Source organism: Streptomyces sp. NPDC097640, assembly GCF_040302705.1.
Lineage (GTDB): Bacteria > Actinomycetota > Actinomycetes > Streptomycetales > Streptomycetaceae > Streptomyces.
Genome location: NZ_JBEOSB010000027.1, coordinates 1 through 115,343, shown reverse-complemented (window position 1 = coordinate 115,343; position 115,343 = coordinate 1). Strand labels below are relative to the sequence as shown.

Below are 115,343 nucleotides of genomic sequence, written 5' to 3'. Positions count from 1 at the left end.
TTGATCTCCGCGACCCGGTCGAGACGGAACGTGCGCCGCGCCTCGGAGAGCCGGCACCACGCCTCCATATAGGTGTGGCCGACGGCGAACAGCCGGATCGGGTCCACCTCGCGCTCGGTGAGCTCGTCCCGCGCGGGCGAGTAGTAGCGCAGCCACAGGCGCCGGCGCTCGGCGATGGCGCGGTCGACGTCGGCGAACACCCCGCCCTCCGACTCGAAGGTGACCGACAGCCGGGAGCTGGCGCCGGCCGCCTCGCCGGCCGCGGCCTCCAGCTTGGCGGTGGCGCGCAGCAGCGCGTCCCGGTCGCCCTCGCGCAGCCCGGGAAGGGTGGCGACGGCGCGGGCGGCGACCAGCAGCGCGGTGGCCTCGTCGGCGGCGAGCCGCAGCGGCTCGGCGACATCGTCGGGGTTGTGCCACCAGATGCACTCGCCGTCGGTGTCGATGTCCAGCAGGTCGCCGCCGCGGAAGCTGGTGCCGCACAGCGGCAGCACATCCAGGTCCGAGATCAGCTCGTCCTCGCTGATACCGAAGGCGCGGGCGACATCGGCCACACGGGCGCCGGGGCGCTCGCGCAGATACGTCACCAGCGACAGCATCCGGCGGGTCTGGTCAATGGCGTTTCCGGCCATGCGTTGCGGCCCCCTCAGCCCTTGGCGACGGCGCGCAGCCGCTCGACGACATCGGCCCGCAGCTCATCGGGCGCCAGCACGACCACGTCCGGGCCGAACTCCACCAGCCAGGCGTCGAGCCCGTGTCCGTACGGGATCTCCAGCTCGTCCCAGCCGTCGCCCAGCGGGCTGGTCCCCAGCGCCCTGGCCCGCAGCGGGTAGCCGTGGCCGGAGCGCAGTCTGATCCGGGCGGTGCCGGTGGCGGTCTCCCCCGACCAGCGCTCCACCGTCTCGCGCACGGTGACGTGATCGGGCACCTCGACGGTGTAGGCGCCGGCCCTCAGACGCACCTTGCCGGTGATCCTGGAGAGCCGGAAGACGCGCTCGGCCGCCCGCTCACGGTCCCACCCGGCCAGATACCAGTGGCCGCGCCAGCACTCCAGGGCCCACGGCTCGACCTGGCGCTGCCCGGGCTGGGCGGCGTTCGCCTTGCGGTAGTCGAACAGCACGGGGCGGCGGTCGCGGCAGGCGACCATCAGAGGCTCGAAGGCCGCCTCGTGCACCGGGATCCGCGGCTCCAGGGCGCCGACCGGCTGCGTGTCGTACGGATCCTCGGCCAGCGGCATCCCGGCGGCGCGCAGCTTCTGGAGCGCGCCGCTGGCGGCGCCCGCGAGCCGGGCCTGCTGCCAGACCTTCGCGGCCAGACCGAGGGCCGCGGCCTCCTCGGCGTCCAGGGTGATCGGGGGGAGGCGGTTGCTGTCGCGGCGGGCCAGGTATCCGATCTCGCCGTCGACGCTCTCCACGGTCTCGATGACCAGGCCCAGCTCGCGCAGATCGTCCTTGTCCCGCTCGAACATGCGGTTGAAGGCATCGTCGCTGCCGCCGGAGCCGGAGCCCGCGCCGGCCGCCGACGCGGAACCCGAAGTCGCCGAAGCCGCGGAAGCCTCGATGTATGCCTCTATGGACTCCCGCAGTTCACGCTTGGTCAACGGGCGCCGGGTCCCCAGCAGGCACAGCGCCAGGTTCATCAGCCGCTCAGCCTTGGCAATCGCCATCGACGCCCTTTCCTCGTGACCTTACGACCGTGACCGTACCGCTACAGGGACGCGGGACAAAAGCCGAGGGCCCCTGCCGGGCGGCAGGGGCCCTCGACGGGCGCTTCGGCCACGACCCGGAGGCTCACCCTCCGGCCGTCGACGAGACAGACCTCAGACAGCGACCAGGTCGCACACGAAGATCAGCGTCTCACCCGGCTTGATCTTGCCGCCGCCGGCGCCGCGGTCCCCGTAGGCCCGGTGCGGCGGAATGGTCAGCTGGCGGCGGCCGCCGACCTTCATGCCCTGGAGTCCCTGGTCCCAGCCGGAAATGACCTGGCCGGCCCCGAGCTGGAACTCCAGCGGGGTGCCGCGGTTCCAGCTCGCGTCGAACTCCTCGCCGGTGCTGAAGGCGACGCCGACGTAGTGGACCTTGACGGTGGCTCCGGCCTTGGCGACGGGACCATCGCCCTCCCAGATGTCCTTGATCTCCAGGTCCTTCGGCGGCTCGCCGCCCGGGAAGTCGACCTCGGGCTTGTCGATGCTCACGAAATTGCTCCTCTTACGTGGTGGGCAACCTGCCCAGTCTTACAGAACCGCCAGGATGTCGACCGAGAAGACCAGCGTGGAGTTGGCGGGGATGCCCTGCTGGGCCTTCTTTCCGTAGCCGAGGTCCGGCGGGATGACGATCAGCACACGGCTGCCGGCCTTCTTGCCGGTCAGCCCCTCCGCCCAGCCCTGGACGACCTGCTGAAGCGAGAACTGCGCCAGCTGGCCCTTCTTGTACGTGGAGTCGAACTCCTTGCCGCCCTCCCACAGCACGCCCTTGTACTGGACGAGCACCGTGTCGGTGGCCTTCACCTTCGGCCCGTCGCCCTCGATGACATAGGCCGAGACGAGCTTCTTCGGCGCGGCCTTCTTCGGGACCTCGATGGTGGGCGCCTTGCCGTCGGTCTCGGTGCCCACCTTGGGCAGGTCGGCGTTGGCCTGCGCCACCACGCGGCCCTTGGCCGAGCTCTTGCCGTTGAAGGCGTTCACGATGTCGACGACGAACACCATGGTGTCGGTGCCCTTGATCCCCGCCTGCGGCTGGCCCTGCTTGCCGTATCCCAGGGCCGGCGGAATGGCCAGCTCCACCCGGCTGCCGACCTTCTTGTCCACCAGCCCCTGGTCCCAGCCCGGGATGACCTGGCCGACGCCGATCTGGAAGACGGCCGGCTTCCCCCGGTCGTAGGAGTTGTCGAAGACCTTCGCGGTGTTCCAGATCTGACCGAGATAGTCCACCTGGAGGTAGTCACCCTTGACCACCTTGGCCCCGTCGCCCTTGATGACCGTCTTGACCGCCAACGACGAGGACGGCTGCCCCGCGCCCTTGGCGACCTCCGGCTTCTGGCCGAACTTCGTGCCACCGGTGATGGCCGGCACCGGCCCGCTCACCATCTTGCCGGTCGGCTCCGCCGAAGGGCTGCCGGCCTCCGGCGAGGGCGAGGTCTTGGAGGACTTCTCGGATCCTGCTTTCTCACTGCCGCAGCCCGCGGCGGTGAGCAGGCCTGCGGGCACGGCAAGAAGTACGGAGCGTCGGCGCACGGAAGTCCTCGTCGGTAGAGCCTGCGGGGGGCAACGCGCGCCACTCTACGACGTGCCGCGGGCCCCGTACGCGAAACGTACGGGGCCCCGCGCCGGACATGGGCCGTCCGGGCGCCGCGGTCACATTCCGGCGATGAGCTTCTCCACCCGATCGTCCACCGAGCGGAACGGGTCCTTGCACAGCACCGTGCGCTGCGCCTGATCATTGAGTTTGAGGTGCACCCAGTCGACGGTGAAGTCGCGGCGCTGTTCCTGGGCACGGCGGATGAAGTCGCCGCGCAGCCGCGCGCGGGTCGTCTGCGGGGGCACCGACTTGCCTTCGAAAATCTTCAAGTCGTTGCACACCCGGGCCGCCTGACCACGCTTCTCCAGAAGGTAGTACAGCCCCCGGCGGCGGTGGATGTCGTGGTAGGCGAGGTCTATCTGGGCGATCCGCGGATGCGACATGGTGATGTTGTTCTTGGCGCGGTACCGCTCGATCAGCCGGTATTTCATCACCCAGTCGATCTCGGTGTCGATCCGGTCCAGCTCTTCGGTGCGGATCGCCTCCAGCGTGCGGCCCCACAGCTCCAGGACCCGCTCGACGGTACCGGTGCGGATGCCCCGCCGCTCGCAGAAGTCGAGCGCCTTTTCGTAGTACTCCTGCTGCACCTCGAGGGCCGACGCCTCACGCCCGCTGGCCAGGCGCACCTTGCGCTGCCCGGTGATGTCATGGCTGACCTCGCGGATGGCCCGGATGGGGTTCTCCAGCGTCAGATCACGCATCACGGTGCCCGCCTCGATCATGCGCAGCACCAGGTCGGTGGCGCCGACCTTGAGCAGCATGGTCGTCTCGGACATGTTGGAGTCGCCCACGATGACATGCAACCGGCGGTAACGCTCGGCGTCGGCGTGCGGCTCGTCACGGGTGTTGATGATCGGCCGGGAGCGCGTGGTCGCGGAGCTGACGCCCTCCCAGATGTGCTCGGCACGCTGGCTGACGCAGTAGACCGCGCCACGCGGCGTCTGTAGCACCTTGCCCGCCCCGCACAGCAGCTGCCGGGTCACCAGGAACGGGATGAGAATGTCGGCGAGACGGGAGAACTCACCATGCCGGGCCACCAGATAGTTCTCGTGGCAGCCGTACGAGTTCCCGGCGGAGTCGGTGTTGTTCTTGAAGAGATAGACGTCGCCTGCGATTCCCTCCTCGTGCAGGCGGCGCTCGGCGTCCACGAGCAGACCTTCGAGAATGCGCTCGCCTGCCTTGTCGTGGGTGACCAGCTCGGTCACGTTGTCGCACTCGGGAGTTGCGTATTCCGGGTGCGAACCCACGTCGAGATAGAGGCGGGCGCCGTTGCGCAGGAAGACATTGCTGCTGCGGCCCCAGGAGACGACACGGCGGAAGAGGTAGCGCGCCACTTCGTCAGGAGACAACCGGCGCTGTCCCCTGAATGTGCACGTGACGCCGTACTCGTTCTCCAGCCCGAAAATGCGGCGGTCCATGCCTGAACATTACGCCTGATGGCCTGCTCTGAAACCGGGTTCGACGGCACGGTTGCGATCATTTTCCGCCCGAGATTCATCCGGGCCGCCCGGTGTCCCGTCCTGCGCGCCGGTGAGGAAGCGCGCCGTGGCCAGCAGCACGGCCAGGGCCACCAGCCCGGCCGCACCCGGCACGGCGAAGGCCGCCGCGACCCCGCCGAGCTCCATCACGGGCCCCGCGGCGGCCGTTCCCGCGGCGTTGCCGACCACGAACGTGGTCACCAGCCAGGAGAACGCCTCGGTGACGGTGCCTCGCGGGGCGTGCCGGTCGACGACCACGAACACACAGGCGAGCGCGGGAGCCAGGAAGACGCCTGACAGGCCCGCCAGCGCCGTCATCGCCACCACCCCGGGCACCAGGACCAGCGGCAGGTAGCCGAGCGCCAGAGCGGCTACCAGGACCCGCAGCCGCCGCTCCGGCGGGCCGGCCCAGGGCCGGGCGCCGTACGCCAGGCCGCCGACCAGCGCGCCGACCCCGAGCGCCGAGAGCAGATAGCTGGACACCATGCCGCCGCCGTGCTCGTCCGCGTACCCGACGGCCGCCACGCCGATCGAACCGAGGGCGACACCCACGAAGAAGAAGGTGCCGAGGAGCACCAGCAGCCCCCGCGAGCGCAGCGCGCCCAGCCAGTGCGCCTCGCGCGGGGCCGAGCGCCAGCGCCGGGAGGGCGGCGAGAGCACGACCGACAGCGCGCCCCCGACCCCGATGGCGTTGATGACCAGCAGCGCCGCCGCCTCCGACCAGAAAGCGACCAGGGCGGTCACCAGCAGCGGACCGACGGAGAAGATCACCTCCTGCGCGACCGCGTCCAGGGCGTACGCCGCGTGCACCCGGTCCTCCCGGCCGAGCACCCCGGGCCACAGCGCCCGCAGCCCGCCCTCCAGGGGCGGAGTGAACAGACCCGCGGCGAGCATCGCGGCGTACGCGACGGGCAGCGGGTCGAGCCCGACCACGGCGAACACGGCCATGGCGAGCGCGGAGAGCACGGCCGCGGGCAGCATCACCCGCGGCTGTCCGTAGCGGTCCACGGCCCGGCCGAGCAGCGGCTGGCCCAGGGCGTTGCCCACGCCGTAGACGGCGGAGAGCCCGCCCGCCAGGGCGTAGCTGCCGCCCTCGGCGCGGGTGAAGAGCACGACGGCGAGGGCGGCGGTGGCATTCGGCAGCCGGCCGACGAGCGTGCCGACGAGAAGCCGGGCCGCGTGCTTCGTGCGCAGCAGATCCCCGTAGCCAGCCGCCATGGTCCGCCCCTTCGATTCCTGTTCTCCCCCGGGCGCGTCCGGGTGAAGTTTTACGTATAACGTCCGCCGTTATACGTATCATGGCTGGCGACCCGGGTCCACCTCGCGGTGGGCGACCGAGACGACCACGACGAGGGGAGGGCGAAGTGGCGAGCGTGCAAGGAGACCGCACGCCGGGAGCGCGCGCACCCGGCGGACCGGGGGCGCGAGCGACCAGCCGGGACGTGGCACGCCACGCCGGCGTGTCGCAGGCGACCGTGTCGCTGGTCCTGGGCGACAAGTGGACGGGGAGAGTCTCACCGCGCACCGTGGAAGCCGTACGCACCGCCGCGCGCGAACTCGGATACCGCCCGAACCTCGCGGCGCGCAGCCTCCGCCTCGGCCGGACCAGGACCGCGCTGCTCGTCGTCCCCGCACTGACCACGGAATTCTTCGCCCGCGTGTACACCGGCGCGACACGCGTGGCCGCCGAAGGCGGCTTCGGCGTGGTGCTCTACCCGTCACCGGAAGGCGTCGGCCCGGCACGCGACCCCTTCGACTCCGCCCGCGCCTCACTCGACGGCGTGATCGCCTCCTCAATGGCGGCCGACGCGCTGGCCGCGGTGCGCGGCGGCGGGCTACCGCTGGTGATGCTCGACAGCGCACCCGACGACAAAGTCGCCGCGGCCACCGTCAACCTCGACATCGCCGACGGGATGCGCCAGACCGCGGAACACCTCCTGGGCCTTGGACACCGCCGCATCGCCCATGTGGCGGCCGGCGTGGACACCTGGACCTTCCGGGTCCGCGCGCGGGCCCTGGCAGCCACGGTGGGCGCCGTCCCGGGCGCCACAGTGCACACCGAGACGGCCCCGCTGACGGTCGACGAGGGACACCGCGCGGCCGAACGGGCACTCACCCGGCCCGGCCCCCGCCCCACGGCCCTCGTGTGCGACGACGACATCCTGGCGGCGGGCGCCTGCAAGGCCGCCCGGCGGCTCGGGCTGCGAGTACCGGACGACGTCTCCGTCACCGGCTTCGACGACCTGGCACTGGCCACAGCGGTCGACCCGGAACTGACCACGGTACGACTGCCCGCCGAGGCGGTCGGCGCGGCCGGGATGCGGGCACTGATGGCGGTGCTGGACGGCGAGACGGCGCACAGCGACACGACACTGCCGGTCGAACTCGTCCCTCGGGGGTCCAGCGGCCCGCCACCGCGCCAGGCCCCGTCCGGCGACGGATGCCCTCCCGCGTAGCGGGCGCGGAGACACAACGCGCGGCGCGCCCCGGCCTGAGCCGGGGCGCGCCGCGCGTTGTGAGGTGGTGGGGTCAGTCCTCGGTCTCGGAGGTGTCCTCGGCCGGGGACTCGGACTCCGACTCCGAATCCGACTCTGCGGCAGCGCTCTCCGCCTCCAGGAGGCGGGTCAGCTGACCGCCCAGCACCCGCTTGAACTTCCGCTGCTGGGGCCGCGTCCGGTCCAGCACCGCGACCTCGAGCTGCTCGGCGGTGAGGCTGCGCTCGCCGCCGTTGCTGTCCCGGGCCAGGGACTCGACGGCCAGCTTGAGCGCCTCGGCCAGGGTCATGCCGTCCTGGTGGCGCTGGTCGAGATAGCTGCTGATCTGGTCGGCGTTACCGCCCACCGCGACCGAGCCGTGCTCGTCGACGATGGAACCGTCATGCGGCAGCCGGTAGATCTGGTCGTCCTCGGGGCCGTCCCCGACCTCGGCGACGATCAGCTCCACCTCATAGGGCTTCTCCGCGGCGCTGGAGAAGATGGTGCCGAGGGTCTGGGCATAGACATTGGCAAGGCCGCGGGCGGTCACATCGCCGCGGTCGTAGGTGTAACCGCGCAGGTCGGCGTAGCGGACACCGCCGATGCGCAGATTCTCGAACTCGTTGTACTTGCCGACCGCCGCGAAGGCGATCCGGTCGTAGATCTCACTGACCTTGTGCAGCGCGCGGGACGGGTTCTCCGCGACGAACAGGATGCCGTCGGCGTACTGGAGCACGACCACGCTGCGGCCGCGCGCGATGCCCTTGCGGGCGTACTCGGCGCGGTCGGCCATGGCCTGCTGGGGCGATACATAGAACGGCGTTGTCACCGGCTATCCGTCCTTTTCTGTCATTGGCGAATGCATTCCGGGTCGACCGTCCCTCAGAGCAGCGAGGCCCGCGGGCCGTCCGGCTCCTCGAGCCGCCGCTCGTGGATGGTACGGGCGATCTCGGACACCTCCGCCTCGGTGAGCCTCTTGAAGCCGTCCTCGGTGATCACCGTGATGATGGGGTAGATGCGCCGGGCGAGGTCGGGGCCGCCGGTCGCGGAGTCCTCGTCGGCGGCGTCGTACAGCGCCTGGACGACGGCGGTGGCCGTCTGGGCTTCGGTCAGGTCCTCGCGGTACAGCTTCTTGAGAGCGCCACGGGCGAACAGCGAGCCGGAACCGGTGGCGGCGAAGCCGAACTCCTCGGAGCGCCCGCCGGTCACGTCGTAGGAGAAGATGCGGCCCTTCTCGCGGTCGACGTCCCAGCCCGCGAAGACGGGGACGACGGCCAGGCCCTGCATGGCCATGCCGAGATTGCCGCGGATCATGGTCGACAGCCGGTTTGCCTTGCCCTCCAGGGAGAGGATGGTGCCTTCGACCTTCTCGAAGTGCTCCAGCTCCAGCTGGAAGAGCTTCACCATCTCCACGGCGAAGCCGAGCGTGCCCGCGATGCCGACGGCCGAGTACTCGTCGGCGGGGAAGACCTTCTCGACGTCGCGCTGGGAGATGAGGTTGCCCATCGTCGCGCGGCGGTCGCCGGCGAGCACCACCCCGCCTGGGAAGGTGGCCGCGACGATCGTCGTGCCGTGGGGGGCCTCGATCGCGCCCTGCACCGGGGGGAGCGGACGGTTCCCCGGGAGCAGCTCCGGCGAGTGGGCGCCGAGAAAGTCCATGAACGAGGCCGACCCAGGCGTCAGGAAGGCAGCTGGTAGACGCCCGGTGCTACGAGAATTGGCTTCCACGCGTTTCCTTCCAAGTATGTCGCGGCCCGCCTTATCACGTCGGGCCGATCCTTGAACTGCCCCAGTGCCGCATTGCAACTGAAGCACAGTACGCCACGGACCCTACCCTTCTCATGGCAGTGATCCACATGTGCGGGCGGAGCTGCAAGGCATATACAGCAGACGCCTCCTTGGGAGGCGACCAACTTGTCACGTTCCGCTTCGGTCATGCCGTACTCACGCTTCAGATGATCTTGCCGCCCCTGGACCGCCCGGCATGCTTTGCAGCGTGTCGACAGGCCGTCAGACGCAGTGGCATTGCGATGCCACTCACTGTGAGGCTTGATCTCACCACACGTCCGGCAAAGCTTCTGCCCAGCCGGTACGTCCACCTTCTCGCGTACAGCCTTCCCCATGGCCTCCCGGCGGCGCCGGTAGTGCGCGGCGCTGTACTCCGCCACGCACTCCCGGCACCGCACCTGAAGGCCGTCACGCCGGTTCCGGTCTCGCGCGAATGCGGCTACAGGCAGGTCCCTCTTGCATTCCGTGCACTGCTTCGTGTTCGGCTCGCTAGCCACTCCCACTCCCCCCAACCTTCGATCCGAAGGCAAAAGCAGCTAAATGGCCTTTACTGTCCACCCTTTTGCACGAAGGAGCGCACGAAATCCTCGGCATTAGCCTCGAGTACGTCGTCGATTTCGTCCAGAACGTCGTCCACGTCGTCGCTCAGCTTCTCTTGCCGTTCCTTGAGGTCTTCGGCCGCCTGCGCGTCCTGCGCCTGCTCCTCGACCTCCTCGGTCGTGCGCGACGCCTTCTGCTGTCCGCCGCCGGTGTCCTTTGTCGCCATATCCCTCACCCCGCTCTTTTCGCCCCAGCTTGATTGGATCGGTCAAGATCAGACCCTACAAGCCGGGTCCGACATCGGCCTCGCAGTTGTTACAACGCTCCGAGGCCACCACGATGATTCCCGGCCGCGGCCCATTTCAGCCCCCCGAGAGCACCCGGACCAGGTCTTCGGCCGTGCGGCAGCGGTCCAGCAGTTCCTTGACGTGGTTCCTGGTGCCGCGCAGCGGCTCCAGGGTGGGGACCCGTTGCAGGGAGTCACGGCCCGGCAGGTCGAAGATCACCGAGTCCCAGGAGGCCGCGGCCACGTCGTCGGCGTACTGCTCCAGACAGCGGCCACGGAAGTAGGCCCTGGTGTCCTCCGGCGGCTTGCTGCGGGCCCGGGACACATCGGACTCGTCCAGCAGCCGCTTCATCTTGCCGCGGGCCACCAGACGGTTGTACAGACCCTTCTCGGCGCGCACGTCGGCGTACTGGAGGTCCACCAGGTGCAGCCGGGCCGCGTCCCACTCCAGGCCGTCACGGCGCCGGTAGCCCTCCATGAGCTCGCGCTTGGCGACCCAGTCCAGCTCGCCGGACAGGCTCATCGGATCCCGTTCCAGGCGGTTCAGGACGTCCTCCCAGCGGGTGAGCACATCCCGGGTCTGGTCGTCGGCGTCCGCGCCGAACCGGTCCTCGACGTACTTGCGGGCCAGCTCGAAGTACTCCATCTGGAGCTGGACCGCGGTGAGTGTGCGGCCGCTGCGCAGTGTGACCAGGCGGCGCAGCGTCGGGTCGTGGGAGACCTGGTGCAGGGTGCGCACGGGCTGGTCCACGGCGAGGTCCACGGCGATGAAGCCGTCCTCGATCATCGAGAGCACCAGGGAGGTGGTGCCGAGCTTGAGGTAGGTCGAGATCTCGGAGAGGTTGGCGTCGCCGATGATCACGTGCAGCCGCCGGTATTTCTCGGCGTCGGCGTGCGGCTCGTCGCGGGTGTTGATGATGGGGCGCTTGAGGGTGGTCTCGAGGCCCACCTCGACCTCGAAGTAGTCGGCCCGCTGACTGATCTGGAAGCCGTGTTCGTGGCCGTCCTGGCCCAGGCCGACGCGGCCGGCGCCGGTGACGACCTGGCGGGAGACGAAGAAGGGAGTGAGGTGGCGCACGATGTCCGAGAAGGCGGTCTCCCGCTTCATCAGGTAGTTCTCGTGTGTGCCGTAGGAGGCGCCCTTGTTGTCGGTGTTGTTCTTGTAGAGGAGGATCGGCTGGGCTCCGGGCAGCTGGCCGGCGCGCAGGGCGGCCTCGGCCATGATGCGCTCGCCGGCCTTGTCCCAGAGCACCGCGTCCCTGGGGTTGGTCACCTCGGGGGCGGAGTACTCGGGGTGTGCGTGGTCGACGTAGAGTCGCGCGCCGTTGGTGAGGATGACGTTGGCCAGGCCGATGTCCTCGTCCGTGAGCTGGCTGGCGTCGGCGGACTCGCGTGCGAGGTCGAAGCCGCGGGCGTCCCGCAGCGGGTTCTCCTCCTCGAAGTCCCAGCGGGCGCGGCGCGCCCGGTGCATCGCCGCGGCGTACGCGTTGACGACCTGGGATGAGGTGAGCATGGCATTGGCGTTCGGGTGGCCCGGGACGGAGATCCCGTACTCCGTCTCGATCCCCATTACTCGCCGTACGGTCATGCGGCCCTCCTTGCCCGGCGTCGCCCCTGGGCGGGGTCGGCGCTCAAGTACCGCGGTGCTTCCGGTCCGTGCGCGGCCCCCGATCCCCCGCACCGCGCTGCCGCGGTACCGCAGAGCCTAGAACCGCCACGCGGCTCTGAGGCGATCATTTCAGTCATTGCTCCGGTCCGGCTCGTAGGTGCCCGCTCGCTGTGCTGACAGGTCCGTCATACGCGTCCGAATTCGCGGTCCGAAAAGCGCATCCGGCTGCGGATGCCCCGTCCAGGACATCCGCAGCCGGACAGCGGTGTTACAGGTACTGACCGGTGTTCGCCACCGTGTCGATGGAGCGTCCCGTGTCCGCGCCCTGCTTTCCGGTGACCAGGGTGCGGATGTAGACGATCCGCTCGCCCTTCTTGCCGGAGATGCGGGCCCAGTCGTCGGGGTTCGTGGTGTTGGGCAGGTCCTCGTTCTCCTTGAACTCGTCCACGCAGGCGGCGAGCAGGTGGGAGACGCGGAGGCCCTTCTGGTTGTGGTCGAGGAAGTCCTTGATGGCCATCTTCTTGGCCCGGTCCACGATGTTCTGGATCATGGCGCCGGAGTTGAAGTCCTTGAAGTAGAGGACTTCCTTGTCGCCGTTGGCGTAGGTGACCTCGAGGAAGCGGTTCTCCTCGGACTCGGTGTACATCTGCTCGACGACCGACTGGATCATGCCGCCGACCGCCGCCTTCGGGGAGCCGCCGTGCTCGGCGAGGTCGTCCGAGTGGATGGGCAGGGTCTGGGTCAGGTACTTCGAGAAGATGTCCTTGGCGGCCTCGGCGTCCGGACGCTCGATCTTGATCTTCACGTCCAGGCGGCCGGGGCGCAGGATCGCGGGGTCGATCATGTCCTCGCGGTTGGAGGCGCCGATGACGATCACATTTTCCAGGCCCTCGACACCGTCGATCTCGGAGAGCAGCTGGGGGACGATGGTGTTCTCCACGTCCGAGCTGACGCCGGAGCCGCGGGTCCGGAAGAGGGAGTCCATCTCGTCGAAGAAGACGATGACCGGCGTGCCCTCGCTGGCCTTCTCCCGCGCCCGCTGGAAGACCAGCCGGATGTGCCGCTCCGTCTCGCCGACGTACTTGTTGAGCAGCTCGGGGCCCTTGATGTTGAGGAAGAAGCTCTTCCCCGCGGGCTTGCCGGTCACCTCGGCGACCTTCTTGGCAAGGGAGTTGGCCACGGCCTTGGCGATCAGGGTCTTGCCGCAGCCGGGCGGGCCGTACAGCAGCACACCCTTGGGCGGCCGCAGTTCGTGCTCCTTGAACAGGTCGGGGTAGAGGTACGGGAGCTCGACCGCGTCCCTGATCAGCTCGATCTGGTTGCCCAGGCCGCCGATCTTGGTGTAGTCGATGTCCGGGACCTCTTCGAGGACGAGCTCTTCGACCTCGCTCTTGGGGACGACCTCGTAGACGTAGCCGGAGCGGGGCTCGAGCAGCAGGGCGTCACCGGGGCGGATGGTGGTGGCCAGCAGCGGCTCGGCGAGCCGCACCACGCGCTCCTCGTCGGTGTGCCCGATGACCAGGGCGCGCTCGCCGTCCTCAAGGACCTCCTTGAGGGTGACGATGTCCCCGGCGCGCTCGTACTCCATGGCCTCGACCACGTTGAGCGCCTCGTTGAGCATGACCTCCTGGCCGCGCCTGAGGTCCTCGAGGTCGACGCTGGGGCTGACGTTCACCCGGAGTTTCCGGCCTCCGGTGAAGATGTCGGCCGTGCCGTCCTCGTTGGCCTGTAGAAACACTCCGAAGCCGGCCGGGGGCTGCGCGAGCCGGTCGACCTCCTCCTTGAGGGCCACGATCTGGTCGCGGGCCTCACGGAGCGTGTTGGCGAGCCGCTCGTTCTGTGCGGACACGCCCGCCAGGTTGGTCTGCAACTCGACGATCCGCTCTTCGAGAATCCTCGTGTGCCGCGGAGAGTCGGCGAGCTTACGTCGCAGGACGGCGATTTCCTGCTCGAGATAGGCAACCTGGCCGGCTGGGTCATCAGACCCCCGCCCCGGCCGGATGCCGCGGTTGATGTCGTCGTCGTGGGCTGCCACGGTCCTCACCTCCTCCAAGGGGAGCTGGACGCTTCCTGACCCTACCTGGGCCGGTGCGGGTTGAAACCCCTAGATCACAAACCCGGTCGGCGTGTGTCCGATCTTCACCCTTGCGCACTCCCTCACGCCAGGTGAATACCCACCCAACAACATCGGAAAGCGACCGGTTGTATCGTCGAGATGGTCAACACCCGCCAAGGCTGGCGCTATTTAGTCAATGTTGAAACATGTATTAGGGGACGGCAGATCGTGACGGTGCGGAACGAGGAGCTCGGTGATCTTGAAGTCTGGATCGATCAGGATCTGTGCACGGGGGACGGCATCTGTGCCCAGTACGCACCCGAGATCTTCGAACTCGACATCGACGGTCTAGCTTACGTCAAGAGCGCCGACGACGAATTGTTGCAGGACAAGGGGGCCACGACACGGGTGCCGCTGCCCCTGCTCAAGGATGTCGCGGACTCCGCCAAGGAGTGTCCCGGCGACTGCATCCATGTACGGCGGGTATCCGACCAGGTCGAGGTGTACGGCCCGGACGCCGACTGACGGCGCGCCGGGCCGGCGCGGGACGTGGTGTGACGGGTCAGACACTGCCGGCGACGGGCAGCGCCTTGAGTACGAACTTGCCGTCCTGCCACTGCCAGTTGACCTTGCGCTGGAGGTCCGGGCAGCAGCGCGGCACCTGCTGCGAGGAGTATCCGAGCAGAGTGGCCGAAACCTTGGTTCCGCGCAGCGCGAAATCCGTGACGCTCATGCGTTCCTTGGGGTCGAGGAAGGTGGCCACGATCCTCGGCCGCCCCGCCTCGCCCTTCTCCTTGCCATCCGGCTGGGCCAGCACATACATGCCGCTGGGCGGGGTGCCCGTCGCGGAGTGGCAGCGCACCACGGCCACGGTCTCGGGCCGGCCGTCACCGTCGAGATCCCCCGAGGCGCGGTCCGTGACGTCCACCGTTTCCGGGCCGCAGTCCACCGGGTAGTCCGCGGTGGTGGGGTCCGGGGCCTCGGCACCCGGGGCGCCGGGTGTGCCCGCGCCCGGTGCGGCCGCGGTCGTGGGGGTGTCGGTCGTGGCCTTGGCGTCGGAGGGCTGGAGCACCGCCGCCCCGGCGACGACGGCGGCGAGGGCGGTCGCTGTCGCGAGCCAGTGCACCGGCCGGGGGTGGGTGTGCGGGAGGTCCGGGCCCAGGGGCTGCACGCGGCGTGACTCCTGTGAGAGCGGTGGCGTCAGGGGGTGCCCCGCATCGTGCCACATCTCACACGGCGCGGCCACCGCCTCCCCTGCGGAATTCCAGGGGAAGTCGGTGGCCGCGTACAGGTGTTGGCGCGGGGCGCCGGTGGGGGTCCGGGTCAGCCGCGGTCGGCGGAGCCGTTCGCGGGGGTCTCCGCGCCCCCGGCCGACCCGCCGCTGCCCCAGCCCGCGTAGTCCTCGCCGTAGGCGCCCTTGGCGGGCCTGCGGCGGCGCAGCGGGGGCTCCACGCCGTCGGCGAGGCGGCGGGCGGTGAGCAGGAAGCCGGTGTGCCCGATCATCCGATGGTCGGGGCGCACCGCGAGCCCCTCGACGTGCCAGGTGCGGACCATGGTTTCCCAGGCCGCGGGCTCGTTGAAGGTGCCGTGCTCGCGGATGGCCTCGACGGTGCGGGCCAGCTGTGTGGTGGTGGCGACGTAGGCGCACAGGATGCCGCCGGGGACGAGCGCCTTGGAGACGGGCCCCAGGCACTCCCAGGGGGCCAGCATGTCCAGGATGACGCGGTCGACGTCGGTGTCGGAGAGGGTGTCCTGGAGGTCGCCGACGGTGAGCTGCCAGGCGGGGTGCGGGGAGCCGAAGTAGCGCTCCACGTTCTGCTTGGCGATCTCGGCGAAGTCGGCCCGGCGCTCGTAGGAGTGCAGCATGCCCTGGTCGCCGATGGCGCGCAGCAGGAAGGTGCTGAGCGACCCCGAGCCGACGCCCGCCTCGACGACGCGCGCGCCGGGGAAGATGTCGGCCATCGCCAGGATCTGCCCCGCGTCCTTGGGGTAGACCACGGCGGCACCGCGTGGCATGGACAGGACATAGTCGGGGAGCAGGGGGCGCAGCGCGAGGTACGCGACGTTTCCCGTGGTGCGCACGACGGTTCCCTCGGGGGCGCCGATCAGCTCGTCATGGGGGAAGGAACCCTTGTGGGTGTGGAAGTTCTTCCCGGCCTCGAGCGTGAACGTGTAGTGGCGTCCCTTGGGATCGGTGAGCTGGACCTGGTCCCCGACCTGAAAGGGCCCGCGACGGCGGGCGGCACCGGTCGGTTCGGACATGTGGCCAGCCTACCGGGCCTGCGGGGACGCGCTGACCGCCGGTCCGGCAAGCCTCAGCGCCCGGTGGGTGTCAGGAGGGTGTTCTTGCCATGGCGGCCACGAAGGCGCGCTCGACGTCGGCCGTCGACAGGACGCCGTAGATCTCCCCGGTCTCCTCGACCACCAGGTATTCGGTGGCGGGGGTGGCGCGCAGGGTGTCCAGCAGTTCTTCGCCCGTGAGCTCGGCGGAGACCCGCATGCCGTCCTTGAGGTCCTGGGCCAGGCCGCTGACCGCGACCCAGGGGCGGCGGTGTTCGGGGATCCCGACGATGGCGGCCTCGCGGACCACGGCGGTGGGCGTGCCCTGGCCGTCGACCACGACGAGGGCGCGCGCCCCCGCCTCATTGGCGCGGCGCAGCGCCTCCGAGAGGGGGGTGTCGGCGGCGACCGGCACGGCACGCCGGGTGAGGGTGCGGGCCCGCAGGTCCGGGAGGCGCTCACGCAGCCGGGCCATGCGCAGGCTGTTTCCGGCGCCGGTCCAGATGATCGCGGCCAGTATGGCGGCGAGCAGCGCGTCGGTGAGCGAGTCGACGCTGCCGAAGCCCTCGGACTCGTTCCCGAGCCCGCCGGCCTGGGTGGCCAGCGGCAGGCCCACCAGGACCGCGACGGCGAGCGCCCGGCCGGTCCAGGCGGCGGCGATCGTGCCCGTCATGGGCTTGCCGCTGATCTTCCAGACCACGGCGCGCAGCATGCGGCCGCCGTCCAGGGGCAGGCCGGGCAGCAGGTTGAAGATGGCCACGATGAGGTTGGAGATCATCAGCCCGGCGAGCAGCACCCCGGGTACCGTGCCCGGCTCCACGACCAGCATGCCGAGGTAGAACAGGCCGGAGAGGATCAGGGAGAGCAGCGGGCCGACGAAGGCCAGGACGAACTCGCGGCCGGGTGTCTCGGACTCCTTCTCGATCTCCGAGACTCCGCCGAAGAACTGGAGCTGGATCCGGCGCACCGGGAGCTTGAAGCGCAGCGCCGCGATGGTGTGGGCGAGCTCGTGGACCAGCACGGAGGCGTAGAAGGCCACCGCGAAGAACAGCGAGACGATGTAGCGGGCGGCGCCCAGCTCGGGCAGCACCCGCTCCAGCTGACCGCCGAAGACCCAGGTGATGAGCGCGGCGACCAGAAACCAGCTGGGCGAGACGTACACGGGCACACCGAACGGCCGGCCCATCAGGAAGCCGCCGCCCGCCTCACGGGGGCGCTGCGGCTTTTCGCCCTCGGGCTCGGTCGTACCGTCCGATCCCCCGCTGTCGGACTGCCGCTGCCCGCTGTTGTCCACGGTGTCCCCTCGTCGGATGCGTCGTTCGCACCGCTTCTTCGGTATGGTCCCCACGATCATGCAGTGCGAGGACCTCGGACGTCGATGGTATGCGTCCGGCTGTCGGTGGCGGGCCGTAGGGTCTGCGCCATGGGAACCTCCACCGGGAAGGCCGAGCGGGCCGATCGGACGCCGGAGTCCGAGCGGCCCTCCGCTGTGTCGCCGTCCGCGCGCAGCTTGTCACGGTCCGCGCCGTCGTTGTCGCCATCGCGCGCGGCGGACTTCATGCAGTGTCCGTTGCTGTACCGCTTCCGGGTGATCGACAAACTGCCGGAGAAGCCGAGCGCCGCCGCGACCCGCGGCACGGTGGTGCATGCGGTGCTGGAGCGCCTGTTCGATTCCCCGGCCGTGGAACGCACCGCCCCGCGCGCCCGCGCGATGGTGCCGGGTGAGTGGGAGCGGCTGCTGAAGGCCCGGCCGGAGCTGGGAGAGCTGTTCCGTGCGGAGGACGGCACGGAGGACCCGGAGCGGCTGGAGCGATGGCTCGCGGATGCCGAGCGGCTGGTCGAGCAGTGGTTCTCGCTGGAGGACCCGACGCGCCTGGAGCCCGCCGAGCGGGAGCTGTACGTGGAGACGCGGCTGGACTCCGGGCTGACGCTGCGCGGCTATATCGACCGGGTCGACGTCGCCCCGAGCGGCGAGGTGCGGATCGTCGACTACAAGACCGGCAAGGCGCCCGCCCCGCAGTACGCGGCGGACGCGCTGTTCCAGATGAAGTTCTACGCCCTGGTGTTGTGGCGGCTGCGGGGGGCGGTGCCGCGCCGGCTCCAGCTGGTCTACCTGGGCAGCGGCGATGTGCTGACGTACGACCCGCAGGAGTCCGACCTGCTGGCCGTGGAGCGCAAGGTGCGGGCCCTGTGGGAGGCGATCGCGCAGGCGATGGCCGGCGGCGTCTTCCTGCCGCGCCGGACGAAGCTGTGCGGATGGTGCGACCACCAGGCGCATTGCCCGGAATTCGGTGGGACTCCCCCGCCTTATCCGCTGGCCACCGTCCCCGAGCAGTCCGGCAGAATGGGGCAGGTCTAGCGGTCCACCGAAGGAGATCCTGTGGCTATCCGCGTCCTACTGGTCGACGACCAGCCGCTGCTGCGCACCGGCTTCCGGATGATTCTCGAGGCCGAGCAGGATCTGGCGGTCGTCGGCGAGGCGGGAGACGGGCTACAGGCCCTGGACCAGGTGCGGGCGCTCCAGCCGGACGTGGTGCTGATGGACATCCGTATGCCGCGGATGGACGGGGTGGAGGCGACCCGGCAGATCACCGGCCCGGGCCGGGACGGTCCGGCCAAGGTGCTGGTGCTGACCACCTTCGATCTGGACGAGTATGTGGTGGAGGCGCTGCGCGCGGGGGCCAGCGGCTTTCTGCTGAAGGACGCGCCGGCCCATGAGCTGGTGCAGGCGATCCGGGTGGTGGCGGCGGGCGAGGCGATGCTGGCGCCGAGCATCACCCGGCGGCTGCTCGACAAGTACGCGGGGCATCTGCCGTCCGGCGAGGAGCCGGTGCCGGACACCCTGCACACCCTCACCGAGCGCGAGGTGGAGGTCCTGAAGCTGGTCGCCAAGGGGCTGTCCAACGCGGAGATCGCGGCGGATCTGTTCGTCAGCGAGACGACGGTGAAGACCCATGTGGGGCATGTGCTGACGAAGCTGGGGCTGCGGGACCGGGTGCAGGCCGCGGTCTACGCGTATGAGAGCGGGCTGGTGCGGCCCGGCGCTCAGTAGCGCGCGAGCGCCTCTGCTCGCACTTTCGCACCGGGCGCGCCCGCGCAGATCGGCGCGCGGCTGTCGGCGCACGCGACAAGGGCCGTATCCCTCCGCCTCCTGGCGGCACGGGATACGGCCCTTGTCACTGCTTGTCGCCGCCGGGCTCAGCCCCCGGTGGTGCGGCCGATCTCCCACAGCTGGAGCATGGCCGAGGAGTCGAGCAGGTATTCGGTTCCCACGATCCCGTCGCGGGCGGCCACGTACTGGTTGCCCTGCCACAGCGGCAGATACGGAACATCGTTCGCGATGATGTCCTGGATCTTCTGGAGGTCCTTGACCGCGAGGGCCCGCTGGGACTCCTGCCGGGTCTTGGGGATCAGATCGTCCTGGACGGTCTTGTTGCGGTACGGCGAGTTGAGGAAGTTGTCCTTGGTGAGGAACGGCGCGATGTAGGTGTCCGGGTCCGGGAAGTCCGGGAGCCAGCCCATGCCGAAGGCGGAGTACTCCCGCTTGGAGACGGCCGGTCGGAACTCGGTCCACTTGAAGCCCTCGATCCGCACCGAGAACAGGCCGCTGGAGTTGAGCTGCGACTGGAGCTTCTTGAACTCCTGGGCCGTCTCCGGGCCGTAGTGGTCCGTGGTGTACGTCAGCGTCAGGTCCACCGGGGTCTCCACGCCGGCCTGCTGGAGCAGCGTGCGCGCGGCGGTGACGTCCGGGTCGCCGTACTCGTTGTGGAACGAGTTGGTGTGCGAGGAGATGTTGTTGGGGACCATCGAGTACAGCGGCTCGGCGGTGCGCTTGTACACATCGCGCACCAGCGCCTGGCGGTCCACGATGTGGGCGATGGCCTGGCGCACGGCCCTGTTCTTCACCGCCGGGGCCGTGGTGTCGAAGACGAGGTAGCGGATGCCCTGGCCGGAGGTCTCCTGGAGCCGGACGCCCTTGACCCCGCCGGTGTCCAGCCGCTCGATCTGCTCGGGCGAGAAGCCGCGGTTGACGACGTCGATATCGCCCTTGGTCAGCGCCTCCTCCATGGTCTTGGCGTCGTCGAAGAAGCGCATCTCGACCTTGTCGCTGCGCCGTTCGACGTCTCCCTTGTACTCGGAGTTCTTGGTGAAGACCACCTTCGTCAGCCGGTTGTTCCGCACCTCGGGCTTCGCGGTGTACGGGCCGGAGCCCACCATGTCGAAGCCCTTGAGCACCGCGTCCTTGCGGTAGACCTCGCTGTCGAGGATCGCGGCGGCCGGCGTGGTGAGCTTGGAGGGGAAGGTCGCGTCCGGGCTGGAGAGGTGGATGACGATCTCGCGGTCGTTGGGGGTCTCCACCTTGTCCACGTTGGACAGCAGGGACCACACCCCGGTCTGGTCCTTGATCCGCAACACCCGCTCCAGGGAGAACTTCACATCGGCGGAGGTCAGATCGTGGCCGTTGGAGAACTTCAGCCCCTTGCGCAGCTTGCACCAGTACTGCTCGCTCTGCCGGTCCCGGAAGCCGCACTGCTCGGCGGCGTCGGGTATGGGGTCGGTCCCGGAGCGGGGCAGTCTCATCAGCGTCTGGAAGGTGCTGTGCAGCACGCTCCAGGAGGCGAAGTCATATGCCTGGGCGGGGTCCAGCGGCGCGTTCCCCACCTTCGACGCTTCGATCCGGTCGGTGCTCCCCACGATGATCGCGCCGCCGTCCGAGCCTGCGCCCTCGTCACCGCCGCACGCGGCGAGCGAGGAGGTCAGGAGGCCCGCCAGGGCCGGCAGCACCAGCGACTTGCGATTCATTCTCGGGAGTCTCCCTGCGATCGATCAACTACTCGCCGAAGAGATTAGTCCGCGGTGCCAGCCCTACTGGAACACAACGAAGTTGAGGCAATATCACGCCCCGATAACGTGTAACGGTTCACCGATATCCGGACGCCGTCATGTTTCACATGAGATGTGATCAATCCGGGCACATAGGTCCACGCAAATCGCCCCAGAGAGGACCGGCAGCAGAGTGCGTGCACCCTGTCGACGGTCCGCATGGTGAGAAACATCACGTCTATGGAAGGCCTCGCGAGGGCAAGCGGAATTGGCGCTTTCTGCTTTCCGGCCCCGCCCCGGCCCCGCTCCCGGTCCGCTTCCGGTCCGCCTCCGGCCCGCCCTTTACGGAAATACGCTCAGTGCGCGTTCAGCGCATTGCTGTGATCAGAGTGCGCAGAAATGGCACGTCGACTTCTTCCAGCGAGCCGACGACCGTGCGCCCCACCGCGGGCTCGATCGGCACCAGCGACGGCACGGCCACCACCCGGCACCCCGCCGCCTCGGCCGCCGTCACCCCGGTCACCGTGTCCTCCACCACCACACAGCGCGCCGGGTCCGCGCCCAGCCCCGCGGCGGCGTGCAGATACGGGTCGGGGTGCGGCTTGGTCCGTCCGATGTCGTCGCCCGCGACGGTGAGCGTGAAGTGCTCCGGGCCGATCGACCGCAGCACGGACTCCATCACGCGCCGGTGGGAGGCCGAGACCAGCGCGGTGGGCACCTGGTGCGCGGCCAGCTCGGTGAGCAGCCGGCGCGCGCCCGGGAGCAGCGGCACGGTGCCGTCGATCAGCTCGGTGAAGCGGCTGTTCAGCAGCCCGGTCAGCTCGGCGAGCGCGATGTCCGCGCCGGTGGCCTCGATCAGGAAGGAGGCGCTGCGGGTCATGGGCCCGCCCACGACGATCTGCCGGTACTCCTCGGCGAGTGCGTGGCCGAGCTCGGCGAAGATGGAGACCTCCGTGTCCCACCAGATGCCCTCGGTGTCCACCAGGGTGCCGTCCATGTCGAGCAGAACGGCTTGCAGGGCGGAGCCTTCGGCCGTACGGGTGTCGACGGCGGGGATGCTGCTGGTCATCCGATCACCTCCGGGCGAGGGGCAGGAAGGCCGGTCGTCATCCGCGGTTTCCGCGATTCGGAAGACGACCGGCCTCTACCGGATCGACCAGTGTACGTCGGCGCGCTCCGCGATGCCCGGCGGCTTCCCGGCGGGCGTCGCGGAGCGCGCCGGGCGCGTTACCGCGCGTTGAAGTACTTGGCCTCGGGGTGGTGGATGACGATCGCGTCGGTGGACTGCTCGGGGTGCAGCTGGAACTCCTCGGAGAGCTTGACCCCGATCCGCTCCGGGCGCAGCAGGTCGGCGATCTTCGCGCGGTCCTCCAGGTCCGGGCAGGCGCCGTAGCCCAGCGAGAAGCGCGCGCCCCGGTACTTGAGGTCGAACATGTCCGTGACGTCCTCGGGGTCCTCGGACGCGAAGCCCAGCTCGGCGCGCACCCGTGCGTGCCAGTATTCGGCGAGCGCCTCCGCCAGCTGGACGGACAGCCCGTGGAGCTCCAGGTAGTCGCGGTAGGAGTCGGCGGCGAACAGCTCGGCGGTGGCCTCGCCGATCTTCGATCCGACGGTGACGACCTGGAGCCCGACCACATCGGTCTCGCCGGACTCCTCGGGGCGGAAGAAGTCCGCCAGGCACAGGCGGCGGCCGCGCCGCTGGCGCGGGAAGGTGAAGCGGGTCAGCTCGCTGCCGTCGTCGTGCAACAGCACCAGGTCGTCGCCCTTGGACACACACCGGTAGTAGCCGTAGACGACGGCCGCCTCCAGCAGGTTCTCGGTGTGCAGCTTGTCGAGCCAGCCACGCAGCCGCGGCCGCCCCTCGGTCTCGGCCAGCTCCTCGTAGCTCGGCCCGTCGCCGGTACGGGCCTGCTTGAGGCCCCACTGGCCCTTGAACAGCGCGCCCTCGTCCAGCCAGGACGCGTAGTCCGCCTGCTGGATGCCCTTGACCACGCGGCTGCCCCAGAAGGGCGGGGTGGGCAGCGGGTTGTCGGTGGCCACATCGGAGCGCACCGGCCCCTGCTCGGGCTCCGCCACCTCCACCGCCGCCGCGCGCTTGGCCACGCGGCGCTGCTTGAGCTCGGGCAGGGACGCGCCCGGCACGCCCCGCTTGACGGCGACCAGGGCGTCCATCAGCCGCAGGCCCTCGAAGGCGTCGCGGGCGTAGCGGACCTCGCCCTCGTAGATCTCGTGCAGGTCCTGCTCGACATATGCCCGGGTCAGCGCCGCCCCGCCGAGGATGACGGGGTACTCGGCGGCGAGCTTGCGCTGGTTGAGCTCCTCCAGGTTCTCCTTCATGATCACGGTGGACTTCACCAGCAGCCCGGACATGCCGATCACATCGGCGCGGTGTTCCTTGGCGGCGTCCAGGATCGCCGAGACCGGCTGCTTGATGCCCAGGTTGACCACGTTGTAGCCGTTGTTGGACAGGATGATGTCGACGAGGTTCTTGCCGATGTCGTGGACGTCTCCGCGGACCGTGGCGAGCACGATGGTGCCCTTGCCCGCCTCCTCGCCGTCCTCGGCCTTCTCCATGTGCGGCTCCAGGTGCGCCACCGCCGCCTTCATCACCTCGGCGGACTGGAGGACGAACGGCAGCTGCATCTGCCCGGAGCCGAAGAATTCGCCGACGACCTTCATGCCGTCCAGCAGGGTCTCGTTGACGATGTCCAGGGCGGGCCGCTCCTGGAGGGCCTCGTCCAGGTCGGCCTCCAGGCCGTTGCGCTCGCCGTCGATGATGCGGCGCTTGAGGCGCTCCTCCAGCGGCAGGGCGGCCAGCTCCTCGGCCTTGCCTGCCTTCAGGGATTTGGCGGTGGCGCCCTCGAACAGCGCCATCAGCTTCTGGAGCGGGTCGTACCCCTCGGAGCGGCGGTCGTAGATCAGGTCGAGGGCGGTGGTGACCTGCTCCTCGTCGAAGCGCGCGATCGGAAGAATCTTGCTCGCGTGCACGATCGCCGAGTCGAGGCCCGCCTTGACGCACTCGTCGAGGAAGACGGAGTTGAGCAGGATGCGGGCGGCGGGGTTGAGGCCGAAGGAGATGTTGGACAGGCCCAGCGTGGTCTGCACATCCGGGTGGCGGCGCTTGAGCTCGCGGATCGCCTCGATGGTGGCGATGCCGTCCTTGCGGGACTCCTCCTGGCCGGTGCAGATGGTGAAGGTCAGGGTGTCGATGAGGATGTCCGCCTCATGGATGCCCCAGTTGCCGGTCAGGTCGGCGATCAGCCGCTCGGCGATCTCGACCTTCTTCTCCGGGGTGCGGGCCTGGCCCACCTCGTCGATGGTGAGCGCGATCAGCGCGGCGCCGTGCTCCTGGGCCAGACGGGTGACCTTGGCGAAGCGTGACTCGGGGCCGTCGCCGTCCTCGTAGTTGACGGAGTTGATGACCGCGCGGCCGCCCAGCTTCTCCAGGCCCGCGCGGATGACGTCGACCTCGGTGGAGTCCAGCACGATGGGCAGGGTGGAGGCGGTGGCGAAGCGGCCGGCCAGCTCCTCCATGTCGGCGACGCCGTCCCGGCCGACGTAGTCCACGCACAGGTCGAGCAGATGGGCGCCCTCGCGGATCTGCTCGCGGGCCATCTCCACGCAGTCGTCCCAGCGGCCCTCCAGCATGGCCTCGCGGAACTTCTTGGAGCCGTTGGCGTTGGTCCGCTCGCCGATCGCCAGATACGAGGTGTCCTGGCGGAACGGCACCGTCTGGTAGAGGGAGGCGGCGCCGGGCTCGGGGCGGGGGGTGCGCTCGGTGGGGGTCAGGTCGCGGACCCGCTCCACGACCTGGCGCAGATGCTCGGGCGTGGTGCCGCAGCAGCCGCCGATCAGCGACAGCCCGTACTCGCGCACGAACGTCTCCTGGGCGTCGGCCAGCTCGGCCGGGGTGAGCGGGTAGTGCGCCCCGTCCTTGCCCAGCACCGGCAGGCCGGCGTTCGGCATGCAGGACAGCGGGATACGGGAGTGGCGGGCCAGATAGCGCAGGTGCTCGCTCATCTCGGCCGGGCCGGTCGCGCAGTTCAGGCCGATCATGTCGATGCCCAGCGGCTCCAGCGCGGTGAGCGCCGCGCCGATCTCCGAGCCGAGCAGCATGGTGCCGGTGGTCTCCACCGTCACCGAGCAGATCACCGGGACGCGGCTGCCCAGGGCGTCCAGGGCGCGGCGGGCGCCGAGGACCGACGCCTTGGTCTGGAGCAGGTCCTGGGTGGTCTCCACCAGCAGGGCGTCCGCGCCGCCGGCGATCAGGCCCTCGGCGTTCCGCTGGTAGGCGTCGCGCAGCACGGTGTACGGGGCGTGGCCCAGCGTCGGCAGCTTGGTGCCGGGGCCGATCGAGCCGAGTACCCAGCGGGGGCGGCCGTCGGCGGCGAACCCGTCGGCGACCTCGCGGGCGACCCGGGCTCCCGCCTCGGACAGCTCGTACACCCGGTCCGAGATCTCGTACTCGCCCAGCGCCGAGTGGTTGGCGCCGAAGGTGTTGGTCTCCACGCAGTCGACGCCGGCCTCGAAGTAGGCCGAGTGGACCGAACGGACGATGTCGGGGCGGGTGACGTTGAGGATCTCGTTGCACCCCTCGAGCTGCTGGAAGTCCTCGAGGGTGGGGTCCTGGGCCTGGAGCATGGTGCCCATCGCGCCGTCCGCGACCACCACCCGGGTGGCGAGGGCCTCGCGGAGGGCGCCGACTCGGGCGGCGGAGTCGGTGGGGATGGAGGTGGGCGTGTGCGAGGCCATGGGTGAGCTCCCTGAGGTGCGACGGCTGTCGGCTTTGCGCCCTCCTCGCGGAGGGCGCACCAGGCCAGCGTAGCCGCCGGGGGGCTTCCGGCGCGGGCTGTTCCATCTGGCGGGACATCTTGTGAGGGGCCGAGGGGGTGCCGTCCGCGGGGCACCTTTTGATCGTTTACCCTTTCCCCGCTGTACCGCGGGGTCGACATGGACCGATAGTGTTCAGCATTGTCGAACCGTAGTGTCAGGAGGGGTGCGCGATGGCACGGACCATCCAGTCGCTCGAGCGAGCTGCCGCGATGCTACGGCTGCTCGCCGGGGGCGAGCGCCGTCTGGGCCTGTCGGACATCGCCTCGTCGCTGGGGCTGGCCAAGGGCACCGCGCACGGCATCCTGCGCACGCTCCAGCAGGAGGGCTTCGTCGAGCAGGACGAGGCGTCCGGCCGCTATCAGCTCGGCGCCGAGCTGCTGCGCCTGGGCAACAGCTATCTGGACGTTCACGAGCTGCGCGCCCGCGCCCTGGTGTGGACCGACGACCTGGCCCGCTCCAGCGGGGAGAGCGTGTATCTGGGCGTGCTGCACCAGCAGGGCGTGCTCATCGTCCACCACGTGTTCCGCCCCGACGACAGCCGCCAGGTGCTGGAGGTCGGCGCGATGCAGCCGCTGCACTCCACGGCCCTGGGCAAGGTGCTGTCCGCGTACGACCCGGTGGCGCACAGCGAGGCGGTCGAGGCCGAGCGCGAGGCGTTCACCCCCCGCACGGTGACCTCCATGACCGGTTTCGAGTCCGTCCTGGACCTGACCCGGGCGCGCGGCTGGGGCTCGGACGTGGAGGAGACCTGGGAGGGCGTCGCGTCGATCGCCGCCCCGATCCACAACCGGCGGCGGATGCCGGTGGGCGCGGTGGGCGTCGCCGGCGCGGTGGAGCGGGTCTGCAAGGAGGGCGAGCTGCGCTCCGATCTGGTCGCCGCGGTACGGGACTGCGCGCGGGCCGTCTCGCGCGATCTGGGCGCCAGCCGCTTCTGAGAGTTACCGCTCGGTATCAGCCGGTTCACGCCCGTTCACCCCGGTACGAGTTTTCAGTCACACGACCCTTGACCTCAGCCTTCACCGTGCAGAAAACTGCCGTTCGTCGGTCGGCATTGTCGAACATGTGACGACAATATTCGCTAGGGTGTAACTCGCCGCGGGCCGACCAGCCCCTCACCGAGGGGCGCGGGCCACCGGTTGACCCCCGTGGTGCAGCGCTTCCCGGTGTCCATCTGGACGAAGGACAAAGGAGTCGCGGGTGTCCAGCTCCGACATCTTCATCGGCGAGACCATCGGTACCGCCGTTCTCATCCTGCTCGGCGGTGGTGTCGTCGCCGGCGTTGTCTTGAAGCGCTCCAAGGCGTTCGGCGCGGGGTGGCTGGCCATCACCTTCGGGTGGGGTTTCGCCGTGCTGACCGGCGCGTATATCTCGGCCCCCCTCTCCGGGGCACATCTGAACCCCGCCGTGACGCTGGGCCTCGCGATCGAGGGCGGCACGGAGTGGAGCGATGTGCCGATCTATGTGCTCGGTCAGATGACCGGCGCCATCATCGGGGCCACCTTGGTGTGGGTCGCCTACATGGGCCACTTCCAGGCGCATCTGACCGACCGCGAGATCGTCGGCGGCCCGGGCGCCCAGGACACGGCCAAGGCCGCGGCCCCGGCGAAGAGCGACGCCGGTCCGGTGCTCGGCGTCTTCTCCACCGGCCCCGAGATCCGCAACACGGTGCAGAACCTGGCCACCGAGATCATCGCCACGACCGTGCTGGTGCTGGCCATCCTCACCCAGGGTCTGAACGGGGACGGCCACGGCCTGGGCGTCATCGGCGTCCTGATCACCTCGCTGGTCGTCGTCGGCATCGGCCTCTCGCTCGGCGGACCGACCGGCTACGCCATCAACCCCGCCCGTGACCTCGGGCCCCGCATCGCCCACGCCCTCCTGCCGCTGCCCAACAAGGGCGGCTCGGACTGGGGCTACGCCTGGATCCCCGTCGTCGGCCCGCTCATCGGCGGCGCCATCGCCGGCGGCATCTACGAGATCGCCTTCGCCTAGCCCCACTCTTGAACCCACCCCCTCTTGACGCGCAGGAGAGCCGCACACCATGACCGACACCCACTCCACCGGGCCGTTCATCGCAGCGATCGACCAGGGCACCACCTCGAGCCGTTGCATCGTCTTCGACCGGGACGGCCGCATCGTCTCGGTCGATCAGAAGGAGCACGAGCAGATCTTCCCCAAGCCCGGCTGGGTCGAACACAACGCGACCGAGATCTGGGAGAACGTCCGGGAAGTCGTCGACGGGGCCATCAGCAAGGCGGGCATCACCTCCGCCGATGTGAAGGCCATCGGCATCACCAACCAGCGTGAGACCACGCTGCTGTGGGACAAGAACACCGGCGAGCCGGTGCACAACGCCATCGTCTGGCAGGACACCCGCACCGACGCCCTGTGCCGGGAGCTCGGCCGCAACGTCGGCCAGGACCGGTTCCGCCGGGAGACCGGCCTGCCGCTCGCCTCGTACTTCGCGGGCCCGAAGATCCGCTGGCTGCTCGACAACGTCGAGGGGCTGCGCGAGCGCGCGGAGGCCGGCGAGATCCTCTTCGGCACCATGGACTCCTGGGTGATCTGGAACCTCACCGGCGGCACCGACGGGGGCGTGCACGTCACCGACGTCACCAACGCCTCGCGCACCCTGCTGATGAACCTCCAGACCCTCGACTGGGACGAGCGCATCCTGTCCTCGATGGAGATCCCGGCGGCCGTGCTGCCCGAGATCCGCTCCTCCGCCGAGGTGTACGGGACCACCGCCGAGGGCGTCCTGGCGGGCGTGCCGGTGGCCTCGGCGCTCGGCGACCAGCAGGCCGCCCTCTTCGGCCAGACCTGTTTCTCCGAGGGCGAGGCCAAGTCGACCTATGGCACCGGAACGTTCCTGCTGATGAACACCGGCGCCAAGCCGGTCAACTCGTACAATGGCCTGCTGACCACCGTCGGCTACCGCATCGGCGACCAGAAGCCGGTCTACGCCCTCGAGGGCTCGATCGCCGTCACCGGCTCGCTGGTGCAGTGGATGCGCGACCAGATGGGGCTGATCAACAGCGCGGCCGAGATCGAGACCCTGGCCAGCTCGGTCGAGGACAACGGCGGCGCCTACTTCGTGCCCGCCTTCTCCGGTCTGTTCGCCCCCTACTGGCGTGACGACGCGCGTGGCGTCATCGCGGGTCTGACCCGCTATGTCACCAAGGCGCACATCGCCCGCGCCGTGCTCGAGGCCACCGCCTGGCAGACCCGCGAGATCGTCGACGCGATGACCAAGGACTCCGGCGTCGAGCTCACCGCGCTCAAGGTCGACGGCGGCATGACCTCCAACAACCTGCTGATGCAGACGCTCTCCGACGCCCTGGACGCACCCGTGGTGCGGCCGATGGTCGCCGAGACCACCTGCCTCGGCGCCGCCTACGCCGCCGGTCTCGCCGTCGGCTTCTGGCCGGACACCGAAGCGCTGCGCGCCAACTGGCGCCGCGCCGCCGAGTGGACCCCCCGCATGGACGCGGAAGTCCGCGACCGCGAGTACAAGAACTGGCTCAAGGCCGTGCAGCGGACCATGGGCTGGATCGAAGACGAGGAGTAAGCAATGACCACCCCGCAGAGCGCCCCGGCACTCGGGACGCACCCGGCTGCCGGTTCCCTTCCAGCCGCCGCTGGGAGGCACCCCCTGCCGAGCCGCGCCGAGGCCCGGGAGCGGCTGACCAGGGCGACGCACGACCTCCTGGTGATCGGCGGCGGCATTCTGGGCATCACCACTGCCTGGCACGCGGCGCAGTCGGGACTGCGGGTGGCCATGGTGGACGCCGGCGACTTCGCCGGCGCCACCTCCTCGGCCTCCTCCAAGCTGCTCCACGGCGGGCTGCGCTATCTCCAGACCGGCGCGGTCAAGCTGGTCGCCGAGAACCACTTCGAGCGGCGCGCGGTCTCCCGCAGCGTCGCCCCCCACCTGGCGAACCCGCTCACGTTCTATCTGCCGGTCTACAAGGGCGGCCCGCACGGCGCGGCCAAGCTCGGCGCGGGCGTGTTCGCCTACTCGGCGCTCTCCGCCTTCCGGGACGGCGTCGGCCATGTCATCAGCCCCGACAAGGCCGTCCGGGACGTCCCCGAGCTGCGCACCGACGGCCTCAAGGCGGTCGCGGTCTACGGCGACGGCCAGATGAACGACAGCCGCATGGCCCTGATGACGGTGCGGGCGGCGGTCGAGGCGGGCGCGACCGTCCTCAACCACGCCGAGGTGGTCGGGCTGCGGACGACCGACGGCCGGGTCACCGGAGCGGAGCTCAAGGACCGCCTGGACGGCACCGAGTTCGGGGTGAACGCCCGCCTGGTGCTGAACGCCACCGGCCCGTGGGTGGACCACCTGCGCGCGATGGAGGACCCGAACGCGGCCCCGTCCATCCGGCTCTCCAAGGGCGCGCACCTGGTGCTCAGGCGCACCTCCCCGTGGCGGGCCGCGCTGGCCACGCCGATCGACAAGTACCGCATCACCTTCGCCCTCCCCTGGGAGGACATGCTGCTGCTCGGCACCACCGACGAGGCGTACGAGGGCGACCCGGCCGAGGTGCGGGTGAACGAGAAGGACATCGCCCAGATCCTCGACGAGGCCGCCTTCTCCATCCGGGACCAGCAGCTGTCCCGCGACCTGATCACCTACTCGTTCGCCGGGCTGCGGGTGCTGCCCGGCGGCCCCGGGGACACCGCCAAGGCCAAGCGGGAGACCGTGGTCACCGAGGGCCGCGGCGGCATGCTCTCCATCGCGGGCGGCAAGTGGACCACGTTCCGCCACATAGGCCGCACCGTGATGAACAAGCTCGCGCAGCTGCCGGGGCACCCGCTGGCGGAGGACATGGAGCCCATATCGCGGCTGCCCAAGCACATGCCGCTGCCGGGCCTGGCCAGCCCGCACGCGGTCGCGCACCGGCTGCTGGTGGACGGCGGCACCCCCGGCCCGCGGATGGCCGGGGACACGGCGCGCCACTTGGCGACGCACTACGGTTCGCTCTCCTTCGACATCGCCCGGCTGGCGGACGAGGACCCGGCGCTCGGCGAGCGGATCCACCCGGACGCCCCGGAGATCTGGGCGCAGGTCGTCTATGCCCGTGACCACGAGTGGGCGGAGACCGCGGACGATGTGCTGCGCCGCCGCACCACGTTGACGATCCGTGGGCTGGACACGGAGGAGGTGCGGGCGCGGGTCCAGGAGCTGCTGGACCGCCGCGCGGCCTGACAGGCCCTATAAAGCCCCGGGCCCATAAGGCCCAGACCCCGTAAGGCCCAGGCCCCATAAGGCCCGAAGGGGAGGCTCCGCTGCGGAGCCTCCCCTTCGCCGTGTCCCCCGGTGCCCGCTACGGCGCGGTGCCGACCCGCTCGGCCAGCGCCCGGACGCCGGCGGCGTCCGGGAGGCGGTCGCGGCCCAGGATGAGCTCGCGGCCGAGCAGCAGGGCGCGGCGGGAGGCGGGGCCGGGGTCGGGCAGGGTGGTGAGGTCGGTGAGGTGGGCGAAGCCGATGACGCGGCGGATGATCTCCGTACCGGCGAAGCCCAGGCTCTCCGACCACACCTGGCGCAGAAAGCGGTCCAGGTAGGCGTCGTCGAAGAAGGTGTCGACCCGGGTCGGCCACAGCCGGCGCAGCTCCGCCTCGAAGGCGTCCCAGCTGAGGGCGAGCTGGTCGGCGTGGTCGCCCGGGGTGCCGAGCGCCCGGGCGCGCAGCTCGGAGACGAGGACGTTGCCCCAGTACAGGCCGAGGTCGAAGCCGATCGGGCCGACGAAGGAGAACTCGGGGTCGAAGACCCGGACCACGTCGGCGCCCTGACGGGTGCCCACCATGACGCTGCCGGTGTGCAGATCGCCGTGCAGCAGCGCCTGGGCGCTGGTCATGAAGACATGCCGCAGGGCCGCGACCTCCGTGCGCAGTGCGGGGTCGGCGCGGAAGGCGGCGGCGAGGTCGTCGAGGCTGTCGTGCCAGTGGTTGTGCTCGTGGTCGAGATAGGGCTCGCTGAGCACCACATCCTCGGTGATCTTGCACAGCTCGGGGCTGACCGAGGTGGCGATCAGCTCCTTGCGGGTGGCGGATCCCATGCCGAAGTCGCTGGTGGCGAAGGAGAGCGCGGCGACGAAGGCGCCGATGTGGCGGGACACCTCGCCGTAGCCGCCGCCCTCGTTGAGGTGGGTCCGCAGCACCCGCAGATCGGACATGTCCTCCATGGTGAGGGCGTAGTTGCCGGCGTCGTAGCCGTGGATGGCCGGGATGGTGTCCGGGGCGACGGCGGCGACCTGCCGGTAGGCGCGGGCCTCGGCGTCGGCGCGGGCGGGGCTCATGGGCCAGGAGGGGCCGGCGACGCGGACCCAGGGCAGCGCCTGCTTGACGGCGAGGCTGTGGGTGCCGTCGGGGGTGCGGGCGATGAACACCCGGTTCATGTTGCCGTCGGAGACCTCGTGGACCTCGATGGCGTCGCCGTTCCAGTGGCCCAGGCCCCGCAGATAGCCGGGGATGTCCTCGGGCTCCAGGACCCGGTAGGCGGACGGGATCTCGGGGTACGACGGGGTGTCGGGGTGCGGCGGGTGTGTCATCGGCGGTTTCCTCGGGACAGTGTGAAGCTGAAGACCAGGGCGAGGATCAGCACCGCGCCCTCGACCACGTCCTGTGTGTAGTACGGCAGGCCCTTGATGGTCAGGCCGGTGGTGATGACGCCGATGAGGACGGCACCGAGCGCGGTCCCCCAGACGTTGGGCTTGCCGCGGCCGAGCACGGAGGTGCCGACCAGCGCCACGGCGACCGCCTCCAGCAGCTGGGAGGTGCCGGCGGAGACATCGCCCTGGCCGATCCGGGAGGCAAGGATCAGTCCGCCGATGGAGGCGAGGACGCCCGACAGGACGTAGGCGAGGGCGCGGTAGGCGCCGACGCGGACGCCGGCGAGCCGGGTCGCCTCCGGGTTGGACCCGATCGCGTACAGCACCCGGCCCCAGCGGGTGCGGGAGAGGAAGATCCAGGCGACGAGGGTGAGTCCGGCGAAGATGACCACCGAGACGGGCACCCCGGCGACGGTGCCCCGGTCGATGGACAGAAAGCCCTCGGTGAACTTGCCGGGCGCGGTGGTGCCGTCGTCCAGGGTCATGCCGGGCGAGATCGACTGGCCGTCGACGAGGATCAGTTTCAGGCCCTGGATGACGAACATGGTGCCGAGGGTGGCCAGCATGTCGGGGACCTTGAGGACCACGATCAGCAGGGCGTTGACGAGTCCGGCGAGCGCGCCCGCCACGATCACCGCGATCACCGCGACCGTGCCGACCTGGTTGTAGACGACCATCGTCTTGGCGGCGACGGTCACGCCGAGTCCGGCCACCGCCCCCACCGACATGTCCATTCCGCCGACGGCCATGGTGAGGGTGACGCCGAGGCCGAGGATGGCGGCGACGGAGACATAGCGGAGGGTGTCCAGGAGCGTCGCCGAGTCGCGGAAGGTGGGCTCGGTGAGCGAGAAGAACGCGAAGAGGGCGACGGTGACGAAGATGAAGCCGTATTTGATGACGGCGCCCTGGACGCGCTGACCGGCGCCCGCCGCGGCCGTCTTCCCGGCCGTCACCGGTGGGGCGGTGGAAGGGGTGAGGGTCATCGCAGGGCCTGCTTCTTCCTTCGTCTCGTGCTGCTGGTGGTGCTGGTCTGTGGTGGTGCCGCGCGGGTGCCCCGGTGCGGCGTCACACGGATGCCGAGATGGCCTGGATGACCTGGTCGCGCTCGGCGTCGGCGCCGTACGCGTCGAGGCGGATCTCCCCGTCGGCGAGGACGACGACGCGGTCGGCGACCTCCAGGACCTCGTCGACGTCGGCGCTGAGCACGACGACGGCCGAGCCGTCGGCGGCCAGGGCGCGGGCGCGGCGGCCGATGTCGCGGCGGGCGCCGATGTCCACGCCTCGGAACGGCTCGTCCAGTATCAGGACGCGGGGGCGCTCGGCGAGCCAGCGCCCGACCACGACCTTCTGCTGGTTGCCGCCGGAGAGCTCCTCGACGGGGCTGGTCTCGTCGCGGGCCACGACGCCGAGTTCGGCGATGGTGCGGCGGCCCAGCTCGGCCTCCTGGCCGCCCCGGACCAGTCCGGCGAGGGAGAGGGAGGACAGGAAGGGCAGCGAGATGTTGCGCGCCACGGACCAGCCGGGGATCAGCGCGTCCGCGTGCCGGTCCTCGGGCACCAGGTGGACACCGCGGCGGATGGCGTCGGCGGGGCGGCGCGGCCGGTACGGCTCGCCGTCCAGCTCCAGCTCCCCCACGCGGAACGGCTCGGCGCCGAACACCCCGCGGGCCAGCTCGGTCTTGCCCGCCCCGAGGAGCCCCACGACGCCGGTGACCTCGCCCTCGCGCAGATCGAGGTCCTGGGGCAGCCGGCCGGGCAGCAGCGGTACGCCGCGCAGCGAGAGCGCGACGGCCCCGCCGCGCCGGCCGTCGGCCGGCCGGGCGGTGGTCGCGGCCTGCGGCTGGGCGAGCATGGCGCGCAGCGCGCGGTCCCAGTCGAAGGGCCGGGAGAGGTCTTCGGTGAGACGGCCGTCTCGCAGAACGACCAGCCGGTCGGCGAGGGAGTCGATCTCGCCGAGCCGGTGGGACACGTAGAGCACCGCGATCCCCTCGGCCCGCAGCCGCTCCACGATCGCGAACAGCCGCGTCGCCTCGGCCGAGGACAGGGCCGAGGTCGGCTCGTCGAGGATCAGCAGCCGGGGGCGGGTGGACAGGGCGCGGGCGAGGATCAGCAGCTGCTGGTCGGAGATGCCGAGCTCGGCGACGTCGCGGCGCAGCAGGTCCGTGGGCCAGCCGAGGCCGAGGGTGTCCTGGATCTCGCGGGCGCGGGCGAGGACCTGACGGGTGCCCAGGAAGGGGTTGCCGCCGCGCTGGGCCAGCTCCTCGAAGACCAGGTTCTCGGCGACGGACAGGCCGGGCACCACGCCCTCGCCGATCCGCTGGTGCACGGTGCGGATGCCCAGGGCGTGCGCGGCGGCGGGCGAGGGCAGGGCGGCGGGCTCGCCGCCGACCAGCACCCGGCCGCCGTGTCCCGCGTGCACCCCGGAGAGCACCTTGATCAGGGTGGACTTGCCCGCCCCGTTGGCTCCCAGCAGCGCGACGACGCTGCCGGGAGCGATGTCCAGGGACACCGAGGTGAGTACGGGCTTGCCGCCGAAGGCCATGCTGACCTCGCGCAGCGAGACCGCGGGCACCTCCGCGCCGGCGCTTGGCGCAGAGCCGTCTCCGGAGTCGGCGTCGGCGTCGGCCGTCGGCTCAGTGGGCGACATTGGGGATCCAGTCCGCCGTGCTGACCTTGCTGAGGTTGAGGGCGGGGAGCGCGGTGCGCAGCTGGTTCAGGTTCTGGATCTTCTTGCTCACCAGGAAGTCGCGGGTGATCGCGACGGCCGGGAACTCGACCGACTTGGTCTTCAGCTGACCGGCGAGTTCCAGGGCGGTGGTGCGGACCACGGCGGCACCGACGGCGGACGGGTCGGTGCCGGCGGTGGCGGCCCAGGGGCTGTTCTTGGCGGTGATGACCTGGATGTCGGCGTTGGAGACATCGGCGCCGAACACCTTGACCTTGCCCGCCAGCTTCTTGTTCTGGACCGCGAGGACGGTGCCCTTGGCCAGCTCGTCGTACGGGGCGAAGATGCCCGCGACGCCGGAGTGCTGGGTGAGGGCGGCGCTGACCAGCGGGACGTTGTCGGTGGCGGTGGAGTCGGTGACCTTGCCGACCTTGAACGCCTGCTTCCAGCCGTTGTCGGTGAGCCGCTTCTTCCAGACGCTGTCGCGCTTGTCGAGCGCGGCGTACCCGGCGACGTTGACGTAGCCGACCTCGGCCTTCTTGCCGAGCTCCTTGGTCATCACGTCCAGGACGGCGTTGGCCATGCTGGCGTCGTCCTGCTTGGTGGAGATGACCTCGGGGTTCTTGGTCTCGACGTCGTAGACGACGACCTTGATGCCCTTCTTGACCGCCTTGTCGATCTCCGGCTGGATGGTCGAGGGGAAGCCGTGGTCGACGATGATCGCCTCGGCCCCGGAGTTGATCGCGGCCGACAGGTCGGTGGCCTGCTTGGCGTTGTCCGCCTGGGCGTCGTAGACGGTGAGGTCGATGCCGAGCGCCTTGGCCTGCGCCTTGGCGCCGTTGCCCCACTGCTCGAAGTAGTCTCCGGCGCCGCTCTGCCGGACCAGGGCGACCTTGACCTTCCCCTGGTCGAAGGGCGCGGGCTTCTTGCCGGTCGCGGCCTTCGCCGAGGCGGGGGTGTCCCCGGAGGGCCCGGTGTCCGAGGCGGAGGAGGACTGGGAGCAGCCGGTGGCGACCAGGGCGGTGAGCGAGACGAGGGAGGCCGCGGCGAGGGGCAGTCTGGAGCGGGACATGGGGATCTCCGGGTGATGCGGCGGCACGGGGGTGCCGGGTTGTGGGACGGGAAGGACTACGGCGGCAAGGGTCAGCTACAGCTGGCCGTAGTCGTCCGATGGAGATCCACGTACAGCCGCCGAACGAGCAGCAGCGTCTTCATGACCACATCATGAGAACGGTTTCAGCCATACGTCAAAGGTCAGGGCGTTCCTTCTCACGTCCTGAGACGCGTTCTTCCTCACACCTCGCGATATGTCGGCCCCGGGTTACTATCCGGCTTCAACCCCTCCCCTCTTCCGGCTTGGAGTCCTTGATGACCCTTCTGACCACCTGGCCGGAGTCCGGCCCGGAGACCGTGGTGCGCCGCACCGAGGACCCCGCCGAGATCGCCGCGGCGCTCGCCCCGATCGGTGTGCGCTACGAGCGGTGGCCCGTCCGTGAGGACGTGCCCCGGGACGCCGACAGCGACGCCGTGTTCGCCGCGTACCGCGCCGAGATCGACAAGCTGGTCGGGGAGGAGTCCTTCGCCACCGTCGACGTGGTCGCCCTGCACCCCGGCGACGACGCCGAGTGGCCCGCGAAGGCAAAGGCGGCGCGCGAGAAGTTCCTCAGGGAGCACACCCACGACGATGACGACGAGGTCCGCTTCTTCGTCGCGGGCGCGGGCGTCTTCTATCTGCACGTGGGCGGCGAGGTGCACGCCGTGCTGTGCGAGGCGGGCGACCTCCTCGGGGTGCCGCGCGGCACCACCCACTGGTTCGACATGGGCGTCTCCCCGTCCTTCACCGCCATCCGCTTCTTCCACGAGGAGGACGGCTGGATCGGCAACTTCACCGGCAGCGAGATCGCCCTGCGCTTCCCCGACTTCGACGCGCTGAAGGCCGGGCGGACCGCCGCGTGAGCCCTGCCGTCTCCTTCGCCGGCGTCGAGTCGGTGGTCCTCGACATCGAGGGCACCACCAGCGCCACCGGGTTCGTCGTCGAGGTGCTCTACCCGTACTCGCGCGAACGGTTCGGCGCGCTGCTGGCCGAGCGGGCGCAGGAGCCGGCGGTGCGCCGGGCGGCGGAGCAGGTCCGCGAGGCGGCCGGCGAGCCGGACGCCGACGCCGCCCGGATCGAGCGGATCCTGGGGTCGTGGCTGGACGAGGACCGCAAGGCCACGCCCCTGAAGACGCTTCAGGGCATCATCTGGTCGGAGGGGTTCGCGCGCGGCGAGCTGGTCTCGCACTTCTACCCCGACACCATCCCGGCGCTGCGCCACTGGCACGCGGCGGGGCTGCGGCTGCACATCTACTCCTCCGGGTCGGTGGCCGCGCAGCGCGCATGGTTCGGCCACACGCCCGAGGGCGATCTGATCCCCCTGCTCGACGGGTTCTACGACACGGAGAACGCGGGCCCCAAGCAGTCCCCCGGGTCCTATGCCGCGATCACCGCGGCCATCGGCACCGACCCGGCCCGCACCCTCTTCCTCTCCGACCGCCCCGGCGAGCTGGACGCGGCCCGCGCGGCGGGCTGGCGCACCGTCGGCGTGCGGCGCCCCGGCGAGCCGTACTTCGAGCAGGGCGTCGGCGACCACCCCGAGGCCGCGGGCCTCGACGAGATCACTCTCACAAGGAGCACCCCGTGACGGAGACCGCGGACCTGGAGCAGGGACCGGACCAGGACCTGGAGCGGGCCGGAGCCGTGCTGGCGGCCGAGGCGGCGCGCTTCGCGTCGTTCGGCTGGATGCGCGGCACGTCCGGCAATCTGTCGATGGTGCTCTCGCGCGACCCGCTGCGCCTCGCCGTCACCGCGAGCGGCCGGGACAAGGGCGAGCTGGCCCCCTCCGATGTGGTCCTGGTGGACAGGGCGGGCGCGGCGGTGCCGCTGCCGGACGGCCGCGCGCCGGGCAGGCCCTCGGCCGAGGCCGAGCTGCATGCCCGGGTCGCCCGGCTGACGGGTGCGGGCGCGGTGGTCCATGTGCACACCGTCGCGTCGGTGGCTCTGGGCCGCCGCCACCCCGGCGGGCTGGTGTTCAAGGACCTGGAGATGCTCAAGGGCGTGGGCCACCCGGCGGAGGGCGAGGAGATCACCCTGCCGGTGATCGCCAACAGTCAGGACATGCGGGTCCTCGGCGACCGCCTGGAGGAGGCCCGCGACCCGCGGATGCCGGCGGTGGTGGTCGCCGGACACGGGCTGTACGTGTGGGGCGCGGATCCGCGGCAGGCGCGCCACCACACGGAGGTCGTGGAGTGGCTGCTGGAACTGGAGCTGGCGGGCGGGCGGTAGCCCGGCGCCGCGCTCGTGCCGGGGCGTGCCGCGCGCGCTCCGGCCCGGCGAACTGACTCGCCAGTAAAAAATCAGTGAATCGCTCTTGCGTTCTTCGGTGGCGCGCGCATCAATAACAGCGCCCCGCCTGACGGTCAGTCAGGGCCGGTGGCGGTCTGTGCGAGGCCCGAGCCGCAGCCCCGCGCGATCTCACCCCCCGCACCGCGCACACGTACGCAGCGACGCGCCCTCGGGCGCGCCGGATCCCGTCGCGCCTCGTGTGCGCCGCTCCACCAACGACGCGGCTGGCAGGCACCTCCCCCACACCGGAAGGCAGTCCCATGAGACCCATGAAACTCGGGATCGGCACGGCACTGGGAGCAGCGGGCATGGCCATGGGCGCGCTCGCACTGGCGCCGACCGCCACCGCGGTCACCCCGACCACCGCGACCCTGACGGCCGACTGCGGGACCTACGGCTCCGGCCTGGCCACGCTCACGGCCACGCAGAGCGGGACGTCCGCGACCATCACCCTGTCCTCGGCCGCCATCAAGGCGCCGATCGATGTTCCGGCCGGCTCGGTCAACTCGACGCTGACCCTGTCGAAGAACGGCTCCGGAACCACCACCTTCACCGGCAGCTCCAACCCGGCCATTCCGACCGGGTCCGATGTGACCACCGGCCCGCTCAAGGGCACGGTCGCCACCGGTGACGTCCTCGAGGCCAAGTCGCTGAAGCTGGTGATCTTCGGCCTCATCACGGTGAACTGCACCGCCACCTCGGCTCAGTCGCCGGGTCCGTTCACCTTCTGATCGCGTACAGCGCGTCCGGGCACCATGTGATCGTCGGCGGACCGGCGTCCCCCCGGCAGGGGGCGCCGGTCCGCTCGGCGTCAGGTCAGGTGCTCGCCCGGCAGCTGCCCCGCCGCCACCTCCAGCACACCGCGCTCGGTGACCAGCGCGGTGACCAGCCGTCCGGGGGTGACATCGAAGGCCGGGTTGTGGCCGCGCGAGGCCGCCGGGGCGGTGCGCACCCCGCCCCACTCCAGGACCTCCCGCTCGCCGCGCAGCTCGATATGGATGTCCGTGCCGCTGCCGGTGGCCAGGTCGACGGTGGTCGTCGGGGCCGCGACCAGGAACGGGATGCCCGCGTCGGCGCAGGCCAGGGCGATGCCGACGGTGCCGACCTTGTTGGCGGTGTCCCCGTTGGCGGCGATGCGGTCCGCGCCCACGAGGGCCGCGTCCACCTCCCCGCGCAGGATCGTGCCCGCGGCCGCGCCGTCGGCCTGGACGTAGTGCGGGATGCCCTCGTGGGCCAGCTCCCAGGCGGTGAGCCGGGACCCCTGGAGCAGCGGGCGGGTCTCGTCGGCGTACACCACCTCCACCAGGCCGCGCGCGTGCAGCTCCCGGACCACGCCGAGCGCGGTGCCCCAGCCCGCGGTGGCCAGGGCGCCGGTGTTGCAGTGCGTCAGCAGGCGCAGCGGCCGGTCCGCGGCCAGCCGCTTCACCAGCCAGTCGGCGCCGCACGCGCCCATGGCGCGGTTGGCCAGCTCGTCCTCGCGCAGCACGGCGTGCGCCTCGGCCAGCGCCGCGTCCCGCCCCCGGTCGAGCAGCGGCAGCACCCGGTCCACGCAGACGGCCAGGTTCACGGCGGTCGGCCGGGCCTCGCGGATGCGCGAGACGGCCGCCAGCAGCGCCGTACGGTCCCAGCCCTCGCGCTCGGCCTGCCGCTGCGCCACCACCACGCCGTACGCCCCGGCGGCGCCGATGGCCGGGGCGCCGCGCACGACCAGCCGCTGGATGGCGTCCACCAGGGCGTCCGCGTCGTCGACTCGGAGCCGCTCCAGCCGGTCCGGCAATACGGTCTGGTCGATCAGCCACAGGCCGTCTTCGGCCCACTCGACGGCGCGCAGTTCCTGGCTCACGGGTGACGCTCCTGGACGTACGGGAGGGGTGGTGTGGGGGTGGCGCCACCGTACATGAGCTGCGCGAACCACAGTTCGAGACGCCCGGGCGGCGGGGCCGGGCCGGTGCTAGCCTCCTTGCGTCATGAGCACCACCCGCGGCTTCACCGGCCGCCCCCGCACCGCCGGCCCCGATCCGCGGCTGCCTCCCGGGCAGTACGACGCGGGCGAGGCCTTCCCCGTACTCGCCGCCGAGGTCACGCCCCGGCTGACCGCCGCCGACTGGACCTTCCGCATCGACGGCCTGGTGGACCGGCCCCGCACCTGGGGCCACGAGGAGCTGCGGGAGCTGCCGCGCGCGGAGTACCGCGGCGACATCCACTGTGTGACCGGCTGGTCCAAGTTCGGGGTGCGGTTCGCCGGGGTGAGCCTGGACGACCTCCTCGCGCAGGCGGGGCCCACGGCCGGCGCCACCCATGCGATCGTCTACTCGCACACCGGCTACACCACCGACCTGGAGCTGGCGGATCTGACCGGCGGCCGGGCCTGGATCGCCTTCGAGTACGACGGGCGGCCGCTGGCCCCCGAGCACGGCGGCCCGGCCCGGCTGCTGGTGCCGCACCTCTACTTCTGGAAGAGCGCCAAGTGGATCGCCGGGCTGCGGCTGCTCGACCACGACGAGCCCGGCTTCTGGGAGCAGAACGGCTACCACCGGCGCGGCAACCCGTGGCGGGAGGAGCGCTACGCCGGTGACTGACGCCCCCGCCCCGACCGGGGCCCTCGCACCCTTCGCGCCCATTGCGCCCTTCGTGCCCGACACCGCGTTCGCGGTCCCGGGCCGGATCGTGCCCAGCAACCGCGCCGCCGCCCGCTGGCAGCCCGCGCGCATCGCCGCGATCCGCCGGGAGACCCCGCGCGCCACCACCTTCCGGCTCGCGCTGTCCCGCTGGACGCCGCATGCGCCGGGCCAGCACTACATGGTGCGGCTGACCGCTCCGGACGGCTACACCGCGACGCGCCACTACTCGGTGGCCTCCCCGCCCGAGGACGAGGGCTTCATCGAGCTCACCGTCGGCCATGTGGCGGGCGGCGAGGTGTCCGGCCATCTGCACACCGCCGCCCGCCCCGGCGACACGGTGGAGGTGCGCGGACCGCTCGGCGGCTTCTTCGCCTGGCCCGGCGACCGGCCCGCGCTGCTGCTGGGCGCGGGCACGGGGGTGGTGCCGCTGATGGCGATGGTGCGCCACCACCGGCGCCGTGGGCTGAGTGTGCCGCTGCGGCTGATCGTCAGCGCCCGTACCCGCGAGGACCTGCTCTACGCCGACGAGTACGGCGCGGAGACCACGGCCGTGCTGACCCGCACCGCCGGGCGGCTGTCCGCCGCCCATGTGTCCCCGTATCTTCGGGGCGGCGAGCAGGCGGCGGACTGGGAGGCGTATGTGTGCGGCGGCAACGGCTTCGCCGAACACGCCTCCCGGATCCTGGTCGACGGCGGACAGCCGGTGAACCGCATCCGTATCGAACGCTTCGGGTGAGCGGCGGGCGGGCATCGGAAGGCGCCATAATGGGGGCAGACATCGGATGTCTGAACCGGGGAGGTCCATCATGGCGGTCACCGACGAGGCGATCGAAAAGATCAAGGGCATGATCGTCTCGGGTGCGCTGCGCCCGGGTGACCGGCTCCCGAAGGAGAGCGAACTCGCCGCCGAGCTCGGCCTGTCCCGCAACTCGCTGCGCGAGGCGGTGCGCGCCCTGTCGCTGATCCGCATCCTGGATGTACGCCAGGGCGACGGGACCTATGTCACCAGCCTGGACCCGCAGTTGCTGCTGGAGGCGCTGAGCTTCGTCGTCGACTTCCACCGCGACGACACCGTGCTGGAGTTCCTCGCGGTCCGCCGCATCCTGGAGCCCGCGGCCACGGCGCTGGCCTGCACCCGGATCAGCGACGCCACGCTGGACGCGCTGGGCGCGCAGCTGGACGCGCTCGGGCCGGAGCCCTCGGTGGAGGAACTGGTCGCGTGCGACCTGGACTTCCACCGGGGCATCGTCCAGGCCTCCGGGAACTCGGTGCTGTGCTCGCTGCTGGACGGGCTGTCCGGGCCGACGACGCGCGCCCGGGTCTGGCGCGGGCTGACCCAGGAGGACGCGGTCAGCCGCACGCTGCATGAGCACCGGGCGATTCTGGGGGCGCTGCGGGATCGGGATGTGGAGGCGGCGCGGTCCTGGGCGACGGTGCATGTCGCGAGCGTGGAGCAGTGGCTCCGCTCCACGCTCTGACCCCACCGGGGCTCCGCCCCGGACCCCGGTCCTCAAGCGCCGGACGGGCTGGTTCCAGCCCGCCGCAGGCACTACGCGTTCAAGCCGTACGCGCGGGTCGCCGAGGCGCCGAAGACCGCCGCCCGCTCCGCCTCCGTGAGGCGGAGCGTGGCGCGGTCGGCCAGCTCCACCACCTGGTCGTAGGTCGCGGCGAGGGTGCACACGGGCCAGTCGGAGCCGAAGAGCACCCGGTCGGGGCCAAAGGTGTCGAGCACATGCTCCGCGTAGGGCAGCACGTGCTCCGGGAGCCAGGAGTCCCACGCGGCCTCGGTCACCAGGCCGGAGAGCTTGCAGACGACGTTCGGGAGCGCCGCGAGCGCGGCCAGTTCCCCGTCCCAGGGGTCGCGGGCGCCGCTCGCGACAGGCGGCTTCGCCGCGTGGTCGAGGACGAAGCGCAGGCCGGGCAGGTCGCGGACGGCGTCGATGGCGGCGGGCAGTTCGCGCGGGGTGATCAGCAGGTCGTAGGCGAGGTCCGCGTCCGCGAGGTGGGCGAGCCCGCGGCGGACGTCGGGGCGGGCCAGCCAGTGCCGGTCCGGCTCGTCCTGCACCTGGTGGCGCAGGCCGACCAGGCGGTCCCCGCCGGGCGCGGCGCGCAGGGCCGCGAGGACGTCGGGCAGGGCGGGGTCGGTGAGGTCGGCCCAGCCGACGACGCCCGCGACGCGGGCCGAGGCGTGCGCCACTGCGAGGAGTTCGACCGTCTCGTCGTGGGAGGAGCTGGACTGCACCACGACCGTGGCGTCGACGCCGTTCGCCTCGAGGTGCGGCTCCAGGTCCTCGAGGGTGAACGTACGGTGGATCGGGTCGGCCCAGGGGCCGTCCATCCAGGGCTGGTCGCGGCGGGCCAGGTCCCACAGGTGGTGGTGGGCGTCGATGCGCGGCACGGGAGTGCGCTCCTCCGGGTAGGCAGTGGGGCGTCAGCGGGCGGTCGTCGTCGGCAGGGGGAGGTCCTCGTCGAGCAGGCCGCGGTCCACCAGGGCCGGCCACAGCTCGTCCGGGATGTCGTGTCCGAACATCTCGGCGTTGTCGCGCACTTCTTCCGGCGAGGCGCAGCCGACGACCGCCGCGGCCACGGCCGGGTGGCCGAAGGGGAAGCGCAGAGCCGCCGCCCGCAGCGGCACGCCGAACTCGGCGCAGACCGCGGCGAGGCGCCGGGCGCGCTCCAGGATGTCGGCCGGCGCCTGCTGGTAGTTGTAGTGCGCGTTCGGGCCGGGGTCGGCGAGCAGGCCGGAGTTGTAGACGCCGCCGACGACCACGGAGGTGCCGCGCCGCTCGCACACGGGCAGCAGGTCGTCGTGGGCGGTGCGCTCCAGGAGGGTCCAGCGGCCGGCGCACAGCACGACGTCGACGTCGAGGTCGGCCACGAACCGGGCGAGCACATCGCTGTGGTTCATGCCGAAGCCGATGGCGCGTACGCGCTTCTGGTCGCGGAGTTCGGCCAGGGCCGGGAAGGCCGTCTCATAGACCTCGGGGATGTGGTGTTCCGCATCGTGGAGGTAGACGATGTCGACGCTCTCCAGGCCGAGGCGGTCCAGGGACGACTCCAGGGTGGCGCGGATCCCGTCCCGGGTCAGATCCCACTCCCGGACGCGGTCCGGGGTCTCGACGAACCCCTGCGCGTCGACCGGCTCCCCGGGTCTGCGGGGCCGCAGGGCGCGCCCCACCTTGGTGGAGAGGGTGTACGAGGCGCGGTCGCGGCCCGCCAGGGCGCGCCCGAGGCGCTCCTCGGACAGGCCGACCCCGTAGTGCGGCGCGGTGTCCATATAGGTGCACCCGGCCTCGAAGGCGGCCTGGACGGTGGCCAGGGCGCGCTCGTCGGGCATGGCGGTGTACAGATTGCCCAGGGTCGCGCAGCCGAGCCCGAGCGCCGGTACGTGTACGCCCGTGCGCCCGAGCTCGCGCGGGCCCTCGGGTGGCTGCGCCATGGGTCACTCGCCCTTCTCGCCGGTCATGCTGTCGGTCAGTCCTGCTTCTCGCCGCTGGCATAGCGGGAGATGATGAGCGCGACGATGATGATCGAGCCGTTGATGAACTGGTTCCACAGCGGCGGAACGCCGCCGAGCGTCATCACGTTGACCACCAACTGAAGCGTAAGCACACCCGTGAGCGCGCCGAAGAGCGTGCCGCGCCCGCCCTTGAGGCTGATGCCTCCGATGACCGCGGCGGCGAACACCTGGAAGATCCAGCCGTTGCCCTGGGTGGCCGCCACCGAGCCGTAGTGGCCGGTGTAGAGGATGCCGGCGAAGGCGGCGAGCAGCCCGCCGACGGACAGCACGATCCAGGTGATCCGGTCGACCCGGACGCCGGCGGCGCGCGCGGCCTCCGGGTTGCCGCCGATGGCGTACAGCGCGCGCCCGTGGCGCAGATAGGCCAGCGCCAGGCCGCCGACCGCGTACAGGCCCAGGCAGATCCACACGGCGGCGGGGGCGCCCATCCAGCTCGCCTTGCCCAGGTAGCGGAAGGACTCGGGGACGTTGATGATCGACTGGCCCTCGGCGACGCCCACCTGGAGGCCGCGCAGCATGGTGAGCATGCCGAGCGTGGCGATGAACCCGTTGACGCGGAGCTTGAGGATGAGGAAGCCGTTGGCCGCCCCGATCGCGGCGCCGACGGCCAGGCACAGCGGGATCGCGGTCCAGGTGGGCAGCAGGCCCAGGCCCTCGAACCGGGCGCCGTGGGCGGGCAGCACCAGCCACAGGGCGATCACGGGGGCGACGGCGATGGTGGACTCCAGGGAGAGGTCCATCCGCCCGCAGATCAGGATCAGTGCCTCGCCCAGCACCAGCAGCCCCAGCTCGGTGGACTGCTGGACGACGCCGATCAGATTGTCCTGGGTGAGGAAGGCGGGCGAGACGATGAAGCCGATCACGCCCAGGACGAAGATCACCGGGACCAGGGAGAGATCCCGCCAGCGGGCGATGTCGATCTTCGGCCGCGCCCGTCCCGCCGTCGCCGGGTCGCCGGCCGCCACCACCTCGGCGGGGCGCTGCCGTGCGGTATCGGTCATGACTGGCTTCCCTCTTTCCCCTCAATTCCGGCGTTTTCCCTTGCCTGTTCCGCGCCGTGCCCCGCTTCGACCACCGCGGACACCGCGGACAACGTGCCCGCCGCGGTCTCCCGGTCGGCCATCCCCTCCATCGCGGCGACCAGCCCGTGGTCGCTCCAGTCGCTGCCGAACTCGGCGACGACCCGCCCGTGGAAGAACGCCAGCACGCGGTCGCACACCCGCAGGTCGTCCAGCTCGTCGGAGACGATCACGGCGCCGCTGCCGGCCGCCGCCACCTCCCGTACGACGCCCAGCAGCGAGTCCTTGGACTTCACGTCCACCCCGGCGGTCGGGCGGATGGCCACCAGGACGCTCGGCTCGCGGGCGAGCGCCCGCGCGATGACCACCTTCTGCTGGTTGCCGCCGGAGAGGCCGGAGACGGGCTGTCCGGGGCCCGAGGTCTTGATGTCGAGCGAGGTGATCATGCGCTCGGCGAAGGCCCGGGTCCGGGAGGGCAGCACCGTCCCGAAGGGCCCGAGCTGGTCGGCCACGGTCAGCGTGGCGTTCTCGGCGACGCTGCGGCCCAGGACCAGGCCCTGGCGGTGCCGGTCCTCGGGTACGTACCCGATGCCCGCGTCGAGGGCGTGCGGCACGCTTCCGGGGCGTACGGCGCGGCCGCGCACCGCCACCCGTCCGCCGTCCGGCTTGCGCAGCCCGACCAGGGTCTCGCCGACCGCGGTGTTGCCGCTGGCCGTCGCCCCGGCCAGGCCCACCACCTCGCCCGGCCGCACCACCAGGTCCAGCGGGTCGAACTCGCCCGCGCGGGCGAGCCCTTCGGTGCGCAGCACCGGCTCCGCGCCCGGGCCGGTCTCCCGGCCCGGGCGGGGCGCGGGCACGGCTCCGCGCGCCCGCTCGGGCGGCCCGGCCTCGGCGTCCCCGGTCATCGCCGCGACCAGCTCGTCCTTGGGCAGTTCGGCGACCGGGGCGGTCACCACGTGCCGGGCGTCACGGAAGACGGTAACGGTGTCGCAGAGCTCGTAGACCTCCTGGAGGTGGTGCGAGATGAACAGGAAGGCCACGCCCTGGCGGCGCAGCTCCAGCAGCTTGGTGAAGAGCCGGTCGATGCCGCCCGCGTCGAGCTGGGCGGTGGGCTCGTCGAGGATGATCAGTCGGGCGCCGAAGGACAGCGCCCTGGCGATCTCGACGAACTGCCCCTGCTCGACGGTGAGGTCCTTGGCGCGGGTCTGCGGGTCGACGTCCACCCCGTACTCGGCCAGCAGGGCGCGGGCGTCCTCGCGCAGCGCGCGCCAGCGGATCCGGGCGGTGCCCTGGAAGCGGCCCAGGTAGAGGTTCTCGGCGACCGTCAGATCGGGCACCACCATGGACTTCTGGTAGACGCAGGCCACCTTGCGCTGCCAGGCGGCGGTGTCGCCGTAGCCGGGGGCGGGCTCGTCGGAGAAGGTGACGGTGCCCTCGTCCGGGCGCTCCATGCCGGTGAGCACGGACACCAGCGTGGACTTGCCCGCCCCGTTGCGCCCGACCAGCGCATGGGCCTCCCCGGGCCGTACGGACAGCTGCGCGCGGTCCAGGGCCAGGGTCGGCCCGAACCGTTTGACGATGCGCTCCGCCCGTACGGCGGTGGGCTCGGCCCCGGTGGCGGCGGGCTGGTCTGCGGCGGCCATGGCTACTTCTTCTCGAGCTGGTTGGCCCACAGCGCCTTGTCGTCGACGTTCTCCTTGGTGACCAGCGGCGCCGGAAGCTGGTCCTCCAGACCGTTCTTGATCTTGACGATCTCGGAGCCGTGGTCGGTCTTGCCGGGTTTGAACGTCTTGCCGTCCAGAGCCGCCTTGGCGTACTCCAGCGCGTACTTGGCGTAGAGGTCGGCGGGCTGGGAGAGGGTGGCGTCGATCTTCCCTGAGCGGATCGCGTCCAGCTCCTCCGGGATGCCGTCGTTGGAGATGATCGTGATGTGCCCGTCCGACCCGGCGGGCTTGAGCAGCTTCTTCTGCTCGAGCAGCGCGAGCGTGGGCTGGAGGAAAGCGCCGCCGGCCTGCATGTAGATGCCGTCGACGTCCTTGTGCTGGGCCAGCAGGCTCTGGAGCTTGGCGGAGGCGACGTCGCCCTTCCAGTCGGTGGGCAGCTCGTGCACCGTGATGCCGGGGAACTTGTCCTTCATGCAGGACGCGAACGCCTCCGACCGGTCACGGCCGTTGATGGAGCTCAGGTCGCCCTGAAGCTCGGCGACCCGGCCCTTGCCGCCCAGCTGCTTGCCCAGGTACTCGCAGGCCTTGGTGCCGTAGGCGCGGTTGTCGGCCCGTACGACCATGTAGACCTCGCCCGCGTCGGGGCGGGTGTCCACGCTGACGACGGGGATCTTCTTCTCCTTCAACTGGTCGAGGGTGGAGGAGATCGCGCCGGTGTCCTGCGGGGCCATGATGATCGCCTTGGCGCCCTGGTCGGTGAAGGCCTGGACGTTGGCGACGAGCTTGGCGATGTCGTTCTGCGAGTTGGACAGCGGCAGCGCGTTGACCGTGCCGTCGTCGATGCCCTTCTCGAGGTACTGCTGATAGGAGTTCCAGAAGTCCGTGTCCGTGCGCGGCATGTCGATACCGACCTTGCCCCCGCCGGCGCCGTTGCTCTCGCGGTTGCAGCCCGCGAGTGCGGCGGCGGCGAGCAGCACGGCACAGGCGACGGTGCCGGTCGTGCGGAGTCTCCTCATCGAGTCCCGTCCTTGGCTGTGGGGTGGTGCGGCTGCGGTGGCGCTGTGCGGCGGTTGGGCTGGGGACTGTGGACTGTCGGCCGTGGGCCGGGTTACGTGGCGGGGCGCAGGCGCAGGCCCTGCATCCCCCCGTCGACGGCCAGCGCGGTGCCGGTGACGGCCGCGGCGGCGGGGCTCGCCAGATACGCGACGGCCGCGGCCACCTCGTCGGCGGACACCAGCCGTCCGGTCGGCTGCCGGGCCTCCAGGGCGGCGCGCTCGGCGGCCGGGTCGGCGGCCTGGCCGAGCAGCCGGCCGACCCAGGGGGTGTCGACGGTGCCGGGGTTGACGCAGTTGACGCGGATGCCGTCGCGCACATGGTCGGCGGCCATGGCCAGGGTCAGCGAGAGCACGGCGCCCTTGCTGGCGCTGTAGGCGGCGCGCTGCGGCAGCCCCGCGGTGGCCGCGATCGAGCAGGTGTGGGTGATGGAGACGCTGCCGGGCCGCTCTGCCGCGGCGGCGCGCAGATGGGGCAGCGCGGCCCGGGCGGTACGGACCAGGCCCAGGACGTTGACGTCCAGCACCCGCAGCCACTCCTCGTCGGAGTTGTCCTCGACGGTGCCGATGGCGCCGATCCCGGCGTTCCCGACGACGGTGTGCAGCACGCCGAACTCGGCGACGGCCTCGGCGACCCCGTTGCGTATCGCCTCGTCGGAGGTGACGTCGGCCTTCACCGCCAGGGTGCCGGCCGGGGCGCCGGCCGGGTCGCGGTCGAGCACCGCGACCCGCGCGCCGCCGTCGCGCAGCCGGGCGGCGATCGCGGCGCCGATACCGGAGGCGCCGCCGGTGACGAGCGCGGCCATGCCCTCGAAGTCGCCGGTGGGGTGGGCCTGGTTCACGAGGTTCCCTCCTGTTGTGCGGCGTTCCGGGCCTGCCATTCGGGCCCGTCGGGATAGCGGTAGGCGGCGATGGACTCGGGGTGCATCCGGGCGGAGAAGCCGGGCTCGGCCGGGGCGCGGTAGCGGCCGCGCTCGATGACGACCGGGTCGGCGAAGTGCTCGTGGAGGTGGTCGACGTACTCGATGACCCGGTCCTCCCAGCTGCCCGAGACCGCGACGAAGTCGAACATGGCCAGGTGCTGGACGAGTTCGCACAGGCCCACGCCGCCGGCGTGCGGGCAGACCGGCACCCCGTACTTGGCGGCGAGCAGCAGGATCGCCAGGTTCTCGTTGACGCCGGCCACCCGTGCCGCGTCGATCTGCACGAAGTCGACGGCGCCGGCCTGGAGCAGCTGCTTGAACACCACGCGGTTGGCGACATGCTCGCCGGTGGCGACCTTGACGGGCTGTCCGCTGCGGATGGCGGCGTGCCCGAGGACGTCGTCGGGGCTGGTGGGCTCCTCGATCCAGTGCGGCTCGTACGGGGCGAGGGCGCGCATCCAGCGCAGCGCCTCGGCCACGTCCCAGCGCTGGTTGGCGTCGACCGCGATCCGCACCTCGGGGCCGACGGCCTCGCGCGCCAGGCGCATCCGGCGCAGGTCCTCGTCGAGGTCGCCGCCGACCTTGAGCTTGATCTGGCCGAAGCCGTCGGCGACGGCCTCCTGGGCGAGCTTGGTCATCTTCTCGTCGGAGTAGCCGAGCCAGCCCGGGGAGGTGGTGTAGGCCGGATACCCCCGCTCGCGCAGTTGCGCGGCGCGCTCGGCGCGGCCCGGCTCGGCGGCGCGCAGGATCTCCAGCGCCTCCTCGGGGGTGAGGGCGTCGGAGAGGTAGCGGAAGTCGACCAGTTGGACCAGGTCCTCCGGCGGCAGGTCGGCGAGGAACTGCCACAGCGGCTTGCCCGCCTGCCGGGCGGCCAGGTCCCAGGCGGCGTTCACCACCGCGCCGGCCGCCATATGCATGACCCCCTTCTCGGGGCCGAGCCAGCGCAGCTGCGAATCGTGTGTCAGATCCCGGTAGAGCGCGCCCAGGTCGGCCGCGGTCAGCGGGGCGGGGCGGCCCACGACCTGGGGGCGCAGGGAGCGGATCGCGGCCGCGGTGACATCGTTGCCACGGCCGATCGTGAAGACGAAGCCATGTCCCTCGGCCGGGGCGCCGCCGGTCTCGTCCTGCGCGTCGGTGCGCAGCACGACGTACGCCGCCGAGTAGTCGGGGTCGGGGTTCATGGCGTCCGAGCCGTCAAGCTCTTCCGAGGTGGGGAACCGGACGTCATGGACCTCGATCTCGGTGACGGTCGGGCGCAATCTCAACAGTGACTCCCTGCGTAACATGACTGACGCCGATAGAACATCGGACCTTTGGCGGTGATCCGATGTATAGCGCTGCACAGGCCCGGCCGTCCAGAGGTCTGCGCGAACTTTCCTCGAACCGATCGGGCAACAGGTCGGATGAATCTGGGCCTACGCTTGTGCCTGCCCTGCTCTCTACCCCTTCCTCGCCCCTTCCCCGCCTTTCCCCGCCCCTTCGCCGCCTTTTCCCCGCGCCTTCCTCGCTCCCTTCCGCACCCTCACATGGGGGCTGCGGCGGCAGGCCCCGGAAGCCGTAGGCTTGGGACGCACGCGAATGGAACTGCAACCGGAGGCGGTACGACCTGTCCGCCCCGGTCGGAAGGAGGCGCTGGGTGATCGAGCTTGAGGGGGTTCCCGAGCTGATCGACCCGGTCATGATCTGTGCCTTCGAGGGCTGGAACGACGCCGGAGACGCCGCCTCCACGGCGGTCGGGCACCTGGATCGGGAATGGAAGGGCGAGGTCTTCGCCGCGCTCGACGCGGAGGACTACTACGACTTCCAGGTCAACCGGCCCACCGTGGCGCTCGAGGGGGGCATCCGCAAGGTCACCTGGCCGACCACCCGGCTCTCGGTGGTCCGCGCCGTCGGCGGCGACAAGCCGCGCGACCTGGTGCTGGTGCGCGGCATCGAACCGAGCATGCGCTGGCGGTCGTTCTGCAACGAGATCCTCGGGTACGCCCATGAACTGGGCGTCGAGATGGTCGTGATCCTCGGCGCGCTGCTCGGCGACACCCCGCACACCCGGCCGGTGCCGGTCAGCGGTGTCACCTCCGATCCGGATCTGGCCCGCAGCCTCGACCTGGAGGAGTCACGGTACGAAGGCCCGACGGGCATCGTCGGCATCCTCCAGGAGGCGTGCACCCACGCGGGCGTCCCGGCGGTGAGCCTGTGGGCGGCCGTGCCGCACTACGTCTCGCAGCCGCCCAACCCCAAGGCCACCCTGGCGCTGCTCAACCGCCTCGAGGACCTGATCGGTGTGCGCATCCCGCTCGGCGAGCTGACGGAGGACGCGCGCGCCTGGCAGCTGGGCGTCGATCAACTCGCCTCGGAGGACAGCGAGGTCGCGGAGTACGTCCAGTCCCTGGAGGAGGCGCGCGACACCGCGGAGCTGCCGGAGGCGTCCGGCGAGGCGATCGCCCGCGAGTTCGAGCGCTATCTGCGGCGGCGGGACGGCCAGCCGGGCCCGGGCGGACACGCGACGGACGCGGGCGGGATCGCGGACGGGCGGGACGGGGTCGCGGGCGGCTCGGGCTCGTATCTGCGCGACCCCTCCGCCCCGGGTGCCGGACCCGGCACGGGCGGCGGCCCCGGAACCGGCTCCGCGCGGCCGCGCAGGCCCTCGGCGCAGGACGAGGCGGCGCAGGACGAAGCGGCGGGGGACGGCGCGGCGCAGGACGGCGCGGCCCAGGAGCCGGACGCGGGCGGCGGCGAAGGGGACGAGGGCGGCCGCGACCGCCCCGACGACCAGGACTGACCGGCTCTGACCAGCGCTGGGCAGCAGTGAGCAGCACTGACCGGCGCTGACCAGGACTGACTGGCAGAGCCCCGATGACTGCCCGGGTGACGCGGTGACGCGGCCCCGGGCAGCGCACGGGCAGCCCGCGCGGCGGATCTCCCGGAGCGCCCCGCCCCGCCGCCCGAACGGCCCCGCCCGTTCCCGCGAATGGCCGCCCCGCGATTGTCGCGCCCCCCGTGACGCCGCAGCGTGGCCGTACCGGAAGAAAGGGCTGGGCGGCGATGACGGGAGACGAGGCCTGGTACGCGCGCACGCCGCAGGAGGCGGCGGCCGCACTCGGGGTGGATCCGGCGGTCGGGCTGCCGGCCGCGCGGGCGGCCGAACTGCTGGCCGCGCACGGCCGGAACGCGCTGCCCGAGGAGAAGCCGCCGCCGACCTGGCGGCGCTTTCTCGCGCAGTACCGCAGCTATATGCAGATCATTCTCGTGATCGCCGCGGTGGTCTCCTTCGCGATCAAGGAGTGGAGCACCGGGATCCTGCTCGCCGCGCTGACCCTGCTGAACGCGGTCGTGGGCCTGCGCCAGGAGGGTAAGGCCGAGAGCGCGATGAACGCGCTGAAGTCGATGATGGAAGTGACCGCCCGGGTGCGGCGCGACGGGACCGAGTCACAGATCCCGGCCGAGGAACTCGTCCCCGGCGACATCGTGCTGATCGCCGCGGGCGACCAGGTGGCGGCGGACGGCCGGATCGTCGAGGCCAACACCCTCCAGATCGACGAGTCCGCGCTCACCGGCGAGAGCGTCCCCGCCGTCAAGGACGCCGGCACGCGGCCTGGCACCGGACTGGCGCCGGGCGACCAGACCAACATGGCGTTCATGAACACCCCGGTGACGCACGGCAGCGGCGTGCTGATCGTCACCGGGACCGGCGAGCACACCGAGCTCGGCAAGATCTCCGGGATGCTGTCGACCACCGCGCGGGAGGAGTCGCCGCTCACCAAGGAGCTCAACACCCTGACGCTGTGGATCGCGGGGGCGGCCGGCCTGACCATGATCGTGATGTTCGCCCTCGGCCGCGGCCGGGGCGAGGCGTGGGACGCGCTGTTCATCAGCGCCGTGTCGCTGGCCATCGCGGCCATCCCCGAGGCGCTGCCGACGGTGACCCAGGTGATCCTGTCCGTCGGCAGTCTCAGCCTGGCCAGGCGCAACGCGATCGTGAAGGAGCTGCCCTCGGTCGAGACCCTGGGGTTCACCTCGGCGATCAACTCGGACAAGACCGGCACCCTGACGATGAACCAGATGACCGCCGTCGAGGTCATCAGCCCCACCGACCGGTACACGGTCTCCGGCACCGGGTACGGCCTGGAAGGGCGCGTCCACCACGCCGCCGGCTCCTCCGCGGGCATCGAGGACGCGATCCTCCCCTATGTGGTGGCCAACGACGCGGAACTGGTCGACGGCCAGGTCGTCGGCGACCCGACCGAGGGCGCGCTGCTCGTACTCGGCCACAAGGCGGGCCTGGACATCGGGGCCACGCGGGAGCGGCTGTCCCGCCTCGCCACGCTGCCGTTCGACCCGGACTACAAGCTGATGGCCACCTTCAACTCCACCGTCGACGCCTCGGGCCGGCCGGTGGTGCGCTGCTTCGTCAAGGGCGCGGCGCCCGCGGTGATGGCGCGGGCCGCCACCGCGCTCTCGGCCGGCGAGAGCATCCCGTGGGACGAGGCGCTGCGCCGGCGCGCCGAGGAGGCGACCGAGCGGATGGGCGCGCAGGGGCGCCGGGTGATGGCGGCCGCCATCCGCGATCTGGACCCGGAGCGGTTCCACCCCGACGGGGACCTCCTGGCCCTCGTCACCGACCTGAAGATGACGAGCCTGGTCGGCATGGTCGACCCGCCGCGTGCGGAGTCCCGGGACGCGGTGGCCAGCGCCCAGCAGGCCCATATCCGGGTCCGCATGGTGACCGGGGACGATGTCACCACCGGCGCCGCCATCGCCCGGCAGCTCGGGATCCCCGGTGAGGCCGTCCTGGGCGCCGACTTCGCCGCGCTGCCGGAAGACGAGCAGCTGGCCCGGATCGACGACATCGGTGTGGTCGGGCGCGTCGCCCCCGAGCACAAGGTGCAGCTCGCGGCCACGCTCAAGAAGAAGGGCGAGGTCGTGGCGATGACCGGCGACGGCGTCAATGACGCGCCCGCCATCAAGGCCGCCGACATCGGCATCGCGATGGGCAGCGGCACGGACGTGGCGAAGAACGCCGGCCGGATGATCCTTTCCGACGACAACTTCTCCACGATCGTCTTCGCCGTGGAGGAGGGCCGGAAGCTGTACGACAACCTGACGAAGTACATCCGGTTCGTTCTGCTGCTGCTGGTCGCCTTCGTGCTGACCTTTCTCGGCGCCACCGTCTTCAACATCGCCTCGGGTGAGCCCTTCCCGCCGCCGCAGGTCCTGTGGATCCACTTCATCGTGAACGCGCCCTTCGGCTTCGCCCTCGGCTTCGACCAGCAGAGCCCGGGGCTGATGCGCCGTACCCCCCGCCCTCGCGGGGAGTCCGTGCTGACCAGGGCCGTCATGCTCACCGTCGGCCTCAGCGGGCTGGCCCTCACCGTCATCCTGCTCGGCCTGATCAAACTGGGCGAGACCCGCTTCGGCAGCGTCCACATCGGCAGCTCCATGGCGTTCACCGCCTTCGCGCTGTGCCTGATCGTCGCGGCCTTCGAATGCCGCAGCGAGACCGGCTCCGTGCTCACCGCGACCACCTTCGACAGCAAGCAGATGAACTGGACCGCCCTGGCCCAGTTCGTGCTCGCCGTCATGACCACCCAGCTCGACGGCTTCCGCCGCATCCTGGGCACCACCAGCCTGGACGCCCGCCAGTTCGGCTGGGCCCTGCTGTCCGCCGTGGTCTTCCTCGGCCTGTGGGAATCCGGCAAGCTCCTCGCCCGCCGCGCCCGGACCGCTGTCCGGACGGCTCCGGCCACGCAGCCCGTTTGACGTGCCACTCCGCAGGGCGGAGTGTGACAAACAGGACGAAGAGAGGGGCTGTCGGCGATGGCGGACAAGAGGGCCGAGCGCATCGCGGAGTTCATCGCGCCACTGCGGGTGAAGCCGGGGTCGACCGTGGACCTGGTCGCGGACTTCGACCCCCGCTACAAGGCCGGTCTGAACAAGCAGACCGGCATCGAGCTGCTCCGGACCGGGGTGTCGCTGCTGGACGAGTACCAGACGCGGCTGGCCGCTCAGGACACGTACGGGGTGCTGCTCTGCCTCCAGGCGCTCGACGCCGGGGGCAAGGACGGCACCATCCGCCATGTCATGAGCGGGGTCAACCCGCAGGGCGTGCGGGTCAGCAGCTTCAAGGTGCCCTCCTCCGAGGAGCTCGACCACGACTATCTGTGGCGCTACGCCCGCAGGCTGCCCGCCCGGGGCGATATCGCGATCTTCAACCGTTCGCACTACGAGGAGGTTCTCGTGGTCCGGGTGCACCCGGAGGTCCTGGACCGGCAGAAGCTGCCGTCCCGGCCGTCGGGGCGGCGGCTGTGGGAGCGCCGTTACCGCGAGATCAACAACTGGGAGCGCTATCTCACCGACAACGGGTTCAAGGTGGTGAAAGTCCTCCTGAATCTGTCCAAGGAGGAGCAGCGCCTCCGCTTCATGAAGCGGATCGACCTGCCGGAGAAGAACTGGAAGTTCTCCGCGGCCGACATCAGGGAGCGCCGGTGGTGGGACGACTACCAGCAGGCGTTCTCCGAGATGCTGTCGGCCACGAGCACGTCCTGGGCGCCCTGGTACGTCGTACCGGCGGACCGGAAGTGGTTCGCCCGCATCTGCACGGCGGCGGTGCTGGCGCACACGCTGATCGAGATCGATCCGCAGTACCCGAAGGTCGACGCCAAGGCGCGGAAGGAACTGCTCACCGCCAGGCGTGAACTGGAGGCGGAGGCCCCTGAGGGCGCCCCGCCCGACCCGTACACGGCGCGGCACCCGGGGCCGGGCCGGGCCGGGGACCACGGCTGAGGCCCGGCGGCCCCCGGCCCGACGGCACGGGCGCGGGGACCGCTCCTTGCGGCTCTTCCAGCGGTTACAGCGCCTACAGCGCGACGCCGAGCAGCGCGTCCACCGCGCGGGACACCAGCCCGGGCGCGCCCTCGTCCGTGCCGCCCTCGGACTCCTGCGCCGCCGCCCAGCGGTCGACCGCGGCGAGCGCGGACGGGGCGTCGAGGTCGTCGGCCAGGGCGGTGCGGATCTCGTCGAGGAGGGCGTCGGCAGGGGGGCCGTCGGGGCGGGAGACGGCGGCGCGCCAGCGCGCGAGGCGCTCCTGGGCCTCCTGGAGGACGCCGTCGGTCCACTCCCAGTCCGCGCGGTAGTGGTGCGCGAGGAGGGCCAGGCGGATCGCCGCCGGGTCCACGCCGTCGCGGCGCAGCGCGGAGACGAAGACGAGGTTGCCCTTGGACTTGGACATCTTCTCGCCGTCGAGGGCGACCATGCCGGCGTGCACATACGCCTTGGCGAACGGCCGCTCCCCGGTGAGCACCTGGGCGTGCGAGGCGCCCATCTCGTGGTGCGGGAAGGCGAGATCGGAGCCGCCGCCCTGTACGTCGAAGCCCATGCCGAGGTGGTCGAGGGCGATGGCCACGCACTCTATGTGCCAGCCGGGGCGGCCGCGCCCCAGGGATCCGCCGTCCCAACTCGGTTCGCCCGGGCGGGCGGCCAGCCACAGCATGGGGTCCAGGGGGTTCTTCTTGCCGGGGCGGTCCGGGTCGCCGCCGCGCTCGGCCGACAGCAGCCGCATGGCCTCGGCGTCGAGTCCGGAGACCGAGCCGAAGGACGGGTCCGACTCGACGGAGAAGTAGACGTCGCCCTCCAGCTCGTAGGCGGCGCCCGCGTCGCGCAGCCGCTCCACGAGCGGGACGATCCCCGGGATCGCCTCCACGGCGCCAATGTAGTGGCGCGGCGGCAGCATCCGCAGGGCCGTCATGTCCTCGCGGAACAGGGTGGTCTCGCGCTCGGCGAGGGCCGTCCAGTCGTCGCCGTTCGCCTCGGCCCGCTCGAGCAGGGGATCGTCGATATCGGTGACGTTCTGGACGTAGTGAACCTGCCGCTTGGTGTCGAGCCACACGCGTTGCACAAGGTCAAACGCGTTATAGGTCGCCGCATGTCCCATGTGGGTGGCGTCGTACGGGGTGATACCGCAGACGTAGATACGGGCGACGGGGCCGGGGTCGAGGGAGATCGCTCCCCCGGTCGCGGTGTCGTGGATCCTCAGGTCGCGGCCTCTGCCAGGCAGGGCGGGCACCTCGGAAGCGGGCCAGGCATACATGTGTCGAGCGTAACCGGATGCCGCTTCCGGATACGAACCGGATGGCCCCTAGTTGGCTCGATAGGCGGTCTTGCGGAATCGCCCGTGACCTGCTGTGTCTGCCGGCTCCGCCCGGTACGCCGTCAGACCGGGGGCCAGGGGATGGCGGGCCACTGCCCGCTGGGCTTGGGGTGGCGCCCGGACCGCAGCAGGGCCGCGACCCGGGCGCGCAGCGCCGCGATCTCGGCTTCTGTGATCAGCTCGGCCAGCCGCGCGGTGAGCGGACCGCCGTCGGCCAGCCGTTCCGCGAGCCGCCGCAGCACGGTGAGCGCCTCGTCGGACAGCGGCTCCCCCGCCCAGCCCCACAGCAGGGTGCGCAGCTTGTCGTCAGCGTTGAAGGTCACACCGTGATCAATCGCATAGAGCCGCCCGTCGGGGGCGGGCAGCAGATGCCCGCCCTTGCGGTCGCCGTTGTTGATCACGGCGTCGAGGACGGCCAGCCGGCGCAGCCGCTCGTCGTCGGCGTGCACCAGCAGCGCGGTGCGGCCCTCCTCGACCTCGGCGAAGGCGACGGCCTTCCAGCCCGGGCCCGGCTCGTCTCCGTCGACGAGCGCGAGCAGCTCCGGGGCGTCGTCGCCGTCCTCGCCGTCCTCGCCGGTGGCCGCCTCGATCCACAGCTGGCACATGCCCTGCCCGTACGGCCCGTCCCGCAGCACGGTCGGCGGCACCAGGCCCCACCCGGTGGCCTCGGAGAGCTCGTAGGCCGCGACCTCGCGCTGGGCGAGGGTGCCGTCCGGGAAGTCCCACAGCGGGCGCTCCCCGGCCACCGGCTTGTAGACGCAGGCGGCGCTGTGGCCCTCGTACTCGACCGTGCAGTACAGCACGGCGTTGGACGCCTCCCGGACCCGGCCGCGCACCGTCAGCTCACCCCGCGCCAGCAGCTCGGACGGCTCCGGAGGCGTCACGCCCCGCGGCGATATCCGTTCTGGCGCGGACATACGTGTCCCTCCGGGTCGAGCGGCAGACTGCACAGCGGGCACGGCGGGCGGCCGGCGTTGACGACCTCCAGGGCGCGCTTGGCGAACGCGCGCGCCTGGGGCCCGGTGAGCCGCACCCGGAGCATCGGCGGCCCGTTGACCTCGTCCTGGAGCAGCCGCTCCTCGGCCTCGGCGAGGTCCTCCTCGGACTCCGCCTCCAGCTCGACGAGGGCCTGCGCCTCCACGATCATGCGCTGCTCCTCGCCGTCCCAGGCGAGCGCCATGGTGCCGACGCGGAACTCCTCGTCCACCGGGACCTCCAGCGGCGCGGTGTCGGAGAGATCCGGGGGCGCGACGGCCGGCACCGGGGCGTTTCCGCCGGTGCGCCGCACCACCTCGTCCAGCAGCTCGTCTATCCGCTCGGCGAGCGCGGCGACCTGGGTCTTCTCAAGCGCGACGCTGGTGGTCCGGCCGCCCCCTGACGCCTGGAGGAAAAAGGTGCGGCGCCCGGGCAGCCCGACCGTGCCGGCGACGAAACGGTCCGGCGGGTCATAGAGGAACACCTGACGGGACAACGTCCTGCTCCATTTGGTTCGACGTGGTTTTCAGGGTTTTGGCTGTCGACTGCTGGGGTCGCGCGACCGCCCGGCCACGGCTGTGCACGGTTGGGCGGCGCCGCGGCACCACCCTACTGCGCTCGGCGATCACGGTGCTCCCGCGCCGCCGCCCACCTCCGCGTCCCCGGCCCGGTCTTCGTCCGTGCCACCGCCCACGTCCGCGCTCGTGTCTTCGGCAGCGCCGGCGCCCGCCTCGGCGCCCGCGTCGTCCTGCCGGGGCGCGAGGGAGCCGAAGTCGCCGGTGTCGCCGAGCCGCACGAGGAAGGGGCGCAGCCGGGTGTAGCGGACAGCGGTGACCGAGCAGGGCTCGACCGAGATGCGCTGGAAGAGATCCAGGTGCAGGCCGAGCGCGTCGGCGATGAGCGCCTTGATGACGTCGCCGTGCGAGCACATCAGGTAGACCGCGTCGGCACCGTGCTCCTCCTCGATCCGGGCGTTCCAGTCGCGCACCGCGTCGACCGCGCGCGCCTGCATGGCCCGCATGGATTCGCCGCCCGGGAAGGCGGCGGCGGAGGGGTGCTGCTGGACGACCTTCATGAGGGGCTCGTCGGCGAGCTCGGCGAGCTTGCGCCCGGACCAGTCGCCGTAGTGGCACTCCCCGATCCGCTCGTCGGTGTGCAGGGGCAGCTCGGGCCGGGCGGCCAGCAGCGGGGCCAGGGTCTCCCGGCAGCGCTGGAGCGGGCTGGTGACGGCGGCGGCGAGCGGCAGAGCGGCGAGCCGCCCGGGCAGGGCCTCGGCCTGGGCCGTGCCGCGCTCGTCGAGGGCGACGCCGGGCGTCCAGCCCGCGAGGACTCCCGCGGTGTTCGCGGTGGACCGGCCGTGCCGTACGAGGATCAGCGTGGGCATGCCTGCCACCCTACGGCCCCCGCGCCGCGCCCCCGGGGCAGGCCTCGGGGGCCGCCCGGAGGGCCTCCCCGTGCGCTTTTGCCGCAAGCGGGGCAGAATGCCCCGCGTGATCGTGGACTGTGCCATCTACCAGGACGGGCGGCGTACCGAGGGGCCCGCCGACTTCTCCGACGCCCTCGACCAGGCGAGAGCGTCCGGTGACTCGTTCCTGTGGATCGGCCTGCACGAGCCGACGGAGAAGGAGTTCGAGCTGGTCACCAGCGAGTTCGGGCTGCACCCGCTGGCCGTCGAGGACGCGCTGCGCGCCCACCAGCGGCCCAAGCTGGAGGTCTACGACGACTCGCTGTTCCTGGTGCTCAAGCCGGTCGAGTACGACGACACGGCGGACACCGTGACCGCCGGAGAGCTGATGGTGTTCGTCGGCGACTCGTTCGCGGTGACCGTGCGGCACGGCCAGGCCAATCCGCTCAGCGCGGTCCGCGAGCGCCTGGAGAAGACCCCCGAGGTGCTCCAGCACGGACCCACGGCCGTGATGTACGCGGTGTCCGACGCGGTCGTGGACCACTATCTGGACGTGGCCGACTCGCTCCGCGTGGACCTGGACGAGCTGGAGACGGAGGTGTTCGGCCCGTCGGGGGCGGTGGCGAACACGGCCGGGCGGATCTACGCCTTCAAGCGCCAGGTGCTCGAATTCCGGCGGGCCACGGGCCCGTTGGCGGATCCGATGGCGCGGCTCGCGGGCGCGGGGGTGCCGTTCGTGGACGAGGGGTCGCGTCCGTTCTTCCGCGACGTCAGCGACCATCTGACCCGGGTGAACGAGCATGTCGAGGGGCTCGACCGGCTGCTGTCGGACATACTCGCCGCGCATCTGGCGCAGATGGGTGTGCGGCAGAACGACGACATGCGGAAGATCTCGGCGTGGGCGGCGATGGCCGCGGTGCCCACGCTGATCGCCGGGGTCTACGGCATGAACTTCAAGCACATGCCCGAGCTGAGCCGGCCCTGGGGCTATCCGGCGGCGCTGATGCTCATGATCGTGGCGGTCTTCGGGCTGTACCGCTTCTTCAAGGGGCGCGGCTGGCTCTGACCGGCTGGCTCTGAGCGGCTGGCTCTGAGCGGCTGGCTCCGAGGGGGCGGCGCCGTGGCCGACCGGCCAGGAGCGGGGCGTACGCGGGCTAGGCGAACTCGGGGGCGGGCGTCGCGGGCCCGCCGAGCGCGTCCCGCCGCTCGGGCATCCGCAGCGCCACCATGCGCCGCCAGCCGCCGAGCCGCTCGAACACGTACAGGGCACGGATGCCCGCCGCCAGCAGCGCCGCCCTGGCCCTCGACCAGCCCAGGATGCGGCCCATGCGCGCCATCACAGCGAGGCCGACGTCGCGGTGGACCCGCGATTCGGCGAGCGCGCACTCCTTGAGGGCGCGCTGAATGGTCCGGCCGTGGCCGGCGGTGGCCAGGCGCAGCAGTTCCTCATGGCAATAGGCGAGGTGGTTGTCCTCGTCGCCCGAGATCATCCCGATCGCGCGGCCGAGGAACGGATCGTCCCCGAAGTACCGGCACAGCTGCGCCATCTGGCCGGCGGCCCGCTGCTCGGTGACCCGGCTGTGGGCGAGGTAGATGACGATGTCGCGCTCGGTCAGCGGCTCGTCGCGGCGCAGCTTGTCGTGGGCGAGGCCGATGCCGCGCGCTTCGAGCAGCATGGTGTAGTCGGTCTCGCCCGGGACCTCGACCGGGTCGAGACCGCGCCGGCGCAGCAGGGCGTTGAAGATCCTGCCGTGCTTGTCCTCGTCCGCGCCGTGCCGGGCGATCTTCGGGGCGAGGGCGCGCTGGCTCTCCGGCACGAGGGCGGCGATCCGTCCGTTCTCCCAGCCGCCCTGGGCCTCGCCGCTGGCGGCGATGGAGCAGAAGAGCCGGAACGACTCGTCGTTGTCGAGGATCTCCTGGAACAGCTTCTTCGCCGAGAGCATCTCCGCCACCTCCGTGCACGGCGTCGCACGACGTTCCGCGCAGCAAAAGTCAAATGCCGCGGGTCGGCGGCGGCAACAGATGGGCGGCCCGGCTGCGCCGGACGGACGAGTGGGAGGGCGCCGGGCCCGCGTAACCGCGCGGGCCCCGAGGCGTTGTGCTGAGTGACGGCCGTGGCGGGGAAGACACCCCGAGCCCCCACCACGGCCGTAGAACTCCCCGGCTTCCCCGGCCCAGCCGGTGTCCCCCCGCCGGAACGCCGCTAGGCCAGCCCGGCTCGCTCCAGGGCCTCGACGCCCGCGCGGAGGCCCGCGAGGCGCTCGTCGAGGGTGAAGCCCGACGGGGACAGCGAGAGCGTGGTGACCCCGGCCTCGGCGTAGGCCCGCATCCGGTCGGCGATGCGCTCGACGGGCCCGAGCAGCGCCGTGGAGTCGATCAGCTCGCGCGGGATGGCGGCCGCGGCGCCCTCCTTGTCGCCGGTCAGGTACTTCTCCTGGATCTCGGCGGCCTCCTTCTCGTACCCCATCCGCCGCGCCAGCTTGTTGTAGAAGTTCTGCTTCGCGCTGCCCATGCCGCCCACGTACAGCGCGGTGTAGGGGCGGAAGCGGTCCGCGAGGTCGTCGATGTCCTCGCCGACCGCCATCGGCACGGTGGGCACCAGGTCGAAGCCGTTCAGGTCCTTGCCGGCCTTCTCCCGGCCCGCGCGGATCGGGCCCAGGGTCGTCGCCTCGGCGTGCTCGGGCGCGAAGAAGACGACCAGCGCGCCGTCCGCGATCTCACCGGTCTGCTCGAGGTTCTTCGGGCCGATGGCGGCGATGTACAGCGGGATGTGCTCGCGCACCGGATGCACGGTGAGCTTGATGGGCTTGCCGGGGCCGCCGGGCAGCGGCAGGGTCCAGTTCTCGCCCTCGTGCGTCAGCCGCTCGCGGGACATGGCCTTGCGGATGATCTCCACGTACTCGCGGGTGCGGGCCAGCGGCTTGTCGAAGCGCACGCCGTACCAGCCCTCGGAGACCTGCGGCCCCGAGACGCCGAGGCCGAGCCGGAAGCGGCCCCCGGAGAGCGAGTCGAGGGTCGCCGCGGTCATCGCCGTCATCGCGGGCGTACGGGCCGGGATCTGGAAGATGGCGGACCCGACGTCGATGCGCTCGGTCTGCGCGGCCACCCAGGAGAGCACGGTGGCGGCGTCGGAGCCGTACGCCTCGGCGGCCCAGCAGACCGCGTAGCCGAGGCGGTCGGCCTCCCGGGCGACCGCGAGGTTGTCCGCGTCCATCCCGGCGCCCCAGTAGCCGAGGTTGATTCCGAGCCTCATGCCGCACCCCTTACCCATCAGTAACGTCCTTGTCGCCCGGACTCTAGCGCGCCGCGTCGGGGTACGTCAGGACCGGGTTATCCACAGGCCGAACACGGTTCGATCTCCGGCCAGTAATCTCAACGTTCATGGAGCTAAGGCACCTCGGCCGCACGGGCCTGCGCGTATCCCGGCTCGGGCTCGGCACGCTCACCTGGGGGCGGGACACCGAAGAACACGACGCCGCGGATCAGCTCAAGGCGTTCTGGGACGCGGGCGGGACACTCGTGGACACCGCCGATGTGTACGCGGACGGCGGCGCCGAGTACCTCCTGGGCCAGCTGATGGAAGGTCTGGTGCCGCGCCGCGACCTACAGATCGCCACCAAGGCGGGGAGCGTCCCCGACCCCGACCGCCGTTTCGACGGCTCGCGGGGCCACCTGCTGGCCGCGCTCGACGGCTCGCTCGCGCGGCTCGGCACCGACTATGTCGATCTGTGGCAGGTGCACGCCTTCGACCCGGTCACCCCGATCGAGGAGACGCTCCAGGCGCTGGACATCGCGGTCAGCAGCGGGCGGGCGCGGTATGTGGGGGTGTCCAACTTCTCCGGCTGGCAGCTCGCCAAGGCGGCCACCTGGCAGCTCGCCTCGCCCGGCGCGCACACCCGGCTCGCCAGCACACAGATGGAGTATTCGCTGCTCCAGCGCGGAATCGAGCGGGAGGTGCTGCCCGCCGCCCTGGACCTGGGCCTGGGCATACTGCCCTCCTCCCCGCTGGGCCGCGGGGTGCTGACCGGCAAGTACCGCCACACGACCCCGGCCGACTCGCGCGGCGCCTCCGGGCAGCTGGCGGCCTTCGTCGCCCCGTATCTCGACGAGGAGGCGAGCCGGATCGTCGAGGCCGTCTCCACCGCGGCAGACGGCCTGGCGACCACCCCGCTGCATGTGGCGCTCGCCTGGGTCCGGGACCGCCCGGGCGTCACCGCGCCGATCGTCGGCGCGCGGAACGCACAGCAGCTCAGGGCCGCGCTGTCAGTGGAGGCGCTTAGTCTTCCCGAGGAAATCTGCCGGGCGCTCGACGATGTGTCGGCGCCCGTGCACCGCTATCCCGATCAGGACTGGAGCACCCTGTGAGCACCGACCGCCTCGCCGGCGAGGCCGCCTCCGCACCCGAGGAGGAGCCCACCCCCGACACCCCCGCGGCGCGGACGGCTACCGACGCGGCCGACGGGGCCCCCGACAGCGGTGGCGACGAAAAGGGCGAAGCCCAGGCGGCGTCCGCCTCCGGCGCGGGAAGCGAGGAGCCCCCGGCCAAGCCGGCGGAGGGCGGCAAGCGGTCCGCCGCGGCCGAGGCGCTGGCCGCGGCGGTGCGGGCCGTGGAGAGCGGCGAGCGGTCGGCGGCCTCGTTCTTCAACGACGCACCCGCGGCCCGCCAGGGCGGTGCCGCGGCGCGAGCCGCGGGGGGCGGCGGGGCCCGCCCTGGCGGTGCCCGGGAGCGTGCGGGCGGCCCGGGGCCCGAGCGGCCCCGGTCGGCCGGGCCCGGCGGGCCCGCCGGAGGGCCGGGCGCCGGGCAGCCGGTCCGCACGACTGTCCCGCCCGGCCCGGTGCCGCGCCCGGCGGGGGACGTCCCCGGCGCCGGCGAGGTCCGGCAGGTGCTGGTCGAGGGCGGCGCCCCCGAGGCCCTGGCCGGTGCGGTCGCGGCCGCGCTGGGCGAGGGGGCTGCGGAGGTGTTGCGCGAGGACCCCTGGCAGCTGCTGGCCGTGCCCGGTGTGCGCCACGACCAGGCGGACGGCTTCGCCCGGGCCCTGCTCGGGCCGGACTGCGGGCCGGGGGACGAGCGCCGGTCGCAGGCGCTCACGGTCTGGCTGCTCGAGCGCGCGGCGCTCGAAGGGCACACCGCGCTGGAGTCCTCCGCGCTGCGCGCCGGGCTCGCCGAGCTGTCCGTGCCGGATCCGGACGCGGGGCTGCGTTCCGCGATCGCGGACGGCCGGGTGCTGGTCTTCCAGGACGCCCTCGACACCCCGGGGGCCGCCCGTCCGGCGGCCGGAGACGGGGACGGGGAGGACGAGGAGCGGCCGGTGCGGATCCTCCTGGGGCTGGACCGCTTCGCCCTGGCGGAGGAGAGCCTGGCCGACGGCCTGGCCCGGCTCGCCGGCACCTTCGCCGACCGGTCCGGCGGCCCGGCGCCCGATACCGAGGAGAGCGCGGCCGACGGCGAGTCCGGCGGCTCCGGTGACTCCGGTGACGGCGATGCGGAGGTGGGCGCGGGTGCCCCAGGCGCGGCCGACTGGGAGGCCGCGGCCGCCGCCGCGCCGAGCCCGTCCGCCGCGGAGCTGATCCGCGCGGTGGCGGACCACGGGCTGGTCGCCCACAGCGGCGGCGAGGCCGCCCGGGCCGAACCGGCGGCGCTCGTCGCCGCGGCCAGGTCCCTGGGGCTGCGGGCGTACGCGGCGGCGCACACCGAGGACGGCAGGCAGCGGCTGGCCGCGCTGGTCGACGCCGCCTCGGCGGTCACCGTCGCCGGGCTGCTCTCCGGTCACGAGGGCCCGGGCCGCGACGAGGACGGGGCGCTCGCGCTCGATCTGCTCGCCGTGCTGGACGCCCCGCAGCTGGACGTGGAGACCGCGGCGATGCTCGTGGAGTCGCTGCCGGACGGTGCGCGGCTGGTGCTGAGCGGGGACCCCGGTGTGCTGGGCTCGGCGGGCCCGGGCAAGGTCTTCGCGGATCTGCTGGCCGCCCGCCGCTGCCCCCAGCTCGTCTCCCGGACGCCGGACCCCGGGCCGATCGGCGAGCTGGTCTCGGGCATCGGGATCGGTGAGCTCAACCAGGTCGAGGCCCCCGGCAAGGAGGTCGTGATCGTCCCGGCGCGGGACGCGGGCGAGGCCGTGCACCGCGCGGTCCAGCTGGTCGCCGACTCGGTGCCGCGCGCGATCGGCGTGGAGCCGGAACACACACAGGTGATCACCCCGGGCCACGGCGGCGGCGCGGGGACCCGCGCGCTCAACGCCGCCCTGAAGGAGCGGCTGAACCCCGGCCCCGGCCGGTTCGGCGGCTTCGACCCGGGCGACCGGGTCGCCTATGTCCCGGCGCCGGGCCGTGCGCTGCCGGGCACGGTGGTCTCGGCGGATGCCGACGGTCTGCATCTGGACTGCACGGGCACCGCCGTCGTGGTGCCCCGTGAGCAGGTCGCCGACACGGTCCGCCTCGGCTGGGCGCTCACCGCCCACCAGGCGGCCGGGGCCCGCTGGCCGGCGGTGGTCGTGGTGCTGCCAGGCGACGCGGCCGCGGGTCTGACCAGGGCCTGGGCGTACACGGCCTTCAGCCGGGGCGAGCGCCATCTGTCCGTGGTGCACGGCGCCGAGGCGGCCCTGGCGCGGGCGGTGGCGGAGATCCCGGCGGCGGAGCGGACCACCCGGCTGCGGTCGCTGCTCCAGACGCAGCTCCCGTCCGCCGGGTAGGCCCTCACATGGAACGACGCCCCGTCCGCGGATTCGCCGGACGGGGCGTCCAAGGCGCCGTCCTGCGCGACGGGCGCCTCAAGCAGGTGCTCGGGGCTCAGCTCCCCGGGCCCAGCACCTCCAGGTCGTCCTCGTCGTCCAGCTCCTCGTCGAAGACCGAGCTCACATCGAAGCGGCAGACGACCTGCTCCGGATCCGGCTGGTCGAAGGGGGTGGCCAGCCACTCCCCCGGCTCGGGGAGCTCGTCCCCGGCCGCCACCCACAGGGTCGAGTCGCCCTCCTCCAGGCCGAACTCCTTGTGGCGGGAGGCGATCTCGTCCGGTTCGTACTCGCCGAAGATCACGCCGACGGCGGCCTGCACGCTGTCGCCGACGGCAGCCGCGCCGCCCGGCCCGCCACCGTCTCCGGGGCCGGCCCCGGTGCCCTGGTCCGGCTCGGCGACCCGCCGGGCCTGCGCGAGCAGGCGCTGCGGTTCGACGACCGCGTAGTCCCTGCGGATCAGCACGGTCAGTGCGCTCGGTTCCTCGGGCCCGGTATAGGCGGGCAGGGAGTCGTCCCCAGGGATCTCGAAGGGCGTCACCTCGTCGTAGGCGTCATAGAGCAGCTCGTCGTACACCTCGGCTGCCGCGGCCAGTTCGTTGAACGCGTCGTAGACGGCCCGGTCGTCCTCCCCGGACCGGCGTTCGACAGCGTCGAGGTGACGATCCAGTGCGGCTTTCACCGCTTCGGCGGCGGCGCGTACCTCGGCAGCGGATGGCTGCGCAGCATCAGACATAGTGCAGACGCTATCCGTAGCGGGCCTGGTCCCGCACAATAGATGCGATGCCGGAATACGAATTCTGTGACGTGTATGTGCCGCGCGGGGTCTCCCGCAAGGCCGCCACACGCCTGCTGACCGACCATGCCGAGTACGGACACTGGGAGCTGGACCGCCTTCGCCTGAATCCCGACGGCAGCCGCAGAGTGCGGTTGCGCCGCCGGATCATCCGCCAGCTCCGAGCCACGTGGTGAGCCGCTGACGCGCTGAGCGGGCCCCGCCGGTGTGCGGGGCCCGCTCGTGATCACGCCGGAGCGCGATGTTGCCGGTCTCAGTACCGGCTCAGTGCGGCCTCAGAGCCGCCTCAGTGCTGTCCGGCCCGCGCCCTGCGGTAGAGCACGGTGCCCGCGAGCAGCATGCCCGCGGCCGCCGGGATGGCCAGCGCGACCGGCCCGGCGCCGGTGTGCGCGAGCTGCTCACTGCCGGCCAGCTGGGAGCCCCCGAGGTGCGAGGAGGCGTCCACGCCGTTCGCACCGACCTGCTGGGCTCCGTGGTTCCCGCCGTGGCCCGCCGCGTGGCCGCCGCCGTTCCCCGGCGAGGAGGGCGTGGGCGTGTGGCCGCCCGGGTTGTTGTGCCCGGGGTTGTGCGGCTTCCCCGGGTCGTCCGGCTTCCCGGGGTTGCCCGGGTCACCCGGCTCGTCGGGGTTGCCCGGCTCATCGGGGTTACCGGGCTCGTCGGGGTTGCCCGGCTCCTCGGGGTCGTTCGGAACGGCGTCCACGACGCCGCCGCACTCGCCACCCATGTCGCTGTTCCCGACCGTGCCGACCCCGACGCCGTTACCGCAGACGTTCGCCGGCACATGGACCGGGACCTGGACGGCGTTGCCGGAGCCGACGCCCGACGAGCTCTCGGTGCCGCCCTCCGCGCTGGAGCCGCCCTGCTGGGAGCCCCCGGAGGCGCCCGTCTTGTTGCCGCAGCCGCTTCCCCCACCGCTGTTGAACACCCCGAGGACGGTCGCGGTGTTGCCACACACGTTGACCGGGACCTCGACGGGCGCCTGGATCAAGTTGCCGGACACCGCTCCCGGCGAGTGCGCGGCGCTGCCGCCGGCCCCCGTGTCCGCGTAGGCGTAGCCGCCGGTCACGGCAAGTACCCCGCCCGCCGCCGCGATGGTGATCAGGCCCTTTTTCGCAACCTGTCGCATAACTCTCTCGCTCCCCTGCCTTCCGTCCCGCGGTATGCGCACGGGCCGAATCGCCCGCCCCCCACCCGGGCCTCCCCGGAGCACCTCACCGGTCTCCGGGGCCACCCGGGATCGCACACCTCGGGACTGTGACTCCACGTCACATGATCGATGCAACGGCCCTGTTGGGGGCCGCACACCATGTAACGAGGAAGGAGCAATCGAGCTATGAAGCTACGACACCATTCACCCTTATTGATTCAGTCAGTATGTGTGATCGATTAGCCCATCCGGTCAGCAGGCGTCGATGAACCGGTCCAGCACCCTGACGCCGAACTTGAGCCCCTCCACCGGCACCCGCTCGTCGACTCCGTGGAACATGCCGGCGAAGTCCAGCTCCGGGGGCAGCTGGAGCGGCGCGAAGCCGAAGCAGCGGATGCCGAGGTCGTCGAAGGACTTGGCGTCGGTGCCACCCGAGAGGCAGTACGGCACGGCGCGGGCGATCGGGTCCTCGGCCTTGAGCGCCAACTGCATGGCGTCGACCAGCGCGCCGTCGAAGGTGGTCTCCAGGGCCTTGTCCGCGTGCACGTCCTCGCGCCTGACCCGCGGGCCGAGGATCCGGTCCAGGTCGGCCAGGAACTCCTCCTCGTACCCCGGCAGGAAGCGGCCGTCCACATGGGCCGTGGCCTGGCCCGGGATGACGTTGACCTTGTAGCCGGCGCCGAGCATGGTCGGCGCGGCGGTGTTCTGGAGCGTGGCCCCGATCAGCTTGGCGATGCCGCCGAGCTTGGCAAGCGTCTCGTCCATGTTCTCCGGGTCGAGCGGGGTGCCGAGCGCGTCGGACAGCTCGTCGAGGAAGGACCGCACCGTCTTGGTGACACGGACCGGGAACTTGTGCCGCCCGAGCCGCCCGACCGCCTCGCAGAGCTCGGTGATCGCGTTGTCGTTGTTGGTCATCGAGCCGTGCCCGGCGGTGCCGTCCACGGTCAGCCGCATCCAGTGCATGCCCTTCTGGGCGGTCTCGACCAGGTAGAGCCGCAGATTCTCGTTGACCGTGAAGGAGAAGCCGCCGACCTCGCCGATCGCCTCGGTCACGCCCTCGAAGAGGTCCCGGTGGTTGTCGACGAGGTGCCGCGCGCCGTACACCCCGCCCGCCTCCTCGTCGGCGAGGAAGGCCAGCACGATGTCGCGCGGGGGCTTGCGGCCGCTGCGCAGCCGGTCGCGTACGACCGCGAGCGTCATCGCGTCCATGTCCTTCATGTCCACCGCGCCACGGCCCCAGACGCATCCGTCCGCGATCTCGCCGGAGAAGGGGTGGTGGGTCCAGTCGTGGGCGTTGGCGGGGACGACGTCGGTGTGGCCGTGGATGAGCAGCGCGGGGCGCGAGGGGTCCTCGCCCGCGATCCGCGCGACCGTCGACGCCCGGCCCTGGTCCGACTCGAAGATCTGCGGCTCGAGCCCCACCTCGGCGAGCTTCTCCGCGACGTACTCGGCGGCCGCGCGCTCGCCCGGGCCCGAGTTGTCGCCGTAGTTACTGGTGTCGATCCGGATCAGGTCACGGCACAGGTCGACGACCTCGTCCTCACCACTGACCGTGCCGGTCGCCCTCGCGGCCGAAGTCGACTCGCTCACACTGCCTCCTCAAGGTTCTGCTGCCGTGCGGCACCCGCGCGCGGGCAGGGCCCGCGACAGGGGTCCTCCGCCATCCTCCCCCGCACACCCGTCCAGCCCAAGGCGGAAATACCGCCGTCACACCCCGTCCACACTTCCCGCGCCCCGGCCCGCCGCGGGGGCCGCCCGGGGCACGGGTACGCGTGATCGAGCACGTCCGGATGTTTGCTATGGTTTTCCCGTCGGAACGGCCCAGGGCCGGGCGGCAGACACCTTGTCCGGGTGGCGGAATGGCAGACGCGCTAGCTTGAGGTGCTAGTGCCCTTTATCGGGCGTGGGGGTTCAAGTCCCCCCTCGGACACTCACCATATGTACATGGTTATGAGGGTTGTGATTCAACGATCACAGCCCTCTTTCTTGTGTCGAATTTCTTGTGTCGAAGACTCTGCCCGTGGCGAATCTGCGGCGGGCAGAGAAATCGCATCCGGGGGTCTCCCGAGGTCAAGAGTGGAGTCGACGGCATCCCTGCCTCGACAAGGAGACCAGATGACTTCACTCACCACGCTCCCGCCCCGCGCGGAGGAGGGCGACACACCGCCCAGCCGCTTCGACGACCATCTCGCGGCACAGCTGCTCGCCCAGCGGATCATCCTCCTCGGCACACAGGTCGACGACGTGTCGGCCAACCGGGTGTGTGCGCAGTTGCTGCTGCTGTCGGCGGAGGACCCGCGCACCGACATCAGCCTGTACATCAACAGCCCCGGCGGGTCGGTCACCGCGGGCCTCGCCATCTACGACACCATGCGGCTCATCCCGAACGACGTCTCGACGCTGGCGATGGGGTTCGCCGCCAGCATGGGCCAGTTCCTGGTCACCGTGGGGACGCCCGGCAAGCGGTTCGCGCTGCCGAACGCGCGGATCATGATGCACCAGCCCTCAGCGGGCATCGGTGGCAGCGCCGCGGACATCGAGATCCAGGCGGAGAACCTCCAGTTCACCAAGAAGGCCATCGAGCGGATCACCGCCGAGCACACCGGGCAGGGCGAGGAGACGATCGCGCGGGACGGCGACCGGGACCGCTGGTTCACGGCCGAGCAGGCCAGGGAGTACGGGATCGTGGACCGGGTGGTGGAGTCGGTCGCCGACATCCGCCCGGCCGCGTCGCGCCGACGGATGGGGCTGTGACATGGGGTCGTACACGGTTCCCTACGTCATCGAGCGGACCGCGCAGGGTGAGCGGTCCTACGACGTCTTCAGCCGGCTGCTGAACGAGCGGATCATCTTCCTCGGCACCGAGATAGACGACGGGGTCGCCAATGTGGTCATCGCGCAACTCCTGCATCTGGAGTCGGCGAACCCCGAGCGCGAGATCTCGATCTATCTCAACTCGCCCGGCGGATCGTTCACTTCACTGATGGCGATCTACGACACGATGACGTTCGTGCAGGCGCCGATCTCCACGTTCTGCGTCGGTCAGGCGGCGTCGACGGCGGCGGTGCTGCTGGCCGGCGGGGATCCCGGGCGACGGTTCGTGCTCCAGCACGCGCGGGTGCTGCTCGGCCAGCCGGCCAGCGGCGGCCGGCAGGGAACGGTCTCCGATCTCAGCCTCGCAGCCAAGGAGATGGTCCGTATCCGCTCGCAGGTGGAGGAGGTCCTGTCCCGGCACACGCATCACGACGTGGCGACGCTGCGCGCGGACATGGACCGGGAAAAGGTGCTCACCGCCGAGGAGGCCGTCGCCTACGGGCTCGCCGACGAGGTGCTGAACCGACGGCTCGCGTTCGTCTGACCCCGCGCGGCCTTGGCCGAAGGCCGACGAACCGACGGCCGGTACGGCGGGGTTACGCCCCGTCGTACCGGCCGTCGGTTGGTTCGGTCAGGCGGCGAGGCAGAGGCCGTCGTACCGCGCCGTGGGCGACGTGCGGCCCCGGCCCATGCGGCTCCGGGCGTGCCGGGCCAGCTCGTCCTGGGCGAGCGAGAGCAGGTCGGCGAGGCCGAGCCCGAGGGCCTGGGCGGCGGCCGCGAGTACCTCGGAGGAGGCCTCCTTGCGTCCGCGCTCCAGCTCCGACAGGTACGGCATCGAGATCCGGGCCGTCTCCGCGACGTCCTTCAGCGTGCGCTCCTGGGCGAGCCGCTCGCGCCGCAGCGCACCGCCGACGAGGTCGCGCCACAGGGGTTCCCTCGGCGCGGGTGGCTGTGGGGCGCGGGTCGCCTCGCCGGAACCGGGCGGCGAGGTCTGCGGGCGCAGGGGGATGACGTGGGCTTCGTTCGGCGCATGAGTGCTCACCCCCTCAGCCTAGGGATCCGGGGCGCCGGGGGAAGGGAGCGGCGTTCTGCCCTGGGTGAAGCCGCGCGCGGGCGGACTATGACTCAGCAAGTGGCCCAGCGACGGATTCGTCCCTCGGCGGGCCGTTCGTATCCGGGGATGTGCATGGTCAGCCAGGTACCGTCGCCGAGACCGCGCACGAACCCGCCCTCCTGTTCACCAGGGAACTGCTCGGGGTACGCGACAGGCCCGATCGGCTCCAAGGTGTCGGTGCGGAGCAACAGATGTCGGCTCTTCTCGCCGTCGTGACGTCCGGCGACGAGCACCTGTTTCTGGTCCACGAAACAGGCGCCCTCGGTGAATTCCCAGTGATCCCATCGCCCGTCCTCGTTCAGCCGGATCTCGCTCCCCGCGAAGTCGCCCACGACGACGTCGTGCCAGGTACCGCCGAGCCAGTGGCGACCGTCGGGAGACACGTCCAGCGGGAACCAGCGCCCTCGGACGGGAGCGCTCTCGACGTTGTCGTGCCAGGCGGTCCAGCTGCCATCCGCTGCATGACCGTCGAAGTAGGCGAATCCCAGCCGGCTCCGATCGGGAGAGGCGATGATGTCCGTGGTCCCCCGGTAGCGGGATTCCGCTCTACCGGTGATCTGGGAGTCCGACATCCTGACCACCCAACGCTCGGCGTCGTCCACCCAGTTCTCGTCGGCGTACGGGCCGAGGACCGGCACGAAGGCCCACAACTCGGAGCCGTCGGAGCTGAACACTCCACAGGCCGGCACCGCGTCGCCGCCGGCATCGCCGAACGTGGGATATGTGGTGCGCCAGGCCACCCTTCCGGTCGAGTCGACGACCATCATGCGCTCGGTGCCCGCGAGAACCGCCCACCGGTGATCAGGGCTCACATCGACCCGGATGTCCCCATCCGGCTCCCGATACCGACGCGCCAGTTCCTCCGGGACAGGGAAGCGGGAGACGACCCGCAACGCACGGTCCAGCACCATGACCTCGCGGGCGCAGGGAACTGCCAGGAAGCCGTCCGTCAACAAGCGCACCGCGCCGCGTAGTGGTACGGACACCTCCGCGACCAGTTGCGCCCGCACCCCCGGGCCTAAGGAGGCATAAAGATCATCAGGCATGCGGGGAAGGGTACCTGCCCCACTCTCAGGGGGTGGACGGGACCGGGCACCGGCTCGACTCGGGCAAACGTTCTCATGCCGAACAAGCGTTCATTAACGGAATCTTTCGCCACGCTTCCGCATTCGAGGTGTAAAACCCGGGGAGCCTTTGGGCAGGCTCGGCTCCGATTGCACGGGAACCCCAAGCATGACGTGAAGCATCACAGCAAGCGAGTCCATGCCACACAACCTCAAGGCACATCAGTTTGTCTACTCCTTGTACAGGTTCGTCACGAATAGGTAGGTGGGCGTGGAGTTAGGGATTGCCCTCAGCGTCGTGTTGGTCGATGATCACCCCGTGGTACGCGCGGGCATCGCGGCCTGGTGTGCCGCCGCCCACGTGCCGATCAAGGTGGTGGCCGAGGGGTCGGACCTCTCGGTGGCCCTCTGCGGTCCGGGCCGGGGCGCGGACGTCGTGGTCATGGACCTGCTGTTGCAGAACGGGCGACCCGCGTACGAGGAGTTGCAGGTGCTGGTCGCGCAGGAGCGCAAGGTCGTCGTCTACACCATGCGGGACAGCCAGGAGGCGGCGTTGACCTGCATGGACCTGGGCTCGGCCACCTACATCACCAAGGCGGAGGGGCAGCGGCACCTGGTCAAGGCGATCCAGGCCGCCGCCGCGGACATCCCCTACACACCCCCGTCGCTGGCCGGCGCGTTCGGCAGCGACACCCGGCAGAGCCGCCCGGTGCTGTCCGTGCGGGAGGTGGAGGTGCTGGTGGAGTGGTTCCAGTCCGAGTCGAAGGCCATGGTGGCGAAGAGCCTGGGGATCTCGGAGCGCACGGTGAACACCTATCTGGACCGGGTGCGGATCAAGTACGCGAACGCCGGCCGCCCGGCGACCACGAAGGCCAAGCTGGTGGCCAGGGCGGTTCAGGACGGTCTGATCGCGCTGGACGAGCTGTGATCCGGCACGCGGCCTCCACGAGGAGACGGTCCTCCGCGCGGACCGTGCGCACCCGGATCCCGCTCGCGGCCGGCTCGGGCAGCCGATCCCGCAGCGCGTCCACCACCACGCCCACGCGTACCTGATTCTCGCCGCGCACCACGGTGACGCGCGCCGTCTGCCGGGCGGCGGCCAGTGCGGCGATGACCGGGTCCAGGAGCGCGCGGCGCAGCGGCAGCGGCAGTTCGAGGGGGTCGCCGCGGACGGCGAGCTGCACGGTGGTCCCGTTGCGCTCGGCGACGTCGATACAGGCCCGCATCTCGTGGACCAGCGGGTCGAACGTACAGTCGCTCTCCGCGAACAGCCGCCTCAGCCGGGCGGCTTCCAGCGCGCAGGCCCGGCGCACCTCGTCGTCCCGTGGGTCCAGGGAGCCGTTGGCGAGGCCGGTGAGCAGGGGCAGCACGGTCGTGTTCAGCTCGGCGTAGCGCCGGCGCTGGTCCGTCTGGATCTGGGTGGCGACGGCGATGCGGGTGCGCACCCGCTCCTGCACCTGGAGGGCCTCCCCGATGGCGGTGCTGCTGTTGAGCAGCAGCTTCGCGCCGGCGGCGATGGTCATCTGGAAGCAGCAGGCGGACAGTGCGCTCGCGGCCATGCCCGCGGCGATGGGCCGCGAGGGAACGTCGGCCGTCAGCAACTGGGCGGTGTTGACGGCCAGATGGCAGCCGATGAAGGCGCCGAACGCCATGGGTCCCCGGTGGCCGAGCAGGACGACGGCGAACCAGCCCACGAGGGTGAAGGACCAGTGGGAGGCGCCGACGAAGTACTGGCTCGCCGGCACCTGGGTGGTGGCGGCCACCGAGGCGGCGAAGGCGCCGGCCAGCGCCGTCGGCACCCAGCCGCGCGGCCAGGGGCGCCCGTCGAGGCCGAGGAGGACGCTGCCGCCGAGGATCACCGTGAGCAGTCCGTAGGCGGTCACGGGGACCCAGGGGTGCCGGTACTCCTCCAGGCTGCTCAGGAGGCCGGGCAGCGCGAGTCCGAAGTGGAGGGTGACCAGGATGACCAGTGCCCCGGCGCGGATGCCGCGGAGCTGGTGACGGGTGATCAGCTGACGCAGGTCCTCAGCCACGCGGCCACTCCAGACGTACCGTCGTGCCGCACCCCGGCCGGGACTCCACGGTGCCGCGGCCCCCGACGCTCGCCATCCGCCCGCGGATGGAACGCTGGATCCCGATCCGCTGGGCGGGAACGCGAGCGGTGTCGAACCCCACCCCGCTGTCGGTGATGGTCACGACCACGGTGTGGCGGGTGCGCACCGCCGTGACCCGCACGGCGCCCACCCCCGCGTAGCGCTCCACGTTGCGCAGCGCCTCGCCGAGGCCGCCGCGCAGCGCCGCCGCGGCGGGGCGCCAGACCGTGCCGAGATCCGGGTCGAACAGCGTGGTGGCCCGGAGAGGATGCGCGGCGACCTCGGCGGCCAGCTCGACGGTCAGGTCCACCTCCCCCGCGGCGGACTGCTCGGTGCGCAGTCGGACGAGGTCGCTCGCGGCCTGGGCGCGCAGCGTCTCCGGCCGCATCGACGCCCATGGCGCCGAGGCGATCAGCAGGGTCGCGCAGGCGGTGTCGTGGAGCGCGGCCAGGTGTTCCCGCTCCGCCGCGCACCGGGCCTCCGCCGCCTCGCCCTGCCGGCGCGCCCGCGCGGCCCGGTCGGCGGCCTCGTCGGCCGCCCGGCTCTCACCGAACACCAGTCGGACCACGGCCTGGGCCAGGACGATGTTCACCAGCACCCAGCCCAGGCTGTACGCGACGTCGGTCAACTCCTGGTGCGGGTGCAGCGTGGCGCCCGCCAGGTCGGCGCAGCACAGCCAGAGCGTCGCCAGAATCGCGACGAGGGGCGGCTGCATGAGCTGGTAGGCGACGGCCGTGAAGTTGAGGGACACCAGGATCCAGGTGCTGCCGTGGTCGGTCGGCGCGTCGGGGACGGTGAGCCGCTGGCTGAGACACAGCGCGGTCATGACCGCCAGGTCGAGGGCGAGCAGCCGCCCGGGCCGTAACGTCGAGGCGTTGGCGAGCCACAGGTGGATCCAGCTCCAGGCGAACGCGGCGGACGCGATCGCCGCTGCGACCGCCATCTTCCCCGCCTCCATGCCCACCACGGCCAGCACCGCGCAGGCGCTCATCACCCCGGCGCGGCCGTAGAGCGCCAACTGCCGGTTGAACGCCACGTATTCGCGCGCCCAGGGTCCCGATGACTCGGGTAAGCGCCTCAGGCCCGGCAGCTGGACGCGGAGCGGAAGTGAGGGAAGCGGCATGGGTCATCCATCCTCGGCGACCGTCTGTGTGACACGGCGATGGCGGGAACCTCACGATCCGTGAGGGAGGGAACCTCTTTTGTCGTCGTTTTGTCGGTCGAACGACCCTCACACCGCATGACCCTGCGCGTCTACGCTGGACCAGGCGCAGCGGGTCCGGGGGAGCAGGTCGGGGCGATCTGCCATCTCACCCATGTCGGGCCCCCACAAGACCTTGGTGAACAAGGAGTTTGTCACACATCGGCGCGCTTTCACCTCATGCCAACCTTCTCTTGAAATGTATAGCGAAGGGAATGCAGTCGCTTATGCCCACATCCGCACCCAATGCCATCCTGCGCGGGGGTCCCACGCAGCTGACCGATCAGTCGTGCGCGCGGTATGTCCACGACACCGACTCGACCTTGAAGCTCCTCGTCGGCAACGCCTACGAACACTTCCGGCCCACAGCTCGGTTCGAGGAGCACCAGGGGCAGCACCTGCGGGTCTTCGAGTGGATTCGCCGGACCTACGTCGCCGAATGACCCGGGGCCCGGAATCATCGCCGGTGGGCTCGCCCGCGCCGTGCGCGGGAGGCCCCCGGCGAGTTCGGGCCGGCCGACCGGGCGGACGGACAGCCAGACGGGCGGACGGGGCCGGGGCCCGGGTCACCGCCGGCCCGCTCCGTCAGGTCGAGGCGAGCACGGTGTGGCGGAGCTCTCTGAGCTTCCGCCCGGGTTCGAGCCCCAGCTCACGGTCGAGGACGCGCCGGGCGGACTCGTATATGCCGAGCGCCTCGGACTTCCGGTCGGAGCGGTAGAGGGCCAGCATCAGCTGGCCGTAGAACGTCTCCCGGAGCGGGAACTCGTCGACGAGGGACCGCAGCCGGCCGACCAGCTCCTGATGGCGGCCCAGTTCGAGCTGGGCCTCCGCGGACATCTCCGCGCACTCGATGCGCATCTCGGCGAGCCGCTTGAGGAAGCCCGCCATGATCGGCCCCGGCTGGACATTGCCGAACGCCGGGCCCCGCCACAGCGCCAGGGCCTGCTCGAAGCGGGCGGCCGCCGCCGCGGGCTCCCCGCCCCTGAGGCGCTTGCGGCCGTCCGCGACCAGACGCTGGAAGACATCGAAATCACATTCGCTCGACGCCCGGCGCAGCATATATCCACCGGGACGCGTGACGATGGGATCCGGCTGGCCGGGCCGGCTCAGGAACTTGCGGAGCCGCGAAATGCAGACGTAGATGCTCGCGGTGGTCCGCCGCGGGGGCAGCTCGCCCCAGATCTCCCTCGTGAGCTGATCCGCCACGACAACCTGATCCGAGCGGATCAGCAGAACCGCGAGAACCGTGGCGAGTTTCTGCGCTCTGAGCAGTGAACTGCCCTTTTCATCGACGACGTGGAGAGGTCCTAAAATCTCGTACCGCACTGAATTTCCCCCTGTACTCGGTCGGCACTGAATTTACCTCGGCGTTACTCCGCACCACTTCGCCGGCTAGGCGGCTTCGAGCTCCGGCGCATCGACGAGCACGGCGTGATGCAGCCGCTTGAGAGTGGCGGACGGCTCCAGCCCGAGTTCCTCCCCCAGGACCGTCCGCGCCGACTGATAGACGCTCAGGGCGTCCGCTCTGCACCCCGAACGGTAGAGCGCCAGCATGAGCTGCCGGTAGAACGCCTCGTGCAGCGGAAGCTCCTCGATCCGCGCATAGAGATAGCTGACGAATTCACGGTGGCGGCCGATTTCCAGGCCGGCGTCCACGAACGACTCGACACATTCCAGCCGGGCCTGCTCGGCCCAGCACACGAAGCCGTTGACGATGGCCCCGTCACGCAGGTCCTCGAGCACCGGGCCGCGCCAGAGGTCGAGCCCCTCCTCGTACGCCTCGCACGCCTCCTGGGTGCGCCCGGCCCGCCGCGCGGACCGGCCCTGGCGCACCAGGTCCTGGAAGACGTGGAAGTCCAGTTCATCCGCGCCGAGACGCAGCACATAGCCGCTGCGCGCGGTCACGATGGGGCTCTCGGTCCGGTCGGCGGAACGCCTGAGGAACTTGCGGAGCTGGGACACATAGACGTGGAGCGTGGCCACGGCCTGACGCGGTGCGCGAGTACCCCAGATCTCCTTCACGAGATCCTCACTGCTCACCACGTCGTCCGCACGCACCAGCAGAGCGGCCAGCAGCACCTCGATCTTCCGGGCGCTGAGCGAGGTCGTGGACGTGCCGTCCACGACGCGCAGCGGGCAGAGTATCTCGTACCTCATGACGCGCGACCCCCCGCCGTGGTCGGCGCCACGCCGGCCCTGGGGCACTCACCATTGCGTTCGAATTTGGTCAGCATTCGAAATTCACCCCGATTTTATGTTCGAACCTGTCGACCATACACAAGACGGCCCGAAGCCTTTATGGTAGCGCTTCGGACCTCAGTGGTGACGTCTTACCCACGCCGTGGACAGCTTAGCCAGAACGAAGCCACGTCTGCACTTTACACGCGGATACAACATTGCCCCCAGTTCGATATTGGCGTCGGGTGAGAGTGGGCTTCTCGGCTATGAAGATCGACGGACGCTTTGCGATCGGCGGGTGCGCTGAATCATCGTGCACCACTGCGGCCGGCGCCGGGGACGCCGATTGGCGCTGACGGCGGAACAATCGGCAACAGCGCTCGCAGAGAAAACAGCATCGCCGCATCCTAACGGCGCACGGCGCGGCAGTGTGAGGGTCGATCTACCGACAACCAAATGGGCATATACGGCGATTCATCGACCAGTGACCGTCGCCGCCCCGGCTGCTCGGGCCGCGATCACCTGGTGTCGGGCCCCGGTGCGGCAGATCATCGACGCGATCTTTACCCTGGCGCGGTCAACCCCGCAGTCAACCCGCCCGGAGTGCTTTCGGTTAGATCAACTTTAGGCCGGATTCCCAGAATGAACACCGTTCGGGGCATGTCGCGAGCCATAACCAGCGGTTTTGCAATTCAGGTATGGGGGTTTCATGGCCGGGAGCAGCCCGACCCGCTCACCGCAGGCGAACTCTCCCGTCGCGATCGTGGGCCTGGCCTGTCGACTGCCGAACGCCCCCGACCCGGAGGCGTTCTGGGGTCTGCTGAGCACGGGCGGGAGCGCCGTCGTTCCCGTACCGGCCGGCCGCCTGCCCGCGCGGCCCGGCTCCGCGCCGTACTTCGCCGGGCTCCTGGAGCGCGTCGACACCTTCGACGCGGGGTTCTTCGGCATCTCGCCGCGCGAGGCCGTGGCGATGGATCCACAGCAGCGGCTGATGCTCGAACTGGCCTGGGAGGCCATGGAGGACGCCGGTTTCGGCCCCGACACCCTGGCGGACGGCCGCACCGCCGTGTTCACCGGCGCCATCTGGGACGACTACGCCACGCTCCTCCACCGGCAGCGGCCCCATGACATCACCCGTCACACGATGACGGGTCTGCACCGCGGCATCATCGCCAACCGGATCTCCCACCGCCTGGGCCTGCGCGGCCCGAGTCTCACGGTGGACGCGGCGCAGTCCTCCGGGCTGGTCGCCGTGCACCTGGCCTGCGAGAGCCTGCGCCGGGGGGAGGCCGACCTGGCGCTGGCCGGCGGGGTGAACCTGATCCTCGCCGAGGAGAGCATGCGGGTGGCCGAGGCCCAGTTCCAGGGCCTCTCACCGGACGGCCGCTGCTACACCTTCGACGCGCGCGCCAACGGCTTCGTACGCGGCGAGGGCGGCGGCATGCTGCTCCTCAAACCGCTGGCCGCGGCCGTCAGGGACGGCGACCCGGTGTACTGCGTGATCGAGGGCAGCGCCGTCAACAACGACGGCGCCACCGACGGGCTGACCCGGCCGAGCGCCGAGGCGCAGACGGATGTGGTGCGGCAGGCGTGGCAGGCGGCCGGAGTGGCACCCGCCGAACCGCAGTACGTCGAACTCCACGGCACCGGCACACCCGTCGGCGACCCGATCGAGGCCGCCGCGCTCGGCGCCGCGCTCCGGGGGCGGCGCCCGGCGGACACCCCGCTGCGGGTCGGCTCGGTCAAGACCAACGTGGGCCACCTGGAGGCCGCCGCGGGCATCGCGGGGCTGCTGAAGACGGCCCTGAGCATCCATCACCGGCGGCTTCCGCCGAGTCTCAACTTCGCCACCCCCAACCCGGACATCCCGCTGGACGAGCTCGGCCTGCGCGTCCAGACCGAGCTCGGGCCCTGGCCGGACGAGCGGCGACGGCTCACCGCCGGGGTCAGCTCCTTCGGCATGGGCGGCACCAACTGCCATGTCGTCCTGGCCGAGCCGCCCGCCCCGGCCACGGCATCGGCGCGGCCGACGCCGCCACCGCCCGGGGACGCGTCCGCACGCACCACCCCGCCCGTCACGCCGTGGGTCGTCTCGGCGGCGAGCGCGGAAGCCCTGCCGGCCCAGGCCGCCGCGCTGCGCGAACACCTGCGCGCCCACCCCGGGCTGCACCCGGTGGACGTCGGCCACGCGCTCGCCACGACGCGGACGGCGTTCCCCCACCGGGCCGTCGTCCTGGGCACGGGCCTGGGCCTGGGCCCGGGCCCAGGCACGGGCAGGGGCACGGGCACGGGCACGGGCACCGACGGCGGTGAACTCCTCGGTCGTCTCGACGCACTGGCCGCCGGGGCGGAGGCGACGGGGGTGTTCCGTGGCCGCGCGGGCGGCGGCCGGGTCGCGTTCCTGTTCAGCGGCCAGGGCAGCCAGCGCCCCGGCATGGGCCGCGAGCTCTGCGCGGCGTACCCGGTCTTCGGCGCCGCGCTGCGCGACGTGTGCGCGCATCTGGACCCCTGGCTCGACACCCCGCTGCTGGACGTCATGTTCGCCGAGGCGAGGCCGGGTGCCGAGGCTGCGCTGGACCGGACCGAGTACACCCAGCCCGCGCTGTTCGCGTTCGAGGTGGCCCTCTACCGCCTGGTGACGTCGTGGGGCCTCACGCCCGACCATCTGATGGGCCACTCGGTCGGCGAGATCACGGCCGCGCACGTGGCCGGGGTGTTCTCGCTGCCCGACGCCTGCGCGCTGGTGGCGACCCGGGGCCGCCTCATGCAGTCGATCGCCGTCCCGGGGGCGATGGCCGCCTGGCAGGCGACCGCCGAGGAGGCCGGGCACGCACTGGAGGCACACGGCGGACGGGTGGGCCTCGCGGCCGTCAACGCACCCGCCTCCGTGGTGGTCTCCGGCGACCGCGACGCCGTGGTGGCGGCCACCGCCGCGTGGCGGGAGCGGGGCCGCAAGGCCACCGTGCTGAAGGTCAGCCACGCCTTCCACTCCCCGCACCTGGACGGCGTGCTCGGGGAGCTGCGCGCGGTCGCGGCCGGGCTCACCTTCGCCGCGCCCGCCATCCCCGTCGTGTCGAACGTGACCGGCCGGCCGGCCACCGACGCCCAGCTGCGCTCGCCCGACTACTGGGCCGACCACGCGCGGCAGGCCGTGCGGTTCGACTCCGGTGTGCGGGACTTGTGCGACGCGGGGGTCACCACCTTCCTGGAACTCGGCCCCGACGCCTCGCTGACGGGCATGGCGCGGGAGAGCGCCGCGGCCTGGGCGGGCGACGCGCCCCGGCCGGCGGCGGTGGCGGTGCAGCGCCGCGAACGGCCGGAGGCGCACAGCTTCGTGGCGGCGATGGCCCAGGCGCACGTACGAGGCGTGGCCGTCGACTGGGCGGCGGGCTTCGCCGGGCACGAGCCCCGGCGGGTGGCCCTGCCGACCTACGCCTTCCAGCGCGAACGCCACTGGCCCGACGGCACCTTGAACGACGCCCTGGACGAGGCTCCGGCTTTGTCATCGGGTTCAGGTGCCACCCCCCACTCCACTCCGGCCGACACCTCCGCCGACAATGGAGGCTCCCCCGGCGAGCCGCTCGCCCTCGTCCGTACGCACGCGGCCCTGGTGCTGGGACACGACAGCCCCGACGGCATCGACCCGAGCCTGACCTTCAAACAGCTCGGCTTCGACTCGCTGGCCGCCACGGAGCTGAGCGAACGCCTCAGCGCGGCCACGCGGATCCCCCTGCCCGCCACCCTCACCTTCGACCACCCCACGCCGAACGCCGTGGCCGCCTGGCTGCGCGCGGCCCGCGAGGGGCGGCCGGCCAACACCCCCGTCCCCGCCCTCACCCCGACGCGCCGGTCGGCCACGGCCGACGACCCCATCGCCGTGGTGGCCGTCAGCTGCCGCTACCCGGGCGGGGCCGACTCCGGCGAGGCGCTGTGGCGGCTGGTGGACGAAGGCACCGACGCCGTGGGCGAGTTCCCGGGCGACCGGGGCTGGGACCTGGCCGAGCTGTTCGGCCAGGACCCGGACAGCAACAGCGGCAGCGGCGGCAGCGCGACGGGCCGGGGCGGCTTTCTCCACGACGCGGGGGACTTCGACGCGGAGTTCTTCGGGATCAGCCCGCGCGAGGCGCTGGCCATGGATCCGCAGCAGCGCATCCTGCTCGAACTCTCCTGGGAGCTGCTGGAACGGGCCGGCATCCCCCCGACCTCGCTGGGCGGCAGCGCGACCGGCGTCTTCGTGGGGGCGACGGCCGTGGACTACGGACCACGGCTGCACGAGGCCAGCGCCGAGATCGACGGGCATCTGCTGACCGGCTCCACACCGAGCGTGGCCTCCGGCCGGGTGGCCTACACCCTCGGCCTGGAGGGACCGGCGCTCACGGTGGACACGGCGTGTTCGTCGTCGCTGGTGGCGCTGCACCTCGCCGCGCAGGCGCTGCGGCAGGGCGAGTGCGACCTGGCGCTCGCGGGCGGGGCCACGGTGATGGCCACGCCCGGCATGTTCACCTCCTTCTCCCGGCAGCGCGGCCTGGCCCCGGACGGGCGGTGCAAGCCGTTCGCCGCCGCGGCCGACGGCACGGGCTGGAGCGAGGGCGCCGGGCTCGTCCTGCTGGAACGCCTCTCCGACGCCCGCCGCAACGGCCACCAGGTGCTCGCCGTCATCCGTGGCTCGGCGGTGAACCAGGACGGCGCGAGCAACGGCCTCTCCGCCCCGAACGGCCCCTCCCAGCAGCGCGTCATCCGCCAGGCCCTGGCCACGGCCGGGGTGGACCCGGCGGACGTGGACGCGGTCGAGGCCCACGGCACGGGGACCACGCTGGGCGACCCGATCGAGGCACAGGCCCTCCTGGCCACCTACGGGCAGAACCGCCCCGAGGACCGGCCCCTGTGGCTCGGGTCCATCAAGTCCAACCTTGGCCACACCCAGGCGGCGGCGGGTGTCGCGGGTGTCATCAAGATGGTGATGGCCCTGCGCCACGGCCGACTACCCGCCACCCTGCATGTCGACGCGCCCAGCCCGCACGTCGACTGGGCCACCGGAAACGTCCGCCTCCTCACCGAGGCCACCCAGTGGCCCGACACCGACCGGCCCCGCCGCGCCGCCGTCTCCTCCTTCGGCATCTCCGGCACCAACGCCCACCTCATCCTCGAACAAGCCCCCGAACAGCCCGAACTGCCCCCGACGGAGACCCCTTCCGAGGGTGGCGTGGTGCCCTGGGTGCTGTCCGCGCGTACCGCCGAGGCGCTGCGCGCCCAGGCCGGGCGCCTGGCCGAGTGGGTGTCCGACGGCGCCTCGCCCTCCCCGGTGGACGTGGGGTGGTCGCTGGCCACCACGCGGTCGCCGGACCGGCACCGCGCCGTGGTCAGCGGCGCGGACCGGGACGAGCTGCTGTCCGCGCTGCGAGCGGTGGCGGACGGACCGCCGGCCGCCGCCGTCTCCGCGGGGGCCGCGCCGGGCCCGGTCATGGTGTTCCCCGGGCAGGGTTCGCAGTGGCGCGGCATGGGCGTGGAACTGCTGGACTCCTCCCCCGTCTTCGCGGCGCGCGTCGCCGAGTGCGAGGCGGCGCTCGGCGAGTTCGTTGACTGGTCGCTCACCGCCGTGCTGCGCGGCGCGCCGGGGGCGCCGGAGCCGTCGCGGGTCGATGTCCTCCAGCCCTGCCTGTGGGCGGTGATGGTGTCGCTCGCCGCCGTCTGGGAGAGCTTCGGCGTGGCGCCCGCCGCGGTGGTCGGACACTCGCAGGGCGAGATCGCCGCCGCCTGTGTCGCCGGGGGCCTGTCCCTGCGGGACGGCGCCCGGGTGGTGGCGCTCCGCTCCCGGGCCCTGCGCGCGCTCGCCGGCCACGGCACCATGGCCTCGGTCGCGCTGAGCGCCGAGGAGGCCGAGCGCTTCCTCGCGGACCGGGGCGCGGCGGCCGCCGAGGTGACGGTGGCGGTGTTCAACGGGCCGTACTCCACGGTGGTGTCGGGGCCCGCCGACCAGGTCGCCGCGGTGGTGGCCGCGTGTGAGGCGGCCGGCCACCGGGCCCGGACGATCGACGTGGACTACGCCTCGCACGGCCCGCAGGTCGACCGGCTCGCCGACACGATCCGCGCCGACCTGGCGGCCCTCGCGCCGCGCGCCTCGGGCGCCGCCTTCTACTCCGCCGTCACCGCCGCCCGGCAGGCGACGGAGGAGCTGGACGCCGACTACTGGTTCACCAACCTGCGGCAGCCGGTGCGGTTCGCACCGGCGATCGACACCCTGCTGGACGCCGGATACCGCGTGTTCATCGAGGTCAGCCCCCACCCGGTGCTGATTCCCGCGCTGCGGGAGTGCTTCGAGGAGGCCGATGTCGCCGCGGCCACCGTGCCGACGCTGCGCCGGGACCAGGGCGGCCCGGATCAGGTGGCGCGCGCGCTGGGTGACGGCTTCGCGGCGGGGCTCGCGGTCGACTGGAGCCGCTGGTTCGCCGACGGCGAGCGCCGCCGGCCGCGTACGGTCGCGCTGCCCACCTATCCGTTCCAGCGGCGGCGTTACTGGCTGACGCCGGACCAGGGCCGCCGCGAGCGGCTGGCCGCCGGGGCCGGGACCCGCCCGGCCGGACACCCGCTGCTGTCCTCGGCGGTCGAACTGGCCGACGGCGGCCTGGTGCTCAACGGACGGCTGCCCGAGGACACGGCCTGGCTCAACGGCCACACCGTGGCGGGTGTCGGGCTGGTGCCAGGCGCAGTCCTGGTCGACTGGGCGCTGCTGGCCGCCGACGAGGCGGGCGGGGCATCGCTGGAGGAGCTGCTGCTGCGTGCGCCGCTGGAGCTGTCGGGGGCGCCCGGGGGCGTGTTGGCGCAGGTCGCGATCGCGGCGCCGGACGAGTCCGGCCGCCGTGGGATACGGATCTCGTCCCGGCCCGCCGACGTCGGTGGGGAATGGATGTGTCACGCGGTGGGGTCGCTGGTCCCCGGGGGCCGGTCCGGCCCGGCGGCGGCCGGGACGCCGGTCGTCCCGTGGCCGCCCGCGGGCGCCGAGGCCCTGGATCCGGCGGAGCTGTACGAGCGGGCCGAGCGGCGCGGCTACGGCTACGGGCCCGCGCTGCGCGGCGTACGGGCGCTGTGGCGGGACGGCGCCGACCTGGTCGCCGACGTGGCGCTGCCCGACGATGCCGGTGAGAGCGGTGAGGGCGGTGAAGGTGGCGAGGACACGGCCGGGTTCGGCATCCACCCGGTGCTGCTGGACGCCGCGTTGCAGCCCGCGCTGCTGACCGCCCCCGACGACGCTGAGGCCCGGGTGTGGCTGCCGTTCGCGTGGAGCGGGGTCCGGCTGTGGGCGACCGGGGCGCGCGCCGTGCGGGTCCGGCTGTCGCCGTTGGACGAGGACAGCGGGGATGTCGAGGACGAGCGCGAACTGCGGATCGAGGTGTCCGACCCGGCCGGGGCGCCCGTGCTCAGCGTCGCGTCGGTGGTGCTGCGCCCGCGCGGCGTACGGCAGATGCGCGAGGCGAGCGGGGCCGCCGCGGGTGGTCTCTTCGCCGTCGGCTGGACCGCGGTGGCCCCCGCGGAGCCCTCCGGCGCCGAGGACGACCCAGGGCGGGTGGCCATGTTGGGCGAGGCGCTGACGGAGTCGGAGTCGGAGTCGGCCGAGGCGAACGCCGATCGGTACGCGGACCTTCCGGCGCTGCTGGCCGCGCTGGACGCCGGAGCGCCCGCGCCGTCCTTGGTGCTGTGGCGGACACCGGCCGCTCACCCCGGGGCCGCCCCGGACCAGGCGGCACTGTCCGCCGTACGGGGCGTCGCGGCGCTGCTGCGCGGCTGGTGTGCCGAGCCGCGGCTGGCGGTCAGCCGACTCGCGGTGCTCACCCGGGGCGCGGTGGCGCCCGACGGCACCGAGGGCGATCCGGTGGACCCGGCCGCGGCAGCGGCCTGGGGATACGCGAGCGGTGTCCAGGCCGAACACCCGGGCCGCTTCGTACTCATCGACACGGACACCGACACCGGCATCGGCGCCAAGGCGGGTCCGGCGGCCGTGGCGCGGGCGGCCGCGCTCGACGAGCCGAGGGTCGCGCTGCGCGGGGACACGCTGCTCGCGCCACGCCTGACGCGCTCCGCCGCGGCGCCGGGCGACGGGGCGTTCGACCCGGAGGGCACGGTCCTCGTCACGGACGACGCCGGAAGCCCGCTCGCCGAGGCCGTCGCCGAGCATCTGGCCCGCACCGAAGGCGTCCGGCGACTGCTGCTGGTCCGCTTCGGCGGCGCGGAGAGTACGGACGAGGGCGGGAGCGGTGAGGAGCGGTGGGGTGCGCGGGTGCGCGTGGTCACGGTCGACCCGCTCGACACCGCCGCGCTGGAACGGGTGGTGGCGCGGGTCGAGCCGGCCCATCCGCTGACCGGAGTCGTCCACGTCGCGGGGCTGTCCGCCACCGTCGAATCGACAGAGGACACAGTACGAGAGTGGGCCGCGGTGGCCGGGGCGGTGTCGGCGTTGCACCGGGCCACCGCCGGACTGCCGTCGGTCCGGTTCGTCACCCTGTCGGACGCCGCCGTGACCTGGGGCGGACCGGTGTCCCCCGAACGGGCCGCTGCCGGTGCGTTCTGCGACGCCGTGATGGCGGCGCGGCGCCGGGCCGGGCTGCCCGGCCTCGCGGTGGCGTTCGGGCCGTGGGCCGCTGCCGTAGGTGCCGATGCCGGTTCCGGGGCGGGTTCCGGTGCGGGCTCCGGCGGGCGCTGGGCGGGGGTGCTCGGCGCGGACCGCGGGTCGGCGCTGCTCCGGGCGGCCTGCCACGCCGACCGCCCCGGGCTGGTGGTGGCCGACATCCGGGTCCGGGCCCTGGCCGCCCGTCCCGCCCATGAGTTGCCGACCGCGCTGCGCGCACTCGCCGTGGGTGCGGGTGACCGGGCGCCGGTCCGGCCGGTGGCCGCGGCCCCGGGCCGCACCGCCGACCTGACGAGCCGGCTGGTCGGCCTCGGGCCCGCCGAACGGCGCCGCGCCGTCCTGGAGCTGGTGCGCGACCACGCCGCCGCGGTGCTCGGGCAGGGCGACCCCAAGGCCGTACGCGGCGACTCGTCGTTCAAGGAGCTGGGCTTCGACTCGATGACCGCCGTCGAGCTGCGCGACCGGCTGGTGGCGGCCAGCGGGCTGCGGCTGCCCGCCGCCGTCATCTTCCGGCACCCCACGCCGGAGGCGCTGGCCCGCCGTATCGAGCAGCAGCTCGCTCCCGACACCCCGAACAGCGCACAGGACACTCCGCACAACGGCAACGGCAACGGAACCACGCTCGACGCCGCGGACAAGCTGGCGTCCGCCACGGCCGCCGAAATCCTCGACTTCATCGACAACGAGCTCGGCGTGCTCTCCGACGCACGTCCGCGCCCCTCCCACTGAAGGCAGGTGACGACATGGTCAGCGAAGAGAAACTGGTCGAGTACCTGCGCCGGGTCACCACCGAGTTGCACGACGCCAGGACCCGTCTGCGGGAGCTGGAGGAGGGGGAGCAGGAGCCGGTCGCGGTCGTCGGCATGGCCTGCCGCTTCCCCGGCGGGGTGCGGTCCCCCGAGGACCTGCGGCGCCTCGTGCTGTCGGGCGGCGACGCGATCGGCGACTTCCCCACCGACCGCGGCTGGGACCTGGACGGCCTCTTCCACCCGGATCCCGCCAACTTCGGCACCAGCTATGTGAGCCAGGGCGGCTTCCTGCACGATGTCGACCGTTTCGACGCGGGGTTCTTCGGGATCAGCCCGCGCGAGGCGCTGGCGATGGACCCGCAGCAGCGGCTGCTCCTCGAACTGTCGTGGGAGGCGCTGGAGTCCGCCGGGGTGGTGCCCGGCGCCCTGCGCGCCAGCCGGACCGGCGTCTACGTGGGGGTGTCCAGCGAGGACTACATCTCCGGCCTGCCGCGGATCCCGGAGGGCTTCGAGGGCTACGCCACCACGGGCAGCCTCACCAGCGTCATCTCCGGCCGCGTCGCGTACACCTTCGGCTTCGAGGGACCCGCGGTCACCGTGGACACCGCGTGCTCGTCGTCGATGGTGGCCATCCATCTGGCGGGGCAGGCCCTGCGGCAGGGCGAGTGCTCCCTGGCGCTCGCGGGCGGGGTCACCGTGCTGTCCACGCCGCTGATGTTCACCGAGTTCTGCCGGCAGCGGGCGCTGACGCCCGACGCCCGGTGCAAGCCGTTCGCGGCCGCCGCCGACGGCACCGGCTTCTCCGAGGGCGCCGGCGTGCTGCTGCTGGAGCGGCTGTCGGACGCGCGGCGCAACGGACACCGCGTCCTGGCCGTGGTGCGCGGCTCGGCGATCAACCAGGACGGCGCGAGCAACGGGCTCACCGCGCCCAACGACGTCGCCCAGGAGAACGTGATCCGGGACGCGTTGACGCGAGCCGGCCTGTCCGGCGCGGACGTGGACATGGTCGAGGCGCACGGGACCGGCACCCGGCTGGGCGACCCCATCGAGGCGGAGGCGCTGATCGCCACGTACGGGGCGGACCGCCCGGCGGACCGGCCGCTCCACCTCGGCTCGATCAAGTCGAACATCGGCCATACGCACGCGGCGGCCGGGGTCGCAGGCGCGATCAACACCGTGATGGCGCTGCGGGACGGCAAGCTGGCCCGGACCCTGCACATCGACGAGCCGACCCGGCACGTGGACTGGAGCGGTGGCACGGTGCGGCTGCTGACGGAGCCCCGGGACTGGCCGGTGGCCGAGCGGCCGCGCCGGGCGGCGGTGTCGTCGTTCGGTGTCTCCGGCACCAACGCGCATGTGATCCTCGAACAGGCCCCGGACGCCGACGGTCAAACAGATGAGCAGCGGGCCACCGCCGAGAGCAGCGTGGTGCCCTGGCTCGTCTCGGGGCGCACCGAGGCGGCGCTGCGGGACCAGGCCGCGCGGCTGGGCGCCTTCCTGACGGCGGACGGGGCGGCGAGTGGCGCCGCCGACGTGGGGTGGTCGCTGGCGACGCGCCGCACGGCGTTCGAGCACCGGGCCGTCGTGGTGGGCGGTGACCGGCCGGACCTCCTGGCCGCGCTCGAAGGGCTGGCGGCGGGCGAGCCGGGCCCCGCGGTGGTGCGGGGCGTGGCGGCGGATGTGGGCGCGGGCCCGGTCATGGTGTTCCCCGGGCAGGGGTCGCAGTGGCTCGGCATGGGCGCGGCGCTGCTGGACTCCTCCCCCGTCTTCGCGGCGCGCGTCGCCGCGTGCGAACGGGCCCTGGCCGCGCATGTCGACTGGTCGCTGACCGATGTGCTGCGCGGCGCGGAGGGCGCGGCCGACATCGGCCGGGTCGATGTGGTGCAGCCGGTGCTCTGGGCGGTCATGGTGTCGCTGGCCGCGGTGTGGGAGGCGCACGGCGTGGTGCCGGCCGCCGTGGTGGGCCACTCGCAGGGGGAGATCGCGGCGGCGTGTGTCGCGGGCGCGATGACGCTGGAGGACGGCGCCCGGGTGGTGGCGCTGCGGTCGCGGGCGCTGCGGTCGCTGGCCGGGCACGGCGCCATGGCCTCGATGGGCTGTGGCGTCGAGCGCACCGAGGAGCTGACCGCGCTGCACGCGCCGGACGTGGCGGTCGCGGCGGTCAACGGCCCGTCGTCCACCGTGGTGTCCGGGCCGCCCGAGCAGGTGGCGAAGCTGGTGGCCGCCGCCCGGGCCGACGGGTTGCGGGCCCGCGCGATCGACGTGGACTACGCCTCGCACGGCCCGCAGGTGGACGGCATCGCCGACGTGTTGGCCGAGGTGCTCGCCGGGGTGTCCGGCGCCGCGTCTGGTGTCACGTCCGACGCCGCGTCCGATGTCGCCTTCTACTCGACGGTGACCGGTGCCCGTATGGACGCCTCCGGCCTCGACGCCGGCTACTGGTTCACCAACCTGCGGCAGCCGGTGCGTTTCGCCGAGGCGGTCCAGGCGCTGCTGGCCGCCGACTACCGGGTGTTCATCGAGGTCAGCGCGCATCCCGTGCTTCTACTCGGCCTTCAGGAGTGCATCGAGGCGGCCGGCTCCCCGGCCGCGGCCATCGGCACGCTCCGCCGCGACGAGGGCGGCCCGGAGCGGCTGTGCCGGGCGCTGGCCGAGGCGCATGTCGCGGGCGTGGCGGTCGACTGGGCGAGCTGGTACGCCGGGGCGCCCACGGCGGTGACGCTGCCGTCGTACGCCTTCCAGCGGGAGCGGTACTGGCTGCCGACCGGCGGCGGCACCGGTCCCGGCGATGTGGCGGGGGCCGGGCTCACCGCGGTCGGACACGCGCTGCTCCCGGTGGCCGTGGGACTGGCCGACGGCGGCCTGCTGCTCAGCGGGCGGCTGCCGGAGGCGGCGCGCGGCGGCTGGCCGGCCGAACACATCGTCGCGGGCCTGCCGTTGCTGCCCGGCGCGATGCTGGTCGAGTGGGTGCTGCGGGCGGCCGACGAGGCGGGCTGCGGCGGCGTCGAGGAGCTGGCGCTCCAGGTCCCGGTGGCGCTTCCCGCCTCGGGCGGGCTGGTGGTCCAGGTGGTCGTGGACGCCGCCGAGGGCGACGGGCGCCGTCCGGTGCGGATCTTCTCCCGGCCCGAGGAGGACTCCGGCGGGCCGGACACCTGGGTCTGCCATGCCGTGGGCACACTGCTGCCCCGTGCGGACGGGCCGCTCCCGGCGCCGGAGCCGGGCGGGGCGTGGCCGCCGCCGGGGGCGCGCCCGGTGGCGATCGAGGGTTTCTACGAGCGGGCCGCGGCGGCGGGGTACGGCTACGGGATGGTGTTCCGGGGGCTGCGGAGCGTATGGCGCGACGGCGAGGACACGCTGGCTGAGGTGGTGCTGCCCGAGGAGGCGGCGGATCAGGCGGGCGGCTTCGGCATCCACCCCGCCCTGCTCGACGCGGCGATGCAGCCGGTGCTGCTGACCGGTCACCTGGACACCTCCGCGGCGGGCGCCGACGCGGGGCGCGGGGCGGTGCTGCTCCCGTTCGCCTGGAGCGGGGTGCGGCTGTGGGCGGGTGGCGCCACCCGGCTCAGGGTCCGGCTGTCGCCTCGGCCGGGCGGGCTGCGGGTGCTGCTGGCCGACGCCACGGGCGCCCCGGTGCTGACCGCGGACGCGGTCGCGCTCCGCGAGACCGACGGCCGTCAGCTGCGCGCGGCGAGCCGTGCGCGGGGGCCGCACGGGCTGTTCGCCGTGGAGTGGACGCCCCTTCCCGCCCCGGCGGTTGACGAGGCCGGGGCTGGTCCGGTGACACTGACGGTGCTGGGCGATGACGCCCCGGGCCCCCCGGGCCTGGCCGATGCCGCCCGTTACGCCGATCTCGACGCGCTGTTCCACGCCATGGACGGCGGCGCCCCCGTCCCGGATGTCGTCGTCGCCCCGGTGCGGACCGGACCGGACCCGGCGGGGGCGGACACGGGCCTGGCCACCGCGCGCCGGACACTGGCGCTGGCTCAGCGGTGGCTGGCCGCCGGGAGCGTGGCCGAGGGCGCGCGGCTGGCCGTGGTCACGCGTTCTGCGGTGCGGGCCGGTGGCGCCGGCGAGGAGCCGGTGGACCCCGCCGCGGCCGCGGTGTGGGGGCTCGTACGCAGCGCCCAGACGGAACACCCGGGCCGTTTCCTCCTCATCGACACCGACTGCGACACCGACGGCGACACCCGCTGCGACGCCGGACGCGACGCCGACACCGAACTGGCCGAAGCGGTACGGGAGGCACTACGCGCCGACGAGCCGCAGCTCGCGCTGCGGGGCGGGCGGGCGCTGGTGCCCCGGCTGGCCCGGGCGGACACCGAGCCGGAGCTGACGGCCCCTCCGGGCGAGCGGGCCTGGCGGGTGGTGGCCGGCAAGACCGGCCCGGACGACCTGACCACGGCCCCCAGCCCTGAGGCCTCGGCCCCGCTCGCGCCCGGCGAGGTGCGGATCGCCGTGCGCGCCGCCGGTCTCAACTTCCGCGACGCGCTGATCGCCCTGGACATGTACCCGGACGCCGCGGCGTCGATCGGCAACGAGGGCGCCGGGGTCGTCGTGGAGGTGTCCGACGGGGTGACCGGCGTGGCCGTGGGCGACCGGGTGATGGGCCTGTTCGACGGTGCGTTCGGCCCTGTGGCGGTGGCCGATGCCCGGATGGTCGCCCCCGTGCCGCACGGCTGGAGCCTGCGGGATGCCGCGGCCGCCCCGGTGGCCTTCCTCACCGCCTGGTACGGCCTGGTGGAGCTGGGCGGGCTGCGCCCGGGCGAGACCCTGCTGATCCACGGCGCGACCGGCGGGGTGGGCATGGCCGCCGTCCAAGTGGCCCGGCATCTGGGCGCGGAGGTGTTCGCCACGGCGAGCCCCGCGAAGCACCCGGTGCTGGAGGCCATGGGCGTGGACGCCGCACACCGGGCGTCCTCTCGGGACCTGGAGTTCGAGGCGGTGTTCTCGGCGGCGACCGGCGGCCGGGGCGTCGACGTCGTCCTCAACAGCCTGGCCGGGGAGTTCACCGACGCCTCGCTGCGGCTGCTCGCGCCCGGCGGCCGGATGGTCGAGATGGGCAAGACGGACGTACGCGATCCGGAGCGGGTCGCGCGGGACCACTCCGTGGCGTACCGGGCGTTCGACCTGATCGCGGACGCCGGCCCCGAGCACATCGGGCGGCTCCTGGCCGCCGTGGGCGAGCGGTTCGCCGGCGGCGCGTTCACGCCCCTGCCCGTCACCGCGTGGCGGCTCGGCCAGGTCAGGCAGGCGCTTCGGCAGCTCAGCCAGGCCCGGCACACCGGCAAGCTGGTGCTGGACGTGGCGCCCGCGCCGGACCCGGACGGCACGGTGCTGATCACGGGCGGCACCGGCACCCTCGGCGGTCTGATCGCCGAACACCTGGTGCGCTCGGGCGGGGCGCGGCATCTGCTGCTGCTCGGGCGGCGCGGCCCCGACGCCCCGGGCGCGGCGGAGCTGACGGCCCGGCTCACCGAGCTCGGCGCGCAGGTGCGGGTGGCAGCGGTGGACGTCGGGGACGCCGACGCGCTGGGCGAGGCGGTCGCGGGCATCGACCCGGCGCATCCGCTCACCGGGGTCGTCCACGCGGCGGGTGTGGTGGCGGACGCGATGCTGCCCGCGCAGGACGAGCGGCGCATGGCCGAGGCCTGGGCGGCCAAGGCCGCGGCGGCGGCCCATCTGCACCGCGCGACGGCCGGGCTGCCGCTGGGCATGTTCGTGTTGTTCTCCTCGTTCGCGTCCACCCTCGGCACCCCTGGGCAGGCCAACTACGCGGCCGCCAACGCCTTCTGCGACGCCCTGGTCGAGCGGCGCCACGCCGAGGGTCTGCCGGGCGTGTCGGTGAGCTGGGGCCTGTGGTCCACCGCGAGCGGGCTCACCGGCGGGCTGACCGAGGCGGACGTGGCGCGGATCGCCCGGCAGGGCATCGTTCCGAACAGCGCCGAGCAGGGGCAGGAGCTGTTCGACGCGGCGGTCGAGCACGGCCGGCCGGCGCTGCTCGCGCTGAGCCTGGACACCCGGGCGCTGGCCGCGCAGCCCCTCGCGGCCCTGCCCGTGCCGCTGCGCGCCCTGGCCGCGGAGGCGTCGGCGGCGGGGGCCCGCTCCGGCGGGCCGGGGGGCGCGGCGCGGCCGACCGCGGCGGCGGGCGAGGAGCCCGGCGGCTGGGCGGCCCGGCTGGGCGGTCTCGCCCCGGCCGAACAGCGCCGCCTGCTCACCGATCTGATCCGCAAACACGCCGCCACCGTGCTCGGACACGCCGACCCCGACGCCGTACCGGCCGACGCGGCGTTCAAGGAGCTCGGGTTCGACTCGCTGACCGCCGTCGAGCTGCGCAACCGCGTCACCGCCGCCACCGGGGTACGGCTGCCCGCCACCGTCGTCTTCGACTACCCGGAGCCGGTGGCGCTGGCCGAGCATCTGCGCGGCCGACTGGCCCCCGAGGAGGAGGCGGCGACGGCGCCCGACCTCTACACGCCCGTGCTCAGCCGGCTGACGGGTCTGGAGGAGACGCTGACGGCGCTCACCGCGTCCGGTGCGAACGGCGGTGTGAACGGCTCCGGAGGGGCCGACCCCGGCGCGGTGACGGCGCGTCTGGAGTCGCTGCTGGCCGCGTGGAAGGCGGCCCACGCCCCGAGCCGGAACGGCGGCAGCGCGGCCGAGCGGCTCGAAGCCGCGACGACCGACCAGGTCCTCGACTTCATCGACAAGGAACTCGGAGTGCAATGAGCCCGGTCTGGCACGAACGCCGAGAGAGCCCGAGAAGCCTCGATGAGCGCGGCAGGCGAAGCGAGCGTGTCTTGGCGCGCTGTGCGGGCTGGACTGAGGAGCCGCGCAGCGACGAAGGAGCGAGCAGTGACGAGGGAAGCCCGCGCGTTGAAGCGCGCCAAGACTGAGCGCGGAGGGGAGGGACATGCCGTGACCGCTGAGACCAACGAGGAGCGGCTGGTCGACTACCTCAAGCGGGTCGCCGCCGATCTGCACGACACCCGGGCGCGGCTGCGCGAGGTCGAGGACGGGCAGCGGGAGCCGGTGGCCATCGTGGCGATGGCCTGCCGCTACCCCGGCGGGGTCGCCTCGCCCGAGGACCTGTGGGACCTGGTCGCCGCGCGCCGGCACGCGATGACCGCGTTCCCGGACAACCGCGGCTGGGACCTGGAGCGGCTGTTCCACCCTGACCCCGACCACCCGGGCACCAGCTACGCCCGCGAGGGCGGCTTCCTGCACGACGCCGACCTGTTCGACCCGGAGTTCTTCGGCATCAGCCCCCGGGAGGCCGCCGCGATCGACCCGCAGCAGCGGCTGCTGCTGGAGGTGGCCTGGGAGGCGCTGGAGCGGGCGGGCATCGCGCCCGGGTCGCTGAAGGGCGCGCCCGTCGGCGTGTACGCGGGCACCGCCCTGCCCGGCTTCGGCACCCCGCACATCGACCGGGCCGCGGAGGGCTATCTGGTCACCGGCAACGCGCCCAGTGTGCTGTCCGGCCGGGTGGCGTACACCCTGGGCCTGGAGGGGCCCGCGGTCACGGTGGACACGGCGTGTTCCTCGTCGCTGGTGGCGATGCACCTCGCCGCGCAGGCGCTGCGTCAGGGCGAGTGCGAACTGGCGCTGGCGGGCGGTGTGACGGTCATGACCACGCCTTACGTGTTCACGGAGTTCGCGCGGCAGCGGGGGTTGGCCGCCGACGGCCGCTGCAAGGCCTTCTCCGAGGGGGCCGACGGCACGGCGTTCGCCGAGGGCGTGGGGCTGCTGGTGCTGGAGCGGCTGTCGGACGCCCGGCGCAACGGTCACCGCGTCCTGGCCGTGGTGCGCGGCTCGGCGATCAACCAGGACGGCGCGAGCAACGGACTGACCGCGCCCAACGGGCTGTCGCAGCAGCGCGTCATCCGGCAGGCGCTGGCCAGCGCCCGGCTCGCTCCGGCGGACGTGGACGCGGTCGAGGCGCACGGCACGGGCACGACGCTGGGCGATCCCATCGAGGCCCAGGCGCTGCTGGCCACGTACGGTCAGGAGCGGCCCGCTGACCGGCCGCTGTGGCTGGGCGCGGTCAAGCCGAACATCGGACACACTCAGGGCGCGGCGGGTGTCGCGGGCGTGATCAAGATGGTCATGGCGCTGCGGAACGCCTCGCTGCCCGCCCTCCTGAGCGCCGACCGGCCCACGCCGGTGGTCGACTGGGACGGCGGCGCGGTGCGGCTGCTGGCCGAGCCGGTCGCGTGGCCGACCGGGGAGCGGCGGCGCCGGGCCGGTGTGTCGTCCTTCGGCATCAGCGGCACCAACGCCCATCTGATCCTCGAAGAAGCCCCGCCCCGGCCGGACACGGACACGCCTGCGGACACGCCTGCGGACACGCCGCCACGTCCGGAGGGCGCCGCCGTGCCGTGGGTGCTCTCCGCGCGCGGCGCGGCGCCGCTGTCCACGCAGGCCGCGGCGCTCGCCGAACACCTCGCCGCGCGCCCGGACTTCGCAGTCGACGCGGTGGGCTGGTCGCTGGCCGCCACCCGGTCCGCGCTCGACCACCGCGCCGTCGTACTGGGCACGGACCGCGAGGAGCTGTGCGCCCGGCTCGCCGAGCTCGCCGAGGGGCGTACGCATCCCGATGTGACGCGGGCGTCCGCCCCGGCGCGGCTCGGTGGCAGCGCGTTCCTCTTCACCGGGCAGGGCAGCCAGCGCCCCGGCATGGGCGCCCGGCTGTACCGGACCTATCCGGTGTTCGCCGCCGCGTTCGACGAGGCGTGTGCGGCGCTGGACCCCCACCTGGGTCGATCGCTGCGGAAGTTGGTGTTCGCGCCCGCCGGCGGGAACGGGGACGAGGCAGGTCCGCTGGACGCGACGGGGGTGACGCAGGCCGCGCTGTTCGCGGTCGAGGTCGCCCTGTACCGGCTGGTGGAGTCGTTCGGCGTGGTGCCCGGCTATCTGGCGGGACACTCGGTCGGCGAGCTGGTCGCCGCGCACATCGCCGGGGTGCTGTCGCTGCCGGACGCGGCGCGGCTGGTGGCCGCCCGCGGGCGGCTGATGCAGGCGCTGCCGGAAGGTGGCGCGATGATCGCGCTGGAGGCCGCCGAGGAAGAGGTGGCGCCGCTGCTCACCGGGCGCGCCGACCGGGTGGCGCTGGCGGCCGTCAACGCGCCGACGTCGGTGGTGGTGTCGGGCGACGCGGAGGCGGTCGAGGAGGTCGCCCGCGCGATACGCGAGCGCGGACACCGGACGCGGCGGCTGCGGGTCGGCCACGCCTTCCACTCGCCGCGGATCGATCCGATGCTGGAGGAGTTCCGGCAGGTCGCCGCCTCGCTGACGTACGCCCCGCCGCGGATCGCGGTCGTCTCGAACGTGACCGGCGCGCTGGCCGGCGCCGAGCAGCTGTGCGACCCCGACTACTGGGTGCGGCACGCGCGGCAGCCGGTGCGGTTCCGCGACGGCATCGCCGCCCTGCGCGCGGAGGGCGTCACCCGCTTCCTGGAGCTCGGCCCGGACGCCGTGCTCACCACCATGGCCCGGGACTGCCTGGCAGCGGAAGGTGCCAGTGGGGGATCGGCGGGCGCGCCGGTGCTCGCCGCGGTGCTGCGCGGCGGCCGCGAGGAGTCCCGTACGCTGCTGACCGCGCTCGCCCAACTCCATGTGGACGGCGAGACCGTCGACTTCGCCGCCGCCTTCCCGCCCGGCACCCCGGCCACCGACCTGCCCGGCTACCGCTTCGACCGCCGCCGGTACTGGCGGGACGCCCCGCAAGCGGAGGCGGACGTACGGGCCGCCGGGCTCGAGGCGAGCGACCACCCCCTGCTGCGCGCCGCGCTCGAACCGGCGGACGGCGGGCTGCTGCTGACCGGCCGGCTGTCGCTGCGCGGCCAGCCCTGGCTGGCCGACCACGCCATCGTGGACGCGGTGCCGCTGCCCGGCACGCTCTTCGTGGAACTCGCGCTCCAGGCGGGCGAACGGACCGGCTGCGACCGGATCGAGGACCTCACCCTGGAGGCGCCGCTGCTGCTGCCCCCGGTGGGGGCGGTGGATCTCCAGGTCGCCGTCGGGGCCGCCGACCGGGCCGGCCGACGGGCCGTCACCGTCTACTCGCGCCCGTCCGGCGGCGGCGCCGAAGCGTCGGACGGTGCCGATGAGCCGTACGGACCCTGGCACCGGCACGCCACCGCCACGCTGACCGCCGCGGGGACGGGCTCGGGGACCAGTGCCACTCCCGAGCCCGCGGCGCCGCCTGCCCCGTGGCCACCGGCCGGGGCGGAAGAGGTCGACGTGGCCGGGCTGTACGAGCGGCTGGCCGACGAGGGCTACCGCTACGGACCGGCGTTCACCGGGTTGCGCGCGGCGTGGCGGGTCGGTGAGGAGATGTTCGCCGAGGTGAGTCTCGAGCCCGGACTGCGGGACGACGGCCGGGCGTACGCCGTCCACCCCGCCCTCCTCGACGCCGCCCTGCACCCGATCGGCGCGCTGTTCACCGGCGAGGACCAGGCGGGCGGCGCGCCGGGCACGGTCCGGCTGCCGTTCTCCTTCGGCGGTGTGCGGCTGTCGGCGCGCGGCGCGTCCCGGCTGCGGGTCCGGATCACGCCGACCGGGCCGGACAGCGTGGCCATGCGGCTGTCCGACGACACCGGCGCCGAGGTCGCCACGGTCGACGCCCTCACGCTGCGCACCGTCTCCGCCGAGCGGTGGCGGTCCGGGGCGGCGCAGGCCGACCGTTCGCTGTACCGGCTGGACTGGGAGCCCTTCGCGCTGCCCGCCGCCGCGCCGACGGCGACGGCGGACCGCTGGGCCGTGGTCGACACGAACGGCACGGACCGGACCGACCGCGCCACCGCCGCGCTGCCCGACGAGCACGTGGCGCGCCATCCGGACCTCGCCGCGCTGAGCGCCTCGGTCGCCGCCGGGGCCCCGGCCCCCGACCTGATCGTCATGGGCTGCCTCCGCGCCCCCGATGGCGACGCGCCACCTGCCCGGGTGCGCGCCGCCACCCACCGCGTACTCGCGATGCTGCGGGAGTGGCTGGCGGACGACGCCCTCGCCACCGGCCGTCTGGTGGTCCTCACCGCCGGAGCCGTCGCCGCCGACCCGGCCGACGCGCCGGCCGAACTGGCGGGCGCCGCGGTGCTGGGCCTGCTGCGCGCCGCGCAGGCCGAACACCCGGGGCGGATCGTGCTGGTGGACACGGATGACAGCCCGGCGTCCCGGGGCGCGCTGGCGGCAGCCGTCGCGGCCGCCACGGCCGCGGGCGAGTCGCAACTGGCGCTCCGCGACGGGCGGGTGCTGGTGCCCCGGCTGGTCGCGGCGCTCCCCGACGAGGACACGGCGCCGACGGCGTTCGACCCCGAGGGCACCGTGCTGGTGACCGGCGGCACCGGCTCGCTCGGCCGCCTGCTCGCCCGGCACCTCGTCGAAACCCACGGTGTCCGGCATCTGCTGCTGGTCAGCCGGAGCGGTCCGGCCGCCGAGGGCATCGACGCGTTCACGGCCGCGCTCGGGGCCGACGTACGCGTCGAGAGCTGCGACACCTCCGACCCCGAGGCGCTGGCCGCGCTGCTCGCCACCGTCCCCGCGGAGCACCCGCTGACGTCGGTCGTGCACACCGCGGGCGTGCTCGACGACGGCGTGGTCACCTCGCTGACGCCCGGGCAGCTCGACGCCGTCCTGGCGCCGAAGGTGGACGCGGCCTGGCATCTGCACCGGCTGACCGAGGGCGCGGGCCTCGCCTCGTTCGTGCTGTTCTCCTCCGCCGCCTCGGTGCTCGGCAGCGGCGGGCAGGGCAACTACGGCGCGGCGAACGCGTTCCTCAACGCCCTCGCCGAACACGTGCGCGCGGCGGGCGGCCGGGCGACCTCGCTGGCCTGGGGCCTGTGGGGGGTGGACGAGGGGATGACGGAACACCTCGCCACCGCGGATCTGGCCCGGATGGCGCGTTCGGGCACCGCCGCGATGTCCGGGGAGCAGGGCCTGGCCCGGTTCGACGCGGCGCTCGCCACCGCCCCGCCCGTGCTGGTCCCGGCCAGGTTCGAACTCGCCGTGCTGCGCGAGCAGGCCGCCGCCGGAACGCTGCCCCCGCTGCTGCGCCGCCTCGTGCGCGCCCCGGTGCGTACGGCGCGTACGGCCGCGCCAGGCGCGGTGTCCCCCTCCTGGGCCGGGCGGCTGGCCGGGCTGCCGGAGGCCGAGCAGGACCGGGTGATCGGCGAGCTGATACGCGACCGGATCGCCGCCGTCCTGGCCCACCCCGAACCGGAAACCCTCGAACTGGGCCGGACCTTCCAGCAGCTCGGCCTCGACTCGCTGACCGCGCTCGAGCTGCGCAACGCGATCCACGACGCGACGGGCGTCCGCCTGCCGGCCACCGCCGTCTTCGACTACCCGACGCCCGAGACCCTGGTGAGCCATCTGCGCGCCGAGCTGCTCGGCGCCACCGCGGCCGCCGCGCCGCTGCCGCCGGGAGCGGGCGCGCGGGCCGGGGCCGGAAACGCGGACGACCCCGTCGTGATCGTCGGCATGGCCTGCCACTACCCGGGCGATGTGCACTCCCCGGACGGGCTGTGGCGGCTGGTCGCCGACGGGGTGGACGCGATCGGGCCGTTCCCCGAGGACCGCGGCTGGGACGTGGCCGGGCTGTACGACCCCGACCCCGAGCGGACGGGCAAGAGCTACGCCAGGGAGGGCGGCTTTCTGCACCAGGCCGCCCTGTTCGACGCGGACTTCTTCGGGATCAGCCCCCGGGAGGCGCTGGCCACCGACCCGCAGCAGCGGCTGCTGCTGGAGACGGCGTGGCAGGCGTTCGAGCACGCCCGCATCGATCCGGTGGCGCTGCGCGGCAGCCGGACGGCGGTGGTCACCGGCATCATGTACGACGACTACGGCGCGCGGTTCCTGGGCCGGATCCCGGAGGGGTACGAGGGCCAGATCATGACGGGCTCCACGCCGAGCGTGGCGTCCGGCCGGGTGGCCTACACCTTCGGCCTGGAGGGGCCGACGCTCACGGTGGACACGGCGTGTTCGTCGTCGCTGGTGGCGATGCACCTCGCCGCGCAGGCGCTGCGTCAGGGCGAGTGCGATCTGGCGCTGGCGGGCGGTGTGACGGTGATGGCCACGCCGAACACCTTCGTCGAGTTCTCCCGGCAGCGCGGCCTGGCCCCGGACGGGCGGTGCAAGCCGTTCGCCGCCGCGGCCGACGGCACCGGCTGGAGCGAGGGCGCCGGGCTGCTGGTGCTGGAGCGGCTGTCGGACGCCCGCCGCAACGGGCACCGGGTGCTCGCGATCCTGCGGGGTTCCGCGGTCAACCAGGACGGCGCGAGCAACGGCCTGACCGCGCCCAACGGCCCCTCGCAGCAGCGGGTCATCCGCCAGGCCCTGGCCACGGCCAGGGTGGATCCGGCGGACGTGGACGCCGTCGAGGCCCACGGCACGGGCACGACCCTGGGCGACCCGATCGAGGCCCAGGCCCTCCTCGCCACCTACGGCCAGAACCGCCCCGAGGACCGGCCCCTGTGGCTCGGGTCCATCAAGTCCAACATCGGCCACACCCAGGCCGCCGCCGGTGCCGCCGCCGTCATCAAGATGGTGATGGCCCTGCGCCACGGCCACCTCCCGGCCACCCTGCACGTGGACGAGCCCAGCCCACACGTCGACTGGACCACCGGAAACGTCCGCCTCCTCACCGAGGCCACCCAGTGGCCCGACACCGACCGGCCGCGCCGCGCCGCCGTCTCCTCCTTCGGCATCTCCGGCACCAACGCCCACCTCATCCTCGAACAAGCCCCCGCACAAGCCCCCGAACAGCCCGAGCCGGAGCGCACCTCCCGGCCCGGCGTCCTGCCCCTCGTGCTCTCCGCGCGCACCGCCGAAGCGCTGCGCGCCCAGGCCGCGAACCTGGCCACGCGGCTCCCCCAAACCGAGCCGGCCGAGGTGGGCTGGTCGTTGGCGACGACGCGGTCCTCGTTCGAGCACCGGGCCGTGGTCGTGGGCGACGACCGGGATGCGCTGCTGGCCGGGTTGGAGAGGCTGGCCGCCGACGAGCCCGACCCGGCGGTCGTGGCGGGAGCGGCCATCGCGGCGCCCGCGGGCCCGGTGTTCGTCTTCCCCGGCCAGGGGTCGCAGTGGCGGGGCATGGGCGTGGAGCTGCTGGACGGCTCACCGGTGTTCGCGGCGCGGATCGCGGAGTGCGAGCGGGCCCTGGCGCCGTACGTGGACTGGTCGCTCACCGCCGTGCTGCGCGGCACGGACACCGACACCGACCCCCAGCGCGTCGATGTCGTCCAGCCCACCCTCTGGGCCGTGATGGTCTCCCTCGCCGCCCTCTGGCAACACCTCGGGGTCACCCCCGCCGCGGTCATTGGCCACTCCCAGGGCGAGATCGCCGCCGCCTGCGTGGCCGGAGCCCTCACCCTCGACGACGCCGCCAAGGTCGTGGCCCTGCGCAGCCGGGCCCTCCGCGCCCTGGCCGGCCACGGCACCATGGCCTCCCTCACCCTCGGCGCCGACGACACCACCCGGCTCCTGGAGGAGCTGGGCGACCAGGCCGACGATGTCACCCTGGCCGCCGCCAACGGCCCCGCCACCACGGTCGTCTCGGGCGCGGTGGCGCAGATCGCCACCGTCCTGGCGGCCGCCGAGGCCCGTGGCGCGCGGACCCGCACCATCGATGTGGACTACGCCTCCCACGGCCCCCATGTCGACCGCATCCGCGAGGACATCGTCTCCGCCCTGGGCGAGCTGACGCCCGCCGCGTCGGACATCGCCTTCTACTCCACGGTGACCGCCGAGCGTCTCGACACCGCCGGGCTCGACGCCGACTACTGGTTCACCAACCTCCGTCGGCCGGTCCGCTTCACCGACACCCTCGCCGCCCTCCTGGACCGCGGACACCGCCACTTCGTCGAGGTCAGCCCGCACCCCGTCCTCGTCCCCGGGATGCAGGACGCCTTCGAGGCGGCGGACATCTCCGCCGCGACCGTCCCCACCCTCCGCCGCGACCAGGGCGGGCCCAGCCAACTCGCCCAGGCCGTCGCCGCCGCGCACACCGCCGGGCTCGCCGTGGCCTGGGACGTCTGGTATCCCGCCGACCCGCCACCGCGCACCACCGACCTGCCCACGTACGCCTTCCAACGGCGGCGCTACTGGCTGGACATGGACGGCGGACTGGGCGATCTGCGGAGCGCCGGGCTCACCTCGGTGGCGCACGCCCAGCTCGGCGCGGCGGTCGAACTGGCCGACGGCGGGCTGGTGATGACCGGGCGGCTCCCCGCCGCCGGGGGCGGCGGCTGGCTCGCCGACCACGTCGTCGCCGACACCCCCCTGGTGCCGGGCGCGGCCCTGGTGGAGTGGGTGCTGCGGGCGGCCGACGAGGCGGGCTGCGGCGGAATCGAGGAGCTCGCCCTCCACATCCCGATGACGCTGCCCGCGTCCGGCGGGCTGCGGGTCCAGGTCGTGGTGGACGCGGCCGGCGAGGAGGGCCGCCGCGAGGTGCGGGTGCACTCCCGCCCGGACGCGGACGACGGCTCGTCGCCCTGGACCTGCCACGCCACCGGACACCTCGCCCCGGCGACCCCGACGGCGCCGGGCGTGCCGGACGCGGCGTTCACGGGGACGTGGCCGCCACCCGACGCCGAGCCGGTGGACGTGTCCGACTTCTACGGCCGCGCCGAGGCGATCGGCTACGGCTACGGCCCGTCCTTCCGGGGCCTGACCGCCGCCTGGCGGCAGGGCGCCGACCTGCTCGCGGAGGTCGTGCTGCCCGAGGCGGCCCACGAGGGCGCCGACGGGTTCTCCCTCCATCCCGCGCTGCTGGACGCGGTCCTGCACCCCATGGCGCTGGACGGCCAGGGCGACGACGGGCGGCTGCGGCTGCCGTTCGCGTGGGGCGGCGTGTCGCTGTGGGCCACCGGCGCCCGCGCGGTGCGGGTCCGTATGTCGCCGCTCGAGCACGGCTTCCGGCTCATGGTGGCCGACGCGGCCGGCGATACGGTGCTCAGCGCGGACTCCGTGGTCGTACGCCCGACGAGCGCGCGGCAGTTGCGCGAGGCGGGCGCGCGGCGGGTGGACGGGCTGTACGAGGTGGCGTGGGCGCCTCTGCCGCCCCTGGAAGCGGAGTCCGACCCGATGGCGCCGGGGTGGGCGGTCTTGGAGGGCGGCCCGCTCCCGTTCGGCTCGACAGATCCTCAGCTGCCCCGCCACGCCGACCTCGACGCCTTGTTCGCCGCCCACGACGCGGGCGGGGACACGCCCCACACGGTGCTCGTCGGCGTGCCCGCGGCCGAGGGCGGCGACGAGCCGTCCGCCGCCGCGCTGGCCGTGGTGACGGGCGTGCTGGCGTCGGCGCGGCGGTGGCTGGAGAAGCCGGAGCTCGCCAAGGCCCGGCTGGTGCTCGTCACCCGTGGCGCGGTGGCGGCCGGGGATGCCGACGACGGCCCCGAGGCCGTTGGGCCCGACCCGGCGGCGGCCGCCGTGTGGGGCCTGGTGCGCAGCGCCCAGGCGGAGAACCCGGGCCGCTTCCTCTTGTGCGACATCGACGACGGCGCCGGGCCCGAGCAGGTGCGGGGCGCCGTCACACGGGCGGTTGCGCTCGACGAACCACAGGTGGCGGTGCGCGGTGGACGCGTGCTGGCGCCACGGCTGGAACGGGCGGCGGCAGCGGAGTTGGCGCCGCCGCCGGGCGAACCGGCCTGGCGGTTGGCGTCCGACGGCACCGGCACCGTCGACAGCGTGTCGGTCGTGGCCTGCCCCGAGGTGTTGGAGCCGCTGGCGCCGGGTCAGGTGCGCATCGGCGTGCGGGCCGCGGGCATCAACTTCCGCGATGTGCTGATCGTGCTCGGGATGTACCCGGACGAAGGGGTGTTCCGCGGCAGCGAGGGCGCGGGCGTGGTGCTCGACGTGGCGCCGGACGTCACGTCGGTGGCCGTCGACGACCAGGTGTTCGGCCTGTTCGAGGGCGCCTTCGGGCCGATCGCCGTCGCCGACGCGCGCGCCCTGGTGCCGATCCCGCCCGGCTGGACGGACCAACAGGCCGCGGCCGTCCCGACGACGTTCCTGACGGCCTGGTACGGGCTGGTGGACCTCGCTGGACTCGCACCGGGCGAATCGGTCCTCATCCACGCGGCGACCGGCGGCGTGGGCACGGCGGCCGTGCAGATCGCCCGCCACCTGGGCGCCGAGGTGTACGCCACAGCCAGCCCCGGCAAGCACGATGTCCTGGAGGCGATGGGCATCGACGCAGCCCACCGCGCCTCCTCACGCGACCTCGACTTCGAGGACACCTTCCCGAAGGTCGACGTGGTCCTCAACAGCCTGGCAGGCGAGTTCACCGACGCGTCCCTGCGGCTGCTGGGCGACGGCGGCCGGTTCATCGAGATGGGCAAGACCGACAAGCGCGACGCCGAGGAGATCACCGCAACGTACCCGGGTGTGCACTACCGTTTCTATGACCTGGTTCCGGACGCCGGTCTGGACCGGGTCGCGGAGATGCTGGGCACGCTGGCCGGCCTCTTCACCCAGGGCGTCCTCCAACCGCCCCCGGTGCAGGCATGGCCCCTGGCCAGGGCCCGCCAGGCGCTGCGCCACATGAGCCAGGCCAAACACACCGGCAAACTCGTGCTGGACATCCCACGCACCCTCGACCCCAACGGCACCGTGCTCATCACCGGCGGCACCGGCACCCTCGGCGCCCTCATCGCCGAACACCTCGTCACCACCCACCACATCACCCACCTCCACCTCCTCAGCCGACGCGGACCCCACGCCCCCGGCGCCCAACAACTCACCGACAAACTCACCGAACTCGGCGCCACCGTCCACATCACCGCCACCGACACCTCAGATCTCCCCGCCCTGCGCCAGGTCATCGACACCATCGACCCCGCCCACCCCCTCACCGGCGTCATCCACACCGCGGGGGCTCTGGACGACGCGGTGCTGACCGCGCAGACCGCGGAGCGGCTGGCATCGGTCTGGGCGGCGAAGGCGACGTCCGCGGCCCATGTGCACCGGGCCACCGAACACCTCCCCCTCGCCATGTTCGTCGTCTTCTCCTCCGCCGCGGGCACCCTCGGCACCGCCGGGCAGGCCAACTACGCCGCCGCCAACGCCTACTGCGACGCCCTCGCCACCCGGCGGCAGCACATCGGTCTGCCCGCCGCCTCCATCGCCTGGGGCCTGTGGGCCGCCACCAGCGATATGACGGGCCGGCTCACCGAGGCCGACCACGCGCGGATGAGCCGCACCGGCTTCACCCCGCTGTCCACCCCGATGGCGCTGGCGCTGTTCGACGCCGCCCTGCGGCACGGCGGCGCCGTTCCGCTGGCGCTCGACCTCGATCCGCGTACGCTCGGCGCCCAGCCGTCCGACGCCGTGCCCGCCCTGCTCCGTACGATCGCGGCGGCCGGAGCGCCCGTACGGCGCACCGCGGCCGCGGCCCGGTCCACCGACTGGGCGGGCCGTCTGGCGGCGCTCTCCGACGCGGAGCGCCACCGCGAGCTGGTGAACCTGGTGCGTACGCACGCGGCGACGGTGCTGGGCCACAGCGACCCGGCTGCCGTGCGGGCGGACACCTCGTTCAAGGAGCTGGGGTTCGACTCGCTGACCGCCGTCGAGCTGCGCAACCGGCTCTCGGCCGCGACCGGGCTGCGGCTGCCCGCCGCCCTCGTCTTCGACTATCCCGACGCGGAGACCATGGCCCGCTATCTGGACCAGAAGCTCGCCCCCGCGGACCGGACACCCGGCGCGGCGGTGGACCGTCTCGGCTCCGTGCTGGGCGACTTGGCAAGGCTCGAGTCCACCTTGAGCGGCCACGCCATGGACGGGAAGGCCCGCGAGACGGTCGCGGGCCGGCTCCACGCTCTGCTGTCCCTGCTGGAGGGCGGCACGGCCGGGGCCAAGGACATCGACGGCGAGGCGCTCGAGTCGGCCTCGGACGACGAGATGTTCGCGCTCATCGACCAGCAACTGGGCTCGTCCTGACGAGGAGTGGGGGAGGACCTATGCCGTCCACGGAAGACAAGCTGCGCCAGTACCTCAAGCGGGTCACCCTCGACCTGGGCGAGGCCAGACAACGCCTGCGCGAAGCGGAGCAACGCCACCACGAGCCCATCGCCATCACCTCCATGGCCTGCCGCTACCCCGGTGGCATCGCATCCCCGGAGGCCCTGTGGGACCTGGTCGACACCCGCGCCGACGCCATCGGCCCCTTCCCCACCAACCGTGGCTGGGACCTCGCCGCCCTCTACCACCCCGACCCCGACCACCCGGGCACCAGCTACATCCAGGAGGGCGGCTTCGTCCACGACGCGGATGAATTCGACGCCTCCTTCTTCAACATCAGCCCGCGCGAAGCCCTCGCCATGGACCCCCAGCAGCGGCTCCTCCTGGAAACCGCCTGGGAACTCCTCGAACGCGCCCATATCGACCCCACCGCCCTCAAGGGCTCTTCCACCGGCGTCTACACGGGCTGCGGCGTGCCCGGCTTCGGCACCCCGCACATCGAGAAGAGCGCGGAGGGCTTTCTGCTGACGGGCAACGCGCTCAGCGTGGTGTCCGGCCGGATCGCCTTCACCCTGGGCCTGGAGGGCCCGGCGGTCACGCTGGACACGGCGTGCTCGTCGTCGTTGGTGGCGATGCATCTGGCGGTCCAGGCGCTACGGCAGGGCGAGTGCGATCTGGCGCTGGCCGGCGGTGTGACGGTCATGTCGACCCCGAACGTGATCACGGAGTTCTCGCGGCAGCGCGGCCTGGCCCCGGACGGGCGGTGCAAGCCGTTCGCCACGGCGGCCGACGGCACGGGCTTCTCCGAGGGCGCGGGCCTGGTCCTGCTGGAACGGCTCTCCGACGCCCGCCGCAACGGACACCACGTGCTCGCCGTCATCCGGGGCTCGGCCGTCAACCAGGACGGCGCCAGCAACGGGCTGAGCGCCCCCAACGGGCCCTCGCAGCAGCGGGTGATCCGCCAGGCCCTGGCCAACGCCGGGCTGGCCGCGGTCGAGGTGGACGCGGTGGAGGCGCATGGCACGGGCACCACGCTCGGCGACCCGATCGAGGCCGAGGCGTTGCTGGCCACCTACGGCCAGGAACGGCCGGAGGACCGCCCCCTGTGGCTGGGCTCCATCAAGTCCAACATCGGCCACACCCAGGCCGCCGCCGGGATCGCGGGTGTCATCAAGATGGTGATGGCCCTGCGCCACGGCGCGCTGCCCGCCACGCTCCACGTCGACGAGCCCACCTCGCATGTGGACTGGAGCAGCGGCGCGGTGCGCCTGCTCACCGAGCCGGTCGACTGGCCGTCCGCGGAACGGCCGCGCCGGGCGGGCGTCTCGGCGTTCGGCATCTCCGGCACCAACGCCCACGTCATCCTGGAAGAGGCCCCTGAGTCACCGGAACCCGACGCGGACGCGGACGAGCCGATTGTCGTGGGCGGCGTGTTGCCTTGGGTGCTCTCGGCCCGTACCCAGGAGGCGCTGGCCGAGCAGGCGCGCCGACTGGCGGGGGCCATCGCGGACACTCCGGGCGTCTCGCCGACCGAGGTGGCCTGGTCGCTGGCCACCACCCGCGCCACCTTCGACGAGCGCGCCGTGGTCACCGGAACCGACCTGCCGGGGCTCACCGCCGCGCTGGAGGCCCTGGCCACCGGCGGCGAACACCCCCACCTCACGCGCGGCACCGTCCTGGACATCCAGGACGGTCCGGTGTTCGTCTTCCCTGGTCAGGGCTCCCAATGGGCCGGTATGGCCACCGGACTCCTGGACTCCTCCCCCGCCTTCGCCACCCGCATCGCCGCCTGCGAAAAGGCCCTGGCCCCGTACGTCGACTGGTCGCTCACCGCCGTACTGCGCGGCACCGACACCACCACCGACCCCCAGCGCGTCGACGTCATCCAGCCCACCCTCTGGGCCATGATGGTGTCCCTGGCCGGCATGTGGCAGGACTTCGGCATCACCCCGGCCGCCGTCATCGGCCACTCGCAGGGCGAGATCGCGGCCGCCTGCGTGGCCGGGGCCCTCACGCTTGAGGACGCCGCCAAAGTCGTGGCCCTGCGCAGCCAGGCCCTCCGCGCCCTCGCCGGACACGGCGCCATGGCCTCCCTCACCCTCACCGCCGACGACACCGCACAGGTCCTGGCCGACCTGGGTGAAACTGCCCAGGGCGTCGCGATCGCCGCCCACAACGGCCCCCGCTCCACGGTCATCTCCGGGCCCCCCGACCAGGTCACCGCCGTTCTGGCCGCCGCCGAGAACCAGGGCGCGCGAACCCGCACCATCGATGTGGATTACGCCTCCCACAGCCCCCACGTCGACCGCATCCGCGACACCATCCTCGACCGGCTCTCCGGCCTCGCGCCCGCCACACCCACCATCCCCTTCTACTCCACCGTCACCACCGAGCGCCTCACCACCACCCCACTCGACGCCGAGTACTGGTTCACCAACCTCCGCCGCCCCGTCCGCTTCGCCGACACCCTCACCGCCCTCCTGGAACGCGGACACCGCCACTTCGTGGAGGTGAGCCCGCACCCCGTCCTCACCCCCGGCGTCCAGGACGCCATCGACGACGCCGACATCCCCGCCACCACCATCCCCACCCTCCGCCGCGACCACGGCACCCCCCACGACCTCGCCGACGCCCTCGCCCACGCCCACACCACCGGCCTGGCCATCGACTGGCGACCCTGGTATCCCGTCACCCCGTCCACCACGGCCGACCTGCCCACCTACCCCTTCCAGCGGCAGCGCCACTGGATGGCGGCCGGCCGCCCGGCGGGCGACGTCAGCGCGGCCGGACTGCGGCCGGTGGCACACCCTCAGCTGTCGGCCGCGACGGGCCTCGCCGACGGCGGGCTGCTGCTCACCGGGCGGCTTCCGGCGGCCGGTGACGCGGGCCGGCTCGGTGAGCAGACGGTCGGCGACACCGTCCTGCTGCCCGGCACTGCGCTCGTGGAGTGGGCGCTGCGGGCGGCCGACGAGGCCGGCTGCGGCGCGGTCGAGGAGCTGACCCTCCAGGTCCCCCTGGTCCTCTCCCCCGCCTTTGAACTGCGCGTCCAGGTCGTGGTGGACGCGCCCGACGGGGATGGGCGGCGCGGCATACGCGTCTGCTCCCAGCCCGCGTCCGGCACACTGGAGGGGCCCGAGGGGCGGGACGCCTGGACCTGCCATGCGACGGGCACCCTCACCCCCGAAACAACGGCCGGGACAGAGCTGACCGGCGCCTGGCCCCCGGCCGGGGCCGAGCCCGTGGACACCGCCGACATCGCCGGGCTGTACGCGCGCGCCGAGGCCGCCGGTCATGGGTTCGGCCCGGCGTTCCAGGGCGTCCATGCGGTGTGGCGGCACGGCTCCGATCTCTTCGCCGAGGTGGCCCTGCCCGACGGGGCCGAGGAGAGTGGCGAGGAGTTCGGCATCCATCCCGCGCTGCTCGAAGCCGCCCTGCACCCGGTGGCGCTGCACGACCTGCACTCCGACGGCCCGCTGTGGCTGCCGTTCGCCTGGCGCGGTGTGTCCCTGCACGCGGGCGGCGCGCGGAGTGTCCGGGTCCGGATCCGCGCGCTGGGGCGGGAGGACAGCGAGGGCCGCGAGCTGGGCGTCGTCGTCGCGGACGCCACCGGCGCCCCGGTGCTGGACGTGGATACGGTCGCGCTGCGTCCCGCCGACGGCGACTGGCTGAAAGCCGCCGAACGACAGGCCGCTGGTGGCCTGTTCACGGTGGAGTGGACGCCGCTGCCGCCGTCGGAGGACCGTCCCGAGCCGGAGGAGGCCGAGGCCGACTGGGTGACGCTCGACGCCCTTTCTGCCGCGGCACGCCCCTTCGTCGGGCGCCGGTACGCCGACCTGGCCGCGCTGCTGGCCGCGGTGGAGGGCGGAGAGCCCGCGCCGCCCGTGGTCCTCGCCACCGTGGCCCCGAATCCCGCCCCCGACGCGGACCTGTCCGTGGTCCGGCAGACGCTGGGCCTTGTCCAGGGCTTGCTTGCGGAACCTCAGTTGCGGGACTCCCGGCTGGTGCTGATCACCTCCGGCGCGGTAGCGGTCGGCGATGGCGAGGGGCCGGTGGACCCGGCCGGCGCGGCCGTCTGGGGCCTGGTCCGGGCGGTCCAGAACGAGCACCCGGGCCGGTTCACCCTGGTCGATGCCGACACGACCGGAGACGAGAAGTGGGCCGAGGCGGTCCGCCGGTCACTGGACGCCGACGAGCCGCAGATCGCGGTCCGTTCGGGCGTGGTGTCCATCCCCCGTCTGCGGCGCGCCGTCGAACCGACCGACGCGGCCGCCGAGGTCGATCTGCCCGGTGGCACGGTGGTGGTGTCGGGCGGGACGGACCCGCTGGGCGGCGCGGTCGCCGAACACCTGGTGCGGACGTACGGCGTGGCGCGTGTGCTGCACCTCTCCTCCGGGGGCGGCCGGGATCCCGAAGCGGCCGCGCTGGCCGAGCGGTTGACGGCGCTGGGGGCGGAGGCGGAGGCCGCCGCCGTCGATGTGGCCGACCGCTCCGCGCTGGCGGAGGTTCTGGCCTCCGTGCCCGAAAGCCGTCCGCTGGTGGGCGTGGTGCATCTCGCCGGGGCGGCCGACGGCGCGCCGGTGGAGTCCTGGGACGACGAGCGGCTGACGCGGGCCTGGGCGCCGACCGCCACCGGGGCGTGGCATCTGCATACCCTCACCCGCGATCTGTCGTCGCTGCGGCTGTTCGTGGTGGTCTCCTCGGCCGCCGACCTCGTAGGCGGCCCCGGCCAGTCCGGTCACGCCGCCGCCAACGCCCGCGCTGACGCCCTGATCTCCCATCGGCGCGCCACCGGGCTCCCCGGCCTGAGCGTGGCCTGGGCCCTGGAGGAGCGGGCCGCGTCCCACGCGCCGCGCCTGCTCGACGCGGCGTTCTCCCTCCCACACCCCGCGGTCGTGGCCGCCGACCTAGACACCGCCCGGTCGACCGCCGCGACCGCGGCGACCGTCTCGGCCACCGTGGTCCCCGCGCTGCTGCGCGCACCCGCCCGGCCCGGCCGGCGCCGCGCCGCGGAACGCCAGTCGGCGTCCCCCGCCCTGGCCGCGCGCCTCGCCGGTCTCGACGCCTCGGGACAGCGCGATCTGCTGCTGGAGATGGTGCGTCAGATGGCCGCCGTGGTCCTGGGCCACTCGTCCGACACGGCCATCAGGCCCGAGGCCGCCTTCAAGGAGCTGGGCTTCGACTCCCTCATGGCCGTCGGGCTGCGCAACCGGCTGTCCGATGCCACCGGGCTGCGCCTGCCCTCCACCCTCGTCTTCGACTACCCCACCCCCCAGACCCTCGCCGGCCATCTCCTGGAGCGGCTGACCGCCACCGCGTCCACCGCCGCCTCACCCCTCGTCGGGCGGGCCCGGACGGCTCGCGCCGCGGACGACGACCCCATCGCGGTGGTGGCGATGGCGTGCCGCTTCCCCGGTGGCGTGACCTCGCCCGAGGGGCTGTGGGACCTGGTCTCGGCGGGCGAGCATGTGGTCGGGCCGTTCCCCACCAACCGCGGCTGGGATCTGGCCAATCTGTTCCACCCCGACTCCGACCACCCCGGCACCAGCTACGCCTCCGAGGGCGCGTTCATCTACGACGTCGAGGGCTTCGACGCGGCCTTCTTCGGCATCAACCCCCGTGAGGCCCTGGCGATGGACCCGCAGCAGCGGCTCGTCCTGGAGACCGCCTGGGAGGCCCTGGAACGGGCCGGGATCGACCCGCACACCCTCAAGGACAGCCTGACCGGCGTCTACACGGGCGTCATCTACCACGACTACGCCACCGGTCTGCCCGCGGGCGACCCGCGCCTCGACGGCTACACGATGCTCTCCACCATCGGCAGCATCATCTCCGGCCGCGTGGCCTACACCCTGGGGCTTCAGGGCCCCGCCGTCACCGTGGACACCGCGTGCTCGTCGTCCCTGGTGTCCATGCACCTGGCCGCCCAGGCGCTGCGGCAGGGCGAGTGCGACCTGGCGCTCGCGGGCGGCGTGACCGTCATGGCCACCCCCGATCCGTTCACCGGCTTCTCCCGGCAGCGCGGCCTGGCGCCCGACGGACGGTGCAAGCCGTTCGCCGCCGCGGCCGACGGCACCAGCCTGAGCGAGGGGGCCGGGCTCGTCCTGCTCGAACGCCTCTCCGACGCCCGCCGCAACGGCCACCGGGTGCTCGCGGTGGTGCGCGGCTCGGCGATCAACCAGGACGGCGCGTCGAACGGGCTGACCGCCCCCAACGGCCCCTCCCAGCAGCGCGTCATCGCCCAGGCCCTCGCCGGAGCCGGCCTGGCCACCGCCGACATCGACGCCGTCGAGGCCCACGGCACGGGCACCACGCTGGGCGACCCCATCGAGGCACAGGCCATCCTGGCCACCTACGGACAGGACCGCCCCGACGACCGGCCGCTGTGGCTCGGCTCGGTCAAGTCCAACATCGGCCACACCCAGGCGGCCTCCGGCATCGCGGGCGTCATCAAGATGATCTCCGCCCTGCGCCACGGCCAACTGCCCGCCAGCCTGCACATCGACGAGCCCAGCCCGCACATCGACTGGGCCGACGGAAACGTCCGGCTCCTCACCGAGCCCGTCGACTGGCCCGAGACCGGCCGGCCGCGCCGGGCCGCCATCTCCTCCTTCGGCGCCTCCGGCACCAACGCCCACCTCATCCTCGAACAGGCCCCCGACCTCCCCGAACCCCGGCGTGCGAGCGACACTCCCCCGCCCGGACCCGTGCCCTGGCCGCTGTCGGCCCGCGACGACCAGGCCCTGCGCGAACAGGCCGCGGCGCTCGCCGAACACCTCGCCGCGCACCCCGATCTCCCGGTCGACGCGGTGGGCTGGTCGCTGGCCACGACACGGGCGGTGTTCGAGCGGCGGGCCGTGATCGTCGGGGACGGCCGCGAGGAGCTGACCGCCGCCCTGGAGGCGCTGGCCGGCGGGGAGCCCCACCCCGGCCTCGCCCCCCCCGGCGGCGCAGCCCCGGACACCCCGGGCAGGACGGTGTGGCTGTTCTCCGGGCAGGGCAGCCAGCGCCCCGGCATGGGCGCCGAGCTCCACCGGCGATTCCCCGTCTTCGCCGAGGCCTTCGACGAGGTGTGCGCGCTCCTCGACCCCCACCTCGGCCGCCCGCTGCGCGACGTGGTCTTCGCCACCGACCCCGAACTCGGCGACCTGATCCACCACACCACCTACACCCAGGCCGGGCTGTTCGCCCTCCACATCGCCCTCGCCCGCCTGCTGACGGCCATGGGCCTGGCCCCCGACGCCGTCGCCGGACACTCCATCGGCGAGATCTCCGCCGCCCACCTCGCGGGCGTCCTCTCCCTGGAGGACGCCGCCCACCTCGTCGCCACCCGCGCCACCCTCATGGGCAACCTGCCGACCGGCGGCGCCATGGCCACCGTCAACGCTGACGAAGAGGAGGTCGCCGCCACACTGGCCGACTTCCCGGAGCTGGCCATCGCGGCGACGAACACCCCCGACCACACGGTGATCTCCGGCCCCGCCGACCAGGTCGCCACCGTCACCGCCGTCTGGCGGGACCGGGGCCGCAGGACCCGTTCCCTCCCGGTCTCCCACGCATTCCACTCCCCCCAGATGGAGCCCATCCTCGCCCCGTTCGCCGAGGCCATCGGCCACCTGGACTTCCGCCCGCCCCGTATCCCCCTCATCAGCAACCTGACCGGCGAACCCGCGGACGAGGACATCGCCACCCCCGACTACTGGGCCCGGCACATCCGCCGCCCCGTCCGCTTCCACCAGACCATCACCCATCTCGCCGCGGACACGGCCGTCTTCCTGGAGCTGGGCCCGGCGCCGGTGCTGACCCACGCCGTCCACCACACCCTCCCCGAGGAGACCACCGCCACGGCGCTCGCCACGCTCACCGGCAAGCAGTCCGACGTCCGGGCGCTGGCCCACGGGCTGGCGTCCCTGCACACCACCCGGGCCCCGCTGGACTGGACGCCCTGGTATCCCACCGGCCCGGCCCCCCGGGCGGTCGGGCTGCCCACCTACCGCTTCCAGCGCCGCCCGTACTGGATCGCCCCCCGCATCTCTTCCGTCGCCGCCACCGGCGGCACCGGCCTGGACCATCCGCTGCTGGACACGGCGGCGCCCCTGGCGGACGGCGGGCTGGTGCTGGGCGGCCGGATCCCGGCGGCGGACCACGACGGCTGGCTCACCGAACACACCATCGCCGGAACCGTGCTGCTGCCCGGCACCGCCCTCCTCGAACTCGCCCTCAGCGCGGCCGAGCACACCGACAGCCCGCACGTCGAGGAGCTTCTCCTCCAGCACCCGCTCGTCCTCCACCCCACGGGCCCGCTCGACCTCCAGGTCGTGGGGGGGGGCGGGGGCCCCGGCCGGCGGCGCCGCGCCCTCTAAACCCGCCCGCACACCGACCCCACGCCCGAGTGGACGCGGCACCCCACCGCCCCGCTCACCGGCGCTGCCGCCGGCCCCCGGGTCC

At 72.7% G+C, this 115,343-nt stretch carries 75 protein-coding genes and 1 tRNA gene (1 of these 76 running past the window's edge); 31 read left to right on the top strand and 45 right to left on the bottom strand.

The genetic code is table 11. From position 1 onward, the window contains the following. The 6 genes from ABTY62_RS34700 to ABTY62_RS34675 form a co-directional block, all read right to left on the bottom strand. Positions 1 to 629, bottom strand: partial view of a helix-turn-helix transcriptional regulator gene (locus ABTY62_RS34700; protein WP_311725307.1) — the 5' portion only. It extends 331 nt beyond the left edge of the window; the window shows 629 of its 960 coding nt (coding positions 1-629); it begins with the start codon at positions 627 to 629; its stop codon lies beyond the left edge, outside the window. A gap of 14 nt (positions 630 to 643) precedes the next feature. Beyond that, positions 644 to 1,663 (bottom strand): helix-turn-helix transcriptional regulator, encoded by a 1,020-nt coding sequence (locus tag ABTY62_RS34695; protein ID WP_352133384.1) that lies wholly within the window; start codon positions 1,661 to 1,663, stop codon positions 644 to 646. A 153-nt stretch (positions 1,664 to 1,816) separates the two neighbouring features. After that, the gene (locus ABTY62_RS34690) at positions 1,817 to 2,191 is read right to left on the bottom strand and encodes an FKBP-type peptidyl-prolyl cis-trans isomerase (protein ID WP_311725304.1); all 375 of its coding nucleotides are present in this window, start codon (positions 2,189 to 2,191) and stop codon (positions 1,817 to 1,819) included. A gap of 39 nt (positions 2,192 to 2,230) precedes the next feature. Next, positions 2,231 to 3,229: an FKBP-type peptidyl-prolyl cis-trans isomerase gene (locus ABTY62_RS34685; RefSeq protein WP_352133383.1), complete on the bottom strand. Its 999-nt coding sequence runs from the start codon at positions 3,227 to 3,229 to the stop codon at positions 2,231 to 2,233. Between the two features lie 120 nt (positions 3,230 to 3,349). Beyond that, a complete protein-coding gene (gene pafA / locus ABTY62_RS34680) occupies positions 3,350 to 4,711 on the bottom strand; it encodes a Pup--protein ligase (RefSeq protein WP_311725302.1) in 1,362 nt (453 codons plus the stop codon). Positions 4,712 to 4,720: 9 nt separating this feature from the next. Further along, a complete protein-coding gene (locus ABTY62_RS34675) occupies positions 4,721 to 5,989 on the bottom strand; it encodes an MFS transporter (protein ID WP_352133382.1) in 1,269 nt (422 codons plus the stop codon). 224 nt (positions 5,990 to 6,213) lie between these two features. Between ABTY62_RS34675 and ABTY62_RS34670 the strand changes: the two genes are divergently transcribed. Next, positions 6,214 to 7,227, top strand: coding sequence for a LacI family DNA-binding transcriptional regulator (locus tag ABTY62_RS34670; RefSeq protein WP_352133381.1), 1,014 nt, complete (start codon positions 6,214 to 6,216; stop codon positions 7,225 to 7,227). 73 nt (positions 7,228 to 7,300) lie between these two features. Here the strand turns inward: ABTY62_RS34670 and prcA are convergent, their stop codons facing one another. The 6 genes from prcA to arc all read right to left on the bottom strand — a co-directional run bounded on the left by prcA (position 7,301) and on the right by arc (position 13,503). Further along, positions 7,301 to 8,074 (bottom strand): proteasome subunit alpha, encoded by a 774-nt coding sequence (prcA, locus tag ABTY62_RS34665; RefSeq protein ID WP_352133380.1) that lies wholly within the window; start codon positions 8,072 to 8,074, stop codon positions 7,301 to 7,303. A gap of 53 nt (positions 8,075 to 8,127) precedes the next feature. Continuing rightward, positions 8,128 to 8,973 carry a proteasome subunit beta gene (gene prcB / locus ABTY62_RS34660; RefSeq protein WP_352133379.1) on the bottom strand — a complete coding sequence of 282 codons (846 nt, stop codon included), beginning with the start codon at positions 8,971 to 8,973 and terminating at the stop codon, positions 8,128 to 8,130. Next, positions 8,925 to 9,530 (bottom strand): endonuclease VII domain-containing protein, encoded by a 606-nt coding sequence (locus ABTY62_RS34655; protein ID WP_352133378.1) that lies wholly within the window; start codon positions 9,528 to 9,530, stop codon positions 8,925 to 8,927. The genes prcB and ABTY62_RS34655 overlap by 49 nt, the downstream gene beginning before the upstream one ends. Before the next feature lie 50 nt (positions 9,531 to 9,580). Next, a complete protein-coding gene (locus ABTY62_RS34650; RefSeq protein ID WP_352133377.1) occupies positions 9,581 to 9,799 on the bottom strand; it encodes a ubiquitin-like protein Pup in 219 nt (72 codons plus the stop codon). A 136-nt stretch (positions 9,800 to 9,935) separates the two neighbouring features. Beyond that, entirely contained in the window at positions 9,936 to 11,447 is a 1,512-nt protein-coding gene (gene dop, locus ABTY62_RS34645; protein ID WP_352133376.1) for a depupylase/deamidase Dop, read from the bottom strand. 289 nt (positions 11,448 to 11,736) lie between these two features. Further along, positions 11,737 to 13,503 carry a proteasome ATPase gene (arc, locus tag ABTY62_RS34640; RefSeq protein WP_352133375.1) on the bottom strand — a complete coding sequence of 589 codons (1,767 nt, stop codon included), beginning with the start codon at positions 13,501 to 13,503 and terminating at the stop codon, positions 11,737 to 11,739. Positions 13,504 to 13,758: 255 nt separating this feature from the next. Between arc and ABTY62_RS34635 the strand changes: the two genes are divergently transcribed. Continuing rightward, the gene (locus ABTY62_RS34635) at positions 13,759 to 14,049 is read left to right on the top strand and encodes a ferredoxin (protein ID WP_311725344.1); all 291 of its coding nucleotides are present in this window, start codon (positions 13,759 to 13,761) and stop codon (positions 14,047 to 14,049) included. 37 nt (positions 14,050 to 14,086) lie between these two features. Here ABTY62_RS34635 and ABTY62_RS34630 read toward each other — a convergent pair whose 3' ends face one another. From ABTY62_RS34630 to ABTY62_RS34620, 3 genes are all read right to left on the bottom strand, one after another. Beyond that, positions 14,087 to 14,695: a hypothetical protein gene (locus tag ABTY62_RS34630; protein ID WP_352133374.1), complete on the bottom strand. Its 609-nt coding sequence runs from the start codon at positions 14,693 to 14,695 to the stop codon at positions 14,087 to 14,089. Between the two features lie 152 nt (positions 14,696 to 14,847). Beyond that, positions 14,848 to 15,786, bottom strand: coding sequence for a tRNA (adenine-N1)-methyltransferase (locus tag ABTY62_RS34625; protein ID WP_352133373.1), 939 nt, complete (start codon positions 15,784 to 15,786; stop codon positions 14,848 to 14,850). A 70-nt stretch (positions 15,787 to 15,856) separates the two neighbouring features. Continuing rightward, positions 15,857 to 17,098 (bottom strand): site-2 protease family protein, encoded by a 1,242-nt coding sequence (locus ABTY62_RS34620; RefSeq protein WP_352133372.1) that lies wholly within the window; start codon positions 17,096 to 17,098, stop codon positions 15,857 to 15,859. Positions 17,099 to 17,182: 84 nt separating this feature from the next. Here ABTY62_RS34620 and ABTY62_RS34615 point away from each other — a divergent pair, with 84 nt between their 5' ends. Then, a complete protein-coding gene (locus tag ABTY62_RS34615; RefSeq protein ID WP_352133371.1) occupies positions 17,183 to 18,163 on the top strand; it encodes a RecB family exonuclease in 981 nt (326 codons plus the stop codon). 21 nt (positions 18,164 to 18,184) lie between these two features. After that, entirely contained in the window at positions 18,185 to 18,856 is a 672-nt protein-coding gene (locus ABTY62_RS34610; protein ID WP_014181038.1) for a response regulator, read from the top strand. 146 nt (positions 18,857 to 19,002) lie between these two features. Here the strand turns inward: ABTY62_RS34610 and ABTY62_RS34605 are convergent, their stop codons facing one another. The 3 genes from ABTY62_RS34605 to metH form a co-directional block, all read right to left on the bottom strand. Beyond that, positions 19,003 to 20,607, bottom strand: coding sequence for an ABC transporter substrate-binding protein (locus ABTY62_RS34605; RefSeq protein WP_352133370.1), 1,605 nt, complete (start codon positions 20,605 to 20,607; stop codon positions 19,003 to 19,005). Positions 20,608 to 20,995: 388 nt separating this feature from the next. Next, a complete protein-coding gene (locus ABTY62_RS34600; protein ID WP_352133369.1) occupies positions 20,996 to 21,697 on the bottom strand; it encodes an HAD family hydrolase in 702 nt (233 codons plus the stop codon). A gap of 158 nt (positions 21,698 to 21,855) precedes the next feature. After that, the gene (gene metH / locus ABTY62_RS34595) at positions 21,856 to 25,380 is read right to left on the bottom strand and encodes a methionine synthase (RefSeq protein WP_352133368.1); all 3,525 of its coding nucleotides are present in this window, start codon (positions 25,378 to 25,380) and stop codon (positions 21,856 to 21,858) included. 251 nt (positions 25,381 to 25,631) lie between these two features. Between metH and ABTY62_RS34590 the strand changes: the two genes are divergently transcribed. From ABTY62_RS34590 to ABTY62_RS34575, 4 genes are all read left to right on the top strand, one after another. Continuing rightward, positions 25,632 to 26,396 carry an IclR family transcriptional regulator gene (locus ABTY62_RS34590; RefSeq protein WP_311725287.1) on the top strand — a complete coding sequence of 255 codons (765 nt, stop codon included), beginning with the start codon at positions 25,632 to 25,634 and terminating at the stop codon, positions 26,394 to 26,396. Between the two features lie 262 nt (positions 26,397 to 26,658). After that, complete coding sequence (locus tag ABTY62_RS34585) at positions 26,659 to 27,453, top strand: MIP/aquaporin family protein (RefSeq protein ID WP_352133367.1); 795 nt, start codon at positions 26,659 to 26,661, stop codon at positions 27,451 to 27,453. A 49-nt stretch (positions 27,454 to 27,502) separates the two neighbouring features. Beyond that, on the top strand, positions 27,503 to 29,029 hold the full coding sequence (gene glpK / locus ABTY62_RS34580) for a glycerol kinase GlpK (protein WP_352133366.1): 1,527 nt from the start codon (positions 27,503 to 27,505) through the stop codon (positions 29,027 to 29,029). A gap of 3 nt (positions 29,030 to 29,032) precedes the next feature. Then, complete coding sequence (locus ABTY62_RS34575) at positions 29,033 to 30,673, top strand: glycerol-3-phosphate dehydrogenase/oxidase (protein WP_352133365.1); 1,641 nt, start codon at positions 29,033 to 29,035, stop codon at positions 30,671 to 30,673. 118 nt (positions 30,674 to 30,791) lie between these two features. Here ABTY62_RS34575 and mtnK read toward each other — a convergent pair whose 3' ends face one another. From mtnK to ABTY62_RS34555, 4 genes are all read right to left on the bottom strand, one after another. Beyond that, positions 30,792 to 32,015 carry an S-methyl-5-thioribose kinase gene (gene mtnK, locus ABTY62_RS34570; RefSeq protein ID WP_352133364.1) on the bottom strand — a complete coding sequence of 408 codons (1,224 nt, stop codon included), beginning with the start codon at positions 32,013 to 32,015 and terminating at the stop codon, positions 30,792 to 30,794. Continuing rightward, positions 32,012 to 33,058 (bottom strand): ABC transporter permease, encoded by a 1,047-nt coding sequence (locus ABTY62_RS34565; protein WP_352133363.1) that lies wholly within the window; start codon positions 33,056 to 33,058, stop codon positions 32,012 to 32,014. The genes mtnK and ABTY62_RS34565 overlap by 4 nt, the downstream gene beginning before the upstream one ends. A gap of 82 nt (positions 33,059 to 33,140) precedes the next feature. Beyond that, complete coding sequence (locus tag ABTY62_RS34560; protein WP_502997578.1) at positions 33,141 to 34,721, bottom strand: sugar ABC transporter ATP-binding protein; 1,581 nt, start codon at positions 34,719 to 34,721, stop codon at positions 33,141 to 33,143. Next, entirely contained in the window at positions 34,708 to 35,811 is a 1,104-nt protein-coding gene (locus ABTY62_RS34555; protein ID WP_352133362.1) for a substrate-binding domain-containing protein, read from the bottom strand. The genes ABTY62_RS34560 and ABTY62_RS34555 overlap by 14 nt, the downstream gene beginning before the upstream one ends. 296 nt (positions 35,812 to 36,107) lie before the next feature. Here ABTY62_RS34555 and ABTY62_RS34550 point away from each other — a divergent pair, with 296 nt between their 5' ends. The 4 genes from ABTY62_RS34550 (at position 36,108) to ABTY62_RS34535 (ending at position 38,852) form a co-directional block, all read left to right on the top strand. Beyond that, on the top strand, positions 36,108 to 36,695 hold the full coding sequence (locus ABTY62_RS34550) for a 1,2-dihydroxy-3-keto-5-methylthiopentene dioxygenase (protein WP_352133361.1): 588 nt from the start codon (positions 36,108 to 36,110) through the stop codon (positions 36,693 to 36,695). Beyond that, complete coding sequence (gene mtnC / locus ABTY62_RS34545; protein WP_352133360.1) at positions 36,692 to 37,420, top strand: acireductone synthase; 729 nt, start codon at positions 36,692 to 36,694, stop codon at positions 37,418 to 37,420. The genes ABTY62_RS34550 and mtnC overlap by 4 nt, the downstream gene beginning before the upstream one ends. Next, positions 37,417 to 38,061, top strand: coding sequence for a methylthioribulose 1-phosphate dehydratase (gene mtnB / locus ABTY62_RS34540; protein WP_352133359.1), 645 nt, complete (start codon positions 37,417 to 37,419; stop codon positions 38,059 to 38,061). The genes mtnC and mtnB overlap by 4 nt, the downstream gene beginning before the upstream one ends. Before the next feature lie 320 nt (positions 38,062 to 38,381). Next, positions 38,382 to 38,852 carry a hypothetical protein gene (locus ABTY62_RS34535; RefSeq protein ID WP_352133358.1) on the top strand — a complete coding sequence of 157 codons (471 nt, stop codon included), beginning with the start codon at positions 38,382 to 38,384 and terminating at the stop codon, positions 38,850 to 38,852. Positions 38,853 to 38,932: 80 nt separating this feature from the next. On the opposite strand, the gene mtnA is transcribed toward ABTY62_RS34535, so the two are convergent. Continuing rightward, entirely contained in the window at positions 38,933 to 39,964 is a 1,032-nt protein-coding gene (gene mtnA, locus ABTY62_RS34530; RefSeq protein WP_352133357.1) for an S-methyl-5-thioribose-1-phosphate isomerase, read from the bottom strand. Between the two features lie 124 nt (positions 39,965 to 40,088). Here mtnA and ABTY62_RS34525 point away from each other — a divergent pair, with 124 nt between their 5' ends. The 3 genes from ABTY62_RS34525 (at position 40,089) to ABTY62_RS34515 (ending at position 42,220) form a co-directional block, all read left to right on the top strand. Beyond that, positions 40,089 to 40,700, top strand: coding sequence for a sulfite oxidase-like oxidoreductase (locus tag ABTY62_RS34525; protein ID WP_352133356.1), 612 nt, complete (start codon positions 40,089 to 40,091; stop codon positions 40,698 to 40,700). Further along, positions 40,693 to 41,478 carry a ferredoxin reductase gene (locus ABTY62_RS34520; protein WP_352133355.1) on the top strand — a complete coding sequence of 262 codons (786 nt, stop codon included), beginning with the start codon at positions 40,693 to 40,695 and terminating at the stop codon, positions 41,476 to 41,478. Before ABTY62_RS34525 ends, ABTY62_RS34520 begins: the two co-directional genes overlap by 8 nt. A gap of 70 nt (positions 41,479 to 41,548) precedes the next feature. Further along, on the top strand, positions 41,549 to 42,220 hold the full coding sequence (locus ABTY62_RS34515) for a FadR/GntR family transcriptional regulator (protein ID WP_311725274.1): 672 nt from the start codon (positions 41,549 to 41,551) through the stop codon (positions 42,218 to 42,220). Positions 42,221 to 42,291: 71 nt separating this feature from the next. Here ABTY62_RS34515 and ABTY62_RS34510 read toward each other — a convergent pair whose 3' ends face one another. The 7 genes from ABTY62_RS34510 to ABTY62_RS34480 all read right to left on the bottom strand — a co-directional run bounded on the left by ABTY62_RS34510 (position 42,292) and on the right by ABTY62_RS34480 (position 50,179). Then, positions 42,292 to 43,140 (bottom strand): amidohydrolase family protein, encoded by an 849-nt coding sequence (locus ABTY62_RS34510; RefSeq protein WP_352133354.1) that lies wholly within the window; start codon positions 43,138 to 43,140, stop codon positions 42,292 to 42,294. A 33-nt stretch (positions 43,141 to 43,173) separates the two neighbouring features. Further along, positions 43,174 to 44,181: an aldo/keto reductase gene (locus tag ABTY62_RS34505; RefSeq protein ID WP_352133353.1), complete on the bottom strand. Its 1,008-nt coding sequence runs from the start codon at positions 44,179 to 44,181 to the stop codon at positions 43,174 to 43,176. Between the two features lie 35 nt (positions 44,182 to 44,216). Beyond that, a complete protein-coding gene (locus tag ABTY62_RS34500) occupies positions 44,217 to 45,263 on the bottom strand; it encodes an ABC transporter permease (protein ID WP_352133352.1) in 1,047 nt (348 codons plus the stop codon). Continuing rightward, on the bottom strand, positions 45,260 to 46,924 hold the full coding sequence (locus tag ABTY62_RS34495) for a sugar ABC transporter ATP-binding protein (protein WP_352133351.1): 1,665 nt from the start codon (positions 46,922 to 46,924) through the stop codon (positions 45,260 to 45,262). Before ABTY62_RS34495 ends, ABTY62_RS34500 begins: the two co-directional genes overlap by 4 nt. A 2-nt stretch (positions 46,925 to 46,926) precedes the next feature. Next, positions 46,927 to 47,961, bottom strand: coding sequence for a sugar ABC transporter substrate-binding protein (locus ABTY62_RS34490; protein WP_311725269.1), 1,035 nt, complete (start codon positions 47,959 to 47,961; stop codon positions 46,927 to 46,929). A 92-nt stretch (positions 47,962 to 48,053) separates the two neighbouring features. Beyond that, complete coding sequence (locus ABTY62_RS34485) at positions 48,054 to 48,803, bottom strand: SDR family NAD(P)-dependent oxidoreductase (protein WP_352133430.1); 750 nt, start codon at positions 48,801 to 48,803, stop codon at positions 48,054 to 48,056. Positions 48,804 to 48,835: 32 nt separating this feature from the next. Further along, the gene (locus ABTY62_RS34480; RefSeq protein WP_352133429.1) at positions 48,836 to 50,179 is read right to left on the bottom strand and encodes an L-fuconate dehydratase; all 1,344 of its coding nucleotides are present in this window, start codon (positions 50,177 to 50,179) and stop codon (positions 48,836 to 48,838) included. Positions 50,180 to 50,556: 377 nt separating this feature from the next. Here ABTY62_RS34480 and ABTY62_RS34475 point away from each other — a divergent pair, with 377 nt between their 5' ends. The 3 genes from ABTY62_RS34475 (at position 50,557) to ABTY62_RS34465 (ending at position 55,700) form a co-directional block, all read left to right on the top strand. Further along, the gene (locus tag ABTY62_RS34475) at positions 50,557 to 51,699 is read left to right on the top strand and encodes a PAC2 family protein (RefSeq protein WP_352133350.1); all 1,143 of its coding nucleotides are present in this window, start codon (positions 50,557 to 50,559) and stop codon (positions 51,697 to 51,699) included. 263 nt (positions 51,700 to 51,962) lie between these two features. Next, entirely contained in the window at positions 51,963 to 54,677 is a 2,715-nt protein-coding gene (locus ABTY62_RS34470; RefSeq protein ID WP_352133349.1) for a cation-translocating P-type ATPase, read from the top strand. A 57-nt stretch (positions 54,678 to 54,734) separates the two neighbouring features. Then, positions 54,735 to 55,700 carry a polyphosphate kinase 2 family protein gene (locus ABTY62_RS34465; RefSeq protein ID WP_352133348.1) on the top strand — a complete coding sequence of 322 codons (966 nt, stop codon included), beginning with the start codon at positions 54,735 to 54,737 and terminating at the stop codon, positions 55,698 to 55,700. A 73-nt stretch (positions 55,701 to 55,773) separates the two neighbouring features. Here ABTY62_RS34465 and mshC read toward each other — a convergent pair whose 3' ends face one another. The 4 genes from mshC to ABTY62_RS34445 all read right to left on the bottom strand — a co-directional run bounded on the left by mshC (position 55,774) and on the right by ABTY62_RS34445 (position 59,422). Next, positions 55,774 to 57,003 carry a cysteine--1-D-myo-inosityl 2-amino-2-deoxy-alpha-D-glucopyranoside ligase gene (gene mshC / locus ABTY62_RS34460; protein WP_352133347.1) on the bottom strand — a complete coding sequence of 410 codons (1,230 nt, stop codon included), beginning with the start codon at positions 57,001 to 57,003 and terminating at the stop codon, positions 55,774 to 55,776. 122 nt (positions 57,004 to 57,125) lie between these two features. Then, positions 57,126 to 57,980 carry an SCO1664 family protein gene (locus ABTY62_RS34455; protein WP_352133346.1) on the bottom strand — a complete coding sequence of 285 codons (855 nt, stop codon included), beginning with the start codon at positions 57,978 to 57,980 and terminating at the stop codon, positions 57,126 to 57,128. Beyond that, positions 57,944 to 58,534, bottom strand: coding sequence for a DUF3090 domain-containing protein (locus ABTY62_RS34450; RefSeq protein ID WP_352133345.1), 591 nt, complete (start codon positions 58,532 to 58,534; stop codon positions 57,944 to 57,946). The genes ABTY62_RS34455 and ABTY62_RS34450 overlap by 37 nt, the downstream gene beginning before the upstream one ends. 129 nt (positions 58,535 to 58,663) lie before the next feature. Further along, a complete protein-coding gene (locus tag ABTY62_RS34445) occupies positions 58,664 to 59,422 on the bottom strand; it encodes a histidine phosphatase family protein (protein ID WP_352133344.1) in 759 nt (252 codons plus the stop codon). A 97-nt stretch (positions 59,423 to 59,519) separates the two neighbouring features. Here ABTY62_RS34445 and corA point away from each other — a divergent pair, with 97 nt between their 5' ends. Next, complete coding sequence (gene corA / locus ABTY62_RS34440; protein WP_352133343.1) at positions 59,520 to 60,509, top strand: magnesium/cobalt transporter CorA; 990 nt, start codon at positions 59,520 to 59,522, stop codon at positions 60,507 to 60,509. 88 nt (positions 60,510 to 60,597) lie between these two features. Here the strand turns inward: corA and ABTY62_RS34435 are convergent, their stop codons facing one another. Then, positions 60,598 to 61,386, bottom strand: a complete 789-nt coding sequence (locus ABTY62_RS34435; RefSeq protein ID WP_352133342.1) for a ferritin-like domain-containing protein — start codon at positions 61,384 to 61,386, stop codon at positions 60,598 to 60,600. A 260-nt stretch (positions 61,387 to 61,646) separates the two neighbouring features. Then, a complete protein-coding gene (locus ABTY62_RS34430; RefSeq protein WP_311725259.1) occupies positions 61,647 to 62,696 on the bottom strand; it encodes an LLM class F420-dependent oxidoreductase in 1,050 nt (349 codons plus the stop codon). Between the two features lie 128 nt (positions 62,697 to 62,824). Here ABTY62_RS34430 and ABTY62_RS34425 point away from each other — a divergent pair, with 128 nt between their 5' ends. Together ABTY62_RS34425 and ABTY62_RS34420 are read left to right on the top strand one after the other, a co-directional pair. Then, entirely contained in the window at positions 62,825 to 63,808 is a 984-nt protein-coding gene (locus ABTY62_RS34425; protein ID WP_352133341.1) for an aldo/keto reductase, read from the top strand. Beyond that, a complete protein-coding gene (locus ABTY62_RS34420; protein ID WP_352133340.1) occupies positions 63,805 to 66,132 on the top strand; it encodes a helix-hairpin-helix domain-containing protein in 2,328 nt (775 codons plus the stop codon). The genes ABTY62_RS34425 and ABTY62_RS34420 overlap by 4 nt, the downstream gene beginning before the upstream one ends. Before the next feature lie 97 nt (positions 66,133 to 66,229). On the opposite strand, the gene ABTY62_RS34415 is transcribed toward ABTY62_RS34420, so the two are convergent. Further along, positions 66,230 to 66,907, bottom strand: coding sequence for a hypothetical protein (locus ABTY62_RS34415; protein ID WP_352133339.1), 678 nt, complete (start codon positions 66,905 to 66,907; stop codon positions 66,230 to 66,232). A 47-nt stretch (positions 66,908 to 66,954) separates the two neighbouring features. Here ABTY62_RS34415 and ABTY62_RS34410 point away from each other — a divergent pair, with 47 nt between their 5' ends. Then, positions 66,955 to 67,143, top strand: a complete 189-nt coding sequence (locus ABTY62_RS34410; RefSeq protein ID WP_018537156.1) for a DUF5703 family protein — start codon at positions 66,955 to 66,957, stop codon at positions 67,141 to 67,143. A 110-nt stretch (positions 67,144 to 67,253) separates the two neighbouring features. Here ABTY62_RS34410 and ABTY62_RS34405 read toward each other — a convergent pair whose 3' ends face one another. Continuing rightward, positions 67,254 to 68,093 (bottom strand): chaplin, encoded by an 840-nt coding sequence (locus ABTY62_RS34405; RefSeq protein ID WP_352133338.1) that lies wholly within the window; start codon positions 68,091 to 68,093, stop codon positions 67,254 to 67,256. Between the two features lie 273 nt (positions 68,094 to 68,366). Beyond that, positions 68,367 to 69,704 (bottom strand): M20/M25/M40 family metallo-hydrolase, encoded by a 1,338-nt coding sequence (locus ABTY62_RS34400; RefSeq protein WP_352133337.1) that lies wholly within the window; start codon positions 69,702 to 69,704, stop codon positions 68,367 to 68,369. A gap of 255 nt (positions 69,705 to 69,959) precedes the next feature. Between ABTY62_RS34400 and ABTY62_RS34395 the strand changes: the two genes are divergently transcribed. From ABTY62_RS34395 to ABTY62_RS34385, 3 genes are all read left to right on the top strand, one after another. After that, positions 69,960 to 70,044: transfer RNA gene (locus ABTY62_RS34395), tRNA-Leu, on the top strand. Positions 70,045 to 70,229: 185 nt separating this feature from the next. Next, positions 70,230 to 70,868 (top strand): ATP-dependent Clp protease proteolytic subunit, encoded by a 639-nt coding sequence (locus ABTY62_RS34390; protein ID WP_352133336.1) that lies wholly within the window; start codon positions 70,230 to 70,232, stop codon positions 70,866 to 70,868. 1 nt (position 70,869) lies between these two features. Then, positions 70,870 to 71,472: a ClpP family protease gene (locus ABTY62_RS34385; protein WP_352133335.1), complete on the top strand. Its 603-nt coding sequence runs from the start codon at positions 70,870 to 70,872 to the stop codon at positions 71,470 to 71,472. Positions 71,473 to 71,559: 87 nt separating this feature from the next. Here ABTY62_RS34385 and ABTY62_RS34380 read toward each other — a convergent pair whose 3' ends face one another. Both ABTY62_RS34380 and ABTY62_RS34375 read right to left on the bottom strand, forming a co-directional pair. Beyond that, the gene (locus ABTY62_RS34380; RefSeq protein WP_352133334.1) at positions 71,560 to 71,970 is read right to left on the bottom strand and encodes a helix-turn-helix domain-containing protein; all 411 of its coding nucleotides are present in this window, start codon (positions 71,968 to 71,970) and stop codon (positions 71,560 to 71,562) included. A gap of 83 nt (positions 71,971 to 72,053) precedes the next feature. Then, complete coding sequence (locus ABTY62_RS34375; protein WP_352133333.1) at positions 72,054 to 73,088, bottom strand: hypothetical protein; 1,035 nt, start codon at positions 73,086 to 73,088, stop codon at positions 72,054 to 72,056. Positions 73,089 to 73,404: 316 nt separating this feature from the next. Between ABTY62_RS34375 and ABTY62_RS34370 the strand changes: the two genes are divergently transcribed. Further along, entirely contained in the window at positions 73,405 to 74,034 is a 630-nt protein-coding gene (locus tag ABTY62_RS34370; RefSeq protein ID WP_352133332.1) for a DNA-binding response regulator, read from the top strand. On the opposite strand, the gene ABTY62_RS34365 is transcribed toward ABTY62_RS34370, so the two are convergent. Together ABTY62_RS34365 and ABTY62_RS34360 are read right to left on the bottom strand one after the other, a co-directional pair. Then, positions 73,940 to 75,139: a hypothetical protein gene (locus ABTY62_RS34365; RefSeq protein WP_352133331.1), complete on the bottom strand. Its 1,200-nt coding sequence runs from the start codon at positions 75,137 to 75,139 to the stop codon at positions 73,940 to 73,942. The two genes, ABTY62_RS34370 and ABTY62_RS34365, sit on opposite strands and share 95 nt — an antisense overlap. After that, the gene (locus ABTY62_RS34360) at positions 75,132 to 76,235 is read right to left on the bottom strand and encodes a sensor histidine kinase (RefSeq protein WP_352133330.1); all 1,104 of its coding nucleotides are present in this window, start codon (positions 76,233 to 76,235) and stop codon (positions 75,132 to 75,134) included. The genes ABTY62_RS34365 and ABTY62_RS34360 overlap by 8 nt, the downstream gene beginning before the upstream one ends. Positions 76,236 to 76,627: 392 nt before the next feature. On the opposite strand from ABTY62_RS34360, the gene ABTY62_RS34355 reads away from it, so the two are divergent. Then, entirely contained in the window at positions 76,628 to 76,843 is a 216-nt protein-coding gene (locus tag ABTY62_RS34355; protein WP_352133329.1) for a DUF5988 family protein, read from the top strand. Positions 76,844 to 76,985: 142 nt separating this feature from the next. On the opposite strand, the gene ABTY62_RS34350 is transcribed toward ABTY62_RS34355, so the two are convergent. Next, a complete protein-coding gene (locus ABTY62_RS34350; RefSeq protein WP_352133328.1) occupies positions 76,986 to 77,726 on the bottom strand; it encodes an AfsR/SARP family transcriptional regulator in 741 nt (246 codons plus the stop codon). Between the two features lie 66 nt (positions 77,727 to 77,792). After that, positions 77,793 to 78,557, bottom strand: a complete 765-nt coding sequence (locus tag ABTY62_RS34345; RefSeq protein ID WP_352133327.1) for an AfsR/SARP family transcriptional regulator — start codon at positions 78,555 to 78,557, stop codon at positions 77,793 to 77,795. Positions 78,558 to 79,287: 730 nt separating this feature from the next. On the opposite strand from ABTY62_RS34345, the gene ABTY62_RS34340 reads away from it, so the two are divergent. The 4 genes from ABTY62_RS34340 to ABTY62_RS34325 all read left to right on the top strand — a co-directional run bounded on the left by ABTY62_RS34340 (position 79,288) and on the right by ABTY62_RS34325 (position 115,258). Then, complete coding sequence (locus ABTY62_RS34340) at positions 79,288 to 87,927, top strand: type I polyketide synthase (protein ID WP_352133326.1); 8,640 nt, start codon at positions 79,288 to 79,290, stop codon at positions 87,925 to 87,927. After that, a complete protein-coding gene (locus tag ABTY62_RS34335) occupies positions 87,924 to 94,673 on the top strand; it encodes an SDR family NAD(P)-dependent oxidoreductase (protein WP_502997580.1) in 6,750 nt (2,249 codons plus the stop codon). The genes ABTY62_RS34340 and ABTY62_RS34335 overlap by 4 nt, the downstream gene beginning before the upstream one ends. A gap of 189 nt (positions 94,674 to 94,862) precedes the next feature. Further along, a complete protein-coding gene (locus tag ABTY62_RS34330) occupies positions 94,863 to 106,877 on the top strand; it encodes an SDR family NAD(P)-dependent oxidoreductase (protein ID WP_352133324.1) in 12,015 nt (4,004 codons plus the stop codon). Continuing rightward, the gene (locus ABTY62_RS34325; RefSeq protein WP_502997579.1) at positions 106,874 to 115,258 is read left to right on the top strand and encodes a type I polyketide synthase; all 8,385 of its coding nucleotides are present in this window, start codon (positions 106,874 to 106,876) and stop codon (positions 115,256 to 115,258) included. The genes ABTY62_RS34330 and ABTY62_RS34325 overlap by 4 nt, the downstream gene beginning before the upstream one ends. Positions 115,259 to 115,343 lie beyond the last annotated feature (85 nt).

Coding starts and splice junctions, on each gene's coding strand:
- ABTY62_RS34465 (WP_352133348.1), top strand. CDS start 54,735: ATGGCGGACAAGAGGGCCGAGCGCATCGCGGAGTTCATCGCGCCACTG.
- ABTY62_RS34535 (WP_352133358.1), top strand. CDS start 38,382: ATGAGACCCATGAAACTCGGGATCGGCACGGCACTGGGAGCAGCGGGC.
- ABTY62_RS34470 (WP_352133349.1), top strand. CDS start 51,963: ATGACGGGAGACGAGGCCTGGTACGCGCGCACGCCGCAGGAGGCGGCG.
- ABTY62_RS34500 (WP_352133352.1), bottom strand. CDS start 45,263: ATGACCGATACCGCACGGCAGCGCCCCGCCGAGGTGGTGGCGGCCGGC.
- ABTY62_RS34605 (WP_352133370.1), bottom strand. CDS start 20,607: ATGAATCGCAAGTCGCTGGTGCTGCCGGCCCTGGCGGGCCTCCTGACC.
- ABTY62_RS34515 (WP_311725274.1), top strand. CDS start 41,549: ATGGCGGTCACCGACGAGGCGATCGAAAAGATCAAGGGCATGATCGTC.
- ABTY62_RS34390 (WP_352133336.1), top strand. CDS start 70,230: ATGACTTCACTCACCACGCTCCCGCCCCGCGCGGAGGAGGGCGACACA.
- mshC (WP_352133347.1), bottom strand. CDS start 57,003: ATGTATGCCTGGCCCGCTTCCGAGGTGCCCGCCCTGCCTGGCAGAGGC.
- ABTY62_RS34555 (WP_352133362.1), bottom strand. CDS start 35,811: ATGTCCCGCTCCAGACTGCCCCTCGCCGCGGCCTCCCTCGTCTCGCTC.
- mtnK (WP_352133364.1), bottom strand. CDS start 32,015: ATGACACACCCGCCGCACCCCGACACCCCGTCGTACCCCGAGATCCCG.
- ABTY62_RS34385 (WP_352133335.1), top strand. CDS start 70,870: ATGGGGTCGTACACGGTTCCCTACGTCATCGAGCGGACCGCGCAGGGT.
- ABTY62_RS34625 (WP_352133373.1), bottom strand. CDS start 15,786: ATGTCCGAACCGACCGGTGCCGCCCGCCGTCGCGGGCCCTTTCAGGTC.
- ABTY62_RS34615 (WP_352133371.1), top strand. CDS start 17,183: ATGGTATGCGTCCGGCTGTCGGTGGCGGGCCGTAGGGTCTGCGCCATG.
- pafA (WP_311725302.1), bottom strand. CDS start 4,711: ATGGACCGCCGCATTTTCGGGCTGGAGAACGAGTACGGCGTCACGTGC.
- ABTY62_RS34525 (WP_352133356.1), top strand. CDS start 40,089: ATGAGCACCACCCGCGGCTTCACCGGCCGCCCCCGCACCGCCGGCCCC.
- ABTY62_RS34550 (WP_352133361.1), top strand. CDS start 36,108: ATGACCCTTCTGACCACCTGGCCGGAGTCCGGCCCGGAGACCGTGGTG.
- ABTY62_RS34340 (WP_352133326.1), top strand. CDS start 79,288: ATGGCCGGGAGCAGCCCGACCCGCTCACCGCAGGCGAACTCTCCCGTC.
- ABTY62_RS34495 (WP_352133351.1), bottom strand. CDS start 46,924: ATGGCCGCCGCAGACCAGCCCGCCGCCACCGGGGCCGAGCCCACCGCC.
- glpK (WP_352133366.1), top strand. CDS start 27,503: ATGACCGACACCCACTCCACCGGGCCGTTCATCGCAGCGATCGACCAG.
- ABTY62_RS34675 (WP_352133382.1), bottom strand. CDS start 5,989: ATGGCGGCTGGCTACGGGGATCTGCTGCGCACGAAGCACGCGGCCCGG.
- ABTY62_RS34455 (WP_352133346.1), bottom strand. CDS start 57,980: ATGTCCGCGCCAGAACGGATATCGCCGCGGGGCGTGACGCCTCCGGAG.
- ABTY62_RS34490 (WP_311725269.1), bottom strand. CDS start 47,961: ATGAGGAGACTCCGCACGACCGGCACCGTCGCCTGTGCCGTGCTGCTC.
- ABTY62_RS34430 (WP_311725259.1), bottom strand. CDS start 62,696: ATGAGGCTCGGAATCAACCTCGGCTACTGGGGCGCCGGGATGGACGCG.
- ABTY62_RS34435 (WP_352133342.1), bottom strand. CDS start 61,386: ATGCTCTCGGCGAAGAAGCTGTTCCAGGAGATCCTCGACAACGACGAG.
- ABTY62_RS34405 (WP_352133338.1), bottom strand. CDS start 68,093: ATGCGACAGGTTGCGAAAAAGGGCCTGATCACCATCGCGGCGGCGGGC.
- ABTY62_RS34425 (WP_352133341.1), top strand. CDS start 62,825: ATGGAGCTAAGGCACCTCGGCCGCACGGGCCTGCGCGTATCCCGGCTC.
- ABTY62_RS34410 (WP_018537156.1), top strand. CDS start 66,955: ATGCCGGAATACGAATTCTGTGACGTGTATGTGCCGCGCGGGGTCTCC.
- ABTY62_RS34600 (WP_352133369.1), bottom strand. CDS start 21,697: ATGACCAGCAGCATCCCCGCCGTCGACACCCGTACGGCCGAAGGCTCC.
- ABTY62_RS34575 (WP_352133365.1), top strand. CDS start 29,033: ATGACCACCCCGCAGAGCGCCCCGGCACTCGGGACGCACCCGGCTGCC.
- ABTY62_RS34650 (WP_352133377.1), bottom strand. CDS start 9,799: ATGGCGACAAAGGACACCGGCGGCGGACAGCAGAAGGCGTCGCGCACG.
- ABTY62_RS34355 (WP_352133329.1), top strand. CDS start 76,628: ATGCCCACATCCGCACCCAATGCCATCCTGCGCGGGGGTCCCACGCAG.
- ABTY62_RS34590 (WP_311725287.1), top strand. CDS start 25,632: ATGGCACGGACCATCCAGTCGCTCGAGCGAGCTGCCGCGATGCTACGG.
- dop (WP_352133376.1), bottom strand. CDS start 11,447: ATGACCGTACGGCGAGTAATGGGGATCGAGACGGAGTACGGGATCTCC.
- ABTY62_RS34560 (WP_502997578.1), bottom strand. CDS start 34,721: ATGTCGCCCACTGAGCCGACGGCCGACGCCGACGCCGACTCCGGAGAC.
- ABTY62_RS34375 (WP_352133333.1), bottom strand. CDS start 73,088: ATGCCTGATGATCTTTATGCCTCCTTAGGCCCGGGGGTGCGGGCGCAA.
- ABTY62_RS34505 (WP_352133353.1), bottom strand. CDS start 44,181: ATGGCGCAGCCACCCGAGGGCCCGCGCGAGCTCGGGCGCACGGGCGTA.
- ABTY62_RS34485 (WP_352133430.1), bottom strand. CDS start 48,803: ATGGCCGCGCTCGTCACCGGCGGCGCCTCCGGTATCGGCGCCGCGATC.
- ABTY62_RS34415 (WP_352133339.1), bottom strand. CDS start 66,907: ATGTCTGATGCTGCGCAGCCATCCGCTGCCGAGGTACGCGCCGCCGCC.
- corA (WP_352133343.1), top strand. CDS start 59,520: ATGCCCCGCGTGATCGTGGACTGTGCCATCTACCAGGACGGGCGGCGT.
- ABTY62_RS34565 (WP_352133363.1), bottom strand. CDS start 33,058: ATGACCCTCACCCCTTCCACCGCCCCACCGGTGACGGCCGGGAAGACG.
- ABTY62_RS34695 (WP_352133384.1), bottom strand. CDS start 1,663: ATGGCGATTGCCAAGGCTGAGCGGCTGATGAACCTGGCGCTGTGCCTG.
- metH (WP_352133368.1), bottom strand. CDS start 25,380: ATGGCCTCGCACACGCCCACCTCCATCCCCACCGACTCCGCCGCCCGA.
- ABTY62_RS34345 (WP_352133327.1), bottom strand. CDS start 78,557: ATGAGGTACGAGATACTCTGCCCGCTGCGCGTCGTGGACGGCACGTCC.
- ABTY62_RS34445 (WP_352133344.1), bottom strand. CDS start 59,422: ATGCCCACGCTGATCCTCGTACGGCACGGCCGGTCCACCGCGAACACC.